109 protein-coding genes, 3 pseudogenes and 1 riboswitch (1 of these 113 only partly in view) are annotated in these 112188 nt (G+C 71.9%); of the genes and pseudogenes, 59 read left to right on the forward strand and 53 right to left on the reverse strand.

All coding sequences use genetic code 11. From position 1 onward, the window contains the following. Window positions 1-182 precede the first annotated feature (182 nt). Window positions 183-305: pseudogene (locus tag ACGFYN_RS21655) on the forward strand (GNAT family N-acetyltransferase); the annotation flags it as partial. On the opposite strand, the gene ACGFYN_RS21660 reads toward ACGFYN_RS21655, so the two are convergent. From ACGFYN_RS21660 to ACGFYN_RS21715, 12 genes are all read right to left on the reverse strand, one after another. After that, window positions 265-1305, reverse strand: coding sequence for a sugar kinase (locus ACGFYN_RS21660; RefSeq protein ID WP_393867468.1), 1041 nt, complete (start codon window positions 1303-1305; stop codon window positions 265-267). The pseudogene ACGFYN_RS21655 and the gene ACGFYN_RS21660 sit on opposite strands and share 41 nt — an antisense overlap. Then, window positions 1302-2177 (reverse strand): SMP-30/gluconolactonase/LRE family protein, encoded by an 876-nt coding sequence (locus tag ACGFYN_RS21665; RefSeq protein ID WP_393867469.1) that lies wholly within the window; start codon window positions 2175-2177, stop codon window positions 1302-1304. The genes ACGFYN_RS21660 and ACGFYN_RS21665 overlap by 4 nt, the downstream gene beginning before the upstream one ends. A 34-nt stretch (window positions 2178-2211) precedes the next feature. Continuing rightward, window positions 2212-2841, reverse strand: a complete 630-nt coding sequence (locus ACGFYN_RS21670; RefSeq protein ID WP_393867470.1) for a bifunctional 4-hydroxy-2-oxoglutarate aldolase/2-dehydro-3-deoxy-phosphogluconate aldolase — start codon at window positions 2839-2841, stop codon at window positions 2212-2214. A gap of 25 nt (window positions 2842-2866) precedes the next feature. Next, on the reverse strand, window positions 2867-3688 hold the full coding sequence (locus ACGFYN_RS21675; RefSeq protein ID WP_393867471.1) for a hypothetical protein: 822 nt from the start codon (window positions 3686-3688) through the stop codon (window positions 2867-2869). Window positions 3689-3698: 10 nt separating this feature from the next. Next, window positions 3699-4844 carry a galactonate dehydratase gene (dgoD, locus tag ACGFYN_RS21680; RefSeq protein WP_393867472.1) on the reverse strand — a complete coding sequence of 382 codons (1146 nt, stop codon included), beginning with the start codon at window positions 4842-4844 and terminating at the stop codon, window positions 3699-3701. After that, complete coding sequence (locus ACGFYN_RS21685) at window positions 4841-5590, reverse strand: FadR/GntR family transcriptional regulator (RefSeq protein ID WP_393867473.1); 750 nt, start codon at window positions 5588-5590, stop codon at window positions 4841-4843. The genes dgoD and ACGFYN_RS21685 overlap by 4 nt, the downstream gene beginning before the upstream one ends. A gap of 58 nt (window positions 5591-5648) precedes the next feature. Further along, on the reverse strand, window positions 5649-6422 hold the full coding sequence (locus tag ACGFYN_RS21690; RefSeq protein ID WP_393867474.1) for an SDR family NAD(P)-dependent oxidoreductase: 774 nt from the start codon (window positions 6420-6422) through the stop codon (window positions 5649-5651). Window positions 6423-6485: 63 nt separating this feature from the next. Beyond that, window positions 6486-8588 carry an alpha-galactosidase gene (locus ACGFYN_RS21695; RefSeq protein WP_393867475.1) on the reverse strand — a complete coding sequence of 701 codons (2103 nt, stop codon included), beginning with the start codon at window positions 8586-8588 and terminating at the stop codon, window positions 6486-6488. Continuing rightward, window positions 8585-9433, reverse strand: coding sequence for a carbohydrate ABC transporter permease (locus ACGFYN_RS21700; RefSeq protein ID WP_393867476.1), 849 nt, complete (start codon window positions 9431-9433; stop codon window positions 8585-8587). Before ACGFYN_RS21700 ends, ACGFYN_RS21695 begins: the two co-directional genes overlap by 4 nt. Beyond that, window positions 9433-10368: a carbohydrate ABC transporter permease gene (locus tag ACGFYN_RS21705; RefSeq protein ID WP_393867477.1), complete on the reverse strand. Its 936-nt coding sequence runs from the start codon at window positions 10366-10368 to the stop codon at window positions 9433-9435. The genes ACGFYN_RS21700 and ACGFYN_RS21705 overlap by 1 nt, the downstream gene beginning before the upstream one ends. A 1-nt stretch (window position 10369) precedes the next feature. Beyond that, the gene (locus ACGFYN_RS21710; RefSeq protein WP_393867478.1) at window positions 10370-11662 is read right to left on the reverse strand and encodes an ABC transporter substrate-binding protein; all 1293 of its coding nucleotides are present in this window, start codon (window positions 11660-11662) and stop codon (window positions 10370-10372) included. A 14-nt stretch (window positions 11663-11676) separates the two neighbouring features. Then, entirely contained in the window at window positions 11677-13782 is a 2106-nt protein-coding gene (locus ACGFYN_RS21715) for a glycoside hydrolase family 27 protein (RefSeq protein ID WP_393867479.1), read from the reverse strand. Between the two features lie 161 nt (window positions 13783-13943). Between ACGFYN_RS21715 and ACGFYN_RS21720 the strand changes: the two genes are divergently transcribed. From ACGFYN_RS21720 to ACGFYN_RS21735, 4 genes are all read left to right on the forward strand, one after another. Further along, complete coding sequence (locus ACGFYN_RS21720) at window positions 13944-18032, forward strand: discoidin domain-containing protein (RefSeq protein WP_393867480.1); 4089 nt, start codon at window positions 13944-13946, stop codon at window positions 18030-18032. Window positions 18033-18052: 20 nt separating this feature from the next. Further along, the gene (locus ACGFYN_RS21725) at window positions 18053-18580 is read left to right on the forward strand and encodes a HEAT repeat domain-containing protein (protein ID WP_393867481.1); all 528 of its coding nucleotides are present in this window, start codon (window positions 18053-18055) and stop codon (window positions 18578-18580) included. Window positions 18581-18693: 113 nt separating this feature from the next. After that, a complete protein-coding gene (locus ACGFYN_RS21730) occupies window positions 18694-19071 on the forward strand; it encodes a DUF779 domain-containing protein (RefSeq protein ID WP_393867482.1) in 378 nt (125 codons plus the stop codon). A 156-nt stretch (window positions 19072-19227) separates the two neighbouring features. Next, entirely contained in the window at window positions 19228-20436 is a 1209-nt protein-coding gene (locus ACGFYN_RS21735) for a phosphodiester glycosidase family protein (protein ID WP_393867483.1), read from the forward strand. 3 nt (window positions 20437-20439) lie between these two features. Here ACGFYN_RS21735 and ACGFYN_RS21740 read toward each other — a convergent pair whose 3' ends face one another. The 6 genes from ACGFYN_RS21740 to ACGFYN_RS21765 form a co-directional block, all read right to left on the reverse strand. Continuing rightward, entirely contained in the window at window positions 20440-20634 is a 195-nt protein-coding gene (locus ACGFYN_RS21740) for a hypothetical protein (RefSeq protein WP_393867484.1), read from the reverse strand. Between the two features lie 123 nt (window positions 20635-20757). Further along, complete coding sequence (locus tag ACGFYN_RS21745; RefSeq protein ID WP_393867485.1) at window positions 20758-21621, reverse strand: phosphatidylinositol-specific phospholipase C/glycerophosphodiester phosphodiesterase family protein; 864 nt, start codon at window positions 21619-21621, stop codon at window positions 20758-20760. Window positions 21622-21792: 171 nt separating this feature from the next. Continuing rightward, complete coding sequence (locus ACGFYN_RS21750; RefSeq protein WP_393867486.1) at window positions 21793-22884, reverse strand: acyl-CoA dehydrogenase family protein; 1092 nt, start codon at window positions 22882-22884, stop codon at window positions 21793-21795. Beyond that, the gene (locus tag ACGFYN_RS21755; RefSeq protein ID WP_393867487.1) at window positions 22881-24062 is read right to left on the reverse strand and encodes an acyl-CoA dehydrogenase family protein; all 1182 of its coding nucleotides are present in this window, start codon (window positions 24060-24062) and stop codon (window positions 22881-22883) included. Before ACGFYN_RS21755 ends, ACGFYN_RS21750 begins: the two co-directional genes overlap by 4 nt. Continuing rightward, on the reverse strand, window positions 24059-25036 hold the full coding sequence (locus ACGFYN_RS21760) for an NADPH:quinone oxidoreductase family protein (RefSeq protein WP_393867488.1): 978 nt from the start codon (window positions 25034-25036) through the stop codon (window positions 24059-24061). The genes ACGFYN_RS21755 and ACGFYN_RS21760 overlap by 4 nt, the downstream gene beginning before the upstream one ends. Before the next feature lie 95 nt (window positions 25037-25131). Next, complete coding sequence (locus ACGFYN_RS21765) at window positions 25132-25761, reverse strand: helix-turn-helix domain-containing protein (RefSeq protein WP_393867489.1); 630 nt, start codon at window positions 25759-25761, stop codon at window positions 25132-25134. An 80-nt stretch (window positions 25762-25841) separates the two neighbouring features. Here ACGFYN_RS21765 and ACGFYN_RS21770 point away from each other — a divergent pair, with 80 nt between their 5' ends. Beyond that, window positions 25842-26825, forward strand: a complete 984-nt coding sequence (locus ACGFYN_RS21770) for an NAD(P)/FAD-dependent oxidoreductase (protein ID WP_393867490.1) — start codon at window positions 25842-25844, stop codon at window positions 26823-26825. On the opposite strand, the gene ACGFYN_RS21775 is transcribed toward ACGFYN_RS21770, so the two are convergent. Then, window positions 26812-26943, reverse strand: a complete 132-nt coding sequence (locus tag ACGFYN_RS21775; protein WP_393867491.1) for a hypothetical protein — start codon at window positions 26941-26943, stop codon at window positions 26812-26814. The genes ACGFYN_RS21770 and ACGFYN_RS21775 overlap by 14 nt on opposite strands. 80 nt (window positions 26944-27023) lie before the next feature. Between ACGFYN_RS21775 and ACGFYN_RS21780 the strand changes: the two genes are divergently transcribed. The 5 genes from ACGFYN_RS21780 (at window position 27024) to ACGFYN_RS21800 (ending at window position 31204) form a co-directional block, all read left to right on the forward strand. Further along, entirely contained in the window at window positions 27024-27335 is a 312-nt protein-coding gene (locus ACGFYN_RS21780) for an ArsR/SmtB family transcription factor (RefSeq protein WP_393867492.1), read from the forward strand. Between the two features lie 122 nt (window positions 27336-27457). Then, the gene (locus ACGFYN_RS21785; protein ID WP_393867493.1) at window positions 27458-28996 is read left to right on the forward strand and encodes an ATP-dependent DNA ligase; all 1539 of its coding nucleotides are present in this window, start codon (window positions 27458-27460) and stop codon (window positions 28994-28996) included. Further along, window positions 28993-29469: an NUDIX domain-containing protein gene (locus ACGFYN_RS21790; RefSeq protein WP_393867494.1), complete on the forward strand. Its 477-nt coding sequence runs from the start codon at window positions 28993-28995 to the stop codon at window positions 29467-29469. The genes ACGFYN_RS21785 and ACGFYN_RS21790 overlap by 4 nt, the downstream gene beginning before the upstream one ends. A gap of 78 nt (window positions 29470-29547) precedes the next feature. Then, a complete protein-coding gene (locus tag ACGFYN_RS21795) occupies window positions 29548-30942 on the forward strand; it encodes an NADP-dependent succinic semialdehyde dehydrogenase (RefSeq protein ID WP_393867495.1) in 1395 nt (464 codons plus the stop codon). A 25-nt stretch (window positions 30943-30967) separates the two neighbouring features. Continuing rightward, the gene (locus tag ACGFYN_RS21800; RefSeq protein WP_393867496.1) at window positions 30968-31204 is read left to right on the forward strand and encodes a DUF6213 family protein; all 237 of its coding nucleotides are present in this window, start codon (window positions 30968-30970) and stop codon (window positions 31202-31204) included. A gap of 5 nt (window positions 31205-31209) precedes the next feature. On the opposite strand, the gene ACGFYN_RS21805 is transcribed toward ACGFYN_RS21800, so the two are convergent. Next, on the reverse strand, window positions 31210-31869 hold the full coding sequence (locus ACGFYN_RS21805) for a transcriptional regulator (RefSeq protein ID WP_393867497.1): 660 nt from the start codon (window positions 31867-31869) through the stop codon (window positions 31210-31212). 137 nt (window positions 31870-32006) lie between these two features. Between ACGFYN_RS21805 and ACGFYN_RS21810 the strand changes: the two genes are divergently transcribed. From ACGFYN_RS21810 to ACGFYN_RS21820, 3 genes are read left to right on the forward strand one after another with little or no spacing between them, the layout of a single operon-like run. After that, entirely contained in the window at window positions 32007-33119 is a 1113-nt protein-coding gene (locus ACGFYN_RS21810) for a type III polyketide synthase (protein WP_393867681.1), read from the forward strand. Window positions 33120-33125: 6 nt separating this feature from the next. Beyond that, on the forward strand, window positions 33126-34340 hold the full coding sequence (locus ACGFYN_RS21815) for a cytochrome P450 (RefSeq protein ID WP_393867498.1): 1215 nt from the start codon (window positions 33126-33128) through the stop codon (window positions 34338-34340). A 7-nt stretch (window positions 34341-34347) separates the two neighbouring features. Beyond that, entirely contained in the window at window positions 34348-34869 is a 522-nt protein-coding gene (locus ACGFYN_RS21820) for a cupin domain-containing protein (protein WP_393867499.1), read from the forward strand. Window positions 34870-34896: 27 nt separating this feature from the next. Here the strand turns inward: ACGFYN_RS21820 and ACGFYN_RS21825 are convergent, their stop codons facing one another. Beyond that, window positions 34897-37461: an FtsX-like permease family protein gene (locus ACGFYN_RS21825; protein ID WP_393867500.1), complete on the reverse strand. Its 2565-nt coding sequence runs from the start codon at window positions 37459-37461 to the stop codon at window positions 34897-34899. Continuing rightward, window positions 37461-38201, reverse strand: a complete 741-nt coding sequence (locus ACGFYN_RS21830; RefSeq protein WP_393867501.1) for an ABC transporter ATP-binding protein — start codon at window positions 38199-38201, stop codon at window positions 37461-37463. The genes ACGFYN_RS21825 and ACGFYN_RS21830 overlap by 1 nt, the downstream gene beginning before the upstream one ends. 217 nt (window positions 38202-38418) lie before the next feature. On the opposite strand from ACGFYN_RS21830, the gene ACGFYN_RS21835 reads away from it, so the two are divergent. Together ACGFYN_RS21835 and ACGFYN_RS21840 are read left to right on the forward strand one after the other, a co-directional pair. After that, window positions 38419-39747, forward strand: coding sequence for a sensor histidine kinase (locus tag ACGFYN_RS21835; RefSeq protein ID WP_393867502.1), 1329 nt, complete (start codon window positions 38419-38421; stop codon window positions 39745-39747). After that, window positions 39716-40396, forward strand: a complete 681-nt coding sequence (locus ACGFYN_RS21840) for a response regulator (RefSeq protein ID WP_393867503.1) — start codon at window positions 39716-39718, stop codon at window positions 40394-40396. The genes ACGFYN_RS21835 and ACGFYN_RS21840 overlap by 32 nt, the downstream gene beginning before the upstream one ends. Before the next feature lie 150 nt (window positions 40397-40546). Here the strand turns inward: ACGFYN_RS21840 and ACGFYN_RS21845 are convergent, their stop codons facing one another. Further along, window positions 40547-41773, reverse strand: coding sequence for an acyl-CoA dehydrogenase family protein (locus ACGFYN_RS21845; protein WP_393867504.1), 1227 nt, complete (start codon window positions 41771-41773; stop codon window positions 40547-40549). A 170-nt stretch (window positions 41774-41943) separates the two neighbouring features. On the opposite strand from ACGFYN_RS21845, the gene ACGFYN_RS21850 reads away from it, so the two are divergent. Then, window positions 41944-42597: a TetR family transcriptional regulator gene (locus ACGFYN_RS21850; RefSeq protein WP_393867505.1), complete on the forward strand. Its 654-nt coding sequence runs from the start codon at window positions 41944-41946 to the stop codon at window positions 42595-42597. Window positions 42598-42604: 7 nt separating this feature from the next. Here ACGFYN_RS21850 and def read toward each other — a convergent pair whose 3' ends face one another. After that, window positions 42605-43150, reverse strand: a complete 546-nt coding sequence (gene def, locus ACGFYN_RS21855; protein ID WP_393867506.1) for a peptide deformylase — start codon at window positions 43148-43150, stop codon at window positions 42605-42607. A 111-nt stretch (window positions 43151-43261) separates the two neighbouring features. Between def and ACGFYN_RS21860 the strand changes: the two genes are divergently transcribed. From ACGFYN_RS21860 to ACGFYN_RS21890, 7 genes are all read left to right on the forward strand, one after another. Beyond that, on the forward strand, window positions 43262-44500 hold the full coding sequence (locus tag ACGFYN_RS21860) for a MurT ligase domain-containing protein (protein WP_393867507.1): 1239 nt from the start codon (window positions 43262-43264) through the stop codon (window positions 44498-44500). 27 nt (window positions 44501-44527) lie between these two features. Then, on the forward strand, window positions 44528-45256 hold the full coding sequence (locus tag ACGFYN_RS21865) for a type 1 glutamine amidotransferase (protein WP_393867508.1): 729 nt from the start codon (window positions 44528-44530) through the stop codon (window positions 45254-45256). A gap of 163 nt (window positions 45257-45419) precedes the next feature. Then, window positions 45420-46445, forward strand: coding sequence for a 6-phosphofructokinase (locus ACGFYN_RS21870; protein ID WP_393867509.1), 1026 nt, complete (start codon window positions 45420-45422; stop codon window positions 46443-46445). Window positions 46446-46565: 120 nt separating this feature from the next. After that, the gene (locus tag ACGFYN_RS21875) at window positions 46566-47516 is read left to right on the forward strand and encodes a cytochrome c oxidase assembly protein (RefSeq protein WP_393867510.1); all 951 of its coding nucleotides are present in this window, start codon (window positions 46566-46568) and stop codon (window positions 47514-47516) included. Window positions 47517-47601: 85 nt separating this feature from the next. Further along, window positions 47602-49041 (forward strand): DUF6777 domain-containing protein, encoded by a 1440-nt coding sequence (locus tag ACGFYN_RS21880; RefSeq protein WP_393867682.1) that lies wholly within the window; start codon window positions 47602-47604, stop codon window positions 49039-49041. 25 nt (window positions 49042-49066) lie between these two features. Next, window positions 49067-50908, forward strand: coding sequence for a septum formation family protein (locus tag ACGFYN_RS21885; protein WP_393867511.1), 1842 nt, complete (start codon window positions 49067-49069; stop codon window positions 50906-50908). Between the two features lie 13 nt (window positions 50909-50921). Then, window positions 50922-51095 carry a hypothetical protein gene (locus ACGFYN_RS21890; protein WP_384262231.1) on the forward strand — a complete coding sequence of 58 codons (174 nt, stop codon included), beginning with the start codon at window positions 50922-50924 and terminating at the stop codon, window positions 51093-51095. 3 nt (window positions 51096-51098) lie between these two features. Here the strand turns inward: ACGFYN_RS21890 and ACGFYN_RS21895 are convergent, their stop codons facing one another. The 4 genes from ACGFYN_RS21895 to ACGFYN_RS21910 are packed head-to-tail and all read right to left on the reverse strand — an operon-like array spanning window position 51099 to window position 55185. Beyond that, window positions 51099-52349 carry a sensor histidine kinase gene (locus ACGFYN_RS21895; protein ID WP_393867512.1) on the reverse strand — a complete coding sequence of 417 codons (1251 nt, stop codon included), beginning with the start codon at window positions 52347-52349 and terminating at the stop codon, window positions 51099-51101. Then, window positions 52346-54058, reverse strand: coding sequence for a cation acetate symporter (locus tag ACGFYN_RS21900; protein WP_393867513.1), 1713 nt, complete (start codon window positions 54056-54058; stop codon window positions 52346-52348). Before ACGFYN_RS21900 ends, ACGFYN_RS21895 begins: the two co-directional genes overlap by 4 nt. Before the next feature lie 12 nt (window positions 54059-54070). Continuing rightward, the gene (locus ACGFYN_RS21905) at window positions 54071-54433 is read right to left on the reverse strand and encodes a hypothetical protein (protein ID WP_393867514.1); all 363 of its coding nucleotides are present in this window, start codon (window positions 54431-54433) and stop codon (window positions 54071-54073) included. A gap of 2 nt (window positions 54434-54435) precedes the next feature. Further along, entirely contained in the window at window positions 54436-55185 is a 750-nt protein-coding gene (locus ACGFYN_RS21910; protein WP_393867515.1) for a LytR/AlgR family response regulator transcription factor, read from the reverse strand. A 77-nt stretch (window positions 55186-55262) separates the two neighbouring features. On the opposite strand from ACGFYN_RS21910, the gene ACGFYN_RS21915 reads away from it, so the two are divergent. From ACGFYN_RS21915 to ACGFYN_RS21940, 6 genes are all read left to right on the forward strand, one after another. After that, on the forward strand, window positions 55263-55760 hold the full coding sequence (locus tag ACGFYN_RS21915; RefSeq protein ID WP_393867516.1) for an Lrp/AsnC family transcriptional regulator: 498 nt from the start codon (window positions 55263-55265) through the stop codon (window positions 55758-55760). 152 nt (window positions 55761-55912) lie between these two features. Next, window positions 55913-56737 carry a dimethylargininase gene (ddaH, locus tag ACGFYN_RS21920; protein WP_393867517.1) on the forward strand — a complete coding sequence of 275 codons (825 nt, stop codon included), beginning with the start codon at window positions 55913-55915 and terminating at the stop codon, window positions 56735-56737. Next, window positions 56734-57954 carry an ornithine--oxo-acid transaminase gene (gene rocD / locus ACGFYN_RS21925; RefSeq protein WP_393867518.1) on the forward strand — a complete coding sequence of 407 codons (1221 nt, stop codon included), beginning with the start codon at window positions 56734-56736 and terminating at the stop codon, window positions 57952-57954. Before ddaH ends, rocD begins: the two co-directional genes overlap by 4 nt. A 126-nt stretch (window positions 57955-58080) precedes the next feature. Next, a complete protein-coding gene (locus ACGFYN_RS21930) occupies window positions 58081-60576 on the forward strand; it encodes a SpoIIE family protein phosphatase (RefSeq protein ID WP_393867519.1) in 2496 nt (831 codons plus the stop codon). 66 nt (window positions 60577-60642) lie between these two features. Further along, window positions 60643-61872, forward strand: a complete 1230-nt coding sequence (locus ACGFYN_RS21935) for a PP2C family protein-serine/threonine phosphatase (RefSeq protein WP_393867520.1) — start codon at window positions 60643-60645, stop codon at window positions 61870-61872. Between the two features lie 264 nt (window positions 61873-62136). Then, complete coding sequence (locus ACGFYN_RS21940) at window positions 62137-62868, forward strand: lysophospholipid acyltransferase family protein (RefSeq protein ID WP_393867521.1); 732 nt, start codon at window positions 62137-62139, stop codon at window positions 62866-62868. A 74-nt stretch (window positions 62869-62942) separates the two neighbouring features. On the opposite strand, the gene ACGFYN_RS21945 is transcribed toward ACGFYN_RS21940, so the two are convergent. From ACGFYN_RS21945 to ACGFYN_RS21980, 8 genes are all read right to left on the reverse strand, one after another. Continuing rightward, on the reverse strand, window positions 62943-64538 hold the full coding sequence (locus ACGFYN_RS21945) for an alpha/beta hydrolase (RefSeq protein ID WP_393867522.1): 1596 nt from the start codon (window positions 64536-64538) through the stop codon (window positions 62943-62945). Between the two features lie 139 nt (window positions 64539-64677). After that, window positions 64678-65445 (reverse strand): urease accessory protein UreD, encoded by a 768-nt coding sequence (locus ACGFYN_RS21950; RefSeq protein WP_393867523.1) that lies wholly within the window; start codon window positions 65443-65445, stop codon window positions 64678-64680. Next, window positions 65433-66116 carry an urease accessory protein UreG gene (ureG, locus tag ACGFYN_RS21955; RefSeq protein WP_393867524.1) on the reverse strand — a complete coding sequence of 228 codons (684 nt, stop codon included), beginning with the start codon at window positions 66114-66116 and terminating at the stop codon, window positions 65433-65435. The genes ACGFYN_RS21950 and ureG overlap by 13 nt, the downstream gene beginning before the upstream one ends. Before the next feature lie 118 nt (window positions 66117-66234). Beyond that, on the reverse strand, window positions 66235-66909 hold the full coding sequence (locus tag ACGFYN_RS21960; RefSeq protein ID WP_393867525.1) for an urease accessory protein UreF: 675 nt from the start codon (window positions 66907-66909) through the stop codon (window positions 66235-66237). Between the two features lie 24 nt (window positions 66910-66933). After that, complete coding sequence (locus ACGFYN_RS21965; protein ID WP_393867526.1) at window positions 66934-68655, reverse strand: urease subunit alpha; 1722 nt, start codon at window positions 68653-68655, stop codon at window positions 66934-66936. Next, the gene (locus tag ACGFYN_RS21970) at window positions 68648-68959 is read right to left on the reverse strand and encodes an urease subunit beta (RefSeq protein WP_393867527.1); all 312 of its coding nucleotides are present in this window, start codon (window positions 68957-68959) and stop codon (window positions 68648-68650) included. Before ACGFYN_RS21970 ends, ACGFYN_RS21965 begins: the two co-directional genes overlap by 8 nt. 9 nt (window positions 68960-68968) lie before the next feature. Continuing rightward, a complete protein-coding gene (locus tag ACGFYN_RS21975; RefSeq protein ID WP_362435657.1) occupies window positions 68969-69271 on the reverse strand; it encodes an urease subunit gamma in 303 nt (100 codons plus the stop codon). Window positions 69272-69382: 111 nt separating this feature from the next. Further along, on the reverse strand, window positions 69383-70021 hold the full coding sequence (locus ACGFYN_RS21980; protein ID WP_393867528.1) for a TetR/AcrR family transcriptional regulator: 639 nt from the start codon (window positions 70019-70021) through the stop codon (window positions 69383-69385). Window positions 70022-70127: 106 nt separating this feature from the next. Here ACGFYN_RS21980 and ACGFYN_RS21985 point away from each other — a divergent pair, with 106 nt between their 5' ends. Continuing rightward, on the forward strand, window positions 70128-71141 hold the full coding sequence (locus tag ACGFYN_RS21985) for an ABC transporter permease (RefSeq protein WP_393867529.1): 1014 nt from the start codon (window positions 70128-70130) through the stop codon (window positions 71139-71141). 124 nt (window positions 71142-71265) lie between these two features. Here the strand turns inward: ACGFYN_RS21985 and ACGFYN_RS21990 are convergent, their stop codons facing one another. Further along, the gene (locus ACGFYN_RS21990) at window positions 71266-71544 is read right to left on the reverse strand and encodes a type II toxin-antitoxin system Phd/YefM family antitoxin (protein ID WP_393867530.1); all 279 of its coding nucleotides are present in this window, start codon (window positions 71542-71544) and stop codon (window positions 71266-71268) included. 118 nt (window positions 71545-71662) lie between these two features. Between ACGFYN_RS21990 and ACGFYN_RS21995 the strand changes: the two genes are divergently transcribed. The 4 genes from ACGFYN_RS21995 (at window position 71663) to ACGFYN_RS22010 (ending at window position 74211) form a co-directional block, all read left to right on the forward strand. Beyond that, window positions 71663-72298, forward strand: a complete 636-nt coding sequence (locus ACGFYN_RS21995; protein ID WP_393867531.1) for an ATP-dependent Clp protease proteolytic subunit — start codon at window positions 71663-71665, stop codon at window positions 72296-72298. Between the two features lie 6 nt (window positions 72299-72304). Then, window positions 72305-72613, forward strand: coding sequence for a hypothetical protein (locus tag ACGFYN_RS22000; protein WP_393867532.1), 309 nt, complete (start codon window positions 72305-72307; stop codon window positions 72611-72613). A gap of 338 nt (window positions 72614-72951) precedes the next feature. Beyond that, window positions 72952-73163: riboswitch (cyclic di-AMP (ydaO/yuaA leader) on the forward strand. A gap of 3 nt (window positions 73164-73166) precedes the next feature. Beyond that, window positions 73167-73640, forward strand: coding sequence for a C40 family peptidase (locus tag ACGFYN_RS22005; protein WP_393867533.1), 474 nt, complete (start codon window positions 73167-73169; stop codon window positions 73638-73640). Window positions 73641-73722: 82 nt separating this feature from the next. Beyond that, on the forward strand, window positions 73723-74211 hold the full coding sequence (locus ACGFYN_RS22010) for a DUF6328 family protein (protein ID WP_393867534.1): 489 nt from the start codon (window positions 73723-73725) through the stop codon (window positions 74209-74211). A 20-nt stretch (window positions 74212-74231) separates the two neighbouring features. Here ACGFYN_RS22010 and ACGFYN_RS22015 read toward each other — a convergent pair whose 3' ends face one another. Continuing rightward, window positions 74232-74690: an ATP-binding protein gene (locus ACGFYN_RS22015; RefSeq protein WP_393867535.1), complete on the reverse strand. Its 459-nt coding sequence runs from the start codon at window positions 74688-74690 to the stop codon at window positions 74232-74234. A gap of 213 nt (window positions 74691-74903) precedes the next feature. Here ACGFYN_RS22015 and ACGFYN_RS22020 point away from each other — a divergent pair, with 213 nt between their 5' ends. Then, on the forward strand, window positions 74904-75764 hold the full coding sequence (locus ACGFYN_RS22020; RefSeq protein WP_393867536.1) for a helix-turn-helix domain-containing protein: 861 nt from the start codon (window positions 74904-74906) through the stop codon (window positions 75762-75764). A gap of 9 nt (window positions 75765-75773) precedes the next feature. Then, a complete protein-coding gene (locus ACGFYN_RS22025; RefSeq protein WP_393867537.1) occupies window positions 75774-76001 on the forward strand; it encodes a DUF397 domain-containing protein in 228 nt (75 codons plus the stop codon). Window positions 76002-76042: 41 nt separating this feature from the next. Here ACGFYN_RS22025 and ACGFYN_RS22030 read toward each other — a convergent pair whose 3' ends face one another. Further along, entirely contained in the window at window positions 76043-77170 is a 1128-nt protein-coding gene (locus ACGFYN_RS22030; protein ID WP_393867538.1) for an 8-amino-7-oxononanoate synthase, read from the reverse strand. Between the two features lie 147 nt (window positions 77171-77317). On the opposite strand from ACGFYN_RS22030, the gene bioB reads away from it, so the two are divergent. From bioB to bioD, 3 genes are read left to right on the forward strand one after another with little or no spacing between them, the layout of a single operon-like run. Next, window positions 77318-78514: a biotin synthase BioB gene (bioB, locus tag ACGFYN_RS22035; RefSeq protein WP_393867539.1), complete on the forward strand. Its 1197-nt coding sequence runs from the start codon at window positions 77318-77320 to the stop codon at window positions 78512-78514. Next, window positions 78507-79787, forward strand: a complete 1281-nt coding sequence (locus ACGFYN_RS22040) for an adenosylmethionine--8-amino-7-oxononanoate transaminase (protein WP_393867540.1) — start codon at window positions 78507-78509, stop codon at window positions 79785-79787. The genes bioB and ACGFYN_RS22040 overlap by 8 nt, the downstream gene beginning before the upstream one ends. 2 nt (window positions 79788-79789) lie before the next feature. Continuing rightward, the gene (gene bioD, locus ACGFYN_RS22045; protein ID WP_393867541.1) at window positions 79790-80506 is read left to right on the forward strand and encodes a dethiobiotin synthase; all 717 of its coding nucleotides are present in this window, start codon (window positions 79790-79792) and stop codon (window positions 80504-80506) included. Between the two features lie 20 nt (window positions 80507-80526). Here bioD and pqqE read toward each other — a convergent pair whose 3' ends face one another. The 7 genes from pqqE to ACGFYN_RS22080 form a co-directional block, all read right to left on the reverse strand. Next, window positions 80527-81648, reverse strand: a complete 1122-nt coding sequence (pqqE, locus tag ACGFYN_RS22050) for a pyrroloquinoline quinone biosynthesis protein PqqE (protein WP_393867542.1) — start codon at window positions 81646-81648, stop codon at window positions 80527-80529. Then, window positions 81645-81917, reverse strand: coding sequence for a pyrroloquinoline quinone biosynthesis peptide chaperone PqqD (pqqD, locus tag ACGFYN_RS22055; RefSeq protein ID WP_393867543.1), 273 nt, complete (start codon window positions 81915-81917; stop codon window positions 81645-81647). The genes pqqE and pqqD overlap by 4 nt, the downstream gene beginning before the upstream one ends. Beyond that, window positions 81914-82633 (reverse strand): pyrroloquinoline-quinone synthase PqqC, encoded by a 720-nt coding sequence (pqqC, locus tag ACGFYN_RS22060; protein ID WP_393867683.1) that lies wholly within the window; start codon window positions 82631-82633, stop codon window positions 81914-81916. The genes pqqD and pqqC overlap by 4 nt, the downstream gene beginning before the upstream one ends. 11 nt (window positions 82634-82644) lie before the next feature. Continuing rightward, on the reverse strand, window positions 82645-83544 hold the full coding sequence (gene pqqB, locus ACGFYN_RS22065) for a pyrroloquinoline quinone biosynthesis protein PqqB (protein WP_393867544.1): 900 nt from the start codon (window positions 83542-83544) through the stop codon (window positions 82645-82647). 9 nt (window positions 83545-83553) lie between these two features. Continuing rightward, window positions 83554-83694 (reverse strand): pyrroloquinoline quinone precursor peptide PqqA, encoded by a 141-nt coding sequence (gene pqqA, locus ACGFYN_RS22070; RefSeq protein ID WP_393867545.1) that lies wholly within the window; start codon window positions 83692-83694, stop codon window positions 83554-83556. A gap of 43 nt (window positions 83695-83737) precedes the next feature. Continuing rightward, window positions 83738-84841: a PQQ-dependent sugar dehydrogenase gene (locus ACGFYN_RS22075; protein WP_393867546.1), complete on the reverse strand. Its 1104-nt coding sequence runs from the start codon at window positions 84839-84841 to the stop codon at window positions 83738-83740. A gap of 233 nt (window positions 84842-85074) precedes the next feature. Further along, entirely contained in the window at window positions 85075-87606 is a 2532-nt protein-coding gene (locus tag ACGFYN_RS22080; RefSeq protein WP_393867547.1) for a LuxR C-terminal-related transcriptional regulator, read from the reverse strand. A gap of 115 nt (window positions 87607-87721) precedes the next feature. Here ACGFYN_RS22080 and ACGFYN_RS22085 point away from each other — a divergent pair, with 115 nt between their 5' ends. Continuing rightward, entirely contained in the window at window positions 87722-88408 is a 687-nt protein-coding gene (locus tag ACGFYN_RS22085; RefSeq protein WP_393867548.1) for an esterase/lipase family protein, read from the forward strand. Window positions 88409-88506: 98 nt separating this feature from the next. After that, window positions 88507-89205, forward strand: a complete 699-nt coding sequence (locus ACGFYN_RS22090) for a class I SAM-dependent methyltransferase (protein ID WP_393867549.1) — start codon at window positions 88507-88509, stop codon at window positions 89203-89205. 15 nt (window positions 89206-89220) lie between these two features. On the opposite strand, the gene ACGFYN_RS22095 is transcribed toward ACGFYN_RS22090, so the two are convergent. Both ACGFYN_RS22095 and ACGFYN_RS22100 read right to left on the reverse strand, forming a co-directional pair. After that, window positions 89221-89598, reverse strand: coding sequence for a fic family toxin-antitoxin system, toxin component (locus ACGFYN_RS22095; RefSeq protein WP_393867550.1), 378 nt, complete (start codon window positions 89596-89598; stop codon window positions 89221-89223). A gap of 4 nt (window positions 89599-89602) precedes the next feature. Continuing rightward, window positions 89603-89845 carry a toxin-antitoxin system HicB family antitoxin gene (locus ACGFYN_RS22100; RefSeq protein ID WP_393867551.1) on the reverse strand — a complete coding sequence of 81 codons (243 nt, stop codon included), beginning with the start codon at window positions 89843-89845 and terminating at the stop codon, window positions 89603-89605. A 221-nt stretch (window positions 89846-90066) separates the two neighbouring features. Between ACGFYN_RS22100 and ACGFYN_RS22105 the strand changes: the two genes are divergently transcribed. From ACGFYN_RS22105 to ACGFYN_RS22140, 8 genes and pseudogenes are all read left to right on the forward strand, one after another. Next, window positions 90067-90882, forward strand: a complete 816-nt coding sequence (locus ACGFYN_RS22105; RefSeq protein WP_393867552.1) for an ABC transporter ATP-binding protein — start codon at window positions 90067-90069, stop codon at window positions 90880-90882. Window positions 90883-90886: 4 nt separating this feature from the next. Then, the gene (locus tag ACGFYN_RS22110) at window positions 90887-93469 is read left to right on the forward strand and encodes an ABC transporter permease (protein ID WP_393867553.1); all 2583 of its coding nucleotides are present in this window, start codon (window positions 90887-90889) and stop codon (window positions 93467-93469) included. A gap of 75 nt (window positions 93470-93544) precedes the next feature. Then, window positions 93545-94433 (forward strand): annotated as a pseudogene (locus ACGFYN_RS22115) (LLM class F420-dependent oxidoreductase). 75 nt (window positions 94434-94508) lie between these two features. Continuing rightward, the gene (locus tag ACGFYN_RS22120) at window positions 94509-94934 is read left to right on the forward strand and encodes a GNAT family N-acetyltransferase (RefSeq protein WP_393867554.1); all 426 of its coding nucleotides are present in this window, start codon (window positions 94509-94511) and stop codon (window positions 94932-94934) included. 196 nt (window positions 94935-95130) lie between these two features. Beyond that, window positions 95131-96477, forward strand: a complete 1347-nt coding sequence (locus ACGFYN_RS22125) for a hemolysin family protein (protein ID WP_393867555.1) — start codon at window positions 95131-95133, stop codon at window positions 96475-96477. After that, window positions 96474-97487: a hemolysin family protein gene (locus tag ACGFYN_RS22130; RefSeq protein ID WP_393867556.1), complete on the forward strand. Its 1014-nt coding sequence runs from the start codon at window positions 96474-96476 to the stop codon at window positions 97485-97487. Before ACGFYN_RS22125 ends, ACGFYN_RS22130 begins: the two co-directional genes overlap by 4 nt. Window positions 97488-97555: 68 nt before the next feature. Continuing rightward, complete coding sequence (locus ACGFYN_RS22135) at window positions 97556-98338, forward strand: SGNH/GDSL hydrolase family protein (protein ID WP_393867557.1); 783 nt, start codon at window positions 97556-97558, stop codon at window positions 98336-98338. 4 nt (window positions 98339-98342) lie between these two features. After that, window positions 98343-98687, forward strand: coding sequence for a DUF4326 domain-containing protein (locus tag ACGFYN_RS22140; RefSeq protein WP_393867558.1), 345 nt, complete (start codon window positions 98343-98345; stop codon window positions 98685-98687). Window positions 98688-98716: 29 nt separating this feature from the next. Here the strand turns inward: ACGFYN_RS22140 and ACGFYN_RS22145 are convergent, their stop codons facing one another. Further along, window positions 98717-99229 carry an ATP-binding protein gene (locus ACGFYN_RS22145; RefSeq protein WP_393867559.1) on the reverse strand — a complete coding sequence of 171 codons (513 nt, stop codon included), beginning with the start codon at window positions 99227-99229 and terminating at the stop codon, window positions 98717-98719. A gap of 231 nt (window positions 99230-99460) precedes the next feature. On the opposite strand from ACGFYN_RS22145, the gene ACGFYN_RS22150 reads away from it, so the two are divergent. The 3 genes from ACGFYN_RS22150 to mug all read left to right on the forward strand — a co-directional run bounded on the left by ACGFYN_RS22150 (window position 99461) and on the right by mug (window position 101926). Next, window positions 99461-99790 carry an ANTAR domain-containing protein gene (locus tag ACGFYN_RS22150; protein WP_393867560.1) on the forward strand — a complete coding sequence of 110 codons (330 nt, stop codon included), beginning with the start codon at window positions 99461-99463 and terminating at the stop codon, window positions 99788-99790. 151 nt (window positions 99791-99941) lie between these two features. Continuing rightward, a complete protein-coding gene (gene purB / locus ACGFYN_RS22155) occupies window positions 99942-101384 on the forward strand; it encodes an adenylosuccinate lyase (protein WP_393867561.1) in 1443 nt (480 codons plus the stop codon). Next, a complete protein-coding gene (mug, locus tag ACGFYN_RS22160; protein WP_393867684.1) occupies window positions 101381-101926 on the forward strand; it encodes a G/U mismatch-specific DNA glycosylase in 546 nt (181 codons plus the stop codon). Before purB ends, mug begins: the two co-directional genes overlap by 4 nt. A 4-nt stretch (window positions 101927-101930) precedes the next feature. Here the strand turns inward: mug and ACGFYN_RS22165 are convergent, their stop codons facing one another. After that, window positions 101931-102326 carry a hypothetical protein gene (locus ACGFYN_RS22165; RefSeq protein ID WP_393867562.1) on the reverse strand — a complete coding sequence of 132 codons (396 nt, stop codon included), beginning with the start codon at window positions 102324-102326 and terminating at the stop codon, window positions 101931-101933. Window positions 102327-102518: 192 nt separating this feature from the next. Between ACGFYN_RS22165 and ACGFYN_RS22170 the strand changes: the two genes are divergently transcribed. After that, window positions 102519-103676: an ROK family protein gene (locus tag ACGFYN_RS22170; RefSeq protein ID WP_393867563.1), complete on the forward strand. Its 1158-nt coding sequence runs from the start codon at window positions 102519-102521 to the stop codon at window positions 103674-103676. A 61-nt stretch (window positions 103677-103737) separates the two neighbouring features. On the opposite strand, the gene ACGFYN_RS22175 is transcribed toward ACGFYN_RS22170, so the two are convergent. After that, window positions 103738-104499: a GntR family transcriptional regulator gene (locus ACGFYN_RS22175; protein ID WP_393867564.1), complete on the reverse strand. Its 762-nt coding sequence runs from the start codon at window positions 104497-104499 to the stop codon at window positions 103738-103740. 193 nt (window positions 104500-104692) lie between these two features. Beyond that, complete coding sequence (locus ACGFYN_RS22180; RefSeq protein WP_393867565.1) at window positions 104693-105577, reverse strand: RNA polymerase sigma-70 factor; 885 nt, start codon at window positions 105575-105577, stop codon at window positions 104693-104695. Between the two features lie 110 nt (window positions 105578-105687). On the opposite strand from ACGFYN_RS22180, the gene ACGFYN_RS22185 reads away from it, so the two are divergent. After that, window positions 105688-106341 (forward strand): NADPH-dependent F420 reductase, encoded by a 654-nt coding sequence (locus ACGFYN_RS22185; protein ID WP_393867566.1) that lies wholly within the window; start codon window positions 105688-105690, stop codon window positions 106339-106341. Between the two features lie 103 nt (window positions 106342-106444). Then, window positions 106445-107293, forward strand: coding sequence for an alpha/beta fold hydrolase (locus ACGFYN_RS22190; protein WP_393867567.1), 849 nt, complete (start codon window positions 106445-106447; stop codon window positions 107291-107293). 45 nt (window positions 107294-107338) lie between these two features. Here ACGFYN_RS22190 and ACGFYN_RS22195 read toward each other — a convergent pair. Further along, window positions 107339-108232 (reverse strand): annotated as a pseudogene (locus ACGFYN_RS22195) (EamA family transporter); the annotation flags it as partial. Here ACGFYN_RS22195 and ACGFYN_RS22200 point away from each other — a divergent pair. From ACGFYN_RS22200 to ACGFYN_RS22210, 3 genes are all read left to right on the forward strand, one after another. Next, entirely contained in the window at window positions 108223-109698 is a 1476-nt protein-coding gene (locus ACGFYN_RS22200) for a PLP-dependent aminotransferase family protein (protein ID WP_393867568.1), read from the forward strand. The pseudogene ACGFYN_RS22195 and the gene ACGFYN_RS22200 sit on opposite strands and share 10 nt — an antisense overlap. A gap of 394 nt (window positions 109699-110092) precedes the next feature. Continuing rightward, entirely contained in the window at window positions 110093-111676 is a 1584-nt protein-coding gene (locus tag ACGFYN_RS22205; RefSeq protein WP_393867569.1) for an alkaline phosphatase D family protein, read from the forward strand. A gap of 138 nt (window positions 111677-111814) precedes the next feature. Continuing rightward, window positions 111815-112188, forward strand: the start of a protein-coding gene (locus ACGFYN_RS22210) for an SWIM zinc finger family protein (protein ID WP_393867570.1). Its footprint extends 1033 nt past the window's final position; the window shows 374 of its 1407 coding nt (coding positions 1-374); the start codon lies at window positions 111815-111817; its stop codon lies off the right edge, out of view.

The raw sequence follows: 112188 nt of genomic DNA on the forward strand, positions 1-112188 counted from the left end.
CGAGGCCGGAGGTAACCGTGACGGGTCTGGGGCCGTAGCGGTCGACCAGCCAGCCAGCCGGTCGGCGGCGAGGGCAGATACACGGCGCCGACGTGGATGGCGATGACCAGGCCGGAGGCGGCGGTGCCGTGACCGTGCTCGTGCATGTGCACCGGTGTCATCGTCATGACGGCGGTCATCACATCCTCTCTCGCCAGGAACGTCCCTCCCTGCACGTCGCCGAGGCGAACGCCAACGCGATCGCCCTCTACGAACGGCTCGGCTTCAAGACCCGCCGGCCGGTGACCTTCCACGGCTACCGCACCCAGCGACGGCCCCTGACGACCACTCCTCGTCGCCGAGGTCGAGGAGCGTCGCGATCATGACGGCGTCCGGCAGTGGGCCGTGGTCGCCCGTCACCCGGAGGGCCGACGAGGCGGTGATGTGGCCGAGCCGCAGGGCGCGCCGCAGGTCCTCGCCGCGCAGCAGGCCCGTCAGGAAACCGGCGGCGAAGGCGTCGCCCGCGCCGACGGGCTCCACGACCTCCGCGGGCAGGGCGGGAACGGTGCACACGTCCTCGTCGGACTCGGTGAAGGCGTGGGCGGCGAGTCCTCCGTCCTTGACGACGAGGATGCGCGGGCCCTTCAACAGCCGCCGCACGTCGGCCGGTTCGAGCTCGGCGCCCCACAGATCCTGCGCCTCGTCGAGGCCGACGAAGGCGATGTCCGCTCGGTCGGCCAGGTCGCGCAGCACGGTGGCCGCCGTGCCCTCCGGCCACAGCGCCGGGCGGTGGTTGACGTCGAAGCTGACGGCGTACGGGCGTTCCGGCGTCGGCGGGGTGGCCAACGCCCGTTCCACCAGGTCCCGGCAGGACGGGGACAGCGCGGGGGTCACTCCCGTGAGGTGCACGAGCGCTGCCGAGCGCACCCGCTCGTCGTCCAGCGTGTCGGGTCCGAGGGCAGAGGCGGCCGAACCGCTGCGGTAGTAGTGGACGCGCGTGCGGTCGCGGCCCGGGTCCTTCACCAGCAGGCCGGTGGGCCGTTGCGGATCGGTCCGTACGCCCATGACGTCGACGCCCGAGGCGGCCACGGCCGCGCGCACCCGGCGGCCGAACGCGTCGTCGCCGAGCGCCGAGAGCCAGGACACGCTACGACCCAGATCCGCGAGGTACATGGCGACGTTCGACTCGGCTCCGGCCACCGACAGGCGCAGGTCCTCGGCGGTGTCGAGGGGGCCGCTCGGGGTGGGCGCCAGGGCGGCCATGGTCTCGCCGATGCAGACGACAGGGCCGTCCGGCGGGAACGGGATGCCGGGCACGCCGTTCATGACACCTCCGGGGAGGGGCGGTAGGCGGCGGCCGGTGTCCCCGGCACGTCGACGCGGGCGGTGAACAGGGCGCCGTCGAGCGGGCCGGGTGCGGTCAGGCCCACGCGGGCCGTGGTGATGTGCAGGACGTCCTCCCGAAGGCAGACGCCGGCGGGCCGGCTCGCGGGCAGGCGCAGGGTGCGGTCGAGCCGGCCGTCCGCCAGATGTCGACGTACGGTCCCGGTGCCCCAGACCGCGATCCACACGGCTCCTTCGACGTCGACGGTCATGCCGTCGGGGCTGCCGTCGCCGATGGTCACGAAGGGCTCCGGTGTGCCGAGTTCGCCGGTCGCCGGGTCGACCGGGTAGCGGCGGACAACGCCTCGTGCGCTGTCGGCGAGGTACATCGAGGTGCCGTCGGCTGTGAACGCCGGCCCGTTCGGCACAGTGATGTTGTCCAGGACGCGTGTCACCGTGCCGTCGTGGTCGACCCGGTACAGCGAGCCGGCTCCCTCGTCGGCGTCGTAGGCCATGCTGCCCGCCCAGAACCGGCCGGAGGGGTCCGTGGCCGCGTCGTTCATCCGCATGGGGAGCGGGGCGCCGTCCTCGGGGCGCGCCAGCCAGGTCTGCGTTCCATCGAGGGCGAGCAGGCCGATGCCCGTGCCCGCGGCGGCGATCCAGGTGCCGGGGCGGCCGGTGACGGGGGCGACCGCGCCCAACGGGACGGGCAGCTGGGCCAGTTCCTTCAGGGGCGCGGTGGGATCGTCGGGCGCGGCCAGCAGCCGGCCCGCAAGGATGTCGACCAGCACGATGCCGGAGCCGGTCCAGCGGATGCCTTCACCGAGTTCAAGGCGGTCGGGGCGGAGGGATTCGTCGGGTGCAAGGGCGGTCACAGCGCCCGCACCTCACCCGACACCAAGGTGGTCATCACGCGACCTCCCCCACCACTGCCCTGAAAGCACGGGCCCGCTCCCTCAGTTCCGTGATACTGCCGCCGTCCGCCGCGTCCCCGATCAGCGGCGAGCCGACGCCGACCGCGGTCGCACCGGCCGCCAGATAGGCGCGCGCGGCGGTCTCGTCGACTCCGCCCACCGGCACGAACGGCGCGTCGGGGAACGGCCCGCGCAGCGCCTTGACGTAGGCGGGTCCACCGGCCTGCGCGGCCGGGAAGATCTTCAGTGCGGCGGCGCCGAGGCCGCGGGCGGTCACGATCTCGGTCGGTGTCATCACCCCGGCCAGGACCGGCAGGCCCAAGTCCCGTGCGGCGGCGACGCCTTCGCCGAGCGCCGGAGTGACCGCGAAGTCCGCTCCCGCCCCACGGGCGGCCCGGGCGTCGTCCGCCGTCAGGACCGTTCCCGCGCCGAGAGCACGGTCGGGGCCGAGCGCCTGCCGGGCCTGCCCGATGACGGTGAGGGCGTCCTTGCCGGTCAGGGAGACCTCGATCAGCTCGATGCCCTCGGCGGCCAGGGCCAGCACGGTGCGCAGGGCGGCGGCGGGGTCGTCCCCGCGCACGATGGCGACGAGTCGGTGGGCGGCCAGGGCCGCTCGTAGATCCATGAGAGGTGCTCCAATACATAGGGTTTCAGGGGCAGTTGCAGCCCGCGGTCACAATGAGCCGCCAGCGGACCTCGCCGGACGCGGGCACTTCCGCGGCGTCGCCGGAGCCCGCCTCGGCCAGGTCGAAGACGCGGCCGAGCATCGGCTCGACGCCCGTGCTGCGGTAGGGGTCGGCGTCCGGGAAGCCACCGAGGTTGCGCCACAGCGCGATCGACACGGGCTGAGCCCCACCTCCGGGGTCTTCGAGGACTCCGAGAACTTCGAGGGTGAACGACAGGCGGTCCTCGTCGTCGTGGACACACGCGCGATCGGCGTCGACGACCGCTCCGACCGCCGTTCCGTCGTCCGGGCCGAAGCGGTCCAGGCGCGATCCGTCGGGTGTCGGCCAACTGCCTTTGACCCAGGAGTCGTTCGCCGACGGGTACAGCCGGGTGCTCGCCCCCTCGGGCAGCCGTACGGTCGCCCGAGGCGAGAGTTCGAGCAGGGCGTGCGCGGCCCACACGAACCGGAAGCCGGGGTCGGCCCGGAGCACGTAGTCGACCCGGCCTTCCTCCCCAACGGTCCGGCTCAGCGAGAACTGCTCACAGCTCACGCTCTCCGTCCCGGCCCCGCCGCTCGTCCACGCCCGCGACCACGCATCACCGTGATCGGGCGTCCCCCGCACGGTCGGCACGCACTCCTCAAGCCCACCCGCGTCCACGAAGGCGTCCCCCGGCACGACCTCGTCGCGCCCGGTCCCCTCCCGCCGCCACAGCCATTCCCGCCCGCCCGCGTTCAGCGAGGTCCAACGCCCGCCGTGCGCCGCATCGGTGACGATCTCCAGCGATCCCAGTGACCCCACCGTCACCACTTGCCCCTCACCACTCCGCGAACGAGCCGTCGGCATGCCGCCACACCGGGTTGCGCCAGGTGTGCCCGGTGCGGTCCGCAGCCCGCACGGCGGCCTCGTCGACGGTGATGCCGAGCCCGGGCGCGTCGCCGCGCGGCGCGTACCCGTCCACGAACCGGAAAGGCTCGGCGTCGACGACGTACGAGAGCAGATCCGCGCCCTTGTTGTAGTGGATGCCGCGGCTCTGCTCCTGGATGAGGAAGTTCGGTGTGGCGAAGGCGACTTGGAGGCTCGCCGCCAGCGCTATCGGACCGAGTGGGCAGTGCGGGGCGAGCTGGGCGCCGTAGGTCTCGGCGAGTGAGGCGATGCGGTGGACCTCGGAGATACCGCCTGCGTGCGAGAGGTCGGGCTGGGCCACGGCGACGCCGGCGGTGAGGACGGGCAGGAACTCGGAGCGGGAGTAGAGGCGTTCGCCGGTGGCCAGTGGCACGGAGGTGGAGGTGACCAGGCCCGGCAGCAGATGGCTCTGCTCGGGCAGGACCGGCTCCTCCACGAACAGCGGGTGCAGCGGGGCGAGTTCGGCCAGGACGCGGCGCGAGGCGGCGGCGCTGAAGCGGCCGTGGAAGTCGACGGCGACGTCGCGGTCCGGGCCCAGGGCCTCCCGGGCGGCGGCCACGCGGGCGACGACGGCCGCGGTCTCGGCGACGGTGGAGACCGGCGAGGTGGCTCCGGCGCCGTTCATCTTCACCGCGGTGAAGCCGGCCTCCACCTGTTCGGCGATCTGCTCGCCGAGCTCGGCGGGCTCGTCGCCGCCGACCCAGGCGTAGACCCGGACCCGGTCGCGCACGGGGCCGCCCAGCAGGGCGTGCACCGGGGCGCCGTAGGTCTTGCCGGCGATGTCCCACAGCGCCTGGTCGAGCCCGGCGACGGCGCTGGAGAGGATCGGGCCGCCCCGGTAGAAACCGCCCTTGGTGAGGACCTGCCAGTGGTCCTGGATGCGCAGCGGGTCCTGGCCGACGAGGTACTCGGCGAGCACGTCCACGGCGGCCCGCACGACCTCGGCGCGGCCCTCCACCACGGGCTCTCCCCAGCCGACCACGCCGTCGTCGGTCTCCACGCGGCAGAACAGCCAGCGCGGTGGGACCAGGAAGGTTTCGATACGGGTGATCTTCACTGGGGGATGGTGCCTTCCGTCTCGTCGTCCTCGTCGTCGGCGGTGCCGATCCGGTCCAGGTCGCGGCCGGCCTGGTCGAGCAGGGCCCGCATGGCGGCCTCGGCGGACGGCGGATCCTGCTCGCGTACGGCGTCCAGGACGGCGCGGTGGGCCGGTATGGGGTCCTCGCTGTGCGGGGAGCTGTGCACGATGCGGTCGCGGTGGGCGAGACCGGACTCGATCACCATCTCCATGCGTTCGAGAAGTTCGTTGTGGGTGGCGGTGAGCAGGGCGCGGTGGAAGGCGAGGTCGGCCTCGACGGCGTGCGCGGGCCCGGCGTCCTCCTCCCCCATCGCCGTGATCGCCTCGTCCAGGGCGGCCAGGTCGGCGTCGGTGCGGCGCTCGGCGGCCAGGCGGACGGCTGCGGGCTCGATGATCGCCCGGACCTCGGCGAGGTTGTGCAGCAGTGCCCGGTCGGCCTCGCCTGCCCGGCCGCCCTCGAACTGCCAGCGCAGCACGTCGGCGTCGAGCAGGTTCCAGTCGGCCCGGGCGCGGACGAAGGTGCCGCGTTTCTGGCGGGCGTCGACCATGCCCTTGGCGGCGAGCACCTTCAGGGACTCGCGCAGGGCGGTCAGGCTCACGTCCAGTTCGCTCTGCAGCGCCACCAGGTCGAGCGTGGCCCCCTCGGGGATCTCGCCGCCCAGGATGCGGCGGGCGAGTGCCTCCACGGTCTGGCCGTGCACGCCGCGGCGGGCATAGGGCGTCATGTCGTACAGCCTTTCTTCGTCTGCTTCACGGTGGGCGTCCGCTTCACGGTGTGCGCGCTCATGCCGAGGCCTTCACGACGCTCCAGCCGCCGTCCACGACGAGGCTCGTACCGGTGATGTAGGACGCCTCGTCGGCGGCGAGGAAGGCGATGGCCGCAGCCACCTCCTCGGGCGTCCCGAACCGCCGGGCGGCCGTCTCGGCGACGCTGCGCTCGCGCTCGTCCTCGGGCACCCTGTCCCAGGCCCCGGTCAGGATCGGGCCCGGTACGACGGCGTTGACCCGCACCTCGGGCCCGTACTCGACGGCGAGCTGGCCGCACAGGGAGAGCAGGGCGCCCTTGGAGGCGGCGTAGGCGGGGTGGCCGGGGATGCCGCGGTGGGCGTGGACGGACGAGGTCAGTACCACCGCTCCCTGCCGCGCCCGGAGATCGGGCAGGAGAGCCCGCACTCCGAGGAAGCTGCCGGTCAGGTTGACGTCGAGCTGGCGCTGCCAGGACGGCAGGGTCATCTCGTGGGCGGGCGTGACGTCGACGGTGAAGGCATTGCTGACCAGTACGTCCACCGGCCCGAAGGCGCGCGCGGCGGCGGCGACCCGCGCCCAGTCCTCCTCGGCGGCGACGTCGGCGGTCACGAACCGGGCCCGCCCGCCGTCCTTGATGATCCGCTTGGCCACCGCCTCGCCGCGCTCCTCGGCGACGTCGGCGAGCACCACGCCGGCTCCCTCCTCGGCCAGGCGTGCGGCGGTCGCGGCTCCGATGCCGGAGGCGGCTCCGGTGACCACGGCCGTGCGGCCGGTGAAGCGGGCGCCGTGCCGTCGTGCGGGCTGGTCCATCGTGGAATCCGACTCCTTCGCGGGAAAGGGCTTGCTGGAAAACATAAGGGGCTCACTCACGTGTCACCACGACGAGGTTCGCGTATCGGCACGGCCAGGTTCACGCGTCAGCACGACCAGGTCGGCGTCGTGCTCGGCGCTCCAGGCGAACGGGAGCCCGTAGTGGAGCAGATGGGCCCCGCCGTACGTCGTCCCGGTCGCCGTGTCGCGGTAGCGCGCCGCAGGGTCGAGCCCTCGCAGCCGCAGCCGGTCGGGACGGCCGGGCAGCAGCGGGGCGCCGTCCAGGCGGCCGGTGCTCAGCGCGGCGACGACGGTCCGCTCGCCGGCGTCGTACTGCACCCCGCAGGCCGGGTCCTCCGGGCTGCCGAGCAGCCGCGCCTCCCCATGGTGCATCACGTGCCGCACCTCCTTGTAGCGGGCGATCCAGCTCGCGGCCTCCGTCCGCTGCTCCGGCGACCACGCGCGCAGGTCGGCACCCACGCCCAGGACCCCGCACATGGCGTTGACGAAGCGGAAGGCGAGGCTGCGCGGACGCGGGTCGAAGACGCCGGGAGCGTCGGTGACCCAGGAGCTCATGACGTGCGGGGCGTGCGCGTGCAGGAAGCCGTACTGGGTGGCGAGCCGGTCCAGCGGGGCGGTGTTGTCGCTGGGCCACACGACGTCGGTACGGGCGATCGTGGCGTGCTCGATCCGTCCGCCGCCGCCCGCGCAGCCCTCGACGGTCACGCCGGGGTGGGCGGTGCGCAGGTGGTCGAGGACGCGCAGGTAGCCGGCGACGTGCTCGGCGTCGAGGTCGAGGCGGTCGGCGGGACCGGCGCCGGGGCGGGCGCGCTCGGTCGGCGGGCGGTTCATGTCCCACTTCAGGTAGCTGATGGCGTGGGCCCCGAGGAGCCGGTCGAGCGTGCCGATCACGAAGTCCTGGACGTCCGTACGGCCGAGGTCGAGCAGGAGCTGGTTGCGGACCAGGCGGGCGGGCCGGCCCTCGATCCGGTAGGCCCATTCGGGGTGCTCGGCGTACAGGCGGCTGTCGGGACTGACGGCCTCGGGCTCGACCCACAGGCCGAAGTCCAGTCCCAGCGCGCGGACGTCGTCGACGAACCGGCCGAAGCCGTCCGGGAACGCCGCCGGGTCGGGGTACCAGTCGCCCAGTCCCCCGGTGTCGTCGCCGCGCCCGGTGAACCAGCCGTCGTCCACGACGAACAGCTCGGCGCCGATGTCGGCGGCCACCTTGGCCAGTTCCAGTTGTCCGGCCGCCTCGACGTCGAAGCCGGTCGCCTCCCAGGAGTTGTAGAGCACCTTGCGCGGGCGGTGCAGCCGCTCGCCGGTCAGCCGGCGCTCGTAGCGGTGCCAGACGCGGGACAGGCCGTCGAGCCCTTCCGGGCTGAAGGCGCAGGCCAGGCGGGGTGTCACGAGGGTTTCACCGGCGGCCAGCAGTACGGCGCCCTCGTGCGGGACCCGCCCGGCGCGCACGCGCACGCTGCCGCCCGGCTCGGCCTCCGCCGTCATGTGCCAGTTGCCGGACCACTCCAGGGCGATGCCGTACGCCGCCTCCCCGTCCTGCACGGCGAGCCAGGGCGCGTACGCGTGGCCAGGCGCACCTTGGAGGCTGCCGATGCTGAACGTGCCCCGGGGCAGGTCGAGTTCGGTGCGCCGGAACTCCTGCGACCACTGCCCGCTCAGATACGTCAGCGTGGCCGCCGCCCCCGTGACGGGGATGTTCACGGCGGCCGAGTCGAACCGCTCCAGCCGCAGCTCCTCATCGCGGGCGGTGTGTTCCGTCCAGCGCAGGATCACGTCCGTGCCCGGCACGCTCTCGTAGCACAGGACCGTACGCAGACCGAGCAGGTCGTCGGCGAAAGCGAGCCGCAGCGTGCCCTCGCCCTCCTCGGCTCCCTCGAACTCCCACCACACGCCCCGCTCCTCACCGGGACGGGCTGCCACGAGGTCGGCGCCGGTGAACGGCCGTAGTCCGTACGGCAGATACTCGGCGGGGGCCGCGTCGGCGGGCGTGATGAAGTGGGTGCGGTGCGACCAGTCCAGGGCGGAGGGGCCGTCCTCGACGCCGGGCGGGCCCCAGGCGTCGAGCTCGGCCCACGGGCCGTCCGGGGACAGGCGCACGGTGTAGCTCGTGTGCTCGGTGCGCAAGGTCCAGCGCCGGTACGTCACTTGACCGCTCCCAGGTTGAGTCCGGCCACGAAGTGCCGCTGGAAGCGGAGGAAGACGGCGACCGTGGGTGCGGCGGCGATGACCGAGCCAGCGGCGATCACGTTCCACATCGACACGTACTGGCCCTGAAGTCCGATGAGGGCGGCGGTGATCGGCATCTTGGTGTCGCTGCGCAGGACGGTGATCGCCCAGAGCAGGTCGTTGAAGATCCAGGTGAAGGACAGGGCGCTCAGCGCGGCCAGGGCGGGACGGGTCAGCGGCAGGATGATCCGCCAGAAGATCTGCCAGGGGCCGGCGCCGTCGACGACCGCGGCCTGCTGGATCTCCGGCGGGATCGACCGCATGAAGCCGTGCAGGACGAAGACGTAGAAGCCGACGCCGAAGCCGATCTGCACGCCGATCAGCGCGGGCAGGGTGTCGTAGACGCCCATCATCTCGCTGAGCTTGGAGACCGGGATGAGCAGGATCTGCGGCGGCAGCAGGTTGCCGCCGAGCATGAGCAGCAACAGCGCGCGGCGGAAGGGGAGTTCGTAGCGGCTGAGGGCGAACGCTGCCATCGCGGCGAGGGCGAGCGTGATCAGGACGCAGGGCACGGTCACGATCAGGCTGTTGATCAGGGCCCGCTGCTGTCCCCCGTCGGACCACGCCTGGCCGAAGTTGGACAACGTGAAGGATCGTGGCCAGCTGCCCAGGCCGTGGGCGGCGATGTCGTCGAAGGAGCGCAGGCTGGTCACCAGGACCAGCACGATGGGCAGCAGCCACAGGACGGCCAGCGCGCCGGCGCCGAGGTGGAATCCGGCCGTCGCGGCCCGCTTGCGGCGCACCGCCGCGGAGTTGGCGGACATCAGTCGGCCTCCCGGAACGCGCGGACGAGGTAGGAGGCGATGACGCCGAAGGCCAGCACGAAGATGACGACGGCGAGGGCGGAGCCGTAACCAAGTCGCAGGGACTGGAAGGCGGTTGAGTACATGTAGGTGCTCAGCAGCTCGGACGAGTGGTAGGGGCCGCCGCGGGTCAGTGACCACACGACGTCGAAGGAGCGCAGCGAGTCGATGACGATGACGGACACAACGACCGCGTTGACACTGCGCAGTTGGGGCAGGGTGACGTGGCGGAAGCGCTGCCAGGCGCTCGCGCCGTCAACCTTGGCGGCCTCGTAGAGCGCCGGGTCGATGCCCTTGAGGCCGGCCAGGTAAAGGACCATGACGTAGCCGATCTGCCGCCACAGCGCGGGCACGATCACCGCGTACAGGGCGGTGTCCTGGTCGGCGAGCCAGGGGTGCTGGAGGCTGCCGAGGCCGACGGAGTCCAGCAGGCGGTTGAGGACGCCGTCGGGCTGGTAGATCGCCTGCCAGACGAGGGCGGTGGCGACCAGCGAGAAGACGACGGGCAGGAAGAGGGCGGCACGGTAGAAGCCGACGCCCCGCCGCTCCTGCTGGAGCAGGAGGGCGGCGGCGAGCCCCAGGACGGCGGACAGTCCGCCGAAGACGACCAGCCACAGCACGGTGTGGCCGGCCGCGCTGCGGAAGACGTCGTCGTGGGCCATCTCCCGGAAGTTGTCCAGGCCGACGAACTGCGGCGCCGAGACGCCGTCCCACTTGGTGAGGGCGAGGTAGAAGCCCTGCAGGGCGGGCCAGAAGACCCACACGGACTCCGCGAGCAGCGGGATCAGGACGAAGGCGAGGACGAGGGGTGGGGTGCGCCGGGAGCCCCGGGCCCGCTTGCCGCCTGCTGGCGTGCGGACCTGGGACTTCCGTTCGGGTGCGGTCAGGACGGCCATCTCAGGCGTTCCAGATCTTCTCGGCGTCGCGCTGCCAGTCGGTCAGGATGGAGCCGATCGACCTGGGCTTGGCCAGGAACTTGGTCAGCGCGGTGTCCGCGGTGGGCTGGAGCGCGTCGCTGGAGTCGCGGTTGAAGAACTGGGTGATCTCGGCGGCCGAGGCGACGTGCTCGCGGCCCTTCTTCACCAGCGCGGTCCCGGCGTCCTTGGCGTCGGGGTTGCAGGGCAGGACGGTTCCGGATGAGCCCTTGATGTAGGTCTCCTGAGCCTCCGCGGTGGCGAGGTAGCGCATCAGGTCGTAGACCTGCTCGCGGCGGCCGGTGCGGGCGCTGGCGAAGTAGCCGTCCACGGGGGCCTCTTCGGCGAGCGGGACCTTGGCGTCGATGATCGGGAAGCGGAAGAAGTCGATGTCGTCCAGGGCGCTCTTGGGCGCCGCGTCGGCGAAGAAGGTGCCGATGAGCATCATGCCGGTGTGGCCGTTGAGCAGAGCGGTCGTGGCGTCCTGGAAGGGGATGGCGACGCCGTTCGGGTCGAAGTACGGATGCACCTCCTGCCAGCGGTCGAAGACCTTGCGCACCTCGGGGTCGTCGAACCGGTGCTTCCCGGCGAGGAGTTCGCGGTGGTACTGGGCGCCGTTGATCCGTATGTCGAGGTAGTCGAACCAGGCCGACGCCACCCAGGGGGTGTTGCCGCCGGCGCCGAGCCCGATCGGCGCGATGCCCTTGCTCTTGAGCTTGTCGCACAGGTCGAGGAAGTCGTCCCAGCTCTTGGGGAGTTCGCGCACGCCCCACTTGGCGAAGTTGGACTTCCGGTAGAACATGCCCCACCAGTAGTAGGTGGCGGGCACGAACACCTTCTTGCCCGAGCTGGAGGTGCACAGCCGGTTCTGCGCCTTGGAGTAGCGCTTGAGGTCGGGCGAGGAGTTCCACACCTCGTCGAGGTCGAGGAGCAGGTTCTTCTTGGCGTACGCGTCCGCCACCGAGCCGGGGTACCAGGTGTAGACGTCCGGCGGGTTGGCCGAGGTGAGGTACGTCGGCAGCTGGGTGCGGAAGGTCTCGGCGGCGACCGTGTTCAGACTCGCCTTGCCGGAGCCCTGCTTGGCGTAGGCCGCGACGATGTCCTCCATCGCGGTCTTGGCCTGCGGGGCCGAGAGGTTGGACTGGAGGGTCACATCGCCCTTGGAGGACGTCTTGCCCGAGGAGGTCGAGGTGACGCAGCCGCTGAGCAGTGCCGCGGTCCCGGCGGCACCGAGGCCGGCGAGGACCCGGCGGCGACTGGGCTGAAGGTTGGCCATGATTGATTCCTAATTTATGTGAACGGGATGCGGTGCAGGTAGCCGTCGACTCCGCGGAAGACCGCGCCCACGGCTCCGTCCGGTCCGGCGACCGCGCCGAGCGAGCCGTCGAAGGCCGCGCTCGGGAACTCCTGGTGCTTGCTCCAGCCCTGCCAGGCGCCGTCGGCGTACCGCTGCTGCCAGAGCGTGTAGTCGGCGGCCCGCGCGTACAGCACCACCGTGTCCCCGGTGGCGACCAGCGTCGGGCTGCCGCTGACGGTCCCGCCGAGGGAACTCCACGCCGACCACTGGCCCGAGGCGTCCCGCGTCCGGGTCCAGATGTCGTCCGCGGCCGTGCGTACGGCGACGTGGACGCGGCCCGTGCCGTCGACGACGGCGGAGGGACGGCCGTACGTCGGCTTGTCACCCGGGAGTCCGAGCGAGGACCAGCCGGTCGACGGGCCGCGCTGCACCACCGCGCCGTCGGCGCCGCGTGCGAGGAGTGTCCAGTGCGTGGGGTCGGTGAAGGCCACCGAGGGGGCGTCGGTCAACTGCCCGCCCAGGGACTGCCATTGGCTCCAGCGGCCGTGGTCGTGCACCCGCCGGTAGGCACGGTCGTCGGTGCCGCGCACGAAGACGTCGATGCGGCCGCCGGCGGAGGCGTAGGCGGCGGGCTGGCCGAGGATCCTGCCGTGCGTGGGACCGCCCAGCTCACCGGTCCGTCCGCCGTCCGTGTGCTGAACGAGCGAGCCGTCCGGACCGCGGAAGAAAGTGGTCAGCCCGGAGCCGTCGCGCACCACGGCCGGGCTCGCCGACGTCCTCTCGCCCAGGTTCGCGCCCGGCACGGCGTCCGCGCCGGTCAGCTTCAGCAACGCGGTGCCGTGCGCGGGGACCTCGACGGTGTAGGAGTCCGTGTGCGTGCCCCGGTCGGCGCGTGCCCGCAGGTCGCGGACCTGCACCTGGCCGCCGAGGCCGGCGTCGGCGAACCGCACCGTCCGCTGGGCGGCCTTGTCGGAGCGGTTGAGCAGGACGACGGCCCGACGGCCGTGGCCCTGGAGGACCTTGCTGTAGACGTCGCCGACCGAGTCGGTCGCCACCCGTACGCCCTGGACGGCGAGCGGGTCCTGGTCGACCGCGATGATCTCCGGGTTGCGCAGCGTGCCGAGCATCGAGTCGGACAGGGTGCGCGGGTCGGAGCCCAGCATCAGCGGCGAGCCCATCTCGGCCCACATCACGAACTGGCTGGTGGACTCCTCCTGTGTCAGCTCGTACGTCCCGTCGGTCATCTTCCGCATGGGGATGAGGTAGTCCGGGTCGTTGTAGTGGCCTGGGCCCTGCGCCTCCGGGTGCCAGGCGTTGGCGTCCATGTTGCGCAGGATGTTGGGCCACTGGCCGGGGCTCGCGGTGCCCCAGGCGATGTCGGTGCCCGTGCGCCAGGAGTCGGCGGTGGTCGGGCCGTAGAGGTAGGTGTTGTGCGCGTCCTGCTCGGGGGTGTGCGGCAGGCCCCAGTCGTCGGTGAGCGGGTTGCACAGGTTCAGCAGCATCTTGCGGCCGGACTTGGCGACGGCGTCGCTGAACTCCTTGAAAGCGGGCCCCGGATCGAGCTTCGCACCGATCCCGCACAGGAAGTCGACCTTGATCGCGTCGATCTTCCAGTCCGCGAACTGCCGCGCGTCCTGGTCGTAATATCCACGGCTGCCGAGCCCGCAGCTCTTGCCCCCGTCGTAGGCGCCGGCGTCGGTGTAGATACCGGCCCGCAGCCCTCGCTCGTGCAAATAGGAGACCAGCGCGGGGATGCCGGAGGGGAAACGCTCCGGGTTGGCCGTCAACCGCCCCTGTGCGTCACGGGGGTTGTCGGCCTGCCAGCCGCCGTCGAGCCACACGATGTCGTAGCCGGCGTCGCGCAGACCGCTGCCGACCAGCTTGTCGGCGACCGCGCGCACCTCCTTCTCGGTGGGCGCGCCGAGGCCGTAGTAGGTGTTCCAGCCCATGTAGGGCTTGGGGGCGAGACCGCTGTCGTAGTACGCGGGAGCGCCCTGGTCCACGGCGCTCTGCGCGGTGGCCGTGGGGGCGGCGGTCACGCTGAGAACGGTCGCGATGGCGGCGGTCGCCGCCAGTCCTTGCAGGGGTGAAGTCGTCACGGCGAAGACTGTGGCCCGTGGCCGGAACCCTGTCAATATTAATTCCTAATTTATTCAAACAACCCGGTGGCGGTCGTCGCGGGCCTTGACACCACCGGGGCCCCGGTGCACTGTTTGGCAACGTTGTCAGAGGTCAATGTCGCTGATCGGAGCCGCAGTTCATGTCGGACCAGTCCTTCAGACCGTCGCGTCGCACCCTGCTCTCCACCGGGTCCACGCTCCTCGCCGGTTTCGGCCTCGGCACCGTCTTTCCCGCCGACGCCCTCGCGTCGAGTTCCGGACGGCCCAAGCAGTCCGGCGAGCTCGCCGCCTACCGTCCCGTCGCGGCGTCCTCCACGGACTACGCGCCCACGCCGGCCGAGTTCGCGGTCGACGGCGTCCCTGCGGCGGGCGTGCGCGGCACCGGGTGGCGGGCCGCCGCCGGTGACCCGCAGTGGATCTCCGTCGACCTCCAGGCGCTGTGCGCGGTCCACTCGGTCCACCTCACCTTCGAGGCGACCTCGGACGACCCGCCGTACGTCGAGGCCCCCGGCGGCAATCCGCGCACCGACACCACGGGACAGGAGATCCTCTCCAGCTGCGCGGTGGACTTCGTCGTCGAGACGTCGCGGGACCACGAGGCGTGGACGCAGGTGTACAGCACCACCTCCGGCGAGGGCGGGGAGGTGGAGATCGGGCTGGCGAAGCCGGTCACCGCACGCTGGGTCCGCATGACCGTGCACAAGCGGTCCAACGCCAACCCGCTGGGCCTCAACGGCCTCCAGGTGTACGGCACTTGCGACGACGAACGTCCGCACGTCACCGGCTGGACCGACTGGGGCACCCACCACCGCACTCCCCCGGCCCTGAAGGTCGCCGCGGACGGCACCGTACCGCTGGAGTCGGGCTGGGACCTGACCATGGACGACTGGGCCGGCGCGGACGGCGCCGCGCTGTCGAAGCCCTCGGCGGACACCAGCCGCTGGCTGCCCGCGACGGTGCCCGGCACCGTGCTGACCTCGCTGGTGGACCAGGGCAAGCTGCCCGACCCGGTGGCCGGCCTGAACAACCTCCATGTCCCGGAGGCCCTTTCGCGGCACTCCTGGTGGTACCGGCGCGCGTTCGACCTCCCCAAGGGCCTGCGCACCGGCGCCGGACGGCACGTCTGGCTGGAGTTCGACGGGGTCAACCACACGGCGGAGGTGTGGCTGAACGGCACCCGGGTCGGCGATGTGACCTTCCCGTTCGCCCGCGCCGCGTTCGACGTGACGAGCCTGATCGGCGACGGCGACGGTGACGGCGGTGACGCGGGCGGCACCGGCACCGGTAGCGATGGCGAGCAGGCGCTGGCCGTGAAGATCACGCCCATGCCGTTCCCCGGCAGCCCGGGCGACAAGGGCCCGTCGGGCTCGTCGTGGGTCGACGCCGGGGCCAACATGATGAACCGCAACTCGCCCACCTACCTGGCCTCTTCGGGCTGGGACTGGATGCCCGCGGTGCGCGACCGCGCGGCCGGCATCTGGAACCACGTCCGGCTGCGCTCCACGGGCGCCGCGGTCCTCGGCGACCCCAGGGTGGACACCCGGCTGCCCGACCTGCCCGCCACCGGCACCGCCGAGCTGACGATCGTCGTCCCGGTGCGCAACGCGGACGCCGACGACCGGAGCGTCACCGTAGCCGCCTCCTTCGACGGCACCCGGCTGACCCGGACGGTCACGGTCCCCGGCGGCAAGACGGTGGACGTCACCTTCACGCCCGCAGACTACGCACAACTGCGCGTGAGAAACCCGAAGTTGTGGTGGCCCAACGGCTACGGCGACCCGGCCCTGCACGATCTCACCCTCACCGCCACGGTCGGCGGCGCCCAGAGCGACAAGCGCACCACCCGCTTCGGAATACGCCAGTTCGGCTACGAGTCGGACGTGCCGCTCACCTTCCAGTCCGGCAGCGACGCGTACGCGCAGACCGTGACCTTCACCCGCCGCACGGCCCGCCACGTGCGCATCATGTGCCGTACCAGGGACACCAGTTGGGGCTCGTCCATGTGGGCGCTGTCGGTGGCCGACAGCTCCGCGCCCGACACCGATCTCGCCCTGCACAAGGACGCCACCGCCTCCTCCGTCGACGCCCCGGGCAACAAGGCCTCCAACGCCACCGACGGTGACGACGGCACCCGCTGGTCCTCGTCCTTCGAGGACGACCAGTGGATCCGCGTCGACCTGGGCTCGTCCGTCTCCTTCGACCGCGTGGTCATCACCTGGGAGCAGGCCTACGCCCGCACCTTCACGGTCCAGGTCTCCGACGACGGCGACAACTGGACCGACGCGGCGGACGTCGACAACACGGCGGTCCCGCTGCCGTTCCGCAGCAGCGGCTCCGCGGCCCTGCAGACCGTGGACTTCACCGCGCAAACCGCTAGGCATCTGCGGGTCTTCTGCCATGAGCGGGCGACGAGTTGGGGCGCCTCCATGTGGAGCCTGTCGGTCCTGGACAGCGCCGCGCCCGGCAAGGATCTCGCACTGCACCAGCAGGCCACGGCGTCGTCGGCCGACGAGGACGACCACAAGGCGGCCAACGCCACCGACGGCGACCCGAACTCCCGCTGGTCCTCCTCCTTCGAGGACGAGCAGTGGATCCAGGTCGACCTCGGCTCCTCGGTACGGTTCGACCGCGTGGCGATCCTGTGGGAGACGGCGTACGCGAAGACGTACACGATCCAGGTCTCCGACGACGGCGAGACATGGACGGACGTGAAGGCGGTCGACAACAACACCGTCCCGCTGAAGATCAGCGTCAACGGTGTGCGGGTGTTCTGCCGCGGCGGCAACTGGGGCTGGGACGAGCTGCTGCGCCGTATGCCGGCCTCGCGCACGGACACCGCGGTGCGGATGCACCGGGACATGAACTTCACGATGATCCGCAACTGGGTGGGGAGCTCGAACCGCGAGGAGTTCTTCGCCAGTTGCGACGAGCACGGGCTGCTGGTGTGGAACGACTTCCCCAACGCCTGGGGGATGGACCCGCCGGACCACAAGAGCTTCCTGGACCTGGCCGAGGACACGGTGCGCCGCTACCGCATCCACCCGAGCGTCGTCGTGTGGTGCGGCGCCAACGAGGGCAACCCGCCCGGTCCCGTCGACGACGGCATGCGGGCGGCGGTGCGCGGCCAGGCGCCGGACGTGCTGTACCAGAACAACTCGGCGGGCGGGATCGTCTCCGGCGGCGGCCCGTACGGCTGGGTGGAGCCGGAGCGCTACAACTCCCCCACCACCTACGGCAGCGGTAGCTTCGGCTTCCACACCGAGATCGGCATGCCGGTCGTGCCGACCGCGGAGTCGATGCGCAACCTGATCGGCGACGAACCGGAGTGGCCGATCGGCGGCGCCTGGTACTACCACGACTGGAGCACCAAGGGGAATCAGGCGCCGCAGAACTACCGCGCGGCCATCGAGAGCCGGCTCGGCACGGCCAAGGACCTCGACGACTTCTGCCGCAAGGCGCAGTTCGTCAACTACGAGAACCACCGCGCCATGTTCGAGGCCTGGAACGCCCACCTGTGGGACGACGCGAGCGGGCTGATGCTGTGGATGTCCCACCCGGCCTGGTACAGCACGGTGTGGCAGACGTACGACTACGACTTCGACGTCAACGGCGCCTACTACGGGGCCCGTAAGGCCGGTGAGCCCGTGCATGTGCAGCTGGGCGCCAGGGACGGCACGGTGATCGCCGTCAACCACACCCCCGGCACGATCAAGGGCGCCACGGTCTCCGCCCGCCGCTACGACCTGTCCGGCCGCGCCCTCGGTGCCGAGCAGCACAAGACCGTGGACGTCCCATCCTCGTCGACGGCGAACGCGTTCACCCTGGCCGGCGTGGACGGCCTGCCGGCACTCCACCTGCTGCGCCTGCGCCTGGCGGACGCGCACGGCACGCTGCTCTCCGAGAACACCTACTGGCGCTACGCCGAGCCCGAGGACATGCAGGCGCTGAGCGCCCTCGCACCGTCCCGTGTCTCGGTCGACACCACCGGAACCCGCACGTCGGGCACCCGCCGGGAACTCTCGGCACGCCTGCGCAACCGCGGCTCCTCGGTGGCGCCGATGGTCCGCGTCTCCCTCGTCGACGCGAAGGGCCACCGGGTGCTGCCCGCCCTCTACAGTGACAACTACCTCTGGCTCCTCCCCGGCGAGTCCCGCACCATCACGGCGTCGTGGCCCGCGGAGGCGGCGTCGACGGCCAGACTGAGGGTGGAGCCGTACAACGCCCGTTAGCCGAAAGGTTGTTGGACAGCATGGTGAGCCCTCGATCGCACTCGACCGGGGGTTCACCCGTCCCGTCGTACCGACAGCGCCTGCAACAGCTGGAACTGGCATGGACGACGCTGAGCAGCGCAGACGCGCGCCGGCGCGCAATCTGGGCCGACAACCTGGGTGACCTGCTGGGCTGGGCGTGTCTGGAGCAGGCTGAGGCCGAGCGAGTCGCCGGACGGCTTGTCCAATTGGCGCTGACTGCCGGGGACCACGCGGTGGGGGAGTCCGCCCTGCATGCCGTGGCTGAGGCGGGAGTCCGGTACAAGCTCCCCTACGCGGTCGTCGAGCCACTGGCGGACAACATCGGCGCCTTCGACCCCATGCTGCTGGAGTACGTGCTGTTCAGCCTGTCGGCGACTCATGACGAGCGGGCGCGAGCGCCCATCGAGCCCTTCCTCACCCACCCTGTCGCCGATGTGCGCAGGGAGGCGGCAATCGCCATCGCGGAACTGGACAGCATAAGCGCGGCACGCTCAGGTGCCACCCCGAGTGGGTCGTTTGGGGACTAGGTGACGTGAGGCCGTCGGGCGAGCGCGGCGCCCCGCGTCCGTACGCGCCGGCGCCGCAGGCCGGTGAAGCGGGTGCAACCCTCTCGCAACCTTCCCCCTGCTCCCCTGGTGCCATGGCTGAGCAGATCCCGCAGTACGAGGAGACCCCGCGCGTCGAACTCACGCCCGCGGCCGCCGATCTGGTGCGGCACCTGCGGGCCACCCATGGGCCGCTGATGTTCCACCAGTCCGGCGGCTGCTGCGACGGCAGCGCGCCCATGTGCTACCCGGAGGGCGAGTTCCGGACCGGGAACTCGGACGTGCTGCTCGCGGAACTGCAGGTCGAGGGGGTGGCCGAGCCGGTGACGTTCTGGATGTCGCGCAGTCAGTACGAGGTCTGGAGCCACACCCGGCTGATCGTGGACGTCATGGCGGGCCGCGGCAGCGGTTTCTCGCTGGAAGCACCCGAGGGGGTGCGTTTTCTCACCCGTTCTCGCGTCGTCGACGCATAGCCATCCCGAGGGCCGCCCTGATCTGCTGCACTTCCCCTGAGACACCAGACAGTTGACGATCCCTCAGGGGGAACTGTGACGCATCGTCAAGGGCGGTCCGCAGCGGTCAAGGCGGGCAGAGCGGCAGTCAGGTCGGACAGAACGGTTCGGACGCCGGTGAGATCCGCACTGGCGTTTCTCACGGCATTCGGCGCGCTGGCCGGTGCGGCCCTGGTGGGGGCGGCACCGGCCAGCGGCGTGCAGAGCTCCACCGCACTCGCGCCGGGAGTCACCTACCGGCAGTACGACATCCAGGGCGCCAAGGGCCTGACCCACGCGCACGTGGTCACCGTGGACCTGCGCAACAGCCACGTACACCTCGGCCTGCTGTATCCGGGAGCGGTGGCCGCGAGGGCGCCCGTCTCCCAATTGGCCGACCAGCAGGGCGCCGTCGCGGGCGTCAACGGCGACTTCTTCAACATCACCGAGACCCAGCATCCGGGCGTGGAGGCGACGGGCTCGACCGACGGCCCGGCGATCACGCACGGGCACGTGCTCAAGGCGGCGGTCCCCGACGGCCAGCGCTTCGGGCCCGCGCTGCCGCCCGGCACCAGCACCCGGGACGTGCTCGGCGTGGGTTCCGACCACCGGGCCCGGCTCGACGGCATGACCCTCACCGGGTCGATCCGAACACCGGCCGGACGGCTGCCGCTCGGAGGGCTGAACCAGTTCGCGCTGCCGGTGGGTTCGATCGGCGCCTTCACCTCCGACTGGGGCAGCGTCTCCCGGATCCGCGCCACCTGCGGCACTGACACCGACCGGGCCGCCCCCTGCAGCACGGACACCTACGAGGTGACGGTCCGAGGCGGCCGTGTCGTCGCCACGGCCGACAGTCCGGGCACCGGCGCCATCGCCAAGGGCACCACGGTCCTCGTCGGCCGGGAGGCGGGCGCGCAGAAGCTGCGGAAGTTCGCCAAGGGCGAGCGGGTCGAGGTCACGCACGGGCTGGTCGCCGCCCACTCCCGCATCCCGTACAGCTTCGCGCTCGGCGGCTACCCGGTGCTGAGGGGCGGGAAGCCGCCGGCCGGGCTCGACGACACGACCGCCGCCGTGCGCACGGCCGTCGGCATCGCGAACGGCGGCAAGCGTGTGTACCTGTTCGCGCTCGACGGGGCCCCCGACTACCGCAAGGGCCTGACCATCGCCGAAGTGGCGGCCGCCATGCGGTCGTTGGGCTCGACCGACGCCTTCAGTCTGGACGGCGGCGGGTCGACGACCCTGGTCACCCGCGCGCCGGGAGCCTCGGCGGTGACCGTGCGCAACCACCCGTCCGGGGACGCGGAACGCCCGGTCCCCAACGGCATCGGGGTGTTCAGCAGAAAGTGAGCATCACGGCCGCAGGCTGCTGACGATCTCCGCCGTCGCGGTGACACCGCTGTGGATGGTGGGCGCGATGCTCGTGCCGGCGAGATAGAAGCCGAGCAGCGCGCACACCAGCGCGTGGGAGAACTTCAGTCCTCCGCTGCGCAGGAAGATCACCGCCAGGATCGTCAGCAGCACCACCACAGAGATGGAAATCGCCATCGTCGGCCTCCTCCGCCACGCCGCCATGTCCGGTTCACGGCGATCGGCCGTAAGTGTGGCGTAGCGGAGGGTCCGTCACGGCGGCTGACCTGTCCCCCGAACGTGTGGTGTCCGGACAGATCCTCAGGCCGCCTTGTGGGTGTCCAGGAACGCCTCGAGACCGGCCAGGTCATCGGTGTTGAAGTAGTCGACGTCCGCCGCGAGCAGCTCCCTCCACAGGGCGTCGCGCGCCGGTCCCGCCAGGTCGGGCGTGTTCCAGAAGCGCACCTTCTGCCCGCGCTCGTGCGCCTGTCCGATGATGTCGCGCAGCTTCTGCCGCTCGGCGTCCGGGAACGCGCCTTCGCCGAGCCAGGTGAAGTTGAGCTGCCAGTTGTCGCTGATCAGCGGGACGAAGGAGGCGGGCGCGGCGGTCCCGAGGTCGGTGAGCCGGCCGTCGTAGAACGCGCGCCGCACGGTCTGGGCCTCCATCGGCGTACGGGCGGCACGGTCGCCGGAGATCACGTTGGTGACCGCGCCGGGGTACACGCGGCCGTGGGCGTACGTCGTGAACAGGTGCCGGTAGCGCTGGAGATGGCGGTCGAGTTCGAGATACGTCGACGAGCCCTCGGTCTTGATGTCGATGAGCAGCTGCAGAGGGCGGCGGTAACCGCGGTACACAGAGCCGTGGTTGGCCTTCGCGATCCTGGCCAGCGGGTCCAGGTAGAGGGACTCCAGGGTGCGGGTCGGGTCCAGGTCGTCCGCGGTGTGGCCGATCAGGAGCTGGTCGCCGACGAGGAAGATGTCGGCCTCGACACTGCCGAAGCGGTGGTCGAGGGCGTCGAAGAGGGGGCGCGGGTGTTCGTAGTCGTTGTGGGCGTGGGCGCGCCACAACGGGCGAGGCCGGTGCTTGTTCCCCTCGGCGAACGCGCTGCCGGCGGGCGGCGCGAGCACGGCGGCGAGTGCGGCGCCGAACGTGCCGAGGGCTCTGCGGCGGGTGGTGAGGGCCATGTTCTGCCTCCCTGTGGGGCGGGTCGGAACCACAGGGAGTATGGGGCGGATCGCCCTTCAATGAACCTGTACATGCCAGGAGTTGGCCGGACTGCCGCCCCTTGTTCACTCCTTCCGCCCAGCCGCACGGAAAAGCCCGCCCCAGGTGGGGCGGGCTTCACCGAGTCGGCGTCAGGGTGCTTGCAGACCGACGAGTTCGGCCACGGCGGACCGGTGGGCGCCGGCCGTGCCGTAGGCGATCGAGTCGGCCTTGGCCCGCTTGAGGTAGAGGTGGATCGGGTGCTCCCACGTCATGCCGATGCCGGCGTGCAGCTGGAGCGCCTCCTCGGCGGCGTGCACGGCGACCGGTCCCGCGTAGGCCTGTGCGACGGCGACCGCGACGGCCGTCTCCTTGCCGGACCCGCCGGTGGCGAGCGCGTCGGCCGCGTTGCGGGCGGCCGCACGGAGGTTGACGGTCTCCAGCCACAGCTGGGCGAGCCGGTGCTTGAGCGCCTGGAAGCCGCCGACGGGCCGGTTGAACTGCTTGCGCTCCTTCAGGTAGCGCACAGTCTCCGTCAACGCCCAGTCGGAGAGGCCGAGTTGCTCGGAGGTGAGCAGTCCGGCCCCGGCCAGCAGGGCGCGCCGGACGGCGGGTTCGGCGACACCGAGCCTGCGCGCCCGCGCCCCGTTCAGGGTGACGGTCGCCAGCGGCCGGGTGAGGTCGAGGGACGCCTGCGGGGTGACGGTGGCGTCGGACGCGTCCACCGCGTACAGCCCGCCGTCCTCGGCCGGCACCAGCAGCACGTCCGCGGCCACCGCGTCCGCGATGCCGGTCAACTCCCCGTGCAGGGCGCCGTTCTCCAGCCGTGCGGCCGGGAAGGCGGTGCCGGGGGCGCGGTGCAGCCCGACCGCGAGCACGCCGACGGTGCGGCCGGAGGACAGCCGCCCCAGCAGCTCCTCGTCCCCGCACTCCAGCAGGGCCTCGGTGGCGACGACGGCACTGGAGAGGTACGGCACGGGAGCGACCGCGCGGCCCAACTCCTCAAGGACCACGGCGACTTCGCGGTGTGTGGCGCCCTGGCCGCCCTGCGCCTCGGGCACCAGCAGGCCCGCCAGGCCCATGCCGTCGGTGAGCGCCTTCCAGGCCGCAAGGTCGTGCGGGACCTCGGACTCGGTGCGCGCGATGACGCCCGGCGCGTCGCAGTGGTCGGCGAGCAGGTCCCGTACGGCGGCCCGCAGCGCCTCTTCCTCTTCCGAATAGAGAAGATCGGGCTGTGTGCTCATCGGGCCAGGTCCTTCCAGGCGACGTCCTTGTCGGTGCGCGGCTCGGACGGCAGGCCCAGAACGCGCTCGGCGACGATGTTCAGCAGGATCTCGCTCGTCCCGCCCTCGATGCTGTTGCCCTTGGCGCGCAGATAGCGATAGCCGGCCTCGCGGCCGGTGAAGTCCACCAGTTCCGGGCGGCGCAGGGTCCAGTCGTCATACAACAGGCCCTCCTCACCGAGGAGTTCGACCTCCAGGCCGCTGATCTCCTGGTTGAGGCGGGCGAAGGCGAGCTTCATGCCGGCGCCCTCCGGGCCGGGCTGCCCGGCGACCAGCTGCTGGCGCAGACGTTCGCCGGTGAGCCGGGCGACCTCGGCCTCGACCCACAGCTTCAGCAGCCGCTGGTGCAGGTCGTGGGTGCGCAGTTCCGGGCGCTCGCGCCAGGTCTTGGCGACCGGCCCGATCATGCCGCCCTCGCGGGGCAGCCGCATGCCGCCGATGGCGACGCGCTCGTTGTTCAGGGTGGTCTGCGCGACCTGCCAGCCGTCGCCGATCCCGCCGAGGCGGCGGGAGTCGGGGATGCGCACGTCGGTCAGGAAGACCTCGTTGAACTCGGCCTCGCCGGTGATCTGCCGCAGGGGACGGACCTCGACACCGGGGTCGGTCATGTCGCAGATGAAGTACGTGATGCCCGCGTGCTTGGGCACGTTCGGGTCGGTGCGGGCGATGAGGATGGCCCAGCGGGAGTTGTGCGCGCCGGACGTCCACACCTTCTGCCCGTTGACGATCCAGTCGTCGCCCTCCCGCACGGCCCGGGTGCCGAGCGCGGCGAGGTCGGAGCCGGCGCCGGGCTCGCTGAACAGCTGGCACCAGACCTCCTCGCCGATCCACAGCGGCCGCAGATAGCGCTGCTTCTGCTCCTCGGTGCCGTACTTGAGGATCGTCGGCGCGGCCATGCCGAGCCCGATGCCGTTGCGGCGCGGGTCGTTGTCCGGGGCGCCTGCGGCCTCCAGTTCGGCGTCCACGACGGCCTGGAGGGAGCGGGGTGCGTCGAGTCCGCCGAGGCCCTCGGGGTAGTGCACCCAGGAGAGCCCGGCGTCGAAACGGGCCTTGAGGAAGTCCAGGCGGTCGGTGTCGGTCGGCGGGTGCGCGGCCAGCAACTCGGCCGTGCGGCGCTTGAGTTCGGCGACGTCGGTCATGCTGCTGCTCCGTTCGCGAGGGACGGCAGGACGGCCACCCGGCCGGTGGTCACCCCGTCGCCGACGCGCTGCACCGCGGCCGCGGCCTCGTCCAGCGGTACGCGCTCGCTGACCAGCGGCTTGATCGCGCCGCGTGCGGCGAGCTCGGTGAGCTGCTCGTGGCAGTGCGGGATCAGCTTCGGGTCCTTGGTGCCGTACAGGCCCCAGTGCAGGCCGAGGATCGAGTAGTTCTTCACCAGGGCGTGGTTGAGCCCCGGGCTGGGGATCGCGCCGCTCGCGAAGCCGACGACCACGATCCGGCCCTCGAAGGCGACGACCTTGGTGGACTGGGTGTAGGCCTCGCCGCCCACGGGGTCGTAGATCACGTCCGCGCCCCGGCCGCCGGTCGCCGCCTTCACGGCGGCGATGACGTCCTCGCTCTTGCGGTCGATCACCACGTCGCAGCCCAGCTCGCGGGCGACGGCGGCCTTGTCGGCCCCGCCGACTACGCCGATGACCGTGGCGCCGGCCGCCTTGCCGAGCTGTACGGCCGCGCTGCCGACCCCTCCTGCGGCAGCGTGGACGAGCAGCGTCTCACCGGCCTCCAGGTGGGCGCGGCGGTGCAGACCGAACCAGCCCGTCTGGTAGCCGATGTGCAGCGCGGCGGCCTCGGCGTCGTCCAGGGAGTCGGGCGCGGGCAGCAGGGCGGCGGCGTCCGCGACGGCGTACTCGGCGAAACCGCCGTAGGGCAGCGCCGGGTTGGCGAGCACGCGGCGGCCGTCCTCGGTCTCGCCGCAGATCTCCACACCGGGCGTGAACGGCAGCGGCGGGCGCACCTGGTAGTGGCCCCGGCACATCAGCACGTCCGGGAAGTTGATGTTCGCGGCACGCACCTTCAGCAGCACCTGGCCGTCACCGGGCGTGGGCCGCTCCACCTCCTCGAGCCGCATCACCTCGCTCGGCTCGCCGTTCTCGTGCACTTGCCATGCCTGCATGCGGTGCCTCCACGGGACTGCTTCGTCGGACCGGGGTCACGACCGGGGTCCCTCGCATACTAAGCGGTCGCTTGCCATTGAGGGAACAGCCGACGTCAGCCGTTTTCGCCACTCTTGCGCTTCGGCCGCGCCCGCACGTGCATCCGCTCGCCCTGCGGCCCGAACAGGCTCAGGAACTCGACCGGGCCCTCCCCCGTGGAGCCGAACCAGTGCGGCACCCGCGTGTCGAACTCGGCCGCCTCCCCCGCCGTGAGCACCACGTCGTGGTCGCCCAGCACCAGCCGCAGTCTCCCGGACAGCACGTACAGCCACTCGTAGCCCTCGTGCGTCCGCGGCTCCGGCTCCAGCCGCCGCTGCGGCTCCAGCACCTTGAACGCCTGGAGACCACCGGGCTGACGGGTCAACGGCCAGTGCGTGCGGCCGAACTGGACGATCGGCTCGGAGCGCACCCGCGGGTCGGCGGGCGAGGTGGCCCCGACCAGTTCGTCCAGGGCCACCTGGTGCGCCCGCGCGATCGGCAGCAACAGCTCCAGGCTGGGCTTGCGCAGCCCGGACTCCAGCCGGGACAGCGTGCTGACCGAGATCCCGGTCGCCGCCGACAGCCCGGCGAGCGTCGCACCCCGCTCCTTGCGGATCCGGCGCAGCCGGGGGCCGACCTCCGCCAGGACCTCTTCGGTGCCGTCGGTCGTCTCCGTGTCGTCCCTCATGCCCATGTCGTCCCTCATGCCCTTCATTGCAGTTTCGGCAAACACGTTTGTCAATGTGGCAGTGGTCGCGCGACTGTCGGCCCAGGAGGTGGTCACCCATGACCGACAAGTACGAAGTGATCGTCGTCGGAGGCGGAACGGCGGGGCTCTCCGCCGCCCTGGTCCTGGGCCGGGCCCGGCGCCGCACCCTGGTCGTCGACGCGGGCGAGCCGCGTAACGCGCCCGCCGCCCACATGCAGGGCTTTCTCTCCCGGGACGGCATGCCGCCCGCGGAGTTCCTGGCGATCGGCCGCGAGGAGATCGCGCGCTACGGCGTCGAGCTGGTCCGGGACCGGGCGGTGGACGCGACGCGCGAGGGGGGCGGCGGGGACTTCACCGTGACGCTGGCCGGCGGCCGTACCGTGCACGCCCGCGCACTCGTCATCGCCACCGGTCTCAAGGACGGGCTCCCGGAGGTGCCCGGGGTCGCCGAGCGCTTCGGCCGGGACGTGCTGCACTGCCCGTACTGCCACGGCTGGGAGGTGCGCGACCAGCCCTTCGGTGTGCTGGCCACGACGCCGATGAGCGTGCACCAGGCACTGATGGTGTCCCAGTGGTCCAAGGACGTGACGTTCTTCCTGCACAAGGTCGCCGAGGCGGAACTGTCGGACGACGACCTGCGCAGACTCGCCGCGGCCGGGGTCAAGGTCGTGCCGGGCGAGGTGGCCGGCCTCGTCGTCGAGAACGACCGGCTGACCGGTGTGCGTCTCGCTGGGGGCACCCCCTCTGGGGGAGGCGCCACCCACGACCGGTCGGTGCTGTTCGTCGCGCCGCGCGCCGTCCCGCGGAACGACCTGCTGGTGCGGCTGGGTGCCGAGCTGCGGGAGACGCCGTTCGGCGCGTACCCCGTGATCGACGAACGCGGCCTGACGACCGTGCCCGGCCTCTGGGCCGCCGGCAACGCCTCAGGCTTCGCCGAGCAGGTCGTCAACGCGGCCAGCCGCGGCTACCGCGCGGGCGCCACGATCAACGGGGAGCTGCTGATGGCCGACCTCGACGCGGCGCTCCTGGACGGCGACTCCCATCGGCTCACAGGGTCATGAAGGGTGAGTGGTCGGTGAGCAGGAGCTTGCGCAGCGACCTGCGGATGCGCGACAGGATTCCACGACGCGGCGACTCGGGTACGGGCATGGCTCCCCCGGAGCGGTAAGGTACGCACATGCGCGTACCTTCGGGAAGGTACGCTTGAGCGCGTACCTTGTCGAGGGGTGAAGTACGAGGGGTGAAGCAGGGGTGAAGCGATGACGGCAGGCGAGTTGGCGCATCCACGGGTCGAAGAGCTGGAGGTCGGGCCCATCCTTTTGGCGCTGGCCGACGCGAACCGGCGTCGCGTCGTGGCCGAGCTGGCCGAACGGCCGGACGAAGAGCGGCTGTGCGCCTCCTTCGATCTGCCGGTGGGCAAGTCCGGCCGCACCCGCCACTGGCGCGTGCTGCGCGAGGCGGGCCTGGTGTATCAGCGCGACGCCGGGAACGGCTTGTACATGCGCCTGCGCAAGGAGGACCTGGACCGCCGGTTCCCGGGCCTGATCCAGGCCGTGGTCGGTGCGGGCTAGGCACGGGCCTGTGCCGCCGTGCGGTTCCGTCGCGCGGCGCGACCGGCCGTGACGGACCCGCGGACGACACACGGCCCGTTCGTCCGGGTGTATACCGGCGGAGCGCGTTGCACCATGGCTGCATGCTGCTAGCCCGCCTGGCCCAGGTGTCCCAGGAGGTCGCCGCCACCTCGGCGCGGTCCCGGAAGATCGCTCTGCTCGCGGAGCTGTTCCGGGACGCCGAGGCGGACGACGTCCCGATCGTGATTCCGTATCTGGCGGGACGGCTGCCGCAGGGCCGGATCGGCGTCGGCTGGAAGGTGCTCAGCCGGCCCGTCGAACCGGCCGCCGAGCCGTCGCTGACCGTGCGCGAGGTGGACGCCCTGCTCACCGACCTGGGCAAGGTCGCCGGCGCCGGATCGCAGGGCGAACGGGCCCGGCTGGTCGGTGAGTTGCTGGGCGCGGCCACCGAGGAGGAACAGCGGTTCCTGTTCGGGCTGCTCACCGGCGAGGTGCGCCAAGGTGCCCTGGACGCGGTCGCCGTAGAAGGCCTGGCGCAGGCGACCGAGGCACCGTCCGCGGACGTGCGCCGGGCGGTGATGCTCGCGGGCTCCCTGCAGTCGGTGGCGCAGGCGCTGCTCGCCGACGGCCCCGCCTCCCTGGACCGTTTCCGGCTCACCGTCGGCCGCCCGGTCCTGCCGATGCTGGCGCACAGCGCCTCGTCGGTCGCCGAGGCGGTCGACAAGCTCGGCGCGTGCGCGGTCGAGGAGAAGCTGGACGGCATCCGCGTCCAGGTCCACCGGGACGGCGACGCCGTACGGATCTACACCCGCACCCTCGACGACATCACCGACCGGCTGCCCGAAGTCAGCGCCGCAGCACTCCAGTTGAACGGCAGGCGCTTCATCCTGGACGGCGAGGTGATCTCCTTCGGCGCGGACGGGCGGCCCCGGTCCTTCCAGGAGACGGCCGGGCGGGTCGGCTCGCGTGTGGACGTGGCGACGGCCGCCGAGACCGTGCCCGTCTCCCCCGTCTTCTTCGACGTGCTGTCCGTCGAGGACCGCGACCTGCTCGACCTGCCCTTCACCGAGCGGCACGCCGAACTGGCCCGGCTGGTCCCCGAGCCGATGCGGGTGCGGCGCACCCTGGTGTCGGGCCCCGACGACGTGGCCGAGGCGGACGGTTTCCTCGCCGCGACGCTGGAGCGCGGTCACGAGGGCGTCGTCGTCAAGGGCCTCGACGCCGCCTACAGCGCGGGCCGGCGCGGCGCGTCCTGGCTGAAGGTCAAGCCCGTGCACACACTGGACCTCGTCGTCCTGGCCGCCGAGTGGGGCCACGGCCGCCGCACCGGCAAGCTCTCCAACCTCCACCTCGGCGCCCGCACCGCCGACGGCTCCTTCGCCATGCTCGGCAAGACGTTCAAGGGAATGACCGACGCGATGCTCACCTGGCAGACCGAGCGCCTGCAGGAGCTTGCCGTCGACAGCAGCGGCTACGTGGTGACCGTACGCCCCGAACTCGTCGTCGAGATCGCCTACGACGGCCTGCAGAAGTCCACCCGCTACCCGGCCGGCGTCACCCTCCGCTTCGCCCGCGTGGTCCGCTACCGCGAGGACAAGCGTCCCGAGGAGGCGGACACGGTCGAGACGCTGCTGGCCGCGCACCCGGAGGTGCGGCCGTGAGCGGCAGGCACAGCGCCGGACTGCTGCTGTACCGGCACACCGGCGACGGGCTCCAGGTGTTGCTCGGCCACATGGGCGGGCCCTTCTTCGCCCAGCGCGGCGCCGGCGCCTGGACCGTGCCGAAGGGCGAGTACGTGCCCGAGGAGGAGAGCGCCTGGCACGCGGCGCGGCGCGAGTTCCAGGAGGAGCTCGGGCTGGCGCCGCCCGACGGCGAGGCGCTGGAGCTGGGCGAGGTCCGGCAGTCCGGCGGCAAGACGGTGACGGCCTGGGCGATCCGCGCCGACCTGGATCCGGCGGCGATCACCCCCGGCACGTTCGTGATGGAGTGGCCGCCGAGGTCCGGGCGGACACAGGAGTTCCCCGAGCTGGACCGGGTGCAATGGTTCGGGCTCGACGGCGCCCGCGAGGTGATCGTCAAGGCGCAGGCCGCGTTTCTCGACCGGCTCGCTGAGCACTCGGAAAGTCCGCGTTGACCGCACAGCCGCCCACGCGTTGCGGTCGGCGGCGGCGCGCGGGAAGGTCGATGCAAGCCCGCCCTGAGGAGGTCAGCCATGCCCATCGCGACGGTGAACCCGGCGAACGGCGAGACGCTCAAGACGTACGAGGCCATGGGCGAGGAGGAGCTCGAAAGGCGGCTCCAACTCGCGGAGGCGACGTTCCGCACGTATCGCACGACGACGTTCGCCGAGCGCGCCCGCCTGATGCACAAGGCCGCCGATCTGCTCGACGAGAGCGGCGAGGACATCGCCCGCGTGATGACCACCGAGATGGGCAAGCCGATCAAGCAGGCCCGCGCGGAGGCCGCCAAGTGCGCCAAGGCGATGCGCTGGTACGCCGACCACGCCGAGGAACTCCTCGCGGACGAGGAGCCCGCGGAGTCCGACGTGAAGGACTCCGGCGCTTCCCGGGCCCTGGTCCGCTACCGGCCGCTCGGCCCCGTGCTCGCGGTGATGCCGTGGAACTTCCCACTCTGGCAGGTCGTCCGGTTCGCGGCGCCCGCGCTGATGGCGGGCAACGTGGGCCTGCTCAAGCACGCCTCGAACGTCCCTCAGACCGCCCTGTTCCTGGAGGACCTCTTCCACCGTGCGGGCCACCCCGAGGGCTGCTTCCAGACCCTGCTGATCGGCTCCGGCGCCGTCGACGACATCCTGCGCGACCAGCGCGTCAAGGCGGCCACCCTCACCGGCAGCGAGCCCGCCGGACGCGCGGTCGCCTCCACCGCCGGGGACATGGTCAAGAAGACGGTGCTGGAGCTGGGCGGCAGCGACCCGTACATCGTCATGCCGTCCGCCGACATCGACCGGGCAGCCCGGATCGCGATCACCGCGCGCGTGCAGAACAACGGCCAGTCGTGCATCGCCGCCAAGCGGTTCATCGTCCACACGGACGTCTACGACGCCTTCGCCGAACGGTTCGTGAAAGGCATGAAGGCGCTGAAGGTCGGCGACCCGATGGAGGAGGACACCGAGGTCGGGCCGCTCTCCAGCGAGCAGGGCCGGGACGACCTCGAGGAACTGGTCGACGACGCCACGCGCAGCGGGGCCACGGTGCTGTGCGGCGGCCACCGGCTGCGCCGGCCCGAGCTGCCCGGCTGGTACTACCCGCCGACCGTGCTCGCCGACATCACCCGCGAGATGCGCATCCACCGCGAGGAGGCCTTCGGGCCCGTCGCCACCCTGTACCGGGCCGCCGACCTGGACGAGGCGGTGCTCATCGCCAACGACTCGCCGTTCGGACTGAGTTCCAACGTTTGGACGCGCGACGACGCCGAGGTCGACCGGTTCGTACGCGATCTGGAGGCCGGCGGCGTGTTCGTCAACGGGATGACCGCCTCGCACCCGGCGTTCCCGTTCGGCGGGGTCAAGCGGTCCGGATACGGGCGTGAGCTGTCCGGGCACGGAATCCGGGAGTTCTGCAACATCACCACGGTTTGGCACGGTGCGTGAGTGCTGCGCGACTAACATCCCGTCTGTGAACCGCGAAGTGACTCTGCCTCTGATCGTCGACGACCGCGGGACCTTGCAGGTGGCTGCCGCCGATGTGAGCAAGTTGTTGCGGACGGTTGGCGGCAGGTGGCTGCATCTGGTCGAGTCCGGGGACTCCGGGCTCGACGAGGACACGGTGGCGTCCTTGACCATTGAGTTGGCCAAGCTCGCCGACCGGATCGATGTGGCGTGCATCGCTCATAGCAGCGGGGGCGCGCCGTAGGCCCCTCAGCCAAGCTGCAGCAAGGTTGTCCAGAAGAGGGACTCGTAGCTTTGGAGTAGGCGGCCGTAGCGGTACGCGCGTTCCTCGTTCACGGCGCCCGCGTCCAGGGACGCCTGGACTGCGGCCGTGGCCTTGCGGTCCAGGTCAGGGGACGGTTCGGCGAAAAAGTCGAAGAAGGCGCAGTCGTCGGACTTGAAGCCGTAGTGGGTGCGCAGGGACTCGGCGATGGTGGCGCAGTAGCCGCCCCAGGCCGAGAAGTTGGCGGTGATCGCCACGACCGCGTCGGCCGGGGAGGCGTTCAGGGCCAGCCAGGCAATGTACGCCGGGTAGGCCTGGCAGCCCGGCAGGGGGTCGTAGGCGCGGGTGCGGGCCTCGTCCACGCCGCAGGCCGCCGCGAACGACTCCAGCCGCTGCCCGGCCAGCGTCTCGCCCTCGGCGAGCATCTCGAAGAACGCGGCGACGTCCGGCTCCTGGGTGCGTTGCGCCAGATGCACGAACGCGGTGCGGTCCGCCGGGATCACCCATTGCTGTTCCAGGGCGAGTGTCGTGAGGACGTCGCGGGATGCCTCGCCCCGGGCGATCAGCGGCACGAGGGGGTTGGCGTGCGGGTCCGGGGCCAGTGTCCTGGCGGTTGTCTCCAGCAGTTCCGTGGCCGTACGCGTCATCGCGTCCTCCGTGGTCTCGGATGCGGGGCTGCTGCTCCGACCCTGGCACGGGGTCCCCGATTCGGAGTAGTCCGACGCGAGATAGTCGCTCCGTCGGGTGATCGTGAGTGAACCACCCCCAGAGGTGAACCACCTTTCTGACCGGGGGGCCAAAGCCTTCCGGACGGCGAAAGCAGGCACGGTTCATGGCGACTTTGTGCAGACCCTCGGTGTCCGTACCAGAGCACGTGATCACGATGGAGCAGACGCTGGAGCTCGCCCGCTCCCGCCACGCCGACCATCCACAACTGCCGCTGGCCCTCCGGCTGATCGAGAACACCGGCGTACGTACGCGGCACATCGTGCAGCCCATCGAGGAGACCCTGAAGCACCCCGGCTTCGAGGACCGCAACAAGGTCTACGAGTACGAGGCGAAGGCTCGGGTGCCCGCCGTCGTCCAGCGGGCGCTCGACGAGGCCGAGCTCCTGACCACCGACATCGACGTGATCGTCTACGTGTCCTGCACGGGCTTCATGATGCCCTCGCTCACGGCCTGGCTGATCAACTCGATGGACTTCGACAGCACCACCCGCCAGATACCCATAGCCCAGCTGGGCTGTGCGGCGGGCGGCGCGGCGATCAACCGGGCGCACGACTTCTGCTGCGCCTACCCCGACGCGAACGTGCTGATCGTCGCCTGCGAGTTCTGCTCGCTGTGCTACCAGCCCACCGACCTGGGCATCGGATCCCTGCTCTCCAACGGCCTGTTCGGCGACGGGATCGCCGCCGCGGTCGTACGCGGCCGGGGCGGCGAGGGCATCGAGCTGGAGCGCAACGGCTCGTACCTGATCCCCAAGACCGAGGAATGGATCATGTACGACGTCCGGGCCACCGGCTTCCACTTCCTGCTGGACAAGCGGGTGCCGGGCACCATGGAGCCGCTGGCCCCGGCGCTCCAGGAGCTGGCCGCGAGGCACGGCTGGGACGCCTCCGACCTGGACTTCTACATCATCCACGCGGGCGGCCCCCGGATTCTGGACGACCTCAGCAAGTTCCTTCAGGTCGACCCGCACGCCTTCCGCTTCAGCCGGGCCACGCTGACCGAGTACGGCAACATCGCCAGCGCCGTCGTCCTCGACGCACTGCGCCGGCTCTTCGACGACGGCGGTGCCCAGCACCGGGCGCGTGGGCTGCTCGCCGGGTTCGGTCCCGGCATCACCGCGGAGATGTCCCTGGGCCGCTGGCACCGCCCGGGCGAAGGGACGGAGTGAGCAGGCATGACCGAAGAGACACTCACCAAAACCGTGCCCCCGGTCCGGCACTGGCCGGCCCTCGATCTGACCGGCCTGGACTTCGACCCGGTGCTGACCGAGCTGATGGCCGAGGGCCCCGTCACGCGCATCCGGCTGCCCAACGGCGAAGGCTGGGCCTGGCTGGTCACACGCCTGGACGACGTCCGCATGGTGACCAACGACCCGCGCTTCGGCCGCGAGGCGGTCATGGACCAGCCGGTCACCCGCCTCGCCCCGCACTTCATCCCCGAGCGGGGCGCGGTCGGCTTCCTCGACCCGCCGGACCACACGCGGCTGCGCCGCTCGGTGGCCGCCGCCTTCACGGCGAAGGGAGTGGAGCGGATCCGTGAGCGGTCGCGGCTCATGCTCGACGAGCTGGTGGACGAGCTGCTGCAGGACGGCCCGCCCGCCGACCTCACCGCGACGGTCCTCAGTCCGTTCCCCATCGCGGTGATCTGCGAGCTGATGGGTGTCCCGGCGGCCGACCGGCACAGCATGCACACCTGGACCCAGCTCATCCTGTCCTCCTCGCAGGGCGCGCAGGTCAGCGAGAAGGCCAAGCACGAGATGGGCGCGTACTTCGCCGATCTGATCGGACTGCGGGAGGGTTCGACGGGCGAGGACGTCGCCTCCCTGCTCGGCGCGGCGGTGGGGCGTGGCGAGATCACCTCGCAGGAGGCCGTCGGTCTCGCCGTGCTGCTCCAGATCGGCGGCGAGGCGGTCACCAACAACAGCGGCCAGATGTTCTATCTCCTGCTGACCCGTCCGGAACTGGCCGTACGGCTGCGCGCCGACGCGGAGATCCGCCCGCGGGCCATCGACGAGATGCTGCGCTACATCCCGCACCGCAACGCGGTCGGCCTGTCCCGCATCGCCCTGGAGGACGTGGACGTCAAGGGCGTACGGATCCGGGCGGGCGACCCGATCTACGTCTCCTACCTGGCCGCGAACCGCGATCCGGAGGTCTTCCCCGACCCGGGGACGATCGACTTCGCCCGCAGCCCGAACCCGCATGTGTCCTTCGGCTTCGGCCCGCACTTCTGCCCCGGCAACATGCTGGCGCGTCTTGAGTCCGAGCTGCTGGTGGACGCGCTGCTGGACCGGGTGCCGGGTCTGAAGCTGACCGTGCCGGCGGACCGGGTGCCCTTCAAGAAGGGTGCGTTGATCCGCGGTCCCGAGGCCCTGCCGGTCACCTGGTGAGCGTCCGGTGACCGCCACGGAGGGCCTGCTGGTGCCGCCGGGCCACGGCAGGGTCGTCCAGACCCCCGCCCAGCGCGTGACCTACAAGGTCACCGGCACCCACTCACGTACCGCCTCCACCTTCGAGGTGGAGGTCCCGCCCGGCTTCGACGTCGGCGCCCATGTGCACACCCGCAGCGAGGAGTTGTTCTACGTCCTCGACGGCGAGTTGGACGTCCTCGCCTTCGAGCCCCGCATCCGGACCCCCGACAACTGGCAGAGGTGGGAGTCCGGTTCGGGGGGCCGGGTGGTGCGCGCGACCCCGGGCACGGTCATCGTCGTACCGCCGGGCTGCCCGCACGCGTTCGCCAACCCGACCGACACCCCCGCCAAGATGTTCTTCCAGGCCTCCCCGCCCCCGGACCACGAACGCTACTTCGAGGAGCTGCTCGAGATCCTGGGCAACGGAGGACCGCCGGATCACGCGGCGATCGAGGAACTCCGCTCCCGCTACGACATCGAACAGCTGACTCCCCTACGGCATCGGTGAGTTGAGCCCCTCAACGGGACGTCCGGGTCACTCCCTGGCACCGATCGCCTCGACCGGGCGGATCCGCAGCAGTACCCGGGTCGGGAGCATCGTGCCCGCGGTGGCCAGGACCGCGGTGGTGCCCGCGATCGCCAGGTAGCCGAGACCCGGGACGGCCGGCCACGGAGTGCCGCCCAGGCCGATGGCGACGAGGGTCAGTGGGAAGGCGGACAGCAGCGTGCCGAGCCCCACCCCGGCCAGCACGACGACGGCACTCTCCCGGCGCATCATGCCGGCGACCTGGCGGCGGGCGGTGCCGGAGAGCCGTAGGAGGGCGAACTCGCGGCGGCGGGCGGCCGTGGCCATCGCGAGGGTGTTGACGACGGTGATCGCGGTGTAGGCGATGATGAGGCCCACGACCAGGTAGTTGACCCAGGCGTTGGCGCGCTGTTCCGCCAGCTGGTCGTCGACGGCGAGGCCGTCGCGGAGGACGGTGCCGGGGTAGGCCGCAGCGAGACCGGACAGGGCCTGGGTGAGCCCGTGCGCGGCGGGGCCGGAGCGGACCAGGACGGACTCGTCGGCCTTCCGGGTGGTGTGGGCGAGCAGGAGGTCGTGGTCCAGGGTGACGTCCGCGAAGCCGAAGCCCCGGGTGTAGACGGCGACCACCTTGCCCTGGAACGGGGTGCCGTCGCCGAGGTGCAACCGGGCGGTGTCACCGACGCCTATGCCGAGCCAGGACGCCGCGGTGGTGCTGATCGCCAGGGTGCGCGGTGACAGCGCCGACAGGTCGCCGTCCCGGGCGTGCAGGTCGAGGGTGGTGCCGAGCGCGGCGGGGTCCACTCCCTGCGCGCCCAGCGAGACGGCCTCCTGGGCGCCGATGAGCCGGCCCGCGCCGACGACGTTCGACTTCACGAGTCCGGTGGCCGACCTCACCTGCTTCAACTCCCGCACCTTCACGGCCAGGTCGGGCGACACCCCGCCCGGCGCGGTGAGCACATGGTCGGCGACGAGGCCCGCCCGCACCTGGTCGGAGGACTCCCGTAGCGCCGTGGTCTGGGTGAAGACGACGGTCGAGGCGAAGGAGACGGCGAGCACGAGCGGGGTGATCGCGCCGGCCAGACGGCCCACGTTGGCACGGGTGTTGGCGGCCGCGAGGTAGCCGGTGACGCCGGTCCGGTCGAGGAGGGGCGCGAGGAGCCGTACGGCCGCCCGGGAGAGCAGGGGCCCGAGGACGGCGGTGGCGATCACCAGGATGAGCACGAGGGAGTTGGCGAGCCCGACCAGGGTGAAGAAGTCGGCGTGCTGCGCAAGGCCGGTGACGAAGGTCCCGGCCGCGAGCGCCAGCAGCACCCAGCCGGTGATCCTGCGCCCCCGGCCCAGACCGGGAGGCTCCACGGCGGCCTCACCGAGGGCTTCCGTCGGCCGGATCCGGGTCGCGCGCCGAGCGGAGACCAGGACGGCCGCCAGGGCCGTCAGCACGGTCACCAGGACCGCCGCGAGGAACGGCAACGGGCTGACGGCGAGCGGGAAGTCGGGCGGCACGATGCCGTGTCCGGCGAACCGGCCGCGCAGCCAGTGCACGAGGGCCAGCCCGAGCGGACAGCCCAGCACGCCGGCGACCAGCCCCGTGGCGGCAGCCTCGGCCGCGAGCATGCGACGGATCTGGCCGGGCGTGGTGCCGATCGCGCGCAGCAGGGCGATCTCGCGGCGGCGGTGCCGGACGGACAGCGACGTGGTGGCGTAGAGGACGAAGACGGCGATGAGCAGGACGTTGCCGCCGACCGCGGCCGCCAGCACCACCAGGTTGGAGCCGCTGGCGACGACGTCGAGGAACTCCGCACGGCCGCGTCCGACGCCCGTGTGCACGGCGAGACTCTCGTCGTCGAGCGTGGTACGGATCGCGTCCGCGAGCTGTCCGGGCGAGGTGCCCGGCTCGGCGAGGACGCCGAACGCGTCGACGCTGGGCCTGAGTTGACGTAGAGCCGTATCCGGCAGGAAGGCCACCGACTGGCGCGGGGCACGGCCGTCCTTCAGCGCCACGAGTCCGGCGACGGTGTAGGTGCGCGGCACGGACGTGGTCATCAACTGGACCTCGTCGCCGGGGCCCGCGCCCGCGCGTGCGGCGAGGTCGGCGTCCAGGACGACCTCTCCGGCCGTGCGCGGTGCGCGGCCTTCGGTGAGGCGGAAGTCGCCGAGGCGCAGGCCGGACCAGTTGTGGGCCTCAAGTGCCGTGCCGTGGCGGCCCGTCACGGGCCTGCCGCGGGCGTCCGCCAGGCGTACGGTCACGGCGTCGTCCTCGGTCACCGTACGGACGCCGTCGGCCCGGCCGAGCCGGGCGGCCAACGAGCTGTGCAGGGGGACACGTTCGGGCAGCGGCTGGGACTCGTGGAGGGTGGAGCCGTCCAGGTCCTTGAGCGTCAGCTCGACCTCCTGCCGGCCGGTGACGACCGCGTCGGCCGCCGCGTACCGCTCGGCGGAGGAACCGGCCCGGATGCCCGACTCCAGCAGGACGCCGCAGGCGCCGAGCACGGCGGCGCCGAGGAGCAGCGCGACGAAGGTGCCGGCGAAGCCGCCCTTGCGGGCCTTGAGGGTCCGCAGTGCGAGCGTCAGCATCAGACCGCCCTCCGCAGACCGGACATGACCTCGGCGACGCGGTCCGCGCCGGGGGCGACCAGGCCGTCGACGACGCGTCCGGCGCTGAGGAAGAGCGCCTGGTCGGTGTGGGCGGCGGCCACCGGGTCGTGGGTGACCATCACGACCGTCTGGTGCAGGTCGGTGACGGCCTCGCGCAGGAGGACCAGGATGTCCCGGGCGGTCTCCGGGTCGAGCGCGCCGGTGGGCTCGTCGGCGAAGATCACCTCGGGGCGGGTGACCAGGGCCCGGGCGATCGCGACGCGCTGCTGCTGGCCGCCGGAGAGCTGCGCGGGGTGGCGGGCCAGCCGCCCGCGCAGGTCGACGGCGCCGACGATGTGCTGCAGCCAGGCCTCCTCGGGCTGCTGTCCGGCCAGCCGCAGGGGCAGCGTGATGTTCTGCTCGACGGTCAGTGACGGGAGCAGGTTGAACGCCTGGAAGACGAAGCCGATCCGGGTCCGGCGCAGCTCCGTCAGCCGCCGCTCCCTCAGCGCGGAGAGCTCCTGGTCACCGAGGCGCACCTCGCCCGCCGTGGGCCGGTCGAGGCCGGCCGCGCAGTGCAGGAACGTGCTCTTGCCGGAGCCCGAGGGCCCCATGACCGCCGTGAAGGTGCCGGACTCGATGCCCGCGCTGACCTTGTCCAGGGCCAGGACGGCGTCGGGTCCCTCCCCGTACCGCTTGGTCACGTCCGTGAGTTGGACCGCGTACCGGCTTGCGAGCACCGTGACTCCTCGTGCGACTGTCCGTGGGTGGTGCCTCAAGTGCACCGGCACTGCCGTCACTTGGCCTCGGCCGTGCCGCCGAACCGGCGTCTCGGCCGGTCGGGCGAGGTGGCGGGGCGTCTCCTCCTTGCGGAGGACTCTCCTGGGAGGAGAGCGGCCGCGGACTCTCCGCCCCAGGGGAGATCACGGGCACAGGGGATCCGTCTACGGTGGTGACATGGACCGGATGGAGTCGCTCGCGGGACGCCCGATGCCCCGGGCCGTCACCGACACGGCCCTGGCCCTGCTGCTGGCCGCCGGATGCCTGGCCCTGCCGGTGGCGATGCCGCCGGGAGGTCCCGAACTGCGTTCGCCGGACGTCTACTTCGCCGTACTCGTCCTGCTCACGACGCTCCCGCTGGCCCTGCACCGGCTCTTCCCGCTGCCCGCCCTGCTGGTGTCGGCGGTGTCCGCGGGCGTGCTGCAGAGCCTGCACTACGTGCCCGAGCTATCCGGTCCGGAGGGGACGTCCATCGGGCCCACCTACGTCGCCGTCGCCACGGCCGTCTTCCTGACCGCGATGCGCTGCACGCCGAGGATCGCCACGCTGGTCGGGGCGGTGCTCATCCCGGCGTCGGCCGTGACCGAGGCGGTGCTCGCCCCGGCCGGGCACCGGATCACCGCGCTGTTCACCGACGCGGTGCTGCTGGTCGCCGCCTGGGCGCTCGGGCGGCTGACCCGGGCCCGCGCGGCCATCCGCGACCAGGCGCTGGAGCGGGCCGGCGCGCTGGAGCGGGAGCAGGCCGCGAACGCGCGGGCCGCGGTCATGGAGGAACGGGCCCGGATCGCCCGCGAGTTGCACGACATCGTCGCGCACAACGTCAGCCTGATGGTCGTGCAGACCATCGCCGCGGACCGGGTCCAGGAGCGGAACGCGGGCAAGGCACACGAACTGCACGGCACCATCGAGGAGACCGGCCGGGCCACCGTCACCGAGCTGCGTCGGCTGCTCGACGTGCTGCGCACCGACGAGGAGACGGCGGGCGACCCGAGCAAGGAACCGCCGCAACCCACCATCGAGGCGCTGCCCGCGCTGGTGGAGTCGGTGCGGGCGGCCGGGCTGGAGATCGACTACCGCACCACCGGCGCACCCGCCGAACTGCCCGCCGGATCACACCTGACGGTGTACCGGGTCGTGCAGGAGGCACTCACCAACACCCTCAAGCACGCGGGCCGCACCCGGACCGCGCTCCAGGTCGCCTGGGAGCCGGAGCAGGAGCGGCTCAGCGTGCGGCTGTGCGACGACGGGCCCCGGCCCGACGGCGAGCCGGTACGGCCCCCGGTCGCGGCGCACGGCACCGGGCACGGCCTGGTCGGCATGCGCGAGCGCGTCGGGGCCGTGGGCGGCTCCCTGCACACCGGCACCCGGCCCGGCGGCGGCTACTGCGTTCACGCCGTCATCCCGCTCCCCCCGTCCGAATCCGTTCCCGCATCCGTCACCGCTTCCGCACCACGGCACGAAGGGCACTCCGCGTATGCAGGTCATCCGCGTCCTGCTGGTCGATGACCAGCCGATGATCCGGACGGGGTTCCGGCTCATCCTCGAATCGGAGCCGGACATCGACGTCGTGGGCGAGGCGGCGGACGGCGCCGAGGCCGTGGCGGGCGCCCAGGCCCTGAAGCCGGACATCGTCCTCATGGACATCCGCATGCCCGGCATGGACGGGGTCGAGGCCACGCGCCGCATCGTGCAGTCCGGGTCGGAGAGCCGGGTCGTGATCCTGACGACGTTCGACCTGGACGCCCACGTGGTGGACGCGCTGCGGGCCGGAGCCAGCGGGTTCCTGGTGAAGGACGGTCCCGCCGACTCCCTGGTGGGCGCGATCCGCACGGTCGCCGACGGCGACGCCGTGCTCTCGCCGCGCATCACCCACCGGCTGCTCGACCGGTTCGCACACCTGGGCGCACCCGACGAGGAGCCGGTGCCCCGCCGCCTCGACGCCCTCACGGGCCGCGAACTCGACGTGCTGCGCGCGCTCGCCCGCGGCCTGTCGAACGCGGAGATCGCGCTCGAACTCGGCGTGGGCGAGACGACGGTCAAGACGCACATCGCCCACATCCTGGACAAGTACGGCCTTCGCGACCGGGTCCAGGCGGTCATCCTGGCGTACGACAGCGGCCTGGTGATCCCCCGCGGAGGCCGCCCGGTGAGCTAGCGGGACGGCGCGCCGGCGCCCCGTCAGGGGCGCGGGGCTGCATCGAATATGCGGCTACCGCCGCGCGGGCGCGACCGGCCACGACGGCGCCGCACGCGACCGTCGACCGGCCGCGGCGGAGCCGCGCATGTTCCCGTCGAACCCGAGCGGTCAGCGGATCGGCATACCCGCGAGCGTCCGCGCGATCACCAGGCGCTGGATCTCGCTCGTGCCCTCGAAGATGGTGTAGATCGCGCTGTCCCGGTGCATCCGCTCGACCGGGTACTCGCGGGTGTAGCCGTTGCCGCCGAGGATCTGGACGGCCTGCGCGGTGACCTTCTTCGCGGTCTCGCTCGCGTAGAGCTTGGACATCGAGCCCTCGGCCGCGGTGAACGGTTTGCCGTTGACGGCCATCCACGAGGCGCGCCACACCAGCAACCGGGCCGCGTCGATCTGCGTGCGCATGTCGGCCAGCTGGAAGGCGACGCCCTGGTTGTCGATGATCGGGCGGCCGAACTGCTCGCGGGTCTTGGCGTAGTCGAGGGCGACCTCGAACGCGGCGCGGGCGGTGCCCACCGCCATCGCGCCGACGGCCGGGCGCGAGGCCTCGAAGGTGGCCATGGCCGCGTTCTTCACGCGCTCGCCGCCCGTCCTGGCCCGCTCCCTGGCCCTGGCGAAGCGCTCGTCGAGCTTCTCCTTGCCGCCGAGCAGGCAGGAGCCGGGGACGCGCACGTCCTCCAGGACGACCTCGGCGGTGTGCGAGGCACGGATGCCGTGCTTCTTGAACTTCTGCCCCTGGGACAGGCCCGGGGTGTCCGGCGGGACGATGAAGGACGCGTGGCCCTTGGAGCCGAGCTCGGGGTCGACGACCGCGACGACGACGTGGACGTTGGCGATGCCGCCGTTGGTCGCCCAGGTCTTGGTGCCGTTGAGCACCCACTCGTCCTTGGCCTCGTCGTACACGGCCCGCGTGCGCATGGAGCCCACGTCGGAGCCGGCGTCGGGCTCGGAGGAGCAGAAGGCGGCCACCTTGACATCGCCGGCGTCGCCGTACATCTGCGGGATCCAGGTGCCGATCTGCTCCTCGGTTCCGTTGGCGAGAACGCCCACGGCGGCCAGCCCGGTGCCTACGATCGACAGGGCGATGCCCGCGTCGCCCCAGAACAGCTCCTCCATCGCCATCGGGATACCGAGCCCGGTGGGGTCGAAGTACTGCTGCGCGTAGAAGTCGAGGGAGTAGATGCCTACCTTCGCGGCCTCCTGGATCACGGGCCAGGGAGTCTCCTCACGCTCGTCCCATTCGGCGGCCGCAGGGCGTATGACGTCGGCGGCGAAGCCGTGCAGCCAGTCCCTGACCTCCTTCTGTTCGTCGTTGAGCTCCATGGTGAACTCGGCCATGACCCCTCCAGGGCGGTACATCTACATGTTACTAGCGGTAACACTAATGTGTTACCCGCGGGTAGGAAAAGTCAACTCCCGATGACGGTCGGCAGCCAGTTCGATGCAGAGGGCATGTTGAGTGTTAGTTTGCGCAGGCGTCACCGAAACAGCACGGGTGGGGAGAGCTCATGGACACCACGCAGCGGACCGAGCAGCAGCGGTCCGCCGACCGCCGTCGGCGCGAACTGCTGGAGGCCGCGGACCGGGTGGTGCTGCGCGACGGGCCGCAGGCCTCGATGAACGCCATCGCCGCCGAGGCCGGCATCACCAAGCCCATCCTGTACCGGCACTTCGGTGACAAGAGCGGACTCTACGCCGCGCTGGCCACGCGCCACACCGACGCCCTGCTGGATTCGCTGCGGGCGGCCCTGGACGCACCGGCCGACAGGCGTGAGCGGGTCGAGGCCACGCTGGACACCTACCTCGCCGCGATCGAGGCACGCCCCCAGGTCTACCGGTTCCTGATGCATCCGGCGGAGGGCTCCCAGAGCGACCAGGGCAGCGATCAGGGCTTCGACGTCGGCCAGCACTCCGCCCCGCTGCTGCGCAGGATGGGCGAGGAACTGGCCCAGGTCATCGAGGACCGCCTCGACCTCGGACCGGAGAGCCAGCAGCTGGCCCGGGTGTGGGGCCACGGCATCGTCGGCATGATGCACGCGGCCGGCGACTGGTGGCTCTACGAACGCCCCTGCTCACGCGCTGACTTGGTGCGCATCCTGGCCGATCTGCTGTGGGGCAGGCTGGCCGCGGCGGGCGACAAGGTCGGCGGTCCGGGCTTCTAGGACCCGTTCAACCCCGCTCGCCCCAGGACGCCTTGGCCACCTGGCGCAGGACCTTCCGTCTGCGCCATCCCTCCAGGCGGTCCACGTACACCCGCCCCTCCAGGTGGTCGCACTCGTGCTGGAGGCAGCGGGCGAAGAAGCCCGTGCCGTGCACGGTGACCGGCTCCCCGGTCACCGTGACACCCTCGACCACCGCATGGTCGTAGCGCTCCGTCCCGGCCTCCAGGCCCGGCAGGGACAGACACCCCTCCGGACCCCGCAGCACCACTCCGTCGGCCTCGACCAGGCGCGGGTTCACCACGTGCCCGAGATGCCGTACGTCCTCGTCGTCGGGGCAGTCGTAGACGAACACCCGCAGGGACCGCCCCACCTGGTTCGCCGCCAGGCCCACGCCCTGCGCGGCGTACATCGTCGCGAACAAGTCCTCCACCAGGGACGCCAGTTCGGGTCCGAAGTCGGTCACCTCCGCACAAGGGGCGTGAAGCCGCGGGTCACCGTGGAGGGTGAGGGGTCTCACGCGCCCGCGGGTGCCCGGGATGAAGCTGTTTCGCATGGCCGCAAGGGTACGGCGATTCGGGAGTGCGAATGGATCTCGATAGGCTGACCACCACCACGTTGCCGTCAGGCAGGAGCGCGGCGCGTACGCAAGGAGGATCGAGAACTGATGTCAGGCAACTCGGACCCGCTCTCGCCGCGGGCCAAGCTCGCCGTGACCGCGGGCAAGGCGGTCGCTGCGGCGTCGCGCGCCGCGGGGCGCGGCAGCGGATCGGTGATCGGCGGCCGGGTCGCGCTCAGGCTCGACCCCGACCTCCTCGCGCGTCTCGCCCAGAACCTGGACGTCGTCCTGGTGTCCGCCACCAACGGCAAGACCACGACGACCCGGCTGATCGCCGAGGCGCTGCGGGCCGCGGGCCCGGTCGTCTCCAACGCGCTCGGCGCCAACATGCCCGCCGGCATCACCTCCGCCCTGGCCGGCAGCTCGGACGCCCGGTACGGCGTGATCGAGGTCGACGAGAAGTACCTCGCCGGCGTCGCCCGGGACACCGACCCCAAGTGCATCGCCCTGCTCAACCTCTCCCGCGACCAGCTCGACCGCGCGGCCGAGACCCGCATGCTCGCCGAGAACTGGCGTGAGGGACTCGCCGGGTCGAAGGCCGTCATCGTCGCCAACTGCGACGACCCGCTCGTGGTGTGGGCCGCGTCCTCCTCGCCCAACGTCATCTGGGTCGCCGCCGGGCAGATGTGGAAGGACGACGCCTGGTCCTGCCCGTCCTGCGGCGGCGTGATGCAGCGGCCCGGCGACGACTGGTTCTGCGGCGAGTGCGGCTTCCGCCGTCCCACGCCCAGCTGGGCCCTGTCCGGCGACCACGTCCTCGACCCGCACGGCTCCGCCTGGCCCATCCACCTCCAGCTGCCCGGCCGTGCCAACAAGGCCAACGCCGCCAGCTCCGCCGCAGTCGCCGCCGTCTTCGGCGTGCCGCCGCAGGTCGCCCTGGAGCGCATGTACCAGGTGCAGGCCGTGGCCGGCCGCTACGACGTCGTGCAGTTCCAGCAGCGCGACCTGCGGCTGCTGCTCGCGAAGAACCCGGCCGGCTGGCTCGAAACGTTCAGCCTGATCGACCCGCCGCCGACCCCGGTGATCCTCTCCGTGAACGCGCGCGGCGCCGACGGCACCGACACCTCCTGGCTGTGGGACGTCGACTACACCCGCCTGACCGGCCACCCGATCTGCGTGATCGGCGACCGGAAGCTCGACCTCGCGGTGCGCCTGGAGGTCGCGAACCAGCAGTTCCAGGTCTGCGAGGACCTCGACCAGGCGGTGCAGGCCAGCCCGCCCGGCCGTATCGAGGTCATCGCCAACTACACCGCGTTCCAGGACCTGCGCCGCCGCGTCGGCAACTGACACCGACTGACACCTCAGGGGACACAAGTGAGCGACAACAGCCTGCGGGTCGTCTGGGTCTACCCCGACCTGCTCAGCACCTACGGCGACCAGGGCAACGTCCTGGTCGTGGAGCGCCGGGCCCGGCAGCGGGGCCTCGACGTGGCCCGGCTCGACGTGCGCAGCGACCAGCCGATCCCCACCTCCGGGGACATCTACCTGATCGGCGGCGGCGAGGACCGTCCGCAGCGGCTCGCGGCCGAGCGGCTGCGCCGCGACGGCGGCCTGAACCGTGCCGCGGAGAACGGCGCGATCCTGTTCTCGGTCTGCGCCGGCTACCAGATCCTCGGCCACGAGTTCATCAACGACCTCGGCCAGCGTGAGCCCGGCCTCGGCCTGCTCGACGTGGTCTCGGTGCGCGGCGAGGGCCGGCGGTGCGTCGGTGACGTGCTCGGCGACATCGACCAGCGCCTCGGTCTGCCGCCGCTGACCGGCTTCGAGAACCACCAGGGCGTCACCCACCTCGGCCCGACCGCCCGCCCGCTCGCCAAGGTGCGCATCGGCAACGGCAACGGCACGGGCGACGGCACCGAGGGCGCGTACAACGACACGGTCTTCGGTACGTACATGCACGGACCCGTGCTGGCCAGGAACCCGCAGATCGCGGATCTGCTGCTGAAGCTCGCGCTGGACGTGAACGCGCTGCCCCCGACCGACGACCGCTGGTACGAGGCGCTGCGCAACGAGCGCATCGCCTCGGCACAGCAGCCCGCCTAGTCCGGGAACCAGCCCGTCTGACGATGCGTCCGCACAGGTGAGCGCGGTCGTCCAGCAGTCGGACGTACAGTGCGGCCCCGCCCCCTCCTGCCGTTAGGGTGGCGGGGTTCGAGCCGGACAGCGTGGTCCGGATCCGACCACGTTGGAGAAGGTTTTTCGGGCTATGCGCATTGGTGTCCTCACGTCCGGCGGCGACTGCCCCGGCCTGAACGCCGTCATCAGGTCCGTCGTGCACCGCGCCGTGGCCGACCACGGCGACGAGGTCATCGGCTTCCGGGACGGCTGGAAGGGCCTCCTGGAGTGTGACTACCTCAAGCTCGACCTCGACGCGGTGGGCGGCATCCTGGCCCGCGGCGGCACGATCCTCGGCTCCTCCCGGGTCCAGCCCTCGCATCTGCGCGACGGGGTGGAGCGGGCCAAGGGCCATGTCGAGGAGCTCGGGCTCGACGCGATCATCCCCATCGGCGGCGAGGGCACGCTCAAGGCGGCCCGGCTGATGTACGACAGCGGACTGCCGATCGTCGGCGTCCCCAAGACCATCGACAACGACATCGCGGTGACCGACGTCACCTTCGGCTTCGACACGGCCGTCGGTGTCGCCACCGAGGCCCTGGACCGGCTCAAGACCACCGCCGAGTCCCACCAGCGCGTCCTGGTCGTGGAGGTCATGGGCCGCCACACCGGGTGGATCGCGCTGCACTCCGGCATGGCGGCCGGCGCCCACGCCATCGTCGTACCGGAACGCCCCTTCGACATCGACGAGTTGGCCCGCAAGGTCGGCGAGCGCTTCGAGGCGGGCAAGCGGTTCGCCATCGTCGTGGCCGCGGAGGGCGCCAAGCCCAAGGCCGGGTCCATGGAGTTCGACGAGGGCGGCAAGGACATCTACGGCCACGAGCGCTTCGCCGGGATCGCCCGCCAGCTCTCCATCGAGCTGGAGGAGCGCCTCGGGAAGGAAGCGCGGCCGGTGATCCTCGGGCACGTCCAGCGTGGCGGCACGCCGACCGCGTACGACCGCGTGCTGGCCACGCGGTTCGGCTGGCACGCGGTGGAGGCCGTGCACCGTGGGGAGTTCGGCAAGATGACCGCGCTGCGGGGGACGGACATCGTGATGGTGCCGCTCGCCGAGGCGGTGGAGACGCTGAAGACGGTGCCGGTGGAGAGGTACGACGAGGCGGAGTGCGTTCTCTAGTACCTGCCCGATCCTGTACGGAACTCGAGAGTCCGCCCCCGGTCGCAAGCGCGGCCGGGGGCGGTCTTACTCTGGGTCCGGACACAAAGCGCACAACCCCCACGAATCAGGAGCCGTTGGATGGATCACAGCGGTCACGGCATGACCATGGATCTGCCGCCGTTCACGCTGGGGCGGGGGCTGGAGTGGTCCACGGACCCGTTCTTCCTGGTCGCCTGCGTGGCGGGGCTGGCGCTGTACGGCTGGGGGGTCGTGCGGCTGCGGCGGCGCGGCGACAAGTGGTCGCCGGCGCGGACGGTCTCGTTCGTCATCGGTGTGCTGACCATCGGCCTCGTGATGTGCACCAAGCTGAACGACTACGGCATGGTCATGTTCAGCGTGCACATGGTGCAGCACATGATCATCAGCATGCTGTCGCCGATCCTGATCCTGCTCGGCGCCCCGGTCACACTGGCCCTGCGCGCGCTGCCGACCGCCGGCCGGGGCCGCAAGGGACCGCGCGAGGTGCTGCTGATGCTGCTGCACAGCCGGTACATGAAGATCATCACGCACCCCGCGTTCACCATCCCGCTGTTCATCGCGAGCCTCTACGCGCTGTACTTCACGCCGCTGTTCGACTTCCTGATGGGGTCGAAGACCGGGCACGTCGCGATGATGGTGCACTTCCTGGCCGTCGGTGTCGTCTTCTTCTGGCCGATCATCGGTGTCGACCCCGGCCCGCAGCGCCCGGGTTACCTCATGCGGATGCTGGAGCTGTTCGCGGGCATGCCGTTCCACGCCTTCTTCGGCATCGCGCTGATGATGGCGTCGACGCCGATGGTGGAGACGTTCAAGAATCCGCCGGCCTCGCTCGGCATCGACGCCCTGTCCGACCAGACGGCGGCCGGCGGCATCGCCTGGGCGTTCAGCGAGGTCCCCTCCGTACTCGTACTGCTCGCCCTGCTGTTCCAGTGGTACGGCTCCGAGCAGCGGCAGGCCCGGCGCAAGGACCGGGCGGCCGACCGCGACGGCGACAAGGAACTCGAGGCATACAACGCCTATTTGGCCTCATTGAACGCACGCGGCCAGTGAGGGCTTCGCCTTTCGGCGGCGTTCAGTAGCATGAAGTGCATCGGGGGAACCGCACGGGGGAGCGGTGATGACATTTCGCGCATTTATGCAAGGGGCCGGGAAATCGGTGATCCGAAAGATCGCCGTCCTGCTCGTATTCGTACTGGCGCTCAGCGGTTGTGATCGGAGTGCGCCGCTGCTGCTCGTGAAGGCGGTGGCCGCGGGGGTTCCATCCGTCGCGCCGTTCTTCGACGAGAAGAGCGGCCTGGGGCATGACGCCGCGGGCATTCGGCCGCAGGCCGTCCACGGCAGCCTGCAGCAAGGGGACACGCCCGGCCTGTACGGGGGGACGCCCGGCCTGTACGGGGGCACGAGGCAACCGACGATCTGCGACGTCAAGCGGCTCAAGGCCTTTCTCACGGACCCCGCCAACCGCCGGAAGGCGCAGGCGTGGGCCGACGCACTGAACATCGACACGGACCGGATTCCGGGATATCTGGACCGGCTCACTCCTGTTCTCCTGCGTCACGACACCCTGGTGGTGAATCACGACTACAAGAACGGAAAAGCCACCCCCTTCAACTCCTTGCTCCAGACGGGAATCGCCGTTCTCGTCGACGAACGGGGACTTCCGGCTGTGAAGTGCTCGTGCGGAAATCCGCTCCGGCCCTTCACGGGTGACACGAATCGGATTTCGGTCAAGTTCGAGGCCGGCAACAAGAAGTGGCACGGATATCAGCGTTCCTCGGTGGTGGCCGTACGGCCCGCGCCACGGGAAATGGAACAGCTCGCTCTGGTCGACGTCCGCGATCCGGGCCGGGGCATCGACCGGCCGGTGGGCACGACGGGCGCGCAGGACAGGACCTTCGACGCAGCCAGGCGGCGGGCGGTGCCCGATGTCATGGGCAGCACTTTCGGGGACGCGAGCCGGCAACTGGCGCGGAAGGGGCTGGCGATCGGGTACGCCGGCAAGGAGCGGCCGCCCGACGACGCACGGGTCACGGCGTCCGATCCACCGGCCGGGACCGAGCTGGGGTTCGGGGCGTACGTGACGCTGACCGCGACCGGGGCTGCGTCGGGAAGCAGCACGTCCGAGGGGACGCCGAGCGGCCCGTCCGGGGGGACGCCGGGAAGCCCGTCCGGGGGTACGCCGAGCGGCCCGTCCAGAGGGACTCCCGGGACACCCGGGGGCTCCACCGGCGGGTCCGCCACTCCCCCGTCGTCCTCGGCCTCCCAGCCGTCCACGCCACCGCCGTCGTCACCATCGTCGCCGTCGTCGCCCTCGCACCCGGCGAGCGGCGGGCCCGGGACTTCGCCCTCCGGGCCCACGTCGAGTCCGCCGGCCAGTTCGCCTCCGCCGGTGACCACCAGCGCTCCGGTCACCAGCAGTGCACCGCCGCCGACGAGCGACCCGGTGACGAGCAGCGCGCCGCCGCCCAGCGTCCCGGTCACCACGAGCGCGCCCGCCGGCGGCGAGCCGGCGAGCAGCGCCCCCGCCACGAGTGAGCCCGCGTCCTCGGGGGCCGCCTCCGTCGCGATCACCTAGCGCCGCACCACCCGGGAGTCACCGGATGCATCCAGGATCACCGACGTCGGGAGTGGGCCGGGTCATCGCCGGCCGCTATCTGCTGCTGAACCGGCTCGGCAGCGGCGGCATGGGCCATGTGTGGCTCGCCCACGACCAGAGACTCGCCTGCGAGGTCGCGCTCAAGGAGATCGTCTTCCGGGACGCGGACCCGAGCGACGAGGAGCGGGAGGCCCGGGTCGCTCGCGCGCGGTCGGAGGCCCGGCACGCGGCGGGGCTGCGCGGCCATCCGCACGTGGTGACGGTGCACGACGTGCTGGAGCACGACGGGCTGCCGTGGATCGTGATGGAGCACGTCGCGGGCGCCGTCGACCTGAAGGAACTGGTCGCCTCCCGCGGCCCGCTCGCACCCGCGGAGTGCGCCCGCCTCGGGCTCGCCGTGCTCGACGCACTGACCGCCGGGCACCAGCGGGGCGTGATGCACCGGGACGTGAAGCCGGCCAACATCCTGCTGGCACCCAACCGCACGGGGGCGCCGTACGGCCGCATCCTGCTCACCGACTACGGCATCTCGTTGCAGCCGGACGCCGGCGAGACCCGGTACACCATGGCGTCCGTGCTGGTGGGCACCTCGGGCTATCTGGCGCCGGAGCGCGCCACGGGCGGGACGCCCACCCCGGCCGCCGACCTGTTCTCGCTGGGCTGCACGCTGTACTACGGCGTCGAGGGCCGCGGCCCCTTCGAGCGCGAGTCCAACCTCGCCGAGGTCACCGCGGTCGTCATGGAGGAACCCCGGCCGGCCGTGCGCGCCGGCGCGCTGGGCCCCGTACTGCTGAACCTGCTCGCCAAGGACCCGGGGCGGCGCCCGTCCGCGCCCGAGGCGGAGGCGGCGCTGTCGCAGATCGTGACACCGCAGGCCGACTCCTACGCCCGTACGCAGACCGACCTCGGCTCACAGCCGCCGTGGGCCCAGATGGCGCCCGCCCCTCCCCCGCCGGGCTCCGTCCCGGACGGCTTCGGACCGGTCGTCGTGCAGAGACAGGCTCCCGCGCATCGCCGCCGCGAACTGCCCCGGGCCCTGCGCGCCGCCCTCGCCGCGTCGCTCGGCCTGGCGCTCGCCCTGGGCGGGGTCTGGTACGCCATGGCCCACCAGGACACGGGCAAGGGCGGCGGGAAGGCGCTGCCGTACGGCAGCGCGGTCGGGCTCGCCAAGCCGCTCAAGGACGGGGACTGCGTGCTCGCGGACTGGCCGGACTCGGCCCGTTTCCGGGGCACGCCCCGGCTGCGCCTGGTCACCTCCTGCTCGGACGGGCCGCCGGACGGGCAGGTGATGGCCTTCGTCACGGCCGCGTCGGCGGACGAGGCGCGCAAGCAGGGTGCGGCCCGCTGCGAGGAACGGACGCAGGAGGTCCGGGAGCGGCTGGCGGACGTGCGCAGCGTCGCCGTCGTGCCGAGCGACGGCGGATTCGAGGCCTCGGGACGGCGCACCGCCTGTCTGGTGCTGGGCGCGCACGGGCCGGTGTACGGGCCGCTCGACGCCCACCGCAAGACCGGCTCCGCCTTCGCCGACACCGCGAACATGCAGCGGCGGGACTGTCTCGAGACCCGCACCAACCGCGACGCCCGCCTGGTGTCCTGCTCCGGCCCGCACGACGAGCAGGTGCTCGGTTTCACCCGGCTGGGCCAGGACGTCACGCTCGCCCGGGCCCGTACGGAGTCGGACTCGGCGTGCGCCGAGGACGTGCCGCCGCGCGACTACGGCTTCGACCCCTCGCTCTACACCTCGGGCTCCTGGACCAGCGCCGGGGCATGGAAGTCGGGCACTCATTTCGTCGTGTGCACCGTGCGGAAGCAGAACGGGGGCACCATGGAGGGGAACGAATCCTGAGGAGGGTGTTGCGATGCCCGGTTCCACGGACAGTTCCACGAAGACGATGGGGGCGCTCACCGTCGGCGGTCTCGTCGTCGTTACCGCCTACACGGTGGCGCTCGGCTCCAACGGCTGGCTGTGGTTCGGCTGGGTCGTGCTGGGCCTGCTCACCCTCGGAATGATCGCCACCCGCAGCAGCGCCTGAGGCTCACTCCCCGGGGAGATCCTCGGGGAGGTCCGCGGAGAGATCCTGGGTGACCCGCCCCGCGGGGTGCACGCCCGGCTGGTACTTGGGCAGCCGGGCGGTGATCTTCATGCCCGCGCCCACGGCGGTCTCGATGACGAGCCCGTAGTCGTCGCCGTAGACCTGGCGGAGCCGGTCGTCGACGTTGGACAGGCCGATGCCGCCCGAGGGACTGACCTCGCCCGCCAGGATGCGGCGCAGCAGGCCGGGGTCCATGCCCGCGCCGTCGTCCTCGATGACGACCAGGGCCTCCGCGCCCGTGTCCTGCGCGGTGATGCTGATACGGCTCCTGCCGGCGGGCAGCGCCTTGCCCTCCAGACCGTGCTTGACGGCGTTCTCGACGAGCGGCTGCAGGCACAGGAAGGGCAGCGTCACCGGCAGCACCTCGGGGGCGATCTGCAGGGTGACGGACAGGCGGTCGCCGAAGCGTGCCCGCACGAGCGCCAAGTAGTGGTCTATGGCGTGCAGTTCGTCGGCCAGGGTGGTGAAGTCGCCATGCCTGCGGAACGAGTAGCGGGTGAAGTCGGCGAACTCCAGGAGGAGTTCGCGGGCCCGTTCCGGGTCGGTGCGCACGAACGAGGCGATCACCGCCAGCGAGTTGAAGATGAAGTGCGGGGAGATCTGGGCGCGCAGTGCCCTGATCTCGGCCTCGATCAACCGGGTGCGGGACTGGTCCAGGTCCGCCAGCTCCAGCTGGACGGAGACCCAGCGGGCGACCTCCCCGGCCGCCCGCACCAGCACCGCGGACTCGCGGGGCGCGCAGGCGACGAGGGCGCCGTGCACACTGTCGTCGACGGTGAGCGGGGCGACGACCGCCCAGCGCACCGGGCAGTCCGGGGTGTCACAGCTCAGCCGGAACGCCTCGCCGCGGCCGGACTCCAGAGGTCCGGCCAGGCGCTCCATGATCTCGGAGCGGTGATGGCCGCCGACGCCGTCCCAGACCAGGACCCCCTTCTGGTCGGTGAGGCACAGCGCGTCCGTGCCGAGCAGGGTGCGCAGCCTGCGCGCGGACTTGCGCGCGGTCTCCTCCGTCAGGCCCGCCCGCAGCGGAGGCGCCGCGAGCGAGGCGGTGTGCAGGGTCTCGAAGGTGGCGTGCTCGACGGGGGTGCCCAGGCCCCCGAGGCTCTCCGAACGGGCCGTGCGCCGGCCGAGCCAGAACCCGGCGCCCAGCAGCGGCAGTACGGCCACGCACAGCCCGGCCAGGAACCCGCTCACGCCTTCACCTCCGCCCGCAGCTGCTCCGGCAGATGGAACCGCGCCAGAATCGCCTCCGTCCCGGTCGGCACCCGCCCCGGCGTGGCCAAAGACACCAGCACCATGGTGAGGAAGCCCAGCGGCACCGACCAGAGGGCGGGCCAGGCGAGCAGGGCGTGCAGCGGGCCCGTGCCCGGGAAGCCGGCCATGGTGGCGGCCACCGCCACGAACGCGCAGCCGCCGCCGATCAGCATCCCGGCGGCCGCCCCAGGCGGGGTCAGCCGGCGCCACCAGATGCCGAGGACGAGCAGCGGGCAGAAGGACGAGGCGGACACCGCGAAGGCGAGGCCGACCGCGTCGGCGACCGGCAGCCCGCCCACGATGACGCTGGCGGCGAGCGGCACGGCCATGGAGAGCAACGTGCCGAGCCTGAAGTGCCGTACGCCGCGCGTCGGCAGGACGTCCTGGGTGAGCACGCCCGCGACGGCCATGGTCAGCCCGGAGGCCGTGGACAGGAACGCGGCGAAGGCCCCGCCCGCCACCAGCGCGCCGAGCAGGTCGCCGCCGACGCCGCCGATCATCCGGTCGGGCAGCAGCAGCACGGCGGCGTCCGCGTCACCGGTGAGGGTGAGTTCGGGGGTGTAGAGCCTGCCGAGGGCTCCGTACACGGGCGGCAGCAGGTAGAAGGCGCCGATCAGGCCGAGCACGGCCACCGTGGTGCGGCGGGCGGCGACGCCGTGCGGGCTGGTGTAGAAGCGGACGACCACGTGCGGCAGCCCCATCGTGCCGAGGAAGGTCGCGAGGATCAGCCCGTACGTGGCGTACAGCGGGCGTTCCTCGCGGCTCGACTCCAGCGAGGTGGACATGCCGCCGCCGGTGCCGCGGTCCGCAGCCGGGACGGCGGCGCCCCTGGCGAAGGTCAGCCGGGTGCCGGCCGCGATGCGGTGCGTACCGGCGGGCAGTCGGACCCGCTCGTCGTCACGGCTACGGCCGTCGATGGTGCCGCTCGCCGTCACGGTCAGCGGGCCGCGCAGGGTCAGGTCGACGCTGTCGCCGACGCGGACGGTGCGCTGTTGGCGGAAGGTGGCCGGCTCCTCGAAGGCGTGGCGGGGCGCGCCGTCGCCCTGCCAGGCCAGGACGAGGAAGAGGACGGGGATCAGCAGCGCGGTCAGCTTGAGCCAGTACTGGAAGGCCTGCACGAAGGTGATGCTGCGCATGCCGCCGGCGGCGACGGTGGCGACCACGACGAACGCCACGATGATCCCGCCGAGCGACTGGGGCGCACCGGTCAGCACCGTCAACGTCAGCCCGGCGCCCTGGAGTTGAGGCAGCAGATACAGCCAGCCGACACCGACGACGAAAGCCCCGGCCAGTCGCCGCACCGGATAGGAGGCGAGCCGGGCCTCGGCGAAGTCGGGCAGCGTGTAGGCGCCGGAGCGGCGCAGCGGGGCGGCGACGAACAGCAGCAGCACCAGATAGCCGGCGGTGTAGCCGACCGGGTACCAGAGCATGTCGGGGCCCTGCACCAGGACCAGGCCCGCGATGCCCAGGAAGGAGGCGGCGGAGAGGTACTCGCCGCTGATGGCGGCCGCGTTGAGGCGGGGGCCGACGGTGCGCGAGGCGACGTAGAAGTCGGAGGTGGTGCGGGAGATGCGCAGGCCGAACGCGCCGACGAGGACGGTGGCCACGACGACGAGGGCGACGGCGGGGACGGCGTAGCTGGAGTTCATCGGCCCACCGCGTCACCGGTCTTCTACGAGGCGCACGAAGTCCCGTTCGTTGCGCTCGGCGCGCCGTACGTACCACAGGCCGAGCAGGACCAGCGGGGCGTAGAGGCAGAAGCCGAGGACCACCCATTCCAGGCGCCGGGCGTCCGGCATGGCGGCGAACACCAGCGGCAGCGGGCCGATCAGCAGCACGAGGAACGCGAACACCGCGAGCGCGGCGCGCAGTTGACTGCGCATCAGGGAGCGGACGTAGGTGTGACCGAGGGTGGTCTGCTCGTCGATCTCGGTGCGCGGGCGGTAGTAGCCGAAGGCCCGCCGGGCGCGGCGGGGCGGGCCGGTGACGACGACGCGCCGCTCGACGGGGTCCTGGCCGGGCACGGCTACGGCCTCCTCATCAGCAGGTCCCGCAGCTCGCGGGTGTGGCGGCGGCTGACCTGGAGCTCCTCGCCGCCGACCAGGACACTCACCGTGCCCGCGTCCAGGCGCAGTTCGCCGACGTGGCGCAGGGCGACCAGGTGGCGGCGGTGGATGCGCACGAAGCCTCGCGAGCGCCAGCGGTCCTCCAGGGTGGACAGCGGGATGCGGACGAGATGGCTGCCCTTGTCGGTGTGCAGGCGGGCGTAGTCGCCCTGGGCCTCCACATGGGTGATGTCGTCGACGGACACGAAGCGGGTCACGCCGCCGAGTTCGACGGGGATGTGGTCGGGGTCGGGCTCGTGCACGGGGATGCGCGGGGCGGCACCGTTGAGTTCGGCGGCCCGGCGCACGGCCTCCGCGAGGCGTTCCTTGCGGACGGGCTTGAGGACGTAGTCGACGGCCTTGAGGTCGAAGGCCTGCACGGCGAAGTCCTCGTGGGCGGTGACGAACACGACCAGCGGCGGCTTCGCGAACCCGGTCAGCAGCCGGGCGAGGTCGAGCCCGTCGAGGCCGGGCATGTGGATGTCGAGGAAGACGACGTCGATCGCCTCGGGACCGCCCGGCCCGGACTGCAGCGCGCGGTTGATGCGGCGCAGTGCCTCGGTCGCGTCGCCCGCGCCCTCCACGCTGCCGATGCGCGGGTCCGCGTTCAGCAGATAGAGCAGTTCCTCCAGAGAGGGGCGTTCGTCGTCGACGGCGAGGGCGCGCAGCATGAACCCGGAGTCTAGGAGGAATCCGCACGCCTGGACATGTGCCGGGCGTGCACGTATCTGCTGGATACAGTGCCGACATGAACAGCAGGCCCGCGCCGTTCGACGAGCTCGATCGGAAGATCATCACCGCGCTGATGGCCAACGCCAGGACGAGCTTCGCCGAGATCGGCGCTCTCGTCGGGCTGTCGTCCACGGCCGTCAAACGTCGTGTCGACCGGCTGCGCGACACGGGCGTGATCACCGGCTTCACGGCCACGGTGGAGCCGTCCGCGCTGGGCTGGCGCACGGAGGCGTACGTCGAGGTGTACTGCGAGGGCGCGGCCCCGCCGCGGCGGCTCGCGGAGGTGGTGCGCAACCACCCGGAGATCACGGCAGCGATGACGGTGACCGGCGGCGCGGACGCGCTGCTGCATGTGCGGGCGCGGGACGTGGAGCACTTCGAGGAGGTGCTGGAGCGCATCCGCACCGAGCCGTTCATCCGCAAGACGATCAGCGTGATGGTGCTGTCCCACCTGCTCCCGGAGAGCCCCGAGGCGGGCGCCACCCAGCCCGCGCCCGAGCCGCCGCCCGCCTAGCCGTCCGGTTACGCAGCAGCGCTGCGTGAGACCGGTCAAAGACGCAGCATTCCTGCGCAGACACGCAATTCTTGTTCCTTGTCGCCCGTCTCCGTCACTTCCTACCTTGGTGTCAACCCTCAGTGACGCTCAGGAAGCGGAGGAACCCCTCTGTGTCCGACTCCCGTGTGCCGCGCCTACGGCGCTTCCTCGTCTGCGAGCCCAGACACTTCGCCGTGCAGTACGCGATCAACCCCTGGATGCATCCCGACGCCCAGCCGGACGTCGACCTGGCCCGTGCGCAGTGGCAGGCGCTGATCGGCGCCTACCGGTCCCACGGCCACACGGTCGACAGTCTGGAGCCCGCCCCCGGCCTCCCGGACATGGTCTTCGCCGCGAACTCCGCGGTCGTCGTGGACGGCCGCGTCTTCGGCTCCCTCTTCCACGCGCCCGAGCGGCGCCCGGAGTCCACGCACTACGACACGTGGTTCAAGACGGCCGGCTTCGCCGTCCACCGCCCCGAGTCCGTCTGCGAGGGCGAGGGCGACCTGGTGTGGACGGGGCGCTACGTCCTGGCCGGCACCGGATTCCGTACGACCCGCGAGGCGCACCGCGAGGTGCAGGAGTTCTTCGGCCACCCGGTGATCAGCCTGACCCTGGTGGACCCGCGCTTCTACCACCTGGACACGGCGCTGTTCGTGCTGGACGACTCCACCGAGGGCAACAACGTCGCGTACTACCCGGAGGCGTTCTCGCCGGGCAGCCGCGAGGTGCTGGCGCGGCTGTATCCGAACGCCGTGCTGGCCACCCTCGACGACGCGCTGGCCTTCGGCCTGAACTCCGTGTCCGACGGCCGCAACGTCTTCATCGCGCCCCAGGCCGAGGCGCTCACCTCATCGCTCGCCGACCGCGGCTACGTCCCCGTGCCCGTCGACCTGTCCGAGTTCCGCAAGGCAGGCGGCGGCATCAAGTGCTGCACCCAGGAGATCCGTTCATGACCGCTCCCGTGACCATGCGTTCGTCCGCCGCCCTGATCCGCGCCGAGGAGCCGGTCCTGGCCCACAACTACCACCCGCTGCCCGTCGTGGTGGCCCGTGCGGAGGGCACCTGGGTCGAGGACGTCGAGGGCCGCCGCTACCTCGACATGCTGGCCGGCTACTCGGCGCTCAACTTCGGCCACCGCCACCCGGAGCTGATCGAGGCGGCCCACCGCCAGCTGGACCGGCTCACGCTCACCTCGCGCGCCTTCCACAACGACAAGCTGGCCGAGTTCGCCGAGCGGCTGGCCGCGCTGACCGGCCTGGACATGGTGCTGCCGATGAACACCGGCGCCGAGGCGGTCGAGTCCGGCATCAAGGTCGCCCGCAAGTGGGCCTACGAGGTCAAGGGCGTCCCCGCCGATCAGGCGACGATCGTGGTCGCCGCGGACAACTTCCACGGCCGTACGACGACCATCGTCAGCTTCTCCACGGACGAGACGGCACGGGCGGGCTTCGGCCCCTTCACGCCGGGCTTCCGGATCGTGCCGTACAACGACCTGGCGGCGCTGGAGGCGGCGGTCGACGAGACGACGGCCGCCGTGCTCATCGAGCCCATCCAGGGCGAGGCGGGCGTCGTCATCCCGGACGAGGGCTATCTGACCGGCGTGCGCGAGCTGACCCGCCGCAAGAACTGCCTGTTCATCGCGGACGAGATCCAGTCGGGACTCGGCCGTACGGGCCGCACCCTCGCCGTCGAGCACGAGGGCGTCGTCCCCGACGTCCTGCTGCTGGGCAAGGCTCTCGGCGGCGGCATCGTGCCGGTCTCCGCGGTCCTCGGCCGCCGGGACGTGCTCGGTGTGCTGCGCCCGGGCGAGCACGGCTCGACGTTCGGCGGCAACCCGCTGGCCGCCGCGGTCGGCACGGCGGTGGTCGAGCTGCTGGAGACCGGCGAGTTCCAGCGCCGGGCGGCCGAGCTGGGCGTGGTGCTGCGCGGCGGCCTCGCCGCCCTCGTCGGCAAGGGCGTCACCGGCTTCCGCGCGCGGGGCCTGTGGGCGGGCGTCGACGTCGACCCGGCCATCGGCACCGGGCGCGAGATCAGTGAGCGGCTGATGCGCGAGGGGGTTCTGGTCAAGGACACCCACGGCTCGACGATCCGGCTGGCGCCGCCGCTGACGATCACGGCCCAGGAGCTGGAGTCGGCGCTGGGAGCGCTGGAGCGGGTGCTGGTGGCGTGACCCCTGGGGGGCGGCCGGGCGCCGCCCCCCAGCACTTGTCTCTCGTCGATGCCACCCCGAGATGCCCGAAGGGTGAAGATTGGGGCAAGTGGTGGTAGACCACTCTCAGCGACAGAGAGGTCGGCCGTGGGCACACAAGAGGAGCAGGACATCGCCCGGCAGCGGTTCGACGTGGCCGATGCCGTGCCCTTGTTGCTCGACGCACAGGGCGTGGTGATCAGCTGGACCCGCGACGCCCAGCGGCTGCTGCAGTACACGCCGGCCGAGGTGGTGGGGACCAGGGTGACCGCTCTGCTGGCGGCCGAGGACGCCGCGCGCCTGCCGGAGCTGGCCGAGCGCTGCCGCGACGACGACGGCTGGGCGGGGCTGCTGACCGCGCGGCGCAAGAGCGGTCAGCCGCTCCGGGTCATGGTGCGGGTCACCCCGGCCGCGGACCCGGGGGGCGCCACTCGGTGGCTCGCCCTCATCTCCGACGTGGCCGGGGCGCCGGGCTGGGACATGAGCCGCCCGGTGCTGGAGCAGATGGTCACGGGCTCACCGGTCGGCATAGCGATCGTGGACACGACCCTGCGGTGCGTGTGGTCGAACGCGGCGCTCGAGCAGTTCGGCGGCGGATCCGCCCGGGACCGGCTCGGGCGGCGGATGGCGGAGATCCAGCCCGGTCTGAACGCGGAGGGCATCGAGGACCGGATGCGGCACGTACTGCGGACCGGTGAGCCGGTCTTCGGCTACGAGCTGGTGGGCCATGTGCGGGCGGCTCCGCACCGGGAGACGGCGCACATGCTGTCCTTCGCCCGGCTCGACGACGAGCAGGGCCACCCGATGGGTGTGTACTACACGGTCGTCGACGTCACCGAGCGGCACCGCGCCCGGCAGCGCCTGGCCCTGCTCGACCGGGCCGGTGAGCGCATCGGCCGCACCCTCGACGTCGTACGGACCGCGCAGGAACTGGCCGACGTGGCCGTGCCGGAGTGCGCCGACTTCGTCTCCGTGGACCTGCTGGAGTCGGTGCTGCGGGGCGCGGAGCTGACGCCGGGGCCGCTGAGCGTCTCGGACCGCGTGCCGCTGCGCCGCGCCGGGCACCAGTCGGTGAACCCGGGCGTGCCCGAGGCCGTCGTCCAGATCGGCGAGGTGGCGCGCTATCTCTCGGGGTCGCCGCCGATCCGCTGTCTGAGCATGGGCAGCTCCTGGCTCGAGGAGCGCCTCGACCCGCTCGCCACGGCGTGGGCCGCCGGTCCGGCCGACGAGCAGGCGTCGACCTTCCTGGAGCTCGGCCTGCACTCCGTGATGATCGTGCCGATCCGGGCGCGGGGCGTCACGCTGGGCGTCACGACGTTCTTCCGGCGCCGGCGGCAGGAGCCGTTCGACGCGGACGACCTGAGCCTGGCCGAGGATCTCGTCTCGCGGGCGGCGGTCTGCGTGGACAACGCCCGCCGCTACACCCGCGAACGCGATGCCGCCCTGGTCCTCCAGCGCAGCCTGCTGCCGCGCCGGCTGCCCGAGCAGAACGCGGTGGAGGTGGCCGCCTGCTACCGGCCGGCCGACGAGCTGACCGGCCTCGGCGGCGACTGGTACGACCTCATCCCGCTGTCCGGCGCGCGTGTCGCCCTGGTCGTGGGCGAGGTCCCGGGCCACGGCATCGACGCCGCCGCGGCCATGGGCCGCCTGCGCACCGCCGTACGCACCCTCGCGGCCCTGGACCTGCCGCCGGAGGAGGTCCTCGCGCACCTCGACGACCTGGTGGCGCGCACCGCCCGCGAGGAGGGCGTCGCACCGGACGCGCCGGAGGGCGCCGGCATCGAGGTCGCCGGGTCCGGCTGCGTCTACGTCGTCTACGACCCCGTCGACGGGCAGTGCACGATGGCCGCAGCCGGCCATCCCGCGCCCGCCGTCGTGCTGCCCGACGGCACCGTCACCTTCGTCGACCTCCCGCAGGGCTCTCCGCTCGGCGCCGGCGGCCCGCCCTTCGAGGCGGTAGAACTGGCCCTGGCGGAGGGCAGCACGCTCGCCCTGCACACCGACGGGCTGCTGGCCCGCGAGGACCGCGACTGGGCCGTGGACGCGGACCGTGAGCGGTTGCGCCAGGTCCTGGAGTCCCCCACGCGCGGACGGCGGCGCGCGGGGGAGCCCCCGTCCCCGGCGCTGGACCTGCGTTGCCGGGCCGTGGTGGACGCGCTGGTCCCGGCCCGCCCGCACGACGACGTGGCCCTGCTGATGGCCCACACCCGGCTGCTCGGCGTCGACCAGGTCGCCGACTGGGATCTGCCCGCCGACCCGGCCATCGTCGCCGACGCCCGCAAGGAGGCCGCCCGGCAGCTGGCCGAATGGGACCTGGACGACCTGGCCTTCACCACGGAGCTGGTGGTCAGCGAGCTGGTCACCAACGCCATCCGGTACGCCTCCGGACCCATCCGGCTCCGCCTGATCAGGGACGCGTCCCTGATCTGCGAGGTCTCCGACGGCGGCGCCACCGCACCGCATCTGCGCCACCCGCGTGCCACGGACGAGGGCGGCCGCGGGCTGCTCCTCGTCGCCCAGTTCACCCAGCGCTGGGGCACCCGCTTCGTGCCCGAGGGCAAGGTCATCTGGGCGGAGCAGTCCCTGGAGGATCCTCCGGACTGACGGACGAGCGGCGCAAATGGCGCAGGACGCGAGAAAATAGCGTGAACCCGGCGGTGAGGCGGTGCCATGGACGAAGAGGCGATCGACTACGCGGCGGTGTTCCAGTGCCTGCCGGGAATGGTGGCGCTGCTGACGCCCGGGCTGGTCTACGCGGACGCCAACGCGGAGTTCCTGCGGATGGCGGGGCGCACCCGCGAGCAGGTGGTGGGCCGCTATCTGTTCGACGTCTTCCCGGACAACCCGAACGACTCGGGAGCGTCCGGCATGCGCAACCTGGCGGCCTCGCTGAAGCGGGTGCTGGAGACCGGCGAGCGCGACGCCATGGCCCTGCAGCGCTACGACGTCGAGGACCCGAACCGGCCCGGGGAGTGGGACAAGCGGTACTGGAGCCCGGTCAATGCCCCCGTGTGCGACCGGGACGGCGACGTGGTGCTGCTCGTGCACCGCGTCGAGGAGGTCACCGAGCTGATCAAGGCGCGGGGCGGCCCGACCGGCAGCCGGTCCCGGGTCCTCGAGGCCGAGCTGTACTCCCGCGCACGCGAGCTGCAGGAGCTCAACGAGCGGCTGCGGCAGGCCCACGCCCGCGAGCGGGAGGTGGCCCTCGCGCTCCAGGAGGCGATGCTGCCCGCCCGCCTGCAGGTCGGCCACCACCAGGCCGCCGTGCGCTACCGGCCCGCCGTCGGCGCGCTCAACGTCTGCGGCGACTGGTACGACGTCGTCGACCTGGTGGGCGGCAACCGCATCGGTGTGGCGGTGGGCGACGTGGTGGGGCACGGCCTCCCCGCCGCCGGGGTCATGGGCCAGCTGCGCAGCGCGCTGAGCGCCGCCTCCCGTGTCGCCATGGGGCCGGCCGAGGCACTGAACGTCCTGGGCCGGTACGCGCACGTGGTCGACGGCGCGGAGTCCGCCACCGCCGTCACGACATTCATCGACTTCGACGAGCACACCGTCACCTACAGCAGCGCCGGGCACCCGCCGCCGGTCCTGGTCCACGCCGACGGGCGCATCGAGTTCCTCGACCAGGCCACCGACCCGCCGCTCGACGCCAGCGTCGACCCCATACCCCGCCCCCAGGCCCGCATCCGCTACGACGAGGGCTCAATCCTCGTCCTCTACACCGACGGCCTGATCGAACGCCGACGCGAGGACATCGACACCGGCCTGGACCGCCTCGCCGACGCCCTCTTCCACCACCGTACCGAGGACCCCGAGACGCTCGCGGAATCCGTGCTCCTGGAGCTGCTGCCGCCGGGGGGCGCCACCGACGACACCGCCCTGGTCATCGTCCGGCTGTGAGCGAGCAGAGGGATCCGCGTAGACACAAGAGCCGTGCGTACGCCAGCAGTTGAGCGTGATCGCGCCATGATGCGGCTTCGGGTTGCCGTCTACCGGCAGGTAACTGGAGGCTGGTGCGGCAGTTGTCCCCACGCGCGTGCGACGCGGCGTCCGCCGTGTTCCGGCGAACTGCGCCCGCACATACACTGGCAACCCCACGACACGCCGGTTGACCTGCTGGAACGAGGCGGCCCAGGCGACCCGCCGGAGTGAGGAGCGACCCCTTTGTTCTACTACGTACTGAAATACGTGTTGTTGGGACCACTGCTGAGACTGTTCTTCCGGCCCCGAATCGAAGGTCTGGACAACGTGCCGGCGGACGGCGCGGCCATCGTCGCCGGCAACCACCTCTCGTTCTCCGACCACTTCCTGATGCCGGCCATGCTCAAGCGCCGCATCACCTTCCTCGCGAAGAAGGAGTACTTCACGGGTCCCGGCATCAAGGGCCGGCTGACCGCGGCCTTCTTCCGCAGCGCCGGGCAGATCCCGGTCGACCGCACCGGCAAGGAGGCGGGCCAGGCCGCGATCCGCGAGGGCCTCGGCGTGCTGAGCAAGGGCGAGTTGCTCGGCATCTACCCGGAGGGCACCCGCTCGCACGACGGCCGTCTCTACAAGGGCAAGGTCGGCGTCGCGGTGATGGCGCTGCGGGCCCAGGTCCCGGTTGTCCCCTGCGCGATGATCGGCACCTTCGAGGCCCAGCCGCCCGGCAAGGTCATCCCGAACATCCACCCCGTGGTCATCCGCTTCGGCAAGCCCCTGGACTTCTCCCGCTACGCCGGCATGGAGAACGAGAAGGCGGTCCTGCGGGCCATCACCGACGAGATCATGTACGCCATCCTGACCCTGTCCGAGCAGGAGTACGTCGACCAGTACGCGGCGGTGGCGAAGGCGGAGCAGGCCGCGGCGGACAAGAGCGCCGAGAAGGAGCGCCGCTTCCCGCGGATGCCGCTGGGATAAAGCCAGTTGAGCGCGAGCACGGATGAGGGGCGGCCGGAGATCTCCGGCCGCCCCTCACGTCGTACGGGTGCCGGTTACGGCTTGGGCGTGGCGTGCGGGGTGCAGGTCACGTCCGCGGCGTCCAGCTTGCCGCTCACCAGGTAGGCGTCCACCTTCTGGTTGATGCACGGGTTGACCAGGCCGGTCACACCGTGCGAGCCCGCGTCCTTCTCGGTGATCAGGCGGGAGCCCTTGAAGCGGTGGTGCAGTTCGACGGCGCCGTCGTACGGAGTGGCGGCGTCACGCGTGGACTGCACGATCAGGACCTGCGGCAGGCCCTTGCCCGTCTTGACGTTCACCGGGTTCTGCTGCTTGACCGGCCAGGTGGCGCACGGCAGGTTCAGCCAGGCGTTGGCCCAGGTCATGAACGGGTAGTTCTTGTTGAGCGCGGTGTTGTCGCGGTCCCACTTCTGCCAGCTGGTGGGCCACTTGGCGTCCGTGCACTCGACCGCCGTGTAGACCGCGTTGCCGTTCTCCGCGGAGATGTTCCCCGCGGTGTCGGACATGTCCGGAGCGGCCGCGTCGATCAGCGCCTGGGTGTCGCCGGCGACATATTTGCTGAACACCGTCGCGACCGGCACCCACGAGGAGTCGTAGTACGGAGCGCTCTGGAAGAAGCCGATGAGCTCGGCCGGGCCGACGACCCCGCCGATCGGGCCCTTCTTGGCGGTGGCGCGCAGTTCGAGCCACTTCGCCTGGACCGCGGCCCGCGTGGTGCCGAGGTGGAAGGCGGCGTCGTTGGCGGCGACCCAGTCCTCCCAGTCCTTCCAGCGGCCCTCGAAGGCGACGTCCTGGTCCAGGTTGGCCTGGTACCAGATCTTCTCCCGCGACGGGTTGACCACGCTGTCCACGATCATCCGGCGCAGATGGCCGGGGAACATGGTGCCGTAGACGGCGCCGATGTAGGTGCCGTAGGAGACGCCCAGGTAGTTGAGCTTCTTCTCACCGAGCGCGGCACGGATCACGTCCAGGTCGCGCACGGTGTTCGGCGTGGTCATCTGCGAGAGCATCGCCTTGCCGGAGCGCTCGGCGCAGCCGTCGGCGTACTCGCGGGCCAGCTTGCGCTGGGCCAGCTTGTCCGCCTCGCTGTCCGGCACCGGGTCCATCTTGGGCGCCTTCACGAACTCCTGCGGATCGATGCAGGAGATGGGCGCGGAGTGGCCGACGCCGCGCGGGTCGAAGCCCACGAAGTCGTACGCCTTGGCCACGTTCGCCCACACCGGGTTCCTGGTGGTGACCCGGGTCGGGAAGCGCAGTCCGGAACCGCCCGGCCCGCCCGGGTTGTAGACGAGCGAGCCCTGCCGCTCGCCCTTCGTCCCGGTGTTGCCGATGCGGTCGACGGCGAGCTTGATCTTCTTGCCGTACGGCTTGGCGTAGTCCACCGGCACGCTCACCCAGCCGCACTGGATGGGCTTGGCCAGGCCCCAGTCGGCCGGGCAGTCCGCCCAGTCGATACCGGTCTTGGCCGCCTGCTGGGCGGCGATGGCGGCACCGCGGGCCTCGCGGTCCTGCCCACCCCTCGAGCCCGCGTTCGCGCTGGCACTGGGCGCCGCGACGGCGCCGGCTATGAGCGTGGCGGTGACGAGCGCTCCGGCCGAGCCGAGCGCGGTCACCCGCCTGTTCGATCTCATTCGCCTCAAGTTTGACCCTCCCCATGCGTCAAGTTGGCGGTAGAGGGATCCTGTCGGCTGTGAACTGTCTGAGAACAGGGGGCGTTTACGTTCTTTACCAATCCGATAAACGGAGAAGGCCGTCCCGCTCAGCGGAACGTCACCGAAGAGCGGCCAGCGCGTCGTCCAGCACCCGCCGCAGCCGCAGGCCGTCGGCGGCCACCGCACCGACCAGCGCGGCCGGACCGGCGAGCGGCATGAGCACCGCACCCTCGCCCAGCACCCTGGCCGCGACCGGTTCCGCCCCGAACTCCGGCCGTACGACCACGAGTTGCCCGACCGCCGGATGGCCGCCCAGCACGGCGGGACCGTCCCAGCCGCCCGGCGCCCCGGGCCCGCAGGCCAGCTCCTGGTCGAGCACGGTCCGTCCCTCGACGCACACGGTAAGACGGCTGGTGAGCCGCCCGGGTTCCTCCCCGGCCCGCCCGAGTACCTGCTCCTCCCGCAGCACGAGCCGGGCCCCGGCAGCAAGCTCGGCCCTGGTGCTGACGTAGAGATCACTTCCCCGCGCGGAGATCAGTTGCTCGGGCAGCCACTCCAACTCGCCCCCGCCGTCGACCCGGAGCCGCACCTCGTACCGCGCCGCCCCTTTGGACTGCCCCGGAAGCGCGATGGTGGCGGCGGCCGACCCGACCCGCAGCCGCGCCCCGCCCGCCACCTCCGCGCGCACCGCGAACTCGTCCCCGCCGAGCGGCCCGCTCATCGCCCCGACGAGCACGACCCGGGCCTCCTCGGCGCTCCCCCGCGTCCGCCGCAGGGCGAGCGGCCCGTCCCCCTCCAGCACGGGCAGGGCCGTACCGCCCCGGCCGTCCGGGCGGGCGACGATCCGGGCGGCGGCCCGCACCCCGCTCACGTTCACGCCCTCCACGCGGCGAGCTGCCCCCGCACCCAGCCGGCGACGTCCCGCACACCGGCCTCACCGCGCAACGACTGGAAGACGACGGGCAGTTCGGCCCGTTGCGCCTTTGCGTCGGCCGCCATCCGCTCCAGGTCGGATCCGACGTGCGGCGCGAGGTCGGTCTTGTTGACGACGAGCAGATCGGCCGTGGTCACCCCGGGCCCGCCCTTGCGCGGAATGTCGTCACCCCCCGCGACGTCGATCACGAAGATCTGGGCGTCGACCAGCCCCTTGGAGAAGGTCGCCGTGAGATTGTCCCCGCCGGACTCGACCAGAATCAGGTCCAACGGCCCGACCTCGTCCTCCAGATCCTCCACGGCCTCCAGATTCGCGGAGATGTCGTCCCGGATCGCGGTGTGCGGACAGGCTCCCGTCTCCACGGCGGTGATCCGCTCAGGTGGCAACACGGCCTCCCTCAGCAGGAATTCGGCGTCCTCGCGTGTGTAGATGTCGTTGGTGACGACGGCGAGGGAGATCTCGTCCCGCAGAACCCGGCAGAGCGCGGCCACGGTCGCGGTCTTCCCGGACCCGACGGGTCCCCCGAGCCCGATCCGCAGCGCACGACGCGACCCGTCGGACCGGCGAGCGTCGGCACTGAGGGCGGAGGGACCGGCGTGGGTGTGAGTGTGGTCGAAATGCATGAGAAACGGCTCCAGCAATTCAGCCCGTCCGGCGTCTGGGGACGAGGCCCTTCGGGCCGAACGGGGGTCTGGGGGCAGAGCCCCCAAGGTCAGGACGGCAAGGGGCGGGGGCGAACCCCTACGAGGCGAACAACCGAACCCCCCAAGCAGCATGCAGCTCTGCGGAAATCTCCAGCAGCGGAGCAGAACCCGCCGGCAGCACGTCAACTCCCTCGTCGACAGCCCCGCGCGCAGCCTCCACCGCCCGGTCCGCCACCCGGTCCACCTCAGGTGCCAATCGGGCCGACACCCCGGTCGCATCGAAGGGATCAAGACTCAGCAACCGAACGACCGCACTCGCCGGCCCGCTCACGCACTCGTACGCCGCGCAGTAGGCCGCGTCCAGCGCCCCCAGCCCGGCCGCCCGAGCCACCGCCCCCAACACCACCGGCTGATGGGCCCCCTTGGGGAACTCCCGCGCCACCGCGTCGAGTTCCTCCGACGGCCAGATCGCCCGACCAGCCCGTATCAACTGCCGCCCCAGCTTCCGCGCAGCGACACGCAACGCGGGCGACGGCGTCCGCGCATCGGCGGCCGCGTCCAACTCCCGCACGTCCACACCGAGTACGCCCGCGGCAGCCAGCGACGCGGCGACCAGCCCCGCCGTGTGCAGCCGCCCCCGGCAGAACTCCTCCAGGCTCGCTCTCCCGGTGATCCGCCCGGCCTTCACCGCCGCCTCGGCCCCACCGGAGTGCGCATGCCCCCCGGCGGGAAACCGCCCGTCGGCCAGAACCAGCAACGCGGCCCTCGACATCACACCACCTTGGATTCACGCGCCTCAGAACAGGAAGTACCGCTGGGCCATGGGCAGTTCGGCCGCGGGCGTCGCCTCCACCAGTTCCCCGTCGATGTGCACGGCGAAGCTGTCGGGATCGACCCGCACCCGCGGCCGCGCGTCGTTCTCGCGCATGTCCGCCTTGGTCACCCCGCGCGTCGACTCGATCGCGACGAACCGCTTGCCCAGCGAGAGCCGCTCGGCGAGCCCGTCCTCGATCGCGAGCGGCGCCACGAAGTTCACCGAGTTCGAGGCGGGCGCCCGCCCGATCGCCCCGTACATCGGCCGCGGCAGCACCGGCTGCGGCGTCGGGATCGAGGCGTTGGCGTCGCCCATCTGCGCGTAGGCGATCTGCCCACCCTTGAGGACGAGATGCGGCTTGACGCCGAAGAACGCCGGTTCCCACAGCACGAGGTCGGCGAGCTTGCCGGTCTCCACCGACCCGATCTCCCGGGCGAGGCCCTGCGCGAGCGCGGGGTTGATCGTGTACTTCGCGACGTACCGCCGCACCCGCCGGTTGTCCGCCCGCCCGTCACCCGGCAGCGCCCCCCGTCGCCGCTTCATCACGTGCGCCGTCTGCCAGGTGCGCAGGACGACTTCACCGACCCGTCCCATGGCCTGGGAGTCGGAGGAGAGGATCGAGATGGCGCCCAGGTCGTGCAGTATGTCCTCCGCGCCGATGGTGGACGGCCGGATCCGCGACTCGGCGAAGGCGAGGTCCTCCGGCACCGCCGGGTTGAGGTGGTGGCACACCATCAGCATGTCGAGGTGTTCTTCGGCGGTGTTGACGGTGAACGGCCGCGTCGGGTTCGTCGAACTCGGCAGCACGTGCGGCTCGGAGACGACGGTCATGATGTCCGGCGCGTGCCCGCCGCCCGCGCCCTCGGTGTGGTACGCGTGGATGCCGCGCCCCGCGATCGCGGCGAGCGTGTCGCCCACGAAACCGGCCTCGTTGAGCGTGTCCGTGTGGATGGCGACCTGGATGCCGGTCTGCTCGGCGACGGTCAGCGAGGCGTCGATGACGGCCGGGGTCGAGCCCCAGTCCTCGTGCAGCTTCAGGCCCAGGGCGCCGCCGCGGATCTGCGACAGCATCGCCTCGTGCGAGACGGTGTTGCCCTTGCCGAGGAAGCCGATGTTGAGCGGGTACTGCTCCATCGCCTCCAGCATCCGCGCCAGGTGCCAGGGACCGGGCGTCACCGTGGTCGCCTTCGAGCCCTCGGCGGGGCCGGTGCCACCGCCCACCAGCGTCGTGATGCCGGCGGACAGCGCCTCGTCGGCGATCTGCGGGCAGATGAAGTGGACGTGCGCGTCGATGGCACCGGCGGTCAGGATCCGCCCGTTGCCGGCGATGACCTCCGTCTCGGGGCCGATCACCAGATCCGGGTGGACGCCGTCCATGGTGTCGGGGTTGCCGGCCTTGCCGATGCCGGTGATCCGGCCGTCGCGCAGCCCGACGTCGGCCTTGACGATCCCCCAGTGGTCGACGATCACCGCACCCGTGATGACCGTGTCCGGGGTGCCGTCCGCACGCGTGGCCCGCGACTGGCCCATGGACTCGCGGATGACCTTGCCGCCGCCGAACACCGCCTCGTCACCGGCGAGTCCGGGCCCGCCGGACCGGTCCTCCTCGATCTCGATGAGCAGGTCGGTGTCGGCGAGCCGGATCCGGTCGCCGGTGGTGGGCCCGAACAGGTCGGCGTAGGCGCCGCGCGAGATCTCAGGCATCGAGGGCACCTCCGGTCTCCCCGCGCAGCCCGGGCACCACGCGGGCACCGGTGAGCGGGACGAGTTCCACCTCGACGGGGATGCCGGGCTCGAACCGCACGGCCGTACCGGCGGCGACGTTGAGCCGCAGGCCGCGCGCGGCGGCACGGTCGAATTCCAGACCGGGGTTGGCCTCGGCGAAGTGGTAGTGGGAGCCGACCTGGACGGGCCGGTCGGCGGCGTTGAGGACGGTGAGCCGGGTGACCTCGCGGCCCTCGTTGTAGACGACGGGCTCGTCCGCGAACAGGATCTCGCCGGGAATCATCGCGGCACCTCAGACGATCGGGTCGTGGACGGTGACGAGCTTGGTGCCGTCGGGGAAGGTCGCCTCCACCTGGACGTCGTGGATCATCTCGGCGATGCCCTCCATGACGTCGTCGCGGGTGAGCAACTTGCGCCCCGAGGCCATGAGTTCGGCGACCGTACGGCCGTCACGTGCGCCTTCGAGGATGTGCGAGGTGATGAGCGCGACCGCTTCGGGGTGGTTGAGCTTCAGCCCACGGGCCCGGCGCTTCTCGGCGACGTCCGCCGCGACATGGATCAGCAGCCTCTCTTGCTCGTGCGGGGTCAGTTGCACGTCCCACCTCACAGTCCTCGCCCGGACCGTGCGGGGTCCGGTTGCCGCAGCCACGGGGCAAAGTCCCTGATGGCGTGGACGGGAGGCTAGTTGGACCGGGTTTCGGCCACGTTAACCGGACTGTGATCCGGCGCGTCGGTCCTGCACGCTCATCAGCCCCTGGAGGCCGTCCCGCAGGACCTCGACCGGCGCGGGGCCGAACAGGGCCTGCTGTGCGAGGAATCCCATCGCCGAGGCCATCATGGTGCGCGCCACGTGGTCCGGGGCCACGTCCGGCCGCATCATTCCGGCGTCCTGGTACGCCTCGACGATCCGCGCCCAGGTCCGCTGCACCACGCCGTAGCCCTCGCGCAGGATCGTCGCGAGCTCGTCGTTGCGCAGTGTCTCCGTCCACACCTGGACGATCAGCCGCGGGAACGCCGGCCTGCCGTCCACGGTCACGGACTCCTTCGTGGCGAGCACGCGGCTGAGCACCGAGGCCACGAGGATGTCCGGCGACGGGGGCGGGGTGCTGCGGGCCCCCTCCTCGAAGCCCTCGTGAACCTGGTCGAGCACCTCGCCGACGATCGCGGCGATGAGCGCGTCCTTGCCGCTGAAGTACCGGTACACGGCCCCGGCCGACAGGTCGACCTCCTTCAGCACGTCCTGCATGGACGTGGCATGGAAGCCGTTGCGCGCGAAGCACACGGCGGCGCCGTCGAGGATCTGCCGGCGGCGGGCGTCGAGGTGTTCCTGGGATACGCGGGCCATGGCTCTCAATGTAAAACGAACATTCCTTCTTGACAAGCCCGCGCATCGGCAGGACGGTGGTGACACAGCTAAAACGAACGATCCTTCTTTTTACCGAGAGGAATTCATGTCCCCCGCATCCGCTACCCCCGCCAGGGCACACACCCGCCGCCTGATCGCGGTCGCCGTGCTAGTCCCCGTCCTCGCCGCGCTCGCCCTGTGGGCCTTCGCCTGGCCGGCCGCCCGCACCGCACCGCGCGACCTGCCGCTCGGCGTCGCCGGACCCACCGCAGCCACCGCGCAGCTGGAGCAGCAACTGACGCGGCACAAGGGCGCCTTCGAGATCCACCACTACGCCGACGAGGCCGCCGCCCGGGACGCGATCGAGGACCGGACCGTATACGGCGCGGTGGTCGTGACCGCCCAGGGCCCGGAGCTGCTGACCGCGTCCGCCGCCGGCCCGGTGGTGGCACAGCTGCTCCAGCAGGCGGTGGCGCAGCAGGCGTCCGCCACCGGCGCGCAGGTGCGGACCGTCGACGTCGTGGCCGCCCCGGCGAAGGACCCCCGCGGCGCCGCCATGACCTCGAGCGTGCTGCCGCTCGCCCTGGCCGGGATCGCGGCCGGCTCGGTGGTGACCCTGCTCGGGCTGAGCGGCGTGCGCGCCGTGGCCGCATTGGTGGGGTCCGCGGCCCTGACCGGCATGGCCGCGGCCGGCATCGCGCACAGCTGGCTCGGGGTGCTCACGGGTGACTGGTGGACGGAGGCTGGCGTGCTGGGCCTCGCGACCCTGGCCGTGAGCGCCGCGATCGCCGGGCTCGCCGCGCTCCTCGGCACCGCCGGCATCGGGGTCGGCGGGGGCGTGGTGATGCTGCTCGGCAACCCGTTCTCCGGCGCCTCCTCGGCCCCGCAGATGCTGCCCGAACCGGTCGGCACCATCGGCCAGTGGCTGCCGCCGGGCGCCGGCGCGACCCTGCTGCGCTCGGTGTCGTTCTTCGACGGCGCCGCCGCGACCGGCCCCACCCTGACGCTCACCTGGTGGGCCGCGCTCGGCCTGGGCGCCGTGCTGCTCGGCAACGCGCTGAGGGGGCGGGCGAAGTCCGCCGCACCGGCCGCCGAGCGGGAGCTCGCGCCCATCGGCTGACCGCACGGAACGGCCCCGCACGGCCGACCGTGCACCCCCGCTGTAGCGGACGGGGGTGCACGGTCTTTCCGTCGCTTGGGCGGGCTGCCCGCTCCCGGGAGCGGGTACCCGTCGAGGGGCGCCGCTACGAGGGGTTCGGCCCCCGGTGCTCCGCCGCGATGCCGAACCGCTGCCGTTCGCGCGGAGCGGAACCGACCTCGCGCACCCGGGAGACCGCGCTGATCACCTGATCCTCGGCGGGCTGGTCGAGCGCGGCGAGTCGCTCCAGGTCGGCGGCGGAGACCAGGGCGACGAGGGGCTTTCCGTGGCGCGTCACGACGACCCGCTCATTGCCGTACACCACCCGGTTGATCAGGTCGGCGAGCTCAGCCCTGGCTTGCGTCACCGGAATCTCGTAGGCCATACACCCATCATAACGTCATGTACGTCCTGTACATTTTTTACAGAGACAGCTCCGCGAGACACCGCTCAGCGAGAGACCGCTCAGCGAGAGACCGCTCTGCCGCGAGGAGGGGTATGCCATGACCCGACCGTCCGCCCGCTACGTCCTGCCCGAGTTCACCGAGCGCACCAGCGCCGGGCAGAAGACGATGGATCCGTACTCGAAGCTGCTGGAGGAGCGGATCGTCTTCCTCGGCACGCAGATCGACGACACGTCGGCGAACGACGTGATGGCGCAGTTCATGCACCTCGAGTACCAGGACCCGGACCGGGACATCTCGCTGTACATCAACTCCCCCGGCGGCTCCTTCACGGCCATGTCGGCGATCTACGACACCATGCAGTTCGTCGGCTGCGAGGTGGAGACGATCTGCATGGGCCAGGCGGGTTCGTCGGCGGCGGTGCTGCTGGCGGCCGGCACACCGGGCAAGCGGCTCGCCCTGCCGGGCGCACGTGTGGTGATCCATCAGCCGGCGCTGTACGAACCGGTGCAGGGCCAGGCCAGCGATCTCGCCATCCAGGCGGACGAGATGCTGCGGACCCGGGCCCGGCTCGAGGAGATGCTGGTCCGGCACACCGGGCGCAGCCATGAGCAGGTGAGCGCCGACATCGAGCGCGACCACATCCTGGACGCCCAAGGGGCGCTGGAGTACGGGCTGGTGGACCGCATCGTCACCAGCCGCAACGCCACCCTCGCGCCGCCCACCGGGCGGTGAGCGCCGGTGCTCCCACCCGAACTGCCTCCGCTGCCCGCCCTCACGCGCGCCGAGGGGGAGTTGATCGACCGTTACCTCGACGCGGTCGACCTGCTCGGTCGCATCAACCCGGCGTACGACCAGGACACCTACCGCGGGCTGCGGGCCGCGCAGGCGCTGGTGGGCAAGGCGGTCGAGCTGCGCGACGCCCTGGCGCTGATGCACCAGCGCGGCGAGACCGAACTGCACGCGCCGACGCTGGGGCGCGCACTGCGGGTCCTTGACGGAGAGCGGCGCAGCGCCCGGGTCACCGTGCCCCCGCACCCCGACAGTTGACGCGGCCTCGGACGGTCCGGAGACCCCGCTCCGGCGGCGAGGTGTCCGGACCCGCCCTTAAACGGACCAAATGAGGTACCGCCTTTTGGCGTAGACGGACCTCCAATTTTTCGACGGTTCCAGTTGCGCAACACGCGTGGACTCAGGGCGGAATGGAGCAGTCCGGTGCTGGTCCGGGGCTCGTCCGGGTCCTCAACGCCCGTTCGAACACAGGGGTGTCCACCCGAACGGGCGAGTGGTGAGTAACAACACAAATCCCCGGTTCCATTGGGATTTTCGGACATCGATAGACGAAGATCCCTGTCTGACGACAAGCCCCCGCCGCAGCGGCGGGGCGATCCGGGCGGACGCCGAGTCCTGCCGCCGCCCGGATGACTGGTCGACAGGAGTGGATCGGCAGGAGTGGAGGACCCAAGCACAACGGGTCGCCGGAACGGTCATGCCATGGCCGGGTCGAGCAGCCCTTGGGGTGAAGCCGCGTCAGCGGCCGGGCAACTTCGCCAGCCCGAATCCGACAGGTCATCCTTCACAGGCGGCTGACGAAGGGTTGCGCATGACTGCGCTCAATCGTGTCCCGTCGCTCATGGTCCGGGCCGGCACCGCCTCGGCTCTCACCATCGCCGCAGTGGGCGGCTCCATCGTGGTCCCGGGTGTCGCCTCCGACGCCGCGGCCGCCACGCCGGCGACGAAGGCACTTCAGATCGCGGCCTCGAAAAAGGGTTCCCCGTACAGGTGGGGAGCCATAGGGCCGCGCAGGTTCGACTGCTCCGGGCTCACGCTGTACTCGTTCAAGAAGGCGGGCAAGAAGCTGCCCCGCACGGCTGCCCAGCAGTACAACCGGACCCACCACATCTCCGCGAAGAGCCGCAAGGCCGGAGACCTCGTGTTCTTCCACTCGGGCTCCAGCGTCTACCACGTGGGCATCTACGCCGGGAAGGGGAAGATCTGGCACGCCCCCAAGACGGGCGACGTCGTGAAGCTGCAGAAGATCTGGACGAGGAGCGTCTGGTACGGCCGGGTCAGCTGACTCTCCCGCGGGGGCGGCGGCGACCTGACCTGCCGTCGCCCCCGCGGGGCCTGACCCGGGCTTGGCTGGATACCCGTATGCCATGTCCGAGCACCGTCGCTGCACCGCGCGCAACGAGACGCCGCTCGAGCGCGCCGACCGCAACTTCGTCGAGCTGCTGCAGGAGCTGCGTGTCGTCCAGACCGGAGTGCAGATCCTCTTCGCCTTCCTGCTGAGCCTGGCCTTCACCCAGCGCTTCCCGTCGCTCGACTCGCTCCAGCGCGCCACGTACGTCGTCACGCTGCTGCTCACGGTCCTCGCGGCCGCGCTGTTCACCGCGCCCGCCGCGCTGCACCGCTCGCTCTTCCGGCGGGGCGCCAAGCCGCACATCGTGCAGGTCTCGTCGCGGCTGGCCACGGTCGGCATGGGGGTGCTGATGTTCGCCTTCACCGGCTCCGTGCTGCTGGTGGTCGACGTGACCACGCACAGCCGGGCCGCCGGTGCGGCCGCGGGTACGGCAACCCTCTGCGTGTGCCTCGGACTGTGGGGCCTGCTGCCCCGGCTGGTGCGCCGTGCGGCCGCGTCCGACTAGGGCCACCGGCCGCCGCTCGGCTACGGCTCCTGCTGCCCGGCTGCCGTCACGGGCTCCGCCGGGGCGGTCCAGGGCAGTTCGATGGAGACCGTCTTGCCGCCCTCCCTGGTGGGCCGCACCCGCAGTCTTCCGCCACACTCGGCGGCCAGCCAGCGGATGATCACCATGCCCCGGCCGTTGTCCTGCTGGACGGCGGCGGGCAGGCGCTTCGGGAAGCGGGGGTGGGAGTCCGTGACGCCGATGCGCAGTTCCTCGTCACGGTGGAGCTCGATGTCCACCGTGAAGGTGGGTGACTGCCCGAAGGTGTGCTGTACGGCGTTGGTGGCAAGTTCGGAGACGATGAGCCGGACGGTCTCGGCGGTGTCGCTGCTCGCTGGAAGCCCCCACTCCGCCAGCGTGTCGACGACGTAGCCGCGGGCCGCGGAGACCGAGGCGGGTTCGCTCGGCAGAGTGACGGATGCTTCCAGATGGTCTGCCATGGCGCGGTCGTCCCTTTCCCACGGGGCCGGAGTCCGACACGGAGCGGATGGTTCGAGTACGGTCCCGGACTGGTGCTTCGTCGCCAGAGTGCCATTACTGCGCCTGTCACGGGTGGCGATCCACCAAGATATGCATATATCTGTCGCTCGATGCGGTGAACTCTGCGACGGGAGACCGTATTTGGGTGGCCCGGAAGGAGTAAGGAGTAGCTCATGCAGCACGGTCCCGCGGTGCGTCGCCGGAAGCTGGGCGCCGAACTGCGTGAGTTGCGCGCGAGTGCGGGCCTCACGAGCGGTGAGGCGGCCCGGCTCGCGGGCTGGCACCAGTCGAAGGTGAGTCGGATCGAGACGGGCGCCAGCGGGGTGAAACCGGCCGATGTGCGGTTACTTCTCGACGTCTACGGCGTCGCCGACGCCCAACTGCGGGAGTTACTGCTGATGTTGGCGGGGCCCGACGAGAGCGGCGGTCGGCATCACTGGTGGCACGCCTACCGCGGGGTGCTGCCGCCCACCTACCGCGACTTCATCAGCCTCGAGTCCCAGGCGAGCGCGATGAGCACCCTGGAGACGTCCGTCGTGCCCGGTCTGCTCCAAACGCCCGAGTACGCACGTGCGGTGACCCGCGCGGCGGTCGGCGGACTGGACGACGAGCGGCTCGACGCCCTGGTCGAAGTGCGACTGGCCCGGCAGGACGTGCTGCGCTCCGACCCGCCGCTGAGACTGACCGCGGTGCTGGACGAGGCGGTGCTGCGCCGGGAGGTCGGCGGCCCCGACGTCATGGCGCGTCAGCTGCGGAGACTCCTGGATTCGGCGCACCTTCCCCAAGTGCGGTTGCAGGTACTGCCGTTCGGCGCCGGCGCGCACGTCGGCGTCACCGGGCCTTTCGTAATCTTCTCATTTTCGAGCACTTCTGATCTGGACGTGGTTGTTCTCGACCACTTGACGAGTAGCCTCTACCTCGAACGGAAAGAAGACCTCCGGGCTTACAGCGAGGCCTTCAACGACCTCCAGTTCCACGCCCTTTCGCCCGAGGACTCGTTGGATTACATCGCCGCGATAGGTGACGGCGCGTAAGGAGGCACCATGTCCGCAATGCCTCGGCACGTACCTTCCAGTACCGATCTGCACGGTGTGCGGTGGCTGCGCAGCAGCTACAGCACCGGAGCCAACAACTGCGTCGAAACGGCGCGTCCGTGCTCCGGGCCCCTGGCCGGGCTGCTCGCCGTGCGCGACTCCAAGGACCCCGGCGGTCCCGCCCTGCTCTTCTCCCCCGAGAGCTGGACGGACTTCACGGCCGCACTCGTGTCCTGATCAGTCCTGCATCGCGCGGCACACGACCGTGTCACGCCGACTCATGGTCGCGTCTCGCCGATCACCAGGACAGCGCGTTCGATCTCAGCCTCGGAGAGGTCAGCACGGGCGGTGAGCCTCAGCCGTGAGATGCCGTCGGGCACGGAAGGAGGACGGAAGCACCCCACGGCGAGGCCTGCCGTACCGCAGTCGGCCGCCCACTGCACGGCCTGTTCCGGGGAGGGCGCGCGTACCGAGACCACCGCGGCGTCCGGGCGTACCGCCTCGTGACCCGCGGCGCTCAGTTGTGCGTGCAGCTCGGCGGCCACCGTGCGCGCCCGTGCCGCCCGCTCCGGCTCGCGGCGCAGCAGCCGGAGGGCCGCGAGGGCCGCGCCCGCCGCGGCGGGCGCGAGTCCCGTGTCGAAGATGAACGTACGGGCCGCGTTGACCAGATGGTCGATCACCTTGGCCGGACCGAGGACGGCTCCGCCCTGGCTGCCGAGCGACTTCGACAGCGTGACCGTGACGACGAGGTCGTCGGCGCCGGCGAGTCCCGCGGCGTCGGCGGCACCGCGGCCGCCCTCGCCCAGGACGCCGAGGCCGTGGGCGTCGTCGACCAGCAGTCCCGCGCCGCGCTCACGGCAGGCGGCGGCCAGTTCGGCCAGCGGGGCGGCGTCGCCGTCGACCGAGAAGACGGTGTCCGACACCACGACGGCCGGGCCCTCGTACGTCCGCAGCGCCTTGCGCACGGCCTCCGGGTCGGCGTGCCCGACGACCTGCTTGGCGCCCCGGGCCAGCCGGCAGCCGTCGATCAGGGACGCGTGGTTGCCCGCGTCGGAGACGATCAGCGAACCGTGCGGGGCCAGCGTGGCGACCGCGGCGAGGTTGGCCGCGTAACCCGAGGAGAAGACCAGGGCCGCCTCGAAGCCGCAGAAGTCGGCCAGCTCGCGCTCAAGCTCCGTGTGGAGCTCGGTCGTACCGGTGACGAGCCGGGAGCCGGTCGCGCCGCCGCCCCAGGTCCGCGCCGCCCCGGCCGCGCCCTCGACGACCTCGGGATGGCGGGCGAGACCCAGGTAGTCGTTGCTCGCCAGATCGAGCAGCGGGGAGCCGGCCGGACGCGGCCGCAGGGTCCGTACGAGTCCGGCGCGACGGCGCTGCTCCGCCTGTTCGTCGATCCAGCCGAACGCCATGACTCCTCCGGGGCTTTTGTAGGCAGTGGACAGACACTAGCCGGACCGGCGCCACCCCATGATGTGGCAATACACACACGACGAAGTGACTCTGTTGTTCCTTCTCTCCTTGGCCCGAAGCGGGTCGGTAGGACAGGATCGGCTCTCATGGACCTGCTGAACACGCTGGTGGACAAGGGGCTTCGGCGCGAGCTGCCGACCCGCGAGGAAGCTCTGGCCGTTCTCGCCACTTCCGACGACGACGTGCTCGATGTGGTGGCCGCGGCCGGGAAGGTGCGCCGGCAGTGGTTCGGCCGACGGGTGAAACTCAACTATCTCGTCAACCTCAAGTCGGGCCTGTGTCCCGAGGACTGCTCGTACTGCTCCCAGCGGCTGGGTTCCAAGGCCGACATCCTCAAGTACACCTGGCTCAAGCCCGAACAGGCCTCGCAGGCCGCCGCCGCCGGACTGGCCGGCGGCGCCAAGCGGGTGTGCCTGGTGGCGTCCGGGCGCGGTCCGACCGACCGGGACATCGACCGGGTCGCCGGCACGATCAAGGCGATCAAGGACGAGAACGAGGGCGTCGAGGTGTGCGCCTGTCTCGGTCTCCTCTCCGACGGCCAGGCCGAGCGGCTGCGTGAGGCGGGCGCGGACGCCTACAACCACAACCTGAACACGTCCGAGTCGACGTACGCGGACATCACGACCACGCACACGTACGCCGACCGGGTGGACACGGTGTCCAAGGCGCACGCGGCCGGGCTGTCCGCCTGCTCGGGTCTGATCGCCGGCATGGGCGAGAGCGACGAGGACCTGGTGGACGTCGTCTTCTCGCTGCGCGAGCTGGACCCGGACTCGGTACCGGTGAACTTCCTGATCCCGATGGAGGGCACCCCGCTGGCCACGGAGTGGCACCTCACCCCGCAGCGCTGCCTGCGGATCCTGGCGATGGTGCGGTTCGTGTGCCCGGACGTCGAGGTGCGCATCGCGGGCGGCCGCGAGGTGCATCTGCGCACCATGCAGCCGCTCGCCCTGCACCTGGCCAACTCGATCTTCCTCGGCGACTACCTCACCAGCGAGGGCCAGGCCGGCCAGACCGACCTGGAGATGATCGCGGACGCCGGGTTCGAGGTGGAGGGCGCCGGCCAGGTGACGCTGCCGGAGCACCGGGCCACGGCGGGCGGCGGGTGCGGTTCGCACGCCGGTGCCGGCTGCGGGTCCCACGAGGACGCCGGGTGCGGGTCCCACGAGGGCGGCGGCGTGTGCGGTACGGCCGCCGGCGCGCCCGCGGCGGGCGAGCTGCGCTCCGACCTGGTCGCCGTCCGCCGCCGCGGTGCCGGAACGGACCTCGCGCCCAATGCCTGACCTGCCCGTCCCCGAACTGCTGGAGCTGGACCGGCGGCATGTGTGGCATCCCTACGGCCCCATGCCCGGCCGGGCCGAACCGCTCGTCGTGGAGTCGGCGAGCGGGGTGCGGCTGCGGATGGCGGACGGCTCGGGCGAGCTGGTCGACGGGATGTCGTCCTGGTGGTCGGCGATCCACGGCTACAACCATCCGGTGCTCAACGAGGCCGCGCGCGAACAGCTGGGACGGATGAGCCATGTCATGTTCGGCGGGCTCACGCACGAGCCCGCCGTCCGGCTCGCGAAGCTCCTTGTCGACATGTCGCCCGACGGCCTGGAGCATGTCTTCCTCGCCGACTCCGGTTCGGTGTCGGTCGAGGTCGCGGTCAAGATGTGCCTGCAGTACTGGCGTTCACTGGGCCGCCCCGGCAAGCAGCGGCTGCTGACCTGGCGCGGCGGCTACCACGGCGACACCTGGCAGCCCATGTCGGTGTGCGACCCCGAGGGCGGGATGCACGAACTGTGGTCCGGGGTGCTGCCCCGGCAGGTGTTCGTGGACGCGCCTCCGGCCGAGTACGAGGAGGCGTACGCGCAGCAGCTGCGCTCGGCCGTCGCCGAGCACGCCCACGAACTCGCCGCGGTGATCGTGGAACCGGTGGTTCAGGGCGCCGGCGGGATGCGGTTCCACTCCCCCGCCTACCTGCGGGTGCTGCGCGAGGCGTGCGACGCGCATGACGTGCTGCTGGTGTTCGACGAGATCGCGACCGGATTCGGCCGTACGGGCTCGCTGTTCGCGGCCGGGCACGCGGCCGTGACGCCGGACGTGATGTGCGTGGGCAAGGCGCTGACCGGTGGCTACCTGACGATGGCGGCGACGCTGTGCACGCCGAAGGTGGCCGACGGCATCTCGCGGGGCGAGGTGCCGGTCCTGGCCCACGGCCCGACCTTCATGGGCAACCCGCTCGCCGCGTCCGTCGCCTGCGCCTCGATCGAGCTGCTGCTGGGCCAGGACTGGCTGGGCGAGGTCAAACGGATCGAGGCGGGGCTGCGGGCCGGGCTGGCACCGGCGCTCGATCTCCCGGGCGTGCGGGACGTACGCGTCCTGGGCGCCATCGGCGTCGTCCAGCTGGACCACGAGGTCGACATGAAGGCCGCGACGGAGGCGGCCGTTCGCGAGGGCGTGTGGCTGCGCCCTTTCCGCGACCTGATCTACACGATGCCGCCGTACGTCACCGGGGACGCGGACCTGGCACGGATCGCGCGCGCCGTGTGCGCGGCGGCACGGGAAGGATGAACATGCCGATCCTGATGATCACGGGTACGGGCACCGAGGTCGGCAAGACGATCGCGACCGCGGCGCTCGCGGCCACCGCGCTCGCGGCCGGCCGGACGGTGGCCGTCCTGAAGGCCGCGCAGACCGGTGTACGGCCGGACGAGCCGGGCGACGCCGCCGAGGTCGCGCGCCTCGCGGGCGCCGTCACTACGGCCGAACTCGCCCGCTACCCCGAGCCGTTGGCGCCGGGGACGGCCTCGCGGCGCGCCGGGATGACCCCGGTGCATCCGCAGGACGTCGCCGAGGCCGCCGCCAAGCTGGCCACCGAGCACGACCTGGTCCTGGTGGAGGGAGCGGGCGGTCTGCTGGTCCGCTTCGACCCGGCGGGCGGCACCCTGGCGGACGCGGCCGCGCTGCTGCACGCCCCGGTACTGGTGGTCACGTCGCCAGGTCTCGGCACCCTGAACACGTCGGAGCTGACGGCACGCGAACTACGGGCCCGCAAGCTCGACCTGCTGGGCATGGTGATCGGCAGCTGGCCCACCTCCCCCGATCTGGCCTCCCGTTGCAACCTGGCAGACCTCCCGGACGTCACGGACGCACCGTTGCTGGGCGCGCTGCCCGCGGGAGCGGCGGCCTTGGAGCCCGCGGACTTCCGCACGGCTGCCCGGAGTTGGCTGGCTCCGCGGCTGGACGGGGTCTGGGACGCGGAGGCGTTTCAGGTGCGCGAGGCGCCCTGACCACGGCGAGAGCGTTCCGGTCAGGGGGCGTGTCCGACCGTCTCCGGGCGGGTCGGTGCCCTGCGCACGATCGGCGGCCTGCCGTCCGCGTTCTCCTCCGTCAGGGCTTGGATCAGGGCGTGGTCCGGGGACAGATGGCATGCCGGGTCCGTGCGGGTGGGGTCGCCCGTGAGCGCGTAGGACTGGCAGCGGCAGCCGCCGAAGTCCTCCTCGCGGCGGGAGCAGCCGCGGCAGGGGTCGGGCATCCAGTCGGTTCCGCGATAGCGGGTGAAGGCCCTGGAGTGGTCCCAGATCCACGTCAGCGGGTGGTCTCGGACGTTCGGCGGGTCCAGGTCCGGCAGGGTGGCCGCGGCCGGACAGGGCAGGACGGTGCCGTCCGGGGTGACGGTGAGCGAGACGGCCCCCCAACCGCCCATGCACGGCTTGGCCACGCCGTCGAAGTAGTCGGGGACGACCCAGACCAGGGCGGGGCCGTCCGGGGCGAGCCGCTCGCGCCATCGCTCCACGGCTGCCTGTGCGCGGGCGAGTTGGTCCCGTGTGGGCAGCAACGCGGCGCGGTTGAGCAGGCCCCAGCCGTAGAACTGCGCGTTGGCCAGCTCGACGCGGTCCACGCCCCAGGACAGGCCGAGTTCGACGACGCCGTCGATCGCGTCGAGGTTCTCGCGGTGCAGGACGATGTTGAGGCCGAGAGGCAGACCCTCGGCTCGCACGAGCGCCGCGGCCCGCTCCTTGTCGGCGAAGGACCGGCGTCCGGCGATCCGGTCGGAGGCGTCCATGTCGGCGTGCTGGACGGACAGTTGGACGCTGCGCAGTCCGGCCGCGGCGAGCGCGGACAGCCGGGCACGGTCCAGGCCCACGCCGCTGGTGACCAGCTGGGTGTAGATGCCGGCGGTCTCGGCCGCGGCGACGATCTCCTCCAGGTCACGCCGCAACAGCGGTTCGCCGCCCGAGAGATGGGTGTGCACCACGCCCATCTCGCCCGCCTGACACATCACCTGCGCCCACTGCCCGGTGCTCAGCTCGCGCGAACGCCGTGTCAGCTCCAGCGGGTTGGAGCAGTACCCGCAGTGGAGCGGGCAGGCGTGGGTGAGTTCTGCCAGCAGGGCCCAGGGACGCGCGGGCGCCGGATCGGCCGCGGTCAACGGAGCCAGCCCTCCCTGCGCATCCCCTCCAGGAAAGGAGGGACGTCGGTGGCCACGGCCGAATCGGGGAAGCGGCCGGCCAGTTCGTCGACGAGGTCGCGCACGCTGCGCGTCCCGTCGCACAGGCCGACGACCGCCCCGGCGGCGCCCCGCAGGATGACCACGCGTTCGGGAAGCAGCAACAGGTCCGTGTCGCGGGCGCGGTCGTGCCGCAGGACGATCGCGGGCGCGAGCCTGGGCCGCCAGTCGGTCACCGCGGCCCGCCTCACGCCTCCCTCCGGCGGCCCGCCTGGTCCACGGCGTCGAGCAGCGACCACAGCACGTCGCACTTGAACCGCAGCGCGGCCACGGCCCGTTCCTGCTCGTCCCGGGTCCGGGCCCAGCCGAGCACCAGGTCGAGCGCCTCCCGGCTGTCGCGCCGTCCCTGGGAGACCCGGGTCCGGAAGTAGGCGAGCCCCTCGGGTTCGATCCACGTGTAGTGGCGTTCGAAGGCGTCGATACGGGTGCGCATCAGGTCCGGGGCCGACAGCTCGGTCAACGAAGCGGCGACGGCGTCGAGGGGCGGGCGCAGCCGGCAGAAGTTGACGTATCCGTCGACCGCCAGCCGTACGCCCGGCAGCACGGTGTCGGCGCGGAGCAGCGTCCCGCGGTCGAGACCGGCCGCCTCGCCGAGCCGCAGCCACCGCTCGATGCCGCCCTCGCCCTCCTGTTGCCCGTCGTGGTCCTGGATGCGCCGCAGCCACATCCGGCGCAGTGCGGAGGTGTCCAGCTTGGCGGTGATCAGCGCGTCCTTGACGGGGATGTGGCGCTGGTAGTGGAAACGGTTGGCGATCCAGCGGCGCAGCTCCTCCCGGCTCAGATCGCCGCTGTGCATACGGAGGTTGAAGGGGTGGCGGTCGTGGTAGCGCTCCTCCCCCACCGCACGCAGTCGCGCCTCGAACTCCGCGGCGCTCCAGGGCTCCGCGAGCGGGGCGGACGTAAGCAGTGCTGCCGTGCTCACAGTTCGATCTCCATCCCGTCCGACGCCACCTCGAGGCCCAGCCGGGCGAGCCGCTTGTGCTCGGGCGCCGCCGGGTCGACGAGGGGATTGGTGTTGTTCAGGTGCGTGTAGAGGCATCGCGCGGAGAGGCGGGCGAGGCGTTCGGCGGTGCCGTCCGGCCCGTCGACGGGCAGGTGGCCCATGCCGGTGGCGGTGCGTTCGGAGATGCCCGTACGGCGGGGTTCCTCGTCGTCCCAGAAGGTGCCGTCCACGATGACGCAGTCGGCCTCCTCGGCGGCCTGCTGGAGTCGGTCCGGCCAGGCGGCCAGTGCCGGGGCGTAGAGCGCGGTCGCGCCGGAGACGGGGTCGTACAGCCGCAGCGCGACGACCCAGGCGTCGTCGGCCGCGGCGTCGGCGGCGTACCGCGGGCGCTTGCCCGACACGGGGATGCCGCTGATCTGCAGGCCCGAGGTGCCGGGGTCCAGTGGTCCGGCGCCGTGCCGGGGCAGCTCGCGCCAGGTCACGCGGGTGTACGGCGCCAGTACGTCGCCGAGGTGCAGACGGTCCAGGAGCGCCCGGCGGACCGGGCCCGTCGCGACCACCTCGATGCCGTCGGCCTCACGCAGCCGTGCGATGCCGAGCGTGTGGTCGAGTTCGGCGTCGGTGAGGACGAGTCCGGCGACCGGTGTCTGACGGGGGCCGGGTCCTGGGTGGAGTTCGGGCCGGCTCTCGATCTGGTCGCCGATGTCGGGGGTCGCGTTGACGAGGTACCAGCGGCCGTCATGGGTGCGTACGGCGAGCGAGGCGTGACGGCGGCGCCGGTCCGGATGCGCGCGTGCCCCGGAACAGCTGGGACACGCGCAGTTCCACTGCGGGATGCCGCCACCGGCGGCGGTGCCGAGTACCAGCAGCAGCATGGCGCCGGCTCAGCGTGAGCTGAGGGAGTAGGCGGTGACCTCGAGTGCGGTGTCGACGACCTCGTAGGAGGGGGTCTGCCAGACGGCGCCGTCCGGCTCCTGCGCGGGGCTCTGCTCGACGGGCCTGAGCTGTTCGGTGACTTCGTTCATGGCAGGGGTGTCCTTTCCCGGAGTGCTCGATGTGGGGCGGGGGTCATTTGATGGACAGGCGCAGGATCTTGTCCTTGCCGTATCCGGCGTCGCTGGTGCCGATGAGCAGGTCGTCCGTGCCGGGCACCACCGCGAGGGCGCGCAGGCGGCCGTACTGGCCCGGGTAGAAGTCGACCGCCGTGCCGAGGCGGTCGCTGTCGCCGTCGATCGGGATGCGCCACAGCCGCTTGCCGCGCAGCGACGACACGTACAGGACGTTGCGTACGACGGCGATCTGGGCGGGCACGCCCCACTTCGGGGAGAACACCACCTTGGGGTTGGTCATGCCCTGCTTGTCGCAGCCGCCCTCGCAGGCGGGCCAGCCGTAGTTGCCGCCCGGCTTGATGAGGTTGAGCTCGTCCCAGGTCTGGTCGCCGATCTCCGTCTCCCAGAGATTGCCGTTACGGTCCCAGCCGAGGCCCTCGGGGTTGCGGTGGCCGAGGCTGTAGATCCGGTCGCCGAACGGGTTGCCCGGGGCCGCGGCGCCGGTCTTGGTGATCCGCAGGATCTTGCCGTTGAGCGACTTGCGGTCCTGTGCGAGCTGCGGCGTGTAGGCGTCGCCGGTGGTGACGTAGAGGTATCCGTCGGGGCCGAAGCGGATCTGGCCGCCGTTGTGGTTGCCGATCCGCTTGATGCCCTTGATCAGCACCTTGTAGTGGCTGAGCGTCTTGCCGTCGTAGTCCATCCTGACGATGCGGGTCTCGGTCCTCGTGGTGTGCGCGAAGAAGACCTGCTTGTCCTTCTTGCCGTCCCAGGTCGGTGAGGGGGCGACGCCGAGCAGGCCGCCGGGGCCGTCGTCGTAGGGCTCGGGGACCGTGTTGGGCACCTCGCCGACGCGTGTCTTCTTGCCGTCGGGACCGAGCCGGAAGACCTGGTAGTCGAGCCGCTGGGTGACCAGCGCCGAGCGGCCGTCCGGCATGAACGTGATGTCCCAGGGCGTCTGGTAGCCCGTCGAGAACGTGCTGATGCCGGACGGGCCGCCGCCGTCGGGCTCGGTGGCGGAGGCGGTGGCCGGGCCGGTGGTGGTCGCGAGCAGCGCGGCCGACGCTACGAGGGCGCCGAGGGCGAACCGGGAGGGACGCCGCCTCGAGCGGCCTGGCACTGGCATGTCGACACCCTTCGTCGTTCCTCGTGTGAGCCGTGGTGCGGCGTGTCCGCACGTTCGCGAAGAGCAGACTATTTCCGTTTTGTCCCCGTACTCCGCATTGAGATCATGCCGATGAACGACTGATCTGCCATTCGGATGAGCCAGGCGGGTGAGCGCCCAGGTAGGGCGAAGAGGTGCGGGCCGGGCAGGAGGACACGGCGAGTTGAGATCGGCCCGGTCGCCGCGGCGCGATGTCATCGGACCGGGTCGCCGTCGCCGTCGCCGTCGCCGAGCAGTCGTACCAGCTCGATCCGTGCGCGGATGCCCAGCCGGGCGAACACGCCCCGCAGGTGGTGGTCGATGGTGCGGGGGCTGAGGGCGAGGCGTGCGGCGATCTCGCGATTGGTGGCGCCGTCGGCCGCCATGCGGGCGATCAGGAGCTGCTGGGCCGTCAGCCGTGCGGTGGGGTCGTCGCCGCTGCGTGCGGGCACGGCGGGCGCCCCGAGTGCGCGGAGTTCGGCGCGGGCCTGTGCCGCGCAGTGCGGGGCGCCGAAGCAGTCGAAAGCCTCCAGGGCGCTGTGCAGCCGGTCCCGGGCCTCCGTACGGTGCCGCAGCCGGCGCAGTGCGCCGCCGAACAGGAGCTCCGTACGGGCCCGTTCGAAGTCGCGGGCTCCGCGCGCGTGCAGGTCGAGTGCCGTGCGGTAGTGCTCGACGGCCTCGGCGCCGGGGGCGAGCAGGGCCCGGCAGCGGGCGCTGAGGGCCAGCTCGTCGGGGCTGCGCACGGCGCTCGCCCAGCGGTGGTAGTCGGCGTGGGCGGCCCGGGCGACGCGGGTGTCGCCGGTGCGGACGGCGGCCTCGACGTAGTGCGGGGTGGCGAGGTGCCGCACGGCGCGGTGGCCGTGGCCCGGGCCGAAGCCGGCGAGGGCGCGCAGCCGGGCCGCGGCGCCGGCGTAGCGGCCGCTCGCGAGGTCGAGGAAGGCGAGCGACCACTGCGCGAGCGCGGCGGGCAGTCCGAGGCCCCGGGCGAGGGCGTACGACCGCGCGGCGGCGGCGCGTTCGCGGCAGGCGTCCTCGTCGCCGGTGACCGCCGCGAACATGGCCAGGGCCGCCCGCAGATGGCAGGCGCCGTTGTCGTGGCCGGTGGCGTGGGCCTGCCGCAGGGCGTCCTTGGCGGTGGCCGCACCGGCGTGCGGGCGCCCGGTCCAGAAGTCTGCGTAGGCGCGGAACTCCAGGGCCTGGGCCACGGTGGCGGTCGCGCCCCGCGCCCGGGCCGCGGTGGCCGCCCTGACCGTGAAGGCGGCGGCACGGGTGTCGTCGCCGAGCAGGAGCGCCGCGATCCCGGCGTGCACGAGCAGGGTGGGATCGGTGGGGTCGCCTCCGGGCCCGCACCGCCCGGCGGCCGCCTCCAGCAGCTTTCGCGCGTCCTCGTAACGGCCCTCGAAGGTGGCGGCCAGCCCGGTCAGCGTGCCGGACACCGCGATCCCCAGCCGCCCGGCGACCACGGCCGCCTCACGGCAGCGGCTCAAGTCGCCTGTATAGACGGCGGCTTCGGTGACACGGGCGAGGAGATGGGCGGCGGAGACGCCATCGGTGGCGGCCGCCCGGGAGCCGAGGGCGGCCTCCCGGACGGTGGATTCGAGGATGCTCTTGCGGGCGGCGGGGGGCTCGTGGGCGGAGGGGGTGTCGTGGACGCTCCCCCTGGCGACGGAGCACTCGCACGCACCCTCCCCGGTGACGGAGCACCCGCAGGCGCTCCCCCGCGCGACGGAAGACCCGCGAGCGCCCGCCTCACCAACGGCGAACCCACCAGTGCCCTCCCCGCCGAGACACCCACAGGCACCCTCCCGCCCGACGGAGCACCCGCAGGCCCCCTCCTCGGCGACACAACACCCACAGGCGCTCCCCCGCGCGACGGAGCCCCCGCGAGCCCCCTCCCGCACGGCAGCCGTCAGCAGCGTGTCGAAGGCCTCTGTCGCGTTGCCCGCGTGGAGTGCGAACAGGCCCGTCAGGGCGTCGTCGGACGGTGCGCCGGCCGCCAGTCTGCGGGCGCGGTCGGCCTCGCCCGCGTTCCAGGCGTGCGTGGCCGCACGGGTGCGCAGCCGGGACTGTTCGAGCGGGTCGGGGCAGAGGGCGGCGGCGCGTTCCAACAGGGCCCGGGCCAGGACGAGTTGGCCCGCCGCGCGGGCCTGGCCCGCGGCCGCGCGCAGCTCCGCCGCCAGGCGCCCGCTCGGGCCGACAGCGCCCGCCGCGCGATGCCAGGAACGGCGGGGCGTCTCCCCGGCGCCGTGCAGGACACGGGCCAGCAGGCGGTGGACGTCACGGCGGTCCGCCGGGGAGCCGGTCTCGTACGACGCGATCCTGGTCCAGGCGTCGCGGAAGACGACACCGCCCGCTCCCGCGTGCGCGATCCCGGCAGCCTCGGCGGCCTCCAGCGGGCGGGTGTCCAGGCGGACGGCCGCGACGGCGCGCAGGAAGGCGTGGGTGGCGACCGGGAACTGGTCCGCCGCGGCGAGCAGCAGGAGCAGCCGGGTGCCGTCCGGGAGGGAGCGGATCTCGCCGCGGAGCGAGCGGAGCAACGCCGGTGCCTGCTCGGCGGGTTCGACGGGGAGCGGGTCGAGCCCGGCCGCCTGGCGGTCGGTGAGCAGCGCCATGAGCTCTTCGGCGGCGCGCGCATCGCCGTAGACGGCGTGCAGAACCCGCACGCGGACGCCCTCGGGGAGAGCGGGCGCCGTGCGTCGCGGTGGCGAAGTGCGGTCTAGAGGTGGGGGGTTCACCGGAGTCACCACACAAGTGACGTTACTGGCGGGTTACTTGAACCGTAAAGACTGGCGATGTCACCGATGCGTCGCGCGTAGACCCGGGCCGACACTCCTGGCGAACCCACCCGTGTCAGGAGGCACCATGCAGCGCCACAAGCGTCGTATCGCCACGGCACTCTCGGCCGTGGTCGCATCGCTCCTGCTGTCCCTCTCACTGTCCGCCGCCCCGGCCCAGGCCGCGGCCCACGACCCGATCGTCTTCGTGCACGGCCTGAGCAGCGACTCCAGCAGCTGGAACGACTGGATCGCCGACTTCGAGGCGGACGGCTACGCGTCCTCCGAGCTCTACGCGTGGTCGTACGACTGGGGCCAGTCGAACGCCACGACGGCGCAGCAGCTGGCCACCGAGATCAAGAACGTGCTGGCGAAGACCGGTGCGTCCAGGGTCGACATCGTCGCTCACTCGATGGGTGTGCTCGGCTCGCGTTACTTCCTCAAGAACCTCGGCGGAACGGCGTACGTCGACGACTTCGTCTCGGTCGCCGGCGTCAACCACGGCACCTCCGTCGCCTCGTGGTGCGCCTGGCTCTACACGTCCTGCAAGGAGATGCAGACCGGCAGTTCGTTCCTGACCTCGCTCAACTCCGGTGACGAGACACCGGGCAGCGTCTCCTACGCGAGCTACTGGTCGGACTGCGACGACGCGGTCGTCCCGAACAGCTCGGCACTGCTGAGCGGCGCCACGAACGTCGACGCGGGCTGCATCTCGCACACCGACATGAACAACGACCACGGCGTCTACGAGCAGGTCCGGCGCTTCGTCGCCTGAGGCCGCCGCCCGAACGGGCCGGGACGAGGCGACAGGGGGGTGCGCGGGGCCGCTACGGGGGAGAATCGCGGTAAGGAACGTCCTGCGAGGGAGGTCCCATGCCGCTACGGTCCCCCGGCGCCACCAAGGTGGCGCGCGATCCCGTGCACCACCCGCTGTTCGCCCGCTGCTACGCCCGGATCAGCGAGCGGGCCGAGACCCGGATGGGCATGGGCGCCGTACGCGACCGGCTCCTGTCCGGGCTGTCCGGGCGGGTGATCGAGATCGGCGCGGGCAACGGCCTGAACTTCGCGCACTATCCGGGCACCGTCTCGGAGGTCGTGGCGATCGAACCGGAGCGCCGGCTGCGGCAGTTGGCCGTCGAGGCCGCCCTGCGCAGCGAGGTGCCGGTCGACGTCGCACCGGGCGCCGCCGAGGCCCTGCCCGTCAAGAGCGAGGCCTTCGACGCGGCGGTCGTCTCGCTGGTGCTGTGCAGCGTGCGTGACGTGCCGCGCGCCCTCGCCGAGGTGCGGCGGGTGCTGCGGCCGGGCGGGACCGTGCGGTTCTTCGAGCACGGCCGGGGCGGCGGCCGGATCATGCACGCCACGCAGCGCGCCCTGGACCGCACGGTGTGGCCGCCGCTCAACGGCGGCTGCCACGTGGGCCGGGACCCGATCGCCGCCCTGCGCGAGGCCGGGTTCGTCCTCGGCCCCTACCGGCGGACGATGATGCCGGAGAACGGGCCGGTCCTGCCGACCTCGTACTGCGTGCTGGGCACGGCCTGGCGGCCACAGGCCCAGGACCCCGCCGGGAAGTGAATCCGGTCGTCGTGATCAGACCGTCGTCCAGCCGCGCAGCTCGGCCGCGATGTCGTGCACCGTCGCCTCGCCGCTCTTGACCAGGCGGGCCAGGTCGCGGACCTGCACGGGCGAGGTGGCCACCTTCAGACCGCTGGCGACCAGATAGGCGTACGCCACGGCCGAGGCGAACAGCGCGTTGGAGCGCTCGAGCGCCGGGACGTGGATGAGGAGCTGGAGCAGCGCGGCGGCGCGCGCGTGGGGGCTGTCGTAGACGGGGACGTCGAATATCTCCGCCTCGTGGCGCGCGACGGCGGCGACCAGGGCACCCCAGTCGGTGACCTGGGGGTCCCCGGGCGTCTTCTGTTCGGCGAGCATGAGGAGCCAGGCGAGGTCGATGCTGAGATGGCTCAAGGGATCAGTGGCGACCTTCGCTGCGTCCGGGCGTCCGCTCCGTGTCGAACTCCTCGGCGAACACGGCCTCGTACTGCTTCATGAAGTCGGCGGCCGCCTCCACGAAGGTGTGGCCCACCTCGCCGGTGTCCTGTCTGACCAGCTCTTCTATATAGCGGTTGACGCTCATGCCGCGGGCCAGGGCGCGCTCGCGGGCGGCGCGGGCCGTGCCCTCGTCCACTCGCACGTTCAACTGGGTCTTCGCCATACCTAGAAGCTAGCGCCGAGGTGCTAGCACTGGCAAGTGGTCCTCCCCGCACCGTCACGCGCTCCTCCCGCGGGTGGAGCGTGCCCCTTACACCGGTATCAGGGGCACGACCTGGGGTGGAGAGGGACCAACACTCGCGGTGGATTCCGGCTGTGGGCCCGCTCACACTACGCTCGGCCGCAACGAGGGAGTCGCACGTCCAGGTGAGCGAGGAGGCAGCCTTGTCCACATCAGCTGCGGAGCACGTCCCGGGCCACGCGCCGGCCGGTGGGATCGCGGCCCGCGCCCGTGGCCTGACCAAGGCGTACGGCTCGGGCGAGACGACCGTGCTCGCCCTCGACTCGGTGGACGTGGACATCGCGCGCGGCCGCTTCACCGCGGTCATGGGGCCCTCGGGCTCCGGGAAGTCCACACTGATGCACTGCCTGGCGGGGCTCGACACCGTCTCGGCCGGCCAGGTGTGGCTCGGCGACACCGAGATCACGGGGCTGAAGGAGCGCGAGCTGACCCGGCTGCGCCGCGACCGGATCGGGTTCATGTTCCAGTCGTTCAACCTCATCCCGACGCTGAACGCGGCCGAGAACATCACCCTGCCGATGGACATCGCGGGCAAGAAGCCCGACGAGAAGTGGCTGGACCAGGTCATCGACACGCTGGGACTGCGTGACCGGCTCAAGCACCGGCCCGCGCAGCTGTCCGGCGGCCAGCAGCAGCGGGTGGCCTGCGCGCGGGCGCTGGCCTCCCGGCCGGAGCTGATCTTCGCGGACGAGCCGACCGGCAACCTCGACTCACGGGCCGGCCTGGAGGTCCTCGGCTTCCTGCGGGAGTCCGTCGACGGACTGGGGCAGACCGTCGTCATGGTCACCCACGACCCCGGCGCCGCCGCCCACTCCGACCTGGTGCTCTTCCTCGGGGACGGCCGGATCGTCGACGAGATGGAGCACCCCACGGCGGAGGCGGTGCTGGAGCGCATGAAGCGTTTCGACGTCATCCGCAGCCAGTTCGACGACGGCACCCCGGCGGCCGAGGAGGGCTGACGCCGTGCTCAAGGCAACGCTTCGGAGCTTCCTCGCGCACAAGGGCAGGCTGCTGCTCTCCGCGCTCGCGATCGTCCTGTCCGTGGCGTTCGTCGCGGGCAGCCTGATCTTCTCCGACACCGTCACCCGCACCTTCGACCGGCTGTTCGCCTCCACGTCCGCCGATGTGACGGTGGAGCCGAAGCAGGACCTCAAGTCGCAGGACCTCAAGTCGCAGGTCCCCACCGGCCAGGCCCAGACCGTCCCCGCCGCGCTCGCGCAGCGCCTGGGGAAGGTCCCCGGGGCCGCCTCGGTGCACGCCGACGTCAGCGTCCAGAACATCACCGTGGTCGACAGCAGGAACAAGTCGGTGGGGCCGACAACCGGCGCGCCCACCATCGCCTCCGACTGGTACGTCACCGACCGCAGCCCCGTGGAACTGACCTCGGGGCAGACCCCGCAGAGCGGCGACGAGGCCCTGCTGGACGCCGACACCGCCGACAAGAAGCACGTGAAGATCGGGGACACCCTGACCGTGCTCGCACAGCCGGGCACCTTCAAGGTCCGCATCGTCGGCATCGCCACCTTCAAGACGACCAACCCCGGCGCCGCCCTGGTCTTCCTCGACCCGAAGACCGCGGCGACCCAGCTGCTCGGCTCGGCGGACAAGGCCACCAGCATCCAGGTGAACGCCGCGAAGGGCGTGAGCGACGCACAGCTCAAGCGCCGCGTCGCCGCCGCGGCCGGCACCGGCTCCTACGACATCAAGACCGCGGACGAACAGGCCAAGTCGGCCGCCGCGGACCTCGGCGGGTTCCTCGACGTCATCAAGTACGTGATGCTCGGCTTCGCCGGGATCGCCGTCCTGGTCGGCGTCTTCCTGATCGTCAACACCTTCTCCATGTTGATCGCCCAGCGCACCCGGGAACTGGGCCTGCTCAGGGCCCTCGGCGCCGACCGGCGGCAGGTGCGGCGGTCGGTGCTCACCGAGGCGATCCTGCTCGGCGTGGTCGGCTCGACGCTGGGCCTGGCGGCCGGCATCGGGCTCGCCGCCGGGCTGATCAAGCTCATGAGCGCGTTCGGGATGAACCTCAAGACCACGGAGATGGTGGTCGGTTGGGGCACTCCCGTGGCGGCCTACGTCGTCGGCGTCGGCGTCACCTTCGTCGCGGCGTACCTGCCCGCCCGCCGGGCGGCGGGCGTCTCCCCGATGGCCGCGCTCGCGGACGCCGAGATCGCCGGAGTCGGCAAACCGCTCAGGACCCGGGCCGTCGTCGGCTCGGTCGTCGGCGTGCTCGGCGCGGCCGCCCTGGCCGGCTGCGCCACGGCGACGAAGACGGCCTCGTCCGCCTCGCTGCTGGGCCTCGGCGTGGTCCTCACCCTGGTCGCGACCGTGATCGCCGGACCGCTCCTGGTCCGGCCCCTCATCCGCGTGCTGGGCGGCGCCTTCCCGGCCCTGTTCGGCTCGGTCGGCCGGATGAGCCAGCGCAACGCCTTGCGCAACCCTCGCCGTACCGGCGCCACCGCGGCCGCCCTCATGGTCGGCCTCGCCCTGGTCGGCGGCATGTCGGTGGCCAGCGCCTCCATGTCCAAGTCCTTCGACCAGCAGATCGACAAGACGCTGGGCGCCGACTTCGTGATCCAGAACAGCAACTTCGTGCCCTTCTCGAACGAGGTCACCGACGCGGTCCGCGGCACCGACGGCGTCGGTCTCGTCGTGCGGCAGCGGTTCGCACCGGTGGCCGTACGGCTGCCGGACGGCAAACGCGTCGAGACCACCGCCGCGGGCTACGACGACGGCGTGGACGACGTCGCGCACGTGACGTACACGGCCGGGAACACCGCGGCCGCGCTGGCCCCCGGCCGTCTCGGCATGGACCGCGGCTTCGCGGACGACCACCACGTCCGGGTCGGCAGCACGCTCCCGGTCGAGTTCCCCGGCGGGCAGCGGACCCGGCTGAAGGTGGGCGCCCTCACCGACCAGGACAACAGCGGCGGCTTCGGCATGCGGGGCGGCCTGTTCTTCGGGATCTCCACGGTCGAGAAGTACGTGCCCGGCGGCCAGGACTCCGCGCTGTACGTCGACAAGTCCTCCGGCACGAGCGCCGACCAGCTGCGCAAGAACCTGGACCGGACGCTCAAGCCGTACCCGCAGGTCCAGGTGCGCGATCAGGCCGACTACAAGAAGCTGGTGCACGACCAGATCGCCGTGCTGCTCTACCTCGTCTACGCGCTGCTCGGGCTGGCGATCATCATCGCCGTGCTCGGGGTGGTCAACACGCTCGCCCTGTCGGTCGTGGAGCGGACCCGCGAGATCGGGCTGCTGCGGGCCATCGGGCTCGCCCGCCGGCAGCTGCGCCGGATGATCCGGCTGGAGTCGGTGGTGATCGCGGTGTTCGGTGCGGTGCTCGGGCTCGCACTGGGGCTGGTGTGGGGCGTGTGCACCCAGCAGGTGCTGGCGCTGCAGGGCATGAAGGCACTCGCGATCCCGTGGACCACGATCGTCGCGGTGGTGATCGGCTCGGCGGTGGTGGGCATCGTGGCGGCGCTGCTGCCCGCGCTGCGTGCATCGCGGATGAATGTGCTGGCCGCCATCGCGCACGAGTGAATGCGCTGGCCGCCGTGGCGCACGAGTGATGGAATCGCGGCAGGTGCTCAAGTCGCTTGCACGTGAGGAGAGTTCATGCCGCGCCCGTTCCGCTTCGGTGTCAGCCTGACCAGTGCCGCGCCCGCCGGGGAGTGGCGCGCCAAGTGCCGCCGGGCAGAGGAGCTCGGCTACGACGTGATCCATGTGCCCGACCATCTCGGCATGGTCGCGCCGTTCCCGGCGCTGGTCGCCGCGGCCGCCGTCACCGAGCGGCCGCGGCTGGGCACGTTCGTGCTCAACGCGGGCTTCTGGAACCCGACGCTGCTGGCCCGCGAGGTGGCCACCACGGACGCCCTGACCGACGGCCGGCTCGAACTCGGCCTCGGCACCGGCTATGTGCAGGCCGAACACGACACCGCGGGGCTGCCGTTCGGCTCCCCGCGCGAGCGCGTGGACCATCTGCAGCGCACCGTCGAGGAGTTGGACCGGCTGCTCGGCTCCGGCGACCACCAGCCCCCGCCCGGCGCAGAAGCCGCGCGTACCGCTGATGATCGGAGCCAACGGCGACCGGATGATGAGGCTCACCGCCGAGCACGCCGACATCGCGGCGTTCACGGGTGCGCGTCTGGTGCCGGGCAGCACGACCGGGAAGCTGGCGCCGATCGCGCCCGCGGAGCTCGAGGAGAGGGTGGCGCGTTACCGGCGGCTGGCCGTGGGCCGCGAGGAGGAGGCCGAACTGAACCTGCTCGTGCAGATGGTGGCCGTGACCGAGGACCGCTCGGCCGCGGTCCGCCCGCTCGCCGAGCGGGTGGGCTCGACCGTCGAGCAGGTACTGGAGCTGCCCATCCTGCTCGTCGGCACGCTGGAACAGATCGTCGCCCAGGTGCTGGCCCAGCGCGAGCGGTACGGCTTCTCGTATCTGACGGTCCTGGAGCCGTACATGGAGGCGTTCGCCCCGGTCGTCGCGGAACTCGGCGGGCGCTGACCACGCCCCGCCCGCTCGTCCGTCCGGATGCTGGAATTCCAGGTCCGCGACAGGCCCGCGTGATGGGATCCCGGCATGACCGATCTGCGTATACGCGCCGCGACGCCCGCCGACCTGGACACCGTCCTCGCCTTCTGGAAGACGGCAGCCGAGGGCACCAGCATCAGCGACGACCGGGACGGCGTGGAGCGGCTCGTCGAGCGGGATCCGGAGGCCCTCGTCCTCGCCGAGCAGGACGGCGAGCTCGTCGGCACGGTGATCGCCGGCTTCGACGGCTGGCGCTGCCATCTGTACCGGCTGGCGGTCCACCCGCAGCGACGGCGCCAGGGGATCGCCTCGGCGCTGCTCGCCGCCGCGGAAGAACGGCTCGTACGGCTCGGCGGACGGCGCGGGGACGCGATGGTGCTGGTGCGCAACGAGAGTGCGCACCATGCCTGGCGCGCGGCGGGGTACGCGCCCGAGGAGCACTGGCGGCGCTGGGTGAAGCCCCTCACCGGCTGAGGGTGAAGCCCCACACCGACCTACTTTGCTCATCCTTTACCATTGGGGGACCTTCCGGTCCTCCCCGCGAGGATCACCCGGTCCTGCATGAAAGGTGTGAGCGTCCGCCCATGGGCGAACCCCCCAGTAGTCCGCGCACCGCACGACGTCGCGCGTTCCTCCCGCCCCTGTCCGACGATGGGACGGAGGTGACCCGATGACCGAAGTGCTCCTCCTGCTGGTGGCGATCCTGCTCTCGCTCGCCTGCGGTGCCTTCGTCGCGGCCGAGTTCTCCCTGACCACGGTCCGGCGCAGCGAGCTCGAACGAGCGGTGGAGCGCGGTGAGCGGGGCGCGTCCGGCGCCCTGAAGGCCGTACGGAACCTGACCTTCCAGCTCTCGGGCGCCCAGCTCGGCATCACCGTCACCAATCTGGTCGTCGGCATGCTCGCCGAACCGTCCATCGCCAAGCTGATCGCCGGACCGCTCAAAGCCCTCGGCATCTCGTCGTCGGCGGCGAGTTCCCTCGCCCTGGTGCTCGGCACCGCCCTGTCCACGGTCTTCCTGATGGTCGTCGGCGAGCTGGTGCCCAAGAACTGGGCGATCTCCTCACCGCTGCCCGTGGCCAAGCGGGTGGGCAACGCCCAGCGCTGGTTCAGCGCCGCCTTCCGGCCCTTCATCTCCCATCTCAACAACACCGCGAACCACGTCGTACGCCGCTTCGGCCTGGAGCCGGCCGAGGAGCTGGCCTCCGCGCGCGGCCCCAAGGAACTGGCGGCGCTGGCCCGGCACTCCGCCAAGGAGGGCGCCCTGGAGCCCGACACCGCCGAGCTGTTCGTCCGGACCCTCAACCTCGCCGACCTCACCGCGGAGAACGTGATGACGCCCCGCGTGCAGGTCATCGCCCTCGACGTCCAGGCGACCTGCGAGGACGTGGCGAACGCGACCCGGGCCACCGGGCTGTCCCGGTTCCCGGTCTACCGCAGCAGCCTCGACGCGGTCGTGGGCACCGCACACATCAAGGACATCCTCGCGATACCCGCCGACCGCCGTACCCGCACCCTCGTCTCCGAGCTGATGCGCGAGCCGCTCCTGGTCCCGGAGACCCTCACCGTCGACCGGCTGCTGGACCGGCTGTCCGGCAAGCGCACCATGGCCGTCGTCATCGACGAGTACGGCGGTACCGCGGGCGTGGCCACGCTGGAGGACATCGTCGAGGAGGTCGTCGGCGAGGTGCGGGACGAGCACGACCCGCACGAGACGCCGGACCTGGCCGCGGCGGGCAGCGACGACGAGGGCCACGCGCTGTACTCGGCCGACGGATCGGCCCGCGTGGACCAGCTCGCGCGCGTCGGGCTCAGGGCCCCGGAGGGTCCGTACGAGACGCTGGCCGGCCTTGTGGCGTCCGAGCTGGGCCGGATCCCGGCCGTGGGCGACCGCGTGGAGGTCGCCGGGTGGCGGCTCGACGTCGTGGACGCCTCCGGGCGCCGGGCCGCACGGGTCGTGCTGCACGCGCCCTTCGACGACGAGGCCCAGGCCAAGGACCAGCAGGGGGACGCCCGATGACCGCCGTACAGCTGCTGATCGGCCTTGCGACCCTCGTCGTCAACGCCTTCTTCGTCGGCGCGGAGTTCGCACTGATCTCCGTGCGCCGTTCGCAGATCGAACCGCACGCGGAGGACGGCGACCGGCGGGCCAAGAGTGTCCTGTGGGGCCTCCAGCACGTCTCCGCGCTGCTGGCGGCCGCACAGCTCGGCATCACGCTGTGCACGCTGGTCCTCGGCGTGGTCGCCGAGCCGGCCATCGCGCACCTGCTGGAGCCGGTGTTCCATGCCGTGGGCGTGCCGGAGAGTGCGGGACACGTGGTGTCCTTCGTGATCGCGCTGACCCTGGCGACGTATCTGCACATGCTGCTCGGCGAGATGGTGCCGAAGAACGTCGCCCTCGCCGAACCGGTGCGCACCGCGCTGCTGCTCGGCCCGCCGCTGGTCGCCCTCTCCCGCACCCTGCGCCCGGTGATCTTCACGATCAACGCCTTCGCGAACGCGCTGCTGAAGCTCCTGCGGGTGGAGACCAAGGACGAGGTCGCGGCGACCTTCTCGGACGCCGAGCTGGCCCGGATCGTGCGGGACTCCGGCGAGGCGGGCCTGATCGACGAGCGCGCCCGGGAGCGGCTGCACGACGCGCTGGAACTGGGCCGCCGCCCGGTGCGCGACGTGGTCCTCCCGCTGGAAGGCGTCGTCTACGCGCGCGTGGGCGTCACTCCGGACGAACTGGAGCGGCTGTCGGCCCGGTCGGGCTTCTCCCGCTTCCCGGTGGTGGACGAGGGGCGCCGCATCGTCGGCTACCTCCACGTCAAGGACGCGCTCGACGCCCCCGGGCGGGACGTCCCGTTCCGCGTGGACGACATGCGGCCCATCGCGAGCGTGCGCGCGGGCACCCCGCTGGACGACGTACTCACAGCGATGCGCCGCAGCCGCACACACCTCGCGGCCGTCCTCGGCGACGACGGCCGGATGGCCGGCCTGGTGACCATGGAGGATGTACTACGGGAGCTGTTCGGCCAGCGGGCGTGAGCGCAGTGGTGACGGGGACCAGGCCGACCGACCGGCGGGTATGGAGCCGGGTTACCATCGCTTTCGCCATGCAGAAGAACCCCACTCACACCAGCCTGGTCGCGGTCGGCGACTCCTTCACCGAGGGCATGTCGGACCTGCTGCCGGACGGCTCCTACCGCGGCTGGGCCGACCTCCTCGCCGGACGGATGGCGGCCATCACCCCCGGCTTCCGCTACGCCAACCTCGCGGTCCGCGGCAAGCTGATCCAGCAGATCGTCGAGGAGCAGGTCGACGTGGCCGCGGCCATGCGGCCCGACGTGATCACCCTGGTGGGCGGCCTCAACGACACCCTGCGGCCCAAGTGCGACATGGGGCGCGTGAAGGGCCTGCTGACCGAGGCTGTGGAGCGGCTGAGCCCGGCCTGCGAGCAGCTGGTGCTGATGCGCAGCCCGGGCCGCCGCGGACCGGTCCTGGAGCGCTTCCGGCCGCGCATGGAGGAGCTGTTCGACACCGTCGACGAGCTCGCCGCCCGCCACGGCGCGGTGGTTGTCGACCTCTACGGAGCACCCTCGCTCGGCGATCCCCGCCTGTGGGACGTCGACCGCCTGCACCTGACGGCCGAGGGGCACCGCAGGGTCGCGGAAGCCGTCTGGCAGACGCTCGGCTACTCCCCCGAGGACGCCGACTGGCACACGCCGATGGCGATCACCCCGCCTCCCGGATGGGCCAGCCGCCGCGTGGCGGACGCCCGCTTCGCCCGGCAGCACCTCCTGCCGTGGATCGGCCGCCGCCTGACAGGCCGCTCCTCCGGCGACGGACTGCCGCCCAAGCGCCCCGACCTGCTGCCCTACGAGGGCCCCGCGGCCTAGCGTCGTGACCACCCGCGTGACCAACGTCAGGGGCCGCATCCACGAATGGGGCCCCCGACTCGAACACGCCCCCGCCGGCATCGTCTACGTCGGCCACCGCTGGACCATGGGCGGCTGGAACCTCCCCCGGCACCCGCTCCACAACCCCTTCGCCTACGACACCCCGAAGCGCCGCCGCGACGGCACCCGCGCCGAGGTGATGGCCATGTACCGGGCCTACCTGCTGGAGCACCCCGAGCTGCTGGAGCTGATTCCGGAGCTACGCGGGCGGACACTGGCCTGCTGGTGCGCGCCGGAGCTGTGTCACGGGGATGTGCTGGCGGAGCTGGCGGAGCTTCAGCGTCGCTGACGCACCGTCCGCGGCGGCGGACGACTTCGTCATGACGGTCCTCGACCTGACGCTCGGTCCCCGTCCACGTCGCCGACCGCATCGTCTCGTTCATCGCGCCCCGCCGATCGGTCAGGTGCCGTAAGGCGGACCCGCGCAGTGATCCGTTTCCCGATCGGAGTCCGCCGCGCCTGCAGCTCCTCGCTCAGCGCGGCAACGATCTCCAGGCCGTGCTTGCCGACCCGGCCCGGCTCGGGCGGCGCAACCGTCGGCAGCGTCAGGCTGCTGTCCCACACGGTGATGTCCAGCGCGTCACCGACGGGCTCGAGATCCAGCAGGCACGGGCCGGGCGAGTACTTCACCGCGTTGGTCACCAGCTCGCTGACGACGAGCTGCACCGCACCCACCCCGTCGGTCGACACGAGCAGGCCCTCGCCCGCGAGGCGGCGCAGGTAGTCCGTGGCGAACCGGCGGGCCTCACCGATCGAGTCTGACGTGCCGTCGTAGGCCGCCCCGGCCCACCCCGACGGCGGCGCGTCTTCGCCCTCGCCGTCGCCGGCCACTGCTCCGGTCATGTCGCTCCTGCCTGACGACCGCCCGCTCCCGAGGGGCAACCACAGATACCCCGGAGTCGCCATGTCACGCCTGAGGTTGACCGTAGTTTTCCTGTTGACGCTCAACCGCCACACCGCTGCCCTGTGCGGCGACTGCCACTTGGCGCCGTCGCCGGTGGAGCATTGACAAGCGTCCCCGGGGAAGGCGCTCAAAGACGTGTTCTCTACGACGGAGTCCCAGTGACGATTGGTCCCGACCGGCTGGCTGACGCGGTCCAGCCGCCAGAAACTGTCCCCGAGACGATCGGCGAGCTGGAAACCGAGATCGCACAGCTGCAGCAGGCGGTGAGGTCCCACGCGGTCATCGACCAGGCAGTCGGTGTGATCGCGACTGTCGGCCGTATGACACCCCACGAAGCCTGGGACGTCATCCGCGAGACGTCCATGTGCACCAACATCAAGCTTCGCAAGGTGGCCGAGTCCCTCGTCGCCTGGGCACGGTCCGGGGACCTGCCTCCGGAGATCAGGGACGTACTGACGGCGCAGCTGAAGCGGCACGGGGCCAGATGACCCACCGGACGCCTACGAGCTTCGCCGCGAGTCGTCCGCTGTGACCTCGCCGTCCCACCCACGTCTCGCATGCGGTGACGCACGTCTCGTAGCTTCCGACGAAGGTGGGCATGGCGCTGGCCTGCACCAACCACCAGTAGAATCCGTCCACGTGACTTCTGCGCCCGCCAAGCCCCGCATCCCGAACGTCCTCGCCGGACGCTACGCCTCCACCGAGCTCGCCACCCTCTGGTCGCCCGAGCAGAAGGTGAAGCTGGAGCGGCAGCTCTGGCTCGCCGTGCTGCGGGCCCAGAAGGACCTCGGCATCGAGGTGCCGGACGAGGCGATCGCCGACTACGAGCGTGTCCTCGACACCGTCGACCTGGCCTCCATCGCCGAGCGCGAGAAGGTCACGCGGCACGACGTGAAGGCTCGGATCGAGGAGTTCAACGCTCTCGCCGGGCACGAGCACGTCCACAAGGGCATGACCTCCCGCGACCTCACCGAGAACGTCGAGCAGCTGCAGATCCGCCTCTCGCTGGAGCTGATGCGCGACCGCACGGTGGCGGTGCTGGCACGGCTGGGCAAGCTGGCGGGCGAGTACGCCGAGCTGGTCATGGCCGGCCGCTCGCACAACGTCGCCGCGCAGGCCACGACCCTGGGCAAGCGGTTCGCGACCGCCGCCGACGAGCTGCTCGTCGCGCACGGCCGGGTCGAGGAGCTGCTCGGCCGTTACCCGCTGCGCGGCATCAAGGGCCCGGTGGGAACGGCGCAGGACATGCTGGACCTGCTGGGCGGTGACGCCTCCAAGCTCGCCGAGCTGGAGGACCGGATCGCCCGGCACCTCGGCTTCTCGCAGGCGTTCACCTCGGTCGGCCAGGTCTACCCGCGCTCCCTGGACTACGAGGTCGTCACCGCGCTGGTGCAGGTCGCGGCGGCGCCGTCGTCGCTGGCCAAGACGGTCCGGCTGATGGCCGGGCACGAGCTGGTCACCGAGGGCTTCAAGCCGGGCCAGGTCGGCTCCTCCGCGATGCCGCACAAGATGAACACGCGGTCCTGCGAGCGCGTCAACGGCCTGATGGTGATCCTGCGCGGCTACGCCTCGATGACGGGCGAGCTGGCGGGCGACCAGTGGAACGAGGGCGACGTGTCCTGCTCCGTGGTGCGCCGGGTGGCCCTGCCCGACGCGTTCTTCGCGCTGGACGGTCTGCTGGAGACCTTCCTGACCGTCCTCGACGAGTTCGGCGCCTTCCCCGCGGTGATCGCACGCGAGCTGGACCGCTACCTGCCGTTCCTCGCCACCACGAAGGTGCTGATGGGCGCGGTGCGCTCGGGTGTCGGCCGCGAGGTCGCCCACGAGGCGATCAAGGAGAACGCCGTCGCCACGGCGCTCGCGATGCGTGAGCAGGGTGCCGAGCGCAACGACCTGCTCGACAAGCTGGCCGCCGACGAGCGACTGCCCCTCGACCGTGAGCAGTTGGCGGCCCTGATGGCCGACAAGCTGTCCTTCACGGGCGCGGCCGCCGACCAGGTCGGTGTCCTCGTCGGCCGTATCGAGGAGATCGTCAAGCAGCACCCGGAGGCCGCGGGCTACACGCCGGGGGCGATCCTCTGACCCGCTTCACCCAGGCGGAACTGGAGGCCGCGCGCGGCCGTCTCGTCCCTGACGTGGCCGCGGACGGCCTCCGTGTCCTGTTCTGCGGCATCAACCCGGGGTTGATGACGGCCGCGACGGGCCACCACTTCGCCCGGCCCGGCAACCGGTTCTGGCCGGTGCTGCACCTGTCCGGGTTCACGCCGAGGCTGCTGAAGCCGTCCGAGCAGCAGGAGTTGCTGTCGTACGGGCTGGGGATCACGAACGTCGTGGCGCGGGCGACCGCGCGGGCCGACGAGCTGACGGCCGAGGAGTACCGCGAGGGCGGACGGCAACTGGCCCTGAAGGTCGCGCGGCTGCGTCCACGCTGGCTGGCCGTGGTCGGAGTCACCGCCTACCGGGCGGCCTTCGACGACCGCAAGGCGCAAGTGGGGCCCCAGGAACGGGTGATCGGGGACTCACGGGTGTGGGTCCTGCCGAACCCGAGCGGCCTGAACGCGCACTGGACGGCGGCGACGATGGCGGAGGAGTTCGGGCGGTTGCGCGAGGCGGCGGAGGCCTGACCCGTCAGTCCGGTACGACGTCCGAGACGGCGAAAAGCAGCCGTACCTCCGCCTCGGGGTCGGTGTCTGCCACGGTGATGACGAGCCAGCGGCCGCGGGCGTTCTTCCAGGCCTGCAGTTCCACCGTCTGGACAGCGAGTCGCGCCCAGGGCTCGGGTATCTCCTCGCCGCGGCCCATGCGCTCCTGGAGCGTGCCGGCCCCCCAGCGAGCCGCCGCTCCTTCCCGGGTGGTCAAGTGCTCGGTGAGGGCCCCTTCCAGGGCATAGACGTCCTCCGCCGTCAGGCGGCCCCCCGGGCACTCACTGCCGCTCACCGCTAACTCGACTATGCCGGGATCGGGCCCGCCCACGTCCCGGTCCCACAACTCGTCGACGAGGTCGAGGCACTTCGCGATGTCCATGTGATCCAGTATTCCGCCCGGCACTGACAATTGGCGGCGCGTCAGACGTCCCGGTTCGCGCCACCCTGCGCATCCGGCAGCCACGCACGCGTACGGACCGGCCGGTGTGTCGGCCCCCCCCTGGCACTCGCCGGTGTCCCCCGTGCCGAGTACCATCCGGCCAACACGCGCACGAGCTGGGAGGACGGGACCTTGGGGCAGCTGACCGGCGGGGATCCCTCACTGCTGCGAAGGATCAATTCCGCGGTGGTGCTGCACGCGCTGCGTGCCACGGACGCAGCGACTCTGACCGAGATCACCCGGGTGACCGGGTTGTCCCGGCCGACCGTCGAGGGTGTCGTCGAGGGCCTCATCGAGGCGGGCTACGTCATCGAGAAGGCGGCCGACGAGAGTCTCGTACGGCGGCAGGGGCGGCCCGCCCGGCGCTTCAGGTTCCGGGCCGAGGCCGGGCATCTGCTGGGCCTGGACATCGGCTCCCACCGCGTCGCCGCGCTGCTGGCCGACCTCGACGGCCGGGTGCTCGGCTCGGCGAGCAAGGACGTGGACGAGTCGGCTCCCGCCGAGGAGCGCCTGGACCGGGCACGGACGACGGTGGCGGAGTTGCTGCGCCGTGCCGGGGTATCCCGCGGCTCGCTGCGGGCCGTGGGCGTCGCCTCGCCCGGGATCGTCGAGGCCGACGGCACCGTGCGGCTGTGCGCGGCGCTGCCGCAATGGACGGGGCTGGCCCTCGGCGAGCGGCTGAGCCGGTCCTTCAAGTGCCCGGTCCTGGTGGAGAACGACGCCAATGCCGCGGCCGTCGCGGAGCACTGGAAGGGTGCGGCCACCGAGTCCGACGACATCGTGTTCGTGCTCGCCGGGCTGAGTCCGGGGGCCGGTTCGCTGATCGGCGGACAGCTGCACCGCGGGTACGGCGGGGCGGCCGGCGAGATCGGCGCGCTGCACCTGCTGGGCCGCGAGGTGACGCCCGAGACGCTGCTGTCCACCACGGACGAACCCCTGCATCCGCTCGACGAGCAGGCCGTCGCCGAGGTCTTCGCGCAGGCCCGCGAGGGCGACCAGCGGGCCCGCGCGGCCGTCGAGCGCTTCATCCAGCGGCTCGTGCACGACGTGGCCGCCCTGGTCCTGGCCCTCGACCCCGAGCTGGTCGTCGTCGGCGGCTGGGCGTCCGGCCTGGACGGCGTACTGGACCCGCTGCGCCGCGAATTGGAGCGCTACTGCCTGCGCCCGCCGAATGTGGCCCTGTCGCTTCTCGGGGAGGCCGCGGTGGCGACCGGCGCGCTGCGGCTCGCCCTGGACCACGTGGAGGAGCAGCTGTTCGCGGTGGAGGGCACGGTGACGGCGCGCCGCTGAGCGCCGTGGCGAAAAGCCGTGCCCCGGAGCAGCTCCGGGGCACGACAGACGGGTACGGGCGTCAGGACGCCTGGCGCTCGGGCCCCTGGTGGATCTCCACGCCGCCCGAGTCACCGAAGGTCAGACGGCAGGTGTCCGCGCGGTACGTGGCCACGGAGAGCGCCGCGGTGCGGCCCTCGGCGAGGAAGCGGGTGGTGACGACGAGGACGGGCGCCCCCGGGAGCCGGTCCAGTTCCTTGGCGTCGTCCGCGCGCGCGGAGCCCAGCTCCACGGAGCTGTCCCGGCGCTCCAGCTCCAGCCGCTGCAGCTCGCGCAGCACCGCACGCGCGCGTGCCGGACCGGACGGCGCGTCTATGGCCGACAGGTCGGGTACCGAGGACGCCGGGATGTAGAGCAGCTCCGCGGCGACGGTCTGGCCGTGCGACGTACGGGAGCGGCGCACCGTGTGGACGGTCTCGTCCGGGGCGATCCCCAGTGCCGCGGCGACGGCCGCGGGCGCGGTCGCCTGCGCGCAGTCGACGGCCTGCCAGACGTCGTCGGCCGCTTCGGGCCAGGCGTGCTGTTCCGTGCCGACCGCGACGCCCACGCGCGGCGGGGCGACGGTCGTGCCGACACCGCGGCGGCGCTGCAGCCTGCCCTCCAGCTCGAGCTGTTCCAGGGCTTGGCGGAGCGTCGCCCGGGCGACGCCGAAGCGGGCCGCCAGGTCGCGTTCGTTGGGCAGGATCTCGCCCACGGAGAACTCGGAATCCAATGCCTCGCTGAGCACGGTCTTGAGGTGCCAGTACTTCGGTTCCGGCACCGACTCCAACTGCGTGGTCCCCACCCTGTCCTCCGCAATCGCCGTGATCCGGCGGCGTTTTAGCGCCCTTGTTTATTAAAGGTTGTTGCACTTATCTGCGACCATAGGGCGGCCCAAACCCTTGGTCAAGACCAATCCTCGATCCAGGTGGGCACGGCACGGGGCGCCCGCCGCGCAGCGTTCACACGGCGTTCGTAACGGAGCTGCCCCCTCCGCTCTAGGGGGCGACCAGGGAGAGCAGCTTGTCCGGGTTGCGCATGATGTAGACCGCCTGGATGCGGCCCTCGTAGATGTCCACCTGGAAGACGCTGTCGGGCTTGCCGGCGGACAGGACGACGACCGCGATGCCGCCGTTGAGTTCCATGAACTCGAAGGACACGTCCGGCACGCCCTTCTGGGCGGCACCGATGAGGAAGCGGCCCACCTTGTCGGAGGTCTCCAGGACCCGCAGCGGGGCGCGGGACTTGCCGCCGCTGTCGCCGACGAGCCGCACGTCGGGCGCGAGCAGCGCCATGAGCCCCTCCAGGTCGCCGCCGCCGGCGGCGGCGAGGAACTGTTCGGTCAGCTCACGGCGCCGGGCGGGGTCGACCTCGTAGCGCGGCCGCCGCTCGTCGACATGCTTGCGGGCCCGTCCGGCGAGCTGGCGCACCGCCGCCTCGCCCCGGTCGAGCATGGCGGCGATGTCCGCGTACGGGTGGCCGAAGGCCTCCCGGAGCACGAACACGGCCCGCTCCAGCGGCGACAGCGACTCCAGGACGACGAGGACGGCCAGTGACACGGAGTCGGCGAGTACGGCGCGCTCGGCGGTGTCCGGCACGTCGTCCCCGAAGTCGGTCAGGTACGGCTCCGGCAGCCACGGGCCGACGTACGCCTCGTTGCGTGCCTTGACCTGGCGCAGCCTGTCGATGGCGAGCCGGGTGGTGACGCGCACCAGGTAGGCGCGTGGTTCGCGCACCGCCTCGCGGTCGGCCCCGGACCAGCGCAGCCAGGCCTCCTGGACCACGTCCTCCGCGTCGGCCACCCGCCCGAGTATGCGGTAGGCGACCCCCATCAGGACGGGACGGTGCTCTTCGAAGACGTCGGTCTCGGTGTCGGTGGTCACGGCTCCATCCCATGCGACGCGCGCGGACATGTCCAGGCGAATTCCGCGTGTCCCGGAGCAGAATGGCTCGCGGGCCGCCGGCGGTCGGCGGCACAGTTGCGGAGGCGACCATGCGGTACGCGGTTCTGGGAACGGGCATGGTGGGGCGAACGCTCGGCAGCAAGCTGGCGGAACTCGGCCATGAGGTGACGCTCGGTTCGCGCGCCAAGGACAATCCGGCCGCCCTGGAGTGGGCGCGTGAGACCGGCGCGGGGGCGCGGTCGGGCACCTTCGAGGAGGCGGCCTCGTCCGCGGAGGCCGTGATCTCCGCCGTCAGCGGCCGCGTGACCCTCGCCGCTTTGGAGGCGGCCGGGGCCGCCAACCTCGACGGCAAGATCGTCGTCGACGTCTCCAACCCCATCGCCTTCGAGGACGGGCAGGTGCGGCTGGACCCGGTCGGGTCGGACAGTGTGGGCGAGCAGGTGCAGCGGGCGTTTGCGCACGCGCGCGTGGTGAAGACGCTCAACACCGTCAACTGCGACGTGATGGTGGAGCCCTCGCTGGTGCCCGGCGAGCACCAGATCTTCGTGTGCGGGGAGGACGCGGCCGCCAAGGAGCAGGTCACCCGCATGCTCGGCGAGTTCGGCTGGCCCGCGCACCGGGTGCTCGACCTGGGCGGCATCACGGCCTCGCGCGGTGTCGAGATGTTCATGCCGCTGTGGCTGGACCTCATGCGCACCCTGGGGATGACGCACTTCAACATGGAGTTCCACCGCGGTCGTTGACGCCGGTACGGTTGCCGGCCCCAAAGGGCTACCCGTCGGTAGCATTTGCTGACAAGCTGTCTACAGCGCGTCCGTCAGCGAGCCCCAGACGAGGAGCACCCCCATGTCCGCCACCGTCTCCTTCAAGGTCCCCTCTCCAGGTGGCCCGCAGCCCGTGACCGTCTCCTACGCGCGTGTGGGCAGCGGCGAGCCGCTGCTCCTGCTGCACGGCATCGGTCACCACCGGCAGGCCTGGGACCCGGTGGTGGACATCCTGGCGACCGAGCGCGACGTGATCGCCGTGGACCTGCCCGGCTTCGGCATCTCCCCCGGTCTGCCGGACGGGCTCGCCTACGACCTCGCTACGACGACGGCCGTGTTCGGCGCGTTCTGCGAGGCGCTGGAGCTCGACCGTCCGCATGTGGCGGGCAACTCGCTCGGTGGTCTGCTGGCCCTCGAACTCGGCCGTGAGCAGCTCGTGCGGTCCGTGACCGCCCTGTCCCCGGCCGGATTCTGGTCGGAGAGCGAGCGCCGCTACGCCTTCGGTGTGCTGCTGGCCATGCGGCGGATCTCACGGCGGCTGCCGCTGCCCCTGGTGCAGCAGCTGTCGCGTTCGGCGGCCGGCCGGACGATGCTGACGAGCACCATCTACGCCCACCCGGGCCGCCGTTCACCCGAGGCCGTGGTCGCCGAGACGCTGGCCCTGGCGAAGGCGCCCGGGTTCGACGCGACCCTCCGGGCGGGCAGCGCCGTCCGGTTCACCGACGACCTTCCCGGCATCCCGGTCACCGTGGGCTGGGGCAGCAGGGACATGCTGCTCGTGCGCCGTCAGGGGGTGCGTGCCAAGCAGATCATCCCCCGGGCCCGGCTGGTGCGGCTGCCCGGCTGCGGGCACTGCCCGATGAGCGACGACCCGGCGTTGGTCGCCCGCGTCATCCTCGACGGCAGCCGCGTTTCCGAGCGCAGCCGCTGAGGCGATGCGTCTGCGGGCCAACGCCCCGGAGCCCAGGGCGACTCCGGCGCCGACCAGGGCGCTGCCGAGGGCCTGGGCGGCCCCGTAGGAGCCCGTTGCGACGAGCGGGGCCGTGCAGGCGGCGGCGACCGGGATGAGGCCGGAGAACAGCGTCGCGCGCTCGGCGCCGAGCCGCTGCATGCCCATGTACCAGCACACGAAGCCGACGACCGTGACGACCGCCGCCTGCCACAGCAGCGCGGCCGTCTCGGTGGCGTCGGGACGCCGCAGCCACCCCGCGCCGTCCACCAGCAGCCCGGCCGCCGCAGACTCGGCCGCGGCGACGCCACACACCGTGGCGGACAGCAGCCTGGGCCCCAGAGGCCGCAGGACGGGCACGGCGAGTACCGCGAACCCGACCTCCCCGGCCAGTGCGCAGGCGGAGAAGGCGATCCCCGTGCCGTCCGCGCGCCCCCATCCCTGCACCGTGAAGGCACCGCAGGCGACCAGCAACGCCCCGTACAGGGGCGCACGTTGGGGCCGGCGGCCGTCCAGGAGCGGCACCACGACGGCGACGACCACGGGTGCGCATCCCACGAAGACGCCGGGCACCGCCGGCTCCGCGGAGCGCTCCGCCGCGATCACGGCCAGGTTGAAGCCGACCATGCCGACGGCGGCGAGCAGCGCCAGACGCAGCCACCGGCCGGGCGCAAGCTCGCGCAGCCGTGCCACCGCCCCCTTCCCGGCCAGCGGCACGAGCAGCAGGCAGGCGAGGCCGTAGCGCAGGAACTGGCCGCCCGCGTACGGGTAGTGGCCGAGGACGCTGTTCGCGGTGAAGGACCCGCCGACGAGGACACACGCGAGCGCGGCGAGAAGCGCACCGCGCGTGGTGGTGACGTTCATGGCGGCGACGCTAGGCAGCGAGGCGGTCCGGTTTAAGGTCCATTTCCATGACGCCATCGGAGACCAATCAGGACGGGACCCACGGTCCGGCCGCGCCCGCGCACCCCGTCCAGCCGGGCTCCCCCGCCTGGGAACTGCTCCTGCCCGCCGTCTCCGCCCCGGCACGCACGCGTGGGCGCTCGCTCCAGGCGGCACTGCGTGAGGCGGTGCGCACGGGGAGGCTGGCTCCGGGCACCCGGCTGCCGTCGAGCCGCGACCTCGCCGCCGACCTCGGGGTGTCCCGGGGGCTGATCACCGAGGCGTACGAGCAGCTGACGGCGGAGGGCTATCTGCGCAGCGGGCGAGGGGCCGGCACCTGGGTGGGCGGTGCCGTGCGGGCCGCGCCGCCACGCGCGCGTGACCTCGCCCCGCGCTCCCCCGGTCTGCACGCCGACTTCGTCGCGGGAACACCGGATCTGTCGCTGTTCCCGCGCTCCGCCTGGGCCGCGGCACAGCGGGCGGTCCTGGCGGAGCTGCCGCACCAGGACCTCGGCTACCCCGATCCACGCGGGCTGCCACAGCTGCGCACCGCGCTGGCCGAACTGCTGGCACGGCGCCGGGGCGTGGTCGCGGACCGGGAGCGCATCGTCGTCGTCTCCGGGGTGGCACAGGCGACGACCCTGCTCGGCTTCGCGCTCCACGCGCGCGGGTGGCGCACCGTCGGCGTGGAGGACCCAGGGAGCCCGCAGCACGACGCCCTGTACGGCTCGGCCGGCGTCACGACCGTGCCGCTGCCCCTGGACGGCGAGGGGATCGTCCCGGGCCCACTGCGGGACTCGGGCGTCCGGGCCGTGGTGACGACGCCCTCCCACCAGTTCCCCACCGGGATCGCCTACTCCGCGCGGCGCCGCACCGAACTGCTCGACTGGGTCCGATCGGTGGACGGGCTCGTCCTGGAGGACGACTACGACGGCGACTTCCGCTACGACCGCGCCCCGGTGGGCGCGTTGCAGGGTCTCGACCCGGAGCACGTGGCGTACACCGGCTCGGTCAGCAAGTCGCTGGCCCCGGGGCTGCGACTCGGCTGGCTGCTCGTACCGGAGTCGCTGGCCGACGAGGTGATCGAGCGCAAGCGCACGATGGATCTCGGCCATCCCACCCTCGACCAGGCGCTGTTCGCGCGCTTCGTCGAGCGCGGCGACTACGACCGCCAGCTGCGCCGCTGCCAGCGCGCGTACCGCGAGCGGCGCGACGCGCTCGTGGCCGCGCTGGAGGAGCATTTCCCGGGCGCCGAGGTCACCGGGATCGCCGCGGGACTGCACGTCATCGCCGCGCTGCCGCAGCGGTACGGCCCGCAGAAGGACTTCCTCGCGCGCGTGGCCGCGGCCGGCGTCGCCGTACGACCGCTGTCGGACTACACGCACGCACGTGCCGGGCACGACGAGGAGGGTGGCGTGCGGCTGGTGCTCGGGTACGCGCATCTCGCACCCGCACGAATCCGGGCAGGCGTACGGCTGATGGTCAGGGCTGCCTCGGAGACGTGACGGCGGGACGCGGGCGGCGGGCGCCGGGCGGCGCGGCCGGCGCGAAGACGGGATGCCGGACGCTCGGCTGCGAGGCTGCGAGGCTGCGAGGCTGCGAGGCGGCGAGGCTGCGAGGCGGCGAGGCGGCGAGGCGGCGGGGCGGGACGGTAGGGCGTTCGGCGCGGAGGCGCGGAGGCGCGGAAAAAGGGCGACCGGCGCAGAGACGGGACGGCAGGGCGACCGGCGCGAGGACCCGCGACCGGCTCATCTCTCGTGCACCCCAAGCCGCCCACGTCGCACGCCCGTTCCCTTGCCTCTGCGGTCATTTGTTCACTTGCGGTTTCCGTGCGCGCTGCGGCGCACCAGTAGTTGTTGCATCGCACACTGGCCGGATCCCGTCCCTGGAGGCGCATCCATGTCCCACAGTCCGTTCCCGGGCCGCCGTAGCGTGCTGCGCGGCACCCTCGCCGCGTCGGCGGCGCTGACCCTGCCCACCGCGCTCGGTGCGGCCCCGGCCTTCGCCCTCTCGGGGCGCCCCAAGGCGGGTTGGGGCGTCCAGGCGGGAGACGTGACCGCAGACTCCGGACTGGTGTGGGTGCGCTCCGACCGCCCGGCCCGGATGGTCGTCGAGACGTCCGCGACGGACTCCTTCCGCAACGCGCGCAGGTGGCACGGCCCGCTGCTCGGCGCGGACTCCGACTTCACGGGCACGACCCGGCTGCACGGGCTCCCCGCGGGCGAGCAGATCCGCTACCGGGTGCTGCTCGCCGATCCGGACGACCCGCGCCGCACCGGTGAGCCGGTGACCGGGACCTTCCGCACGGCGCCCGCCAAGCGGCGCCAGGACGTCAGGTTCGTGTGGTCCGGCGACCTGGCGGGCCAGGGCTGGGGCATCAACGAGTCCATCGGCGGCTACCGGATCTTCGACGCCATGGCGAAGCTGGACCCGGACTTCTTCCTGTGCAGCGGCGACAACATCTACGCCGACGGCGCCATTGCGGCGACCCAGGCGCTGCCCGACGGCAGCCTGTACCGCAACGTCACCACCGAGGAGAAGGCGCACGTCGCGGTCACGCTCGACGACTTCCGCGGCAACTTCCGCTACAACCTGCTGGACCAGGCGCTGCGCCGGTTCAACGCCCAGGTGCCGAACGTCATCCAGTGGGACGACCACGAGGTCCGCAACAACTGGTACCCGGGCGAGGTGATCGGTTCCGGGACTCCCTACCCGGCCGGCACGAAGCTGGACGATCTGGCGCTGCGCTCCCGGCGCGCGTTCTCCGAGTACTTCCCCATCTCCACGATCAGCGGCCGCCCGGACGGACGGATCTACCGCGTCCACCACCACGGCCCGCTCCTCGACGTCTTCGTGCTCGACATGCGCACCTACCGCAACGCCAACTCGCCCGACGACCAGGCGACCGACCCGCAGGGCATCCTCGGTGCCGAGCAGCTGGAGTGGCTCAAGCGCGAGCTGTCCCGGTCGCGCGCGGTGTGGAAGGTCATCGCCGCCGACATGCCGCTCGGCCTCGTCGTGCCCGACGGAGTCGAGGGCAAGACCAACTTCGAGGCCGTCGCCCAGGGCGACCCGGGCGCGCCGCTGGGCCGCGAGCTGCAGATCGCGGAGCTGCTGCGCTACGTCAAGCACCGCCGGATCACCGGCACGGTGTGGCTGACGGCGGACGTGCACCACACCTCGGCCCAGCACTACGACCCGTCGCGGGCGGCGTTCAAGGACTTCGAGCCGTTCTGGGAGTTCGTCTCCGGTCCACTCAACGCCGGCGCCTTCCCGGCCAGCGCACTCGACGGCACCTTCGGCCCCGACCGGGTGTTCGTGAAGGCGCCGACCGCCTCGAACGTCTCACCTGCCGAGGGCTACCAGTTCTTCGGCGAGGTCGACATCGACGGCTCCAGCGGCGAGCTGACGGTGCGGCTGCGCGAGTACGACGGCACCGTGCTGTTCACCAAGACGCTCCAGCCCGGCCGCGTGGGCCAGTAGCTCCCGTACCCTGTGCCTGGGCCGCGCACCGGCGTCATCCCCCGGTGCGCGGCCTTCGCGTACCCCCGAACTCGCCTGCCGGGCAGGCGTCTTCGCAGGTCGGAGCCGATTGTCAGTGGTCGCCTCTACGGTTTTTCCATGACGCGATCTTTGCAGGCCGTGGCCTATCGCCGACCCTCCGTGCTGGAGTCCTCGGCGGGTGAACGACGCCTGGGACTGGAGACCTCCCAGGGGGCGACGCCCATGGGCGTCAAGGACCATCCCCGTTTCTTCGCGGGCTTCCTGACGTCGCCTCAGGTAGCGTCCGCCGGGCTGCTCGCGGTGGCGGACGTGGCCGCCGCGCGCTACTACCAGCGGCAGCTGCGCGCCTCGCTCGACCCGGTGGTGACGGGCAACGGCGACCGGCTGCGCTTCGAGTCCTTCTCCGGCTGCTGCGGTGTGTACGCCCGCCTGGACGTGCTGGCGCCGGGTCTTGACGGCGGCGAGGTGGGGCACGGCACGACCAACGTCGA

Origin of the sequence: Streptomyces sp. NPDC048419 (assembly GCF_043200415.1) — a bacterium.
GTDB lineage: Bacteria > Actinomycetota > Actinomycetes > Streptomycetales > Streptomycetaceae > Streptomyces.

Coding starts and splice junctions, on each gene's coding strand:
- bioD (WP_393867541.1), top strand. CDS start 79,790: ATGCCGATCCTGATGATCACGGGTACGGGCACCGAGGTCGGCAAGACG.
- ACGFYN_RS21760 (WP_393867488.1), bottom strand. CDS start 25,036: ATGCAGGCATGGCAAGTGCACGAGAACGGCGAGCCGAGCGAGGTGATG.
- ACGFYN_RS22090 (WP_393867549.1), top strand. CDS start 88,507: ATGCCGCTACGGTCCCCCGGCGCCACCAAGGTGGCGCGCGATCCCGTG.
- ACGFYN_RS21755 (WP_393867487.1), bottom strand. CDS start 24,062: ATGACCGACGTCGCCGAACTCAAGCGCCGCACGGCCGAGTTGCTGGCC.
- pqqA (WP_393867545.1), bottom strand. CDS start 83,694: ATGAACGAAGTCACCGAACAGCTCAGGCCCGTCGAGCAGAGCCCCGCG.
- ACGFYN_RS21900 (WP_393867513.1), bottom strand. CDS start 54,058: ATGAACTCCAGCTACGCCGTCCCCGCCGTCGCCCTCGTCGTCGTGGCC.
- ACGFYN_RS21945 (WP_393867522.1), bottom strand. CDS start 64,538: ATGAGATCGAACAGGCGGGTGACCGCGCTCGGCTCGGCCGGAGCGCTC.
- ACGFYN_RS21965 (WP_393867526.1), bottom strand. CDS start 68,655: ATGCCTGAGATCTCGCGCGGCGCCTACGCCGACCTGTTCGGGCCCACC.
- ACGFYN_RS22010 (WP_393867534.1), top strand. CDS start 73,723: ATGTCCGAGCACCGTCGCTGCACCGCGCGCAACGAGACGCCGCTCGAG.
- ACGFYN_RS22100 (WP_393867551.1), bottom strand. CDS start 89,845: ATGGCGAAGACCCAGTTGAACGTGCGAGTGGACGAGGGCACGGCCCGC.
- ACGFYN_RS21845 (WP_393867504.1), bottom strand. CDS start 41,773: ATGGCCGAGTTCACCATGGAGCTCAACGACGAACAGAAGGAGGTCAGG.
- ACGFYN_RS22005 (WP_393867533.1), top strand. CDS start 73,167: ATGACTGCGCTCAATCGTGTCCCGTCGCTCATGGTCCGGGCCGGCACC.
- def (WP_393867506.1), bottom strand. CDS start 43,150: ATGCGAAACAGCTTCATCCCGGGCACCCGCGGGCGCGTGAGACCCCTC.
- ACGFYN_RS21840 (WP_393867503.1), top strand. CDS start 39,716: ATGCAGGTCATCCGCGTCCTGCTGGTCGATGACCAGCCGATGATCCGG.
- ACGFYN_RS22200 (WP_393867568.1), top strand. CDS start 108,223: ATGACGCCATCGGAGACCAATCAGGACGGGACCCACGGTCCGGCCGCG.
- ACGFYN_RS21730 (WP_393867482.1), top strand. CDS start 18,694: ATGGCTGAGCAGATCCCGCAGTACGAGGAGACCCCGCGCGTCGAACTC.
- ACGFYN_RS21825 (WP_393867500.1), bottom strand. CDS start 37,461: ATGCTGACGCTCGCACTGCGGACCCTCAAGGCCCGCAAGGGCGGCTTC.
- ACGFYN_RS21850 (WP_393867505.1), top strand. CDS start 41,944: ATGGACACCACGCAGCGGACCGAGCAGCAGCGGTCCGCCGACCGCCGT.
- ACGFYN_RS22190 (WP_393867567.1), top strand. CDS start 106,445: ATGTCCGCCACCGTCTCCTTCAAGGTCCCCTCTCCAGGTGGCCCGCAG.
- ACGFYN_RS21910 (WP_393867515.1), bottom strand. CDS start 55,185: ATGCTGCGCGCCCTCGCCGTCGACGACGAACGCCCCTCTCTGGAGGAA.
- ACGFYN_RS21960 (WP_393867525.1), bottom strand. CDS start 66,909: ATGTCGAGGGCCGCGTTGCTGGTTCTGGCCGACGGGCGGTTTCCCGCC.
- ACGFYN_RS22130 (WP_393867556.1), top strand. CDS start 96,474: ATGACCGCCGTACAGCTGCTGATCGGCCTTGCGACCCTCGTCGTCAAC.
- ACGFYN_RS21770 (WP_393867490.1), top strand. CDS start 25,842: ATGACCGACAAGTACGAAGTGATCGTCGTCGGAGGCGGAACGGCGGGG.
- rocD (WP_393867518.1), top strand. CDS start 56,734: ATGACCGCTCCCGTGACCATGCGTTCGTCCGCCGCCCTGATCCGCGCC.
- ACGFYN_RS21660 (WP_393867468.1), bottom strand. CDS start 1,305: ATGAACGGCGTGCCCGGCATCCCGTTCCCGCCGGACGGCCCTGTCGTC.
- ACGFYN_RS21725 (WP_393867481.1), top strand. CDS start 18,053: ATGGTGAGCCCTCGATCGCACTCGACCGGGGGTTCACCCGTCCCGTCG.
- ACGFYN_RS21915 (WP_393867516.1), top strand. CDS start 55,263: ATGAACAGCAGGCCCGCGCCGTTCGACGAGCTCGATCGGAAGATCATC.
- ACGFYN_RS21700 (WP_393867476.1), bottom strand. CDS start 9,433: ATGTCCGCCAACTCCGCGGCGGTGCGCCGCAAGCGGGCCGCGACGGCC.
- ACGFYN_RS22015 (WP_393867535.1), bottom strand. CDS start 74,690: ATGGCAGACCATCTGGAAGCATCCGTCACTCTGCCGAGCGAACCCGCC.
- ACGFYN_RS21935 (WP_393867520.1), top strand. CDS start 60,643: ATGGACGAAGAGGCGATCGACTACGCGGCGGTGTTCCAGTGCCTGCCG.
- ACGFYN_RS21710 (WP_393867478.1), bottom strand. CDS start 11,662: ATGGCCAACCTTCAGCCCAGTCGCCGCCGGGTCCTCGCCGGCCTCGGT.
- ACGFYN_RS21860 (WP_393867507.1), top strand. CDS start 43,262: ATGTCAGGCAACTCGGACCCGCTCTCGCCGCGGGCCAAGCTCGCCGTG.
- ACGFYN_RS21720 (WP_393867480.1), top strand. CDS start 13,944: ATGTCGGACCAGTCCTTCAGACCGTCGCGTCGCACCCTGCTCTCCACC.
- ACGFYN_RS21705 (WP_393867477.1), bottom strand. CDS start 10,368: ATGGCCGTCCTGACCGCACCCGAACGGAAGTCCCAGGTCCGCACGCCA.
- ACGFYN_RS21765 (WP_393867489.1), bottom strand. CDS start 25,761: ATGAGGGACGACATGGGCATGAGGGACGACACGGAGACGACCGACGGC.
- ACGFYN_RS21835 (WP_393867502.1), top strand. CDS start 38,419: ATGGACCGGATGGAGTCGCTCGCGGGACGCCCGATGCCCCGGGCCGTC.
- ACGFYN_RS21690 (WP_393867474.1), bottom strand. CDS start 6,422: ATGGACCAGCCCGCACGACGGCACGGCGCCCGCTTCACCGGCCGCACG.
- ACGFYN_RS22040 (WP_393867540.1), top strand. CDS start 78,507: ATGCCTGACCTGCCCGTCCCCGAACTGCTGGAGCTGGACCGGCGGCAT.
- ACGFYN_RS21685 (WP_393867473.1), bottom strand. CDS start 5,590: ATGACGCCCTATGCCCGCCGCGGCGTGCACGGCCAGACCGTGGAGGCA.
- ACGFYN_RS22125 (WP_393867555.1), top strand. CDS start 95,131: ATGACCGAAGTGCTCCTCCTGCTGGTGGCGATCCTGCTCTCGCTCGCC.
- ACGFYN_RS22185 (WP_393867566.1), top strand. CDS start 105,688: ATGCGGTACGCGGTTCTGGGAACGGGCATGGTGGGGCGAACGCTCGGC.
- ACGFYN_RS21780 (WP_393867492.1), top strand. CDS start 27,024: ATGACGGCAGGCGAGTTGGCGCATCCACGGGTCGAAGAGCTGGAGGTC.
- pqqB (WP_393867544.1), bottom strand. CDS start 83,544: ATGCTGCTGCTGGTACTCGGCACCGCCGCCGGTGGCGGCATCCCGCAG.
- ACGFYN_RS21980 (WP_393867528.1), bottom strand. CDS start 70,021: ATGGCCCGCGTATCCCAGGAACACCTCGACGCCCGCCGCCGGCAGATC.
- ACGFYN_RS21875 (WP_393867510.1), top strand. CDS start 46,566: ATGGATCACAGCGGTCACGGCATGACCATGGATCTGCCGCCGTTCACG.
- ureG (WP_393867524.1), bottom strand. CDS start 66,116: ATGCATTTCGACCACACTCACACCCACGCCGGTCCCTCCGCCCTCAGT.
- ACGFYN_RS22085 (WP_393867548.1), top strand. CDS start 87,722: ATGCAGCGCCACAAGCGTCGTATCGCCACGGCACTCTCGGCCGTGGTC.
- ACGFYN_RS21745 (WP_393867485.1), bottom strand. CDS start 21,621: ATGGCCCTCACCACCCGCCGCAGAGCCCTCGGCACGTTCGGCGCCGCA.
- ACGFYN_RS21785 (WP_393867493.1), top strand. CDS start 27,458: ATGCTGCTAGCCCGCCTGGCCCAGGTGTCCCAGGAGGTCGCCGCCACC.
- ACGFYN_RS21795 (WP_393867495.1), top strand. CDS start 29,548: ATGCCCATCGCGACGGTGAACCCGGCGAACGGCGAGACGCTCAAGACG.
- ACGFYN_RS21670 (WP_393867470.1), bottom strand. CDS start 2,841: ATGGATCTACGAGCGGCCCTGGCCGCCCACCGACTCGTCGCCATCGTG.
- ACGFYN_RS21880 (WP_393867682.1), top strand. CDS start 47,602: ATGCAAGGGGCCGGGAAATCGGTGATCCGAAAGATCGCCGTCCTGCTC.
- ACGFYN_RS22205 (WP_393867569.1), top strand. CDS start 110,093: ATGTCCCACAGTCCGTTCCCGGGCCGCCGTAGCGTGCTGCGCGGCACC.
- ACGFYN_RS22135 (WP_393867557.1), top strand. CDS start 97,556: ATGCAGAAGAACCCCACTCACACCAGCCTGGTCGCGGTCGGCGACTCC.
- ACGFYN_RS21805 (WP_393867497.1), bottom strand. CDS start 31,869: ATGACGCGTACGGCCACGGAACTGCTGGAGACAACCGCCAGGACACTG.
- ACGFYN_RS22120 (WP_393867554.1), top strand. CDS start 94,509: ATGACCGATCTGCGTATACGCGCCGCGACGCCCGCCGACCTGGACACC.
- ACGFYN_RS21990 (WP_393867530.1), bottom strand. CDS start 71,544: ATGGCCTACGAGATTCCGGTGACGCAAGCCAGGGCTGAGCTCGCCGAC.
- ACGFYN_RS21740 (WP_393867484.1), bottom strand. CDS start 20,634: ATGGCGATTTCCATCTCTGTGGTGGTGCTGCTGACGATCCTGGCGGTG.
- ACGFYN_RS22030 (WP_393867538.1), bottom strand. CDS start 77,170: ATGGCGTTCGGCTGGATCGACGAACAGGCGGAGCAGCGCCGTCGCGCC.
- ACGFYN_RS21890 (WP_384262231.1), top strand. CDS start 50,922: ATGCCCGGTTCCACGGACAGTTCCACGAAGACGATGGGGGCGCTCACC.
- ACGFYN_RS21985 (WP_393867529.1), top strand. CDS start 70,128: ATGTCCCCCGCATCCGCTACCCCCGCCAGGGCACACACCCGCCGCCTG.
- ACGFYN_RS21885 (WP_393867511.1), top strand. CDS start 49,067: ATGCATCCAGGATCACCGACGTCGGGAGTGGGCCGGGTCATCGCCGGC.
- ACGFYN_RS21870 (WP_393867509.1), top strand. CDS start 45,420: ATGCGCATTGGTGTCCTCACGTCCGGCGGCGACTGCCCCGGCCTGAAC.
- ACGFYN_RS21970 (WP_393867527.1), bottom strand. CDS start 68,959: ATGATTCCCGGCGAGATCCTGTTCGCGGACGAGCCCGTCGTCTACAAC.
- ACGFYN_RS22075 (WP_393867546.1), bottom strand. CDS start 84,841: ATGCCAGTGCCAGGCCGCTCGAGGCGGCGTCCCTCCCGGTTCGCCCTC.
- ACGFYN_RS21750 (WP_393867486.1), bottom strand. CDS start 22,884: ATGAGCACACAGCCCGATCTTCTCTATTCGGAAGAGGAAGAGGCGCTG.
- ACGFYN_RS21815 (WP_393867498.1), top strand. CDS start 33,126: ATGACCGAAGAGACACTCACCAAAACCGTGCCCCCGGTCCGGCACTGG.
- ACGFYN_RS22025 (WP_393867537.1), top strand. CDS start 75,774: ATGTCCGCAATGCCTCGGCACGTACCTTCCAGTACCGATCTGCACGGT.
- ACGFYN_RS21775 (WP_393867491.1), bottom strand. CDS start 26,943: ATGTGCGTACCTTACCGCTCCGGGGGAGCCATGCCCGTACCCGAGTCG.
- ACGFYN_RS22020 (WP_393867536.1), top strand. CDS start 74,904: ATGCAGCACGGTCCCGCGGTGCGTCGCCGGAAGCTGGGCGCCGAACTG.
- ACGFYN_RS22165 (WP_393867562.1), bottom strand. CDS start 102,326: ATGGACATCGCGAAGTGCCTCGACCTCGTCGACGAGTTGTGGGACCGG.
- ACGFYN_RS21995 (WP_393867531.1), top strand. CDS start 71,663: ATGACCCGACCGTCCGCCCGCTACGTCCTGCCCGAGTTCACCGAGCGC.
- bioB (WP_393867539.1), top strand. CDS start 77,318: ATGGACCTGCTGAACACGCTGGTGGACAAGGGGCTTCGGCGCGAGCTG.